Source organism: Pseudarthrobacter sp. NamE2, assembly GCF_005796205.1.
GTDB lineage: Bacteria > Actinomycetota > Actinomycetes > Actinomycetales > Micrococcaceae > Arthrobacter.
This window is the reverse complement of record NZ_VAHN01000002.1, coordinates 169,568-282,871: the sequence shown is the minus strand read 5'-3', so window position 1 is coordinate 282,871 and position 113,304 is coordinate 169,568. Positions and strand designations below refer to the sequence as shown.

The following is a 113,304-nucleotide window of genomic DNA, read 5'->3' as shown; positions in this document are numbered from 1 at the left end:
GAGCCAGGCCAGGAAGGCAAGGATGTCCACCCGCTGCGACGTGCGGAGGAATCCCGCAGCGGCGTCCTGGAACGCGTCCAGGTTGCGCCGGGCCTGGTGGATACTGACGCCGGGGCGCGCTGCCACTTCGATGTCCAGGAGCATGGCCCGCTCCACTTCGCCAAGGAGTGTGGTGAGGTCGTCTCCCAGGTAGCCCCGCAGCTGCCGCAACTCCGCCGACAGAAGTGAGAGCCGGTTCCGCGCGTCCGCGCTGAGGCTCCTGCCGCTGGCTGATGTCCATCCTTCCCGCGGCAGCCAGTCAAGCGCTTCCACCAGGCTGGCGCCGTCTGTGAGGTCCCCCTCGAGGACCGCCGGTTCGGCATCGTCGTCGCGCTCCGCTGCCCGGCCGCGCCGGCGCGCGAGCTGGCTGGACCAGTCCCTCAGAGCCATCAGGTCCGCCGGCCCGATGCGCCACCTTGCCCCGGCCAGGAGCCGCATGAGGGCGTCGGAACGGCCCGGATCCGCCAGGACACGCAGCGTTGCGACGAGGTCCACTACCTCGGGTGTGTCCAGGAGGCCACCCAGGCCCACGATCTCGTATGGAATGTTCCTGGCCTCGAACTGGCGGCGGACAGCCTCCATTTGGGCACGCCGGCGGCAGAGGACAGCAATTGCCGGTGCGACGGCGGTGCCATCCGGCTTCAGTTCGAAGTCGGTCACCCTGTATTTCAGGATGTCGTCCGCCAGCGCAGCCGCTTCGTCCGCATCGCTGCCGAAGCGGCCCAGCACCACGGTGCCGTCCACCGCGTAGGGGCTGGGTTGCAGCGGAGGTACCTTCCCTGCAGCAGCACCGCCCCCGGCCGGTACCCGCTGGGCCTGCGACTTCCCCAGCGACCCGGACATCACATTCGCTGCTGCCAGGATGGAGCGTCCGTTGCGCCAGGCGGTTGTCAGGTATGACGTGGGTGCAGGTGACCAGGAGGCAGCCTCTGCCGGACCGGTCTTTACCGGGAATTCCCGGACGAAGTGGAACAACTGCCCGGCCGAGGCGCCGCGGAAGCCGTAGATCGACTGGTTGGGATCCCCCACCGCCGTCACTGCATGTCCTCCGCCGAAGAGGCGGGAGAAGAGCACCAGCTGGGCGTGCGAGGTGTCCTGGAACTCATCGAGCAGGACCACCTTGTAGCGCTGCCGCTCCATGCTGGCAGCGAGTGGAACGTCCCGGGCGACCTTGGCAGCCAGTGCTACCAGGTCTCCGAAGTCGAGGGCGCCACGTGCCCGTTTGGCGGCGGCATAACGGCCTACCATGTCCGCCACGCTGGCCCTTGTCCGCATCATCCCCGCGAGGTCGGCGGCGGCCTGTGGAGGATTCTTCTTTTTATCTGCCAGGTACGGCAAGGACTCGAATTCCGAAAGCCGCGCCATCAGCCACGCCTCGACGTCCTCCGGTTCCTGCAGGTGCTCGGCGCACTCGCCGGCGAGCTGGATGACTGCCTTCACCAGCGTGGACTTGGCGGCACGGAAGTGGGCATACTCGCCGTCGTACGCCTCCACGACTTCGCTGGCGAGCTGCCAGGCCTGGGCGCCGCCCAGCAGGACCACGTCCCGTTCCACCCCGAGGCGGAGCCCGTAGTCGGACACGATCCCACTGGCGAAGGAGTGGTACGTGGACACCTTTGGCTCCATGGCATCGCTGCTGAGCAGGCCTTCCGGGAAAACCCGGTGCGTGGTGTCGTTGGCAACCAGCCGCTGGAGGGCTGCCAGCTTTGCCCGGATGCGGGAGGCCAGCTCACCGGCGGCCTTCCGGGTGAAGGTCACGCCCAGGACTTCTTCCGGCCTGACCCAGCCATTGGCGACGAGCCAGACTACCCGGTCCGCCATAGTTGCCGTCTTTCCCGAGCCCGCGCCGGCAATGACCAGCCGCGGCGTCAGCGGAGACGAGATAATGGCTGACTGCTCCGCCGTGGGTACATTCTTCTCACCCAGCAGCACGGACAGTTCTTCCGGGGTGAACCGCACGGGCAAGGGTGCTGCGGCACCATCCGGAATCGCCGGGGCAACCGAGGAGTGCTGATTCGCCACTGGCTTGACGCCTGAGGCCCGGCTCATTCCGTCACCTGTTTTCCGCGTACGCAGAGCGGGCATACCTCGGGCAATTTGCAGCCGTGGCCCCCGTGGCTGCCCTTGGCTGGATCATGCCGTGCTTCGAATTCATTTCCGCCCATTACTGCCGCCGCCTCCTTGACCATGTCGATAGCCCAGTTGTCCTGCGGGTCCAGTGCCTCCTGCTGCTGGATGGCCGGGTTCTTGGCGCTGGTGCCAAGCTGGGCCAGCACGGCGCCGCCGGGCAGGGTGGTGCCTCCGTTAGCCCCGCTGCCTTGGAAGCCGCCGGCCAGGACGGCGGCCTGGTAGGCCCCCAGCTGCGGATGTTTGGCCACCTCGGCCTTTCCTGGCTGGCGCTTTCCTGTCTTGAGGTCCACGACGACCAGCCTGCCGTCACCATCAATCTCCAGGCGGTCCACCTGGCCGCGAAGGACGGCCGCCCGAGGGCCGGCGCCGTCCACAGCAATTTCGCCAAGGGCCACCTCGAAATCCTGCTCCACTCCCAGCAGGCTGCGGCCCTCGCTCCGCATCACCACTACGTACTGGGCGAGCTTGCGCACCATGGACTCCGCCCGCTGGAAATCAAGCCTGCCCTCCCAGTTGTCTTTCATCCCCAGAGCGGGCCAGCGGCGCACGAGTTCGGCGACATACTCCGATCCCGAGGCCTCCGGCATGTCTTGGGCGATTCCGTGCACGAGCGTTCCCAGGCTGCGGGCAAAGTCGGCAGCCGCCTCACCGCCGGCAGCCTGGACAAACCAATCGAGTGGCGATTTTTGCACGGTTTCCACTTTCGACGGCGACACCGGTACGGTGCCGCCGGGCGGCACCACCGCCGCGTCGGACGTCAGCGGGGCCAGTCCCCACCAGCTCGAAGGATGTGCGCCAGGCACGGGCGGCTCGGCTGACGCCAGCGTTGCCAGGACCCGGGCCGCCTCCTGCGCCTGCGGATCTTCGCCATCCAGCTGGGCGTGCTGCCGGAGCTCGGCAACGAGTGCCCGCAGCGTCATGGGGCGCTCCACCGGCGTGAATCCCCTGCCCTCCCGGCCCTGCTCCAGCGGTGCGACGTAATCCAGGAACGACGACGGTTGATCGTTTTCGGAAGCCACCGCCGTACAGACCAGCAGCTCCCGTGCACGGGACACGGCGGTGGAAAAGCTGCGCAGTTCGTCGTACCGGATATCGCGCAGCCGGCTCAGGGGATCGCGCTGCAGCGCGTAAGCTGTGCCATGTTCCACGGCGTCTGCATAGAGGGTGCTGCCCAGGAGTTCACCGCGAAGCCGGGTATTGGGCCAAACCCCCTCCTGGAGCCCGGCAACGATCACCACTGGCCACTCGCGTCCTGCGGCGCTGGCGGGGGTCATCAGCTCGACGGCGTCGTCCACCTGGGCGCGGGCGGCCAGCGTGTCCATGGGCAGTTCCTGGTTCAACAGGTACTCGAGGAACTGTTCCGGACCGGCGCCGGGCATTTGGTCGACATACCTCTCGGCGGTGTGGAACAGCGCCATGATGGCATCAAGGTCGCGGTCGGCGCGGGCACCGTGCGGCCCGCCGCCCAGTGCTGTGTCTGTCCAGGTGGCCGCGAGGCCGGTGGAACTCCAGAGCGCCCACAGCACTGACTCCGCGTTGGCCCCAGGGTGGCACGCGGCCTCCCGGCCGGCATGAATCATGCGGGCAGTGCGGCGGGCCGCACGTCCTTCGATCCCGAGGCTGCCGAGCGCCGCGGGATCCAGCAGGGCTTCAACCAGGAGTGCATCGCTGGTGCGGCCGCCACCGCCCAGAAGCTCTTCGCGCCTCAACGACTGGCGCAGGCGCCGCAGTTCAATGGAGGTGGCACCACCGATCCTGGACGTGAGGAGCGACACCGCGGCCTCGGGTGTGAGGACGTCGGGGTCGAGCGCGACGGCGAAGGCATCCAGGAGCGGACGCACCGCCACCTCGTCGCGGACAGCGGATTCTGCCACCGGCACGCGGACGGGTATGCCCTGCCCTGAGAGGTAGCGCTGCAGCTCGCCCACCTGGCTGCCGTTCCGGACGATGACCGCGATGTCCGTGAGTTCCCGGCGATGATTGATGTGCTGGTCAAGGATCCGCTGGGCGATATACCGGAGTTCATGCACCGCGGAAGGTACCAGGTGTGCCTCGACCGCTCCGTCCGGCCCCCGGTTCTCCGGCCCGTCCTCCTGATCGAGGCGGCGGGCCAGGCGGCTGCCTGCCCGCTGGGCTATCCGGGCTGCAACGCCCAGCCATGCGTCTGCCAGCGCCGGCGCAAGCCGGTGGGAACGTGACAGTGGACGTTCCAGGACCGCGGCCTCCGGTGACAGCAGCCGGGGCAGCTCGGAAACGAGGTCTGGCCGGGCACCACGGAAGCCCTGGACAACAGTGTCCGGGGAATAGGCCACGTAGCAGTCCTGCCCTGAGGCGATATCGGCCAGCAGCTCGAAGACGGCAGGGTTCGCTTCCTGGATGTCGTCCACCAGGATGAGCTGCAGGCGCGCCCGTTCGGCCTCCAGGAACCCGGGGGCGTCCTGGAAGATATGCCGCGCGGCAGTGATGATGCCCGCGGGATCAAAGGCCTCCGGCATCCGCATGTCCAGGACGTCCCGGTATTCGCTGTACAGCGAAGCGGCGGCGGTCCAGTCAGGCCGGCCGCACTCCTGCCCCAGCCGGACCAGGTCCCCGGCTGTGCCTCCGGATTCGATGATGCGGTCGAAAAGCTGCCGCACCTCCTGGCGGAACCCGCGCGTTTCCAGCGCTGCGGCGAGATCCGCGGGCCAGGGCAGCCCCAGGCCGGGCAGGCGGTGGCCATCAAGGAGCTCCTTGATGATCAGGTCCTGTTCGGGGCCGGACAGGAGGCGCGGCGGCCTGGGCAGCGGGATGACGCCTTCGGCCTTGGCACGCCTGATGAGGTCGAAGGCATACGAGGCCCAGGTCCGCGCGGGGGTTGTGCTGAGGCTCTGGTCCAGCCGTGCCGTGAAGCGGTCGCGAAGGAAGTCCGCCGCGAGCCGGGTGGGGGCAAGAATCAGCATGTTCTCCGGATTGATGCCGTCGCGGAGGACACGTTGGACAGCTGCCTCAATCAGCACGGTGGTCTTGCCTGTTCCCGGAGCACCGGGCACCAGCACTGGACCTGCCGCCCGGGGAACATCGACGGCGGACTGCTGGTCCGGAGTAAGTAGCGGGGCGGCAGCACGGGCGTGGCGCGGGGGCAGCAACCGCAGCGAAGCTGCCGCCGGCCTGCCGGCGCCCGGACCGGAAGCGCCGTCCACGGTCCCGGTCCCGGGTGCATCAGTCCAGGGGCCGTATTCGTACTCCTCGCCAGGCTGCGGACCTTGCAGGTACTCGTCACGCGGTTCGGTAAGGGGAAGTGTTGCTGTCACACCGACATTCCATCATCAGCCACCGACATTCCTTGGAGCCGGCGCTCCAACTTGCGGGCAATGCCTTCGATGCAGTCAAGATTCTGGTCCGTGGGCACCCACCGGGCCGCGGGAAAAGCGACGCGCCAGCGGCCCTCTCCGGTTCGAAGGAAAGTTTCATAGGCCCCGTAAAGCGGCGTGCCTTCCTTGAGATAGCGCCTTAGCGCCTGCACTTCATGTCCGTCCGGCGCCTGACCGCCCGCTTTGATGACACGCCACCAGGGTACGGCGGTGCCGTAATTGCTGAGCACTGCCCCCACCTGCCGGGGTCCGCCCGCTCCCAGCAGCTCCGCCACGTCCCCGTAGGTAACAGCGGATCCGGCCGGTACCAGGTCCACAATGGCCAGCACCGCCTCCACGTACTCAATCCGCATTGATCCAATGTAGCCGCAGTGGCGCTCCCGGGAATTGTCCTTGGTCCCCTTTAGCGTTGAAACATGAGCACCTGGAACGCCCTTCCCCGAGCAGCATTCGACCTCGAAACCACAGGACGAAACTCGCGGGCCGCGCGCATCGTCACTGCTTCGGTTACTGTCGTGGACCACCAGGGCGAGGTCATCAAGGAGCACGAGTGGCTTGCCGATCCAGGCGTGGAGATTCCCACGGAAGCGAGCGATGTCCACGGCATCACCACCGAACACGCGCGGCGGGACGGCCGCCCCGCCCACGAGGTCACCAGGGAACTTGCGGTGGTCCTGCAGGAGCTTTTCGACGCCGGGACCCCGGTTATCGCGTTCAATGCCAGTTACGACTTCACTGTTTTGGCGGCTGAATCGGCCCGGTACGGCGTGCCGCAGCTCACCCGGTTCCCGGTCCTGGACCCCTACATCATGAACAAACAGGTGGACCGCTACCGCAAAGGCAAGCGCACCCTGACTGCGCTGTGCGAGGAGTACGGGGTGGTCCTGGACAACGCCCATACGTCGGCAGCCGATGCCCTGGCCACGCTGAAGGTCCTGGACGCCATGGCAGGTAAATTCCCCAAACTGATGATGCCCGCCACCCAACTGCACGAGCTTCAGGTGGACTGGGCAGTCAGCCAGGCCGCCGACTTCCAGGGCTACCTCCGCAAAACGAAGCCCACCGCCGTCATTGAGGGTGACTGGCCGGTGCTTCCCCCGCAGGACGCGGGCACCGGCGGATTCTAGGGGCAGAGCGAGCCTCAAGCCTGGCAGTGCGACGCAACTCACAGCCAACCCGGCTTACGTTTCACTGCCGCTTCGGCTGCCCGGATTCGCCGGTACACGGAGAAAACCGGCCACATGACGCAAGTGCTGGCAGCACGGCCCGCTGGAAATTCGGATTCTCCTCACAGTACGCCTCTTTTGTTCGGCAATCGGCGCATACCTGATGAAGTGGGACAATAAAGTTTTGCGGTCACCCCTGCCCTGGCCTGCTGGACCAGCACGGGGCAGGTGCCAGGCGCCACCAGCGCAGCCTTGCGGCCCGGTTGACTTATGACTCTATGAAAGTGACAACCTGATGAAAATCAAAGCGATGAAGTGGCTGACTACCGCTCCCGTTGCACTTGCCCTCGCTGTCTCCCTGGCGGCCTGCGGTTCAGGATCTTCGGAGCCCACCGGCACTCCGACTGACGCCCTCGCCGGCAGCGACCAGCAGACGCTGGACAAGTACACCACTGACGATGTCACCCCGATCGACCAGATCGACAAGACCAAGCTCGGCCTGAACACCGAGGGCAAGCTGGAAGTGGGCACCCTTTCGGATGCCCCGCCGAACATCTTCATTGACCCGTCCGGCAAGTTCACCGGGTATGACAACGAACTGCTGCGCGCCATCGCCGGCAAGCTGGGCCTTGAGGTCGAGTTCGTTGCCACCGACTTCTCTGCCCTCCTCTCACAGGTGTCCACCAAGCAGTTCGACGTCGGATCCTCCTCCATCTCCACCACCGAAGCACGCCGCCAGAACGTCGGCTTCACCAACGGCTACGACTTCGGCTTCATGGCTGTGGTGGCCAAGACGGACAGTGACGTCAAGAGCTTTGACGACCTGACCTCGGACCTGCGCATCGGAGTCGTCCAGGGCACTGTCCAGGACGACTACGTCACCAACACCCTGAAGATGGAGCCGATCCGCTTCCCGGACTACGCCACCGTGTACGCCAACGTGCGCAATGGCCAGGTGGACGCCTGGGTTGCCCCCTCCCAGCAGGCTGAAGGCCAGGTGAAGGAAGGCGACGGCACCGCGATCGTCGAATCCAAGGTCAACACCGAGAACTTCACCGCCTACGCCGTGGCAAAGGACAACCAGCCGCTGATTGATGCCCTTAACGCCGGCCTGGACGCCGTGATCGAGGACGGGACCTGGTCGAAGCTGACCAAGGAGTGGTACCCGGACCGTGAAATGCCGAGCGACTGGAAGCCGGGCAGCAAGGCCGCCACGGTTCCCCAGAGCTGATTGAGCCGGGACGTTTATGGATCTCCTGGACCAGCTTGCTGACACCTTTTTCAACTGGGAGGAAATGGCCAAGGTCATTCCCGCCCTGCTCATGGTTGGCCTGCCCAACACCCTGATCCTGGCGGTAGCCTCCGGCATCCTCGGTTCCTTCCTGGGCCTCGGGCTGGCCATGATGGGCATCTCGCGCAACGCGGCAGCCCGGTGGGCAGCCCGCGCGTACACCGATATCTTCCGGGGCCTTCCCGCCATCCTCGTGATCCTGGTGATCGGCATCGGCCTGAGCCCGATCGCCCGGGAAATCACGGGGAACAGGAACCCGTACCCGCTGGGCATCCTTGCCCTGACCCTGATCGCCGCCGCCTACATCGGCGAGATCTTCCGGTCCGGTATCCAGAGTGTTGAGAAGGGACAGCTGGAGGCTTCACGCGCGCTCGGATTCAGCTACGGCAGTTCCATGCGCCTGGTGGTGGTGCCACAGGGTATCCGCAGGGTCCTTCCGGCCCTGGTGAACCAGTTCATCTCGCTGCTGAAGGACTCCTCGCTGGTGTTCATGCTTGGCCTGGCCGCCTCCGACCGGGAAATCTTCCGGATCGGAAACGACGCCATGGCCAACACGGGCAACCTCTCGCCGCTGGTGGCGGCGGGCGTCCTGTACCTGATCCTGACCGTCCCGCTGACCCACTTCGTGAACTTCATTGACCACCGGCTGCGTACCGGCAAGCCGGAGAAGAAAGAACCGGACGAGCTGGCGGCACCTATCGGCAAGGGGGCGCAGGCATGACGGAATTCGCTTCCGGCACCCTGACCGGCAAGAACCTGCACCTCTCGTTCGGCCATAACCATGTTCTCCGGGGTATCGACCTGCACGTCGAGAAGGGCACCACGGCGTCCGTGATCGGCCCTTCCGGATCGGGCAAGTCCACCCTGCTGCGGGTTATGAACCGGCTGATCGAACCGGACAAGGGCGACATCCTGCTGGACGGCCGGTCCGTGCTGAAAGACAACCCGGACGAGCTCCGGCAGCGGATCGGCATGGTGTTCCAGCAGTTCAACCTGTTTCCGCACAAGACCGTGGCGGACAACGTCTCGCTGGCCTTGCGGAAGCTCCGCAAGCTGCCCAAGGAGCAGGCGCGCGCCGAAGCCCTGGAGCAGCTGGACCTGGTGGGCCTGAAGCACAAAGCCGACGCCCGGCCGGCCAACCTGTCCGGCGGCCAGCAGCAGCGCGTGGCGATAGCCAGGGCGCTGGCCATGAAACCTGAGGTCATGTTCTTCGACGAGGCCACGTCGGCACTGGATCCGGAACTCGTCAAGGGCGTCCTGGCCCTGATGACCGACCTTGCCAAGGGCGGCATGACCATGGTTGTGGTGACCCACGAGATGGGCTTCTCCCGCAACGTGTCGGACAACGTCACCTTCATGGACGCCGGCGTGGTGGTGGAGTCCGGACCTCCGGAGCAGATCTTCACGGAGCCACGTACGGGCCGGCTCAAGGGCTTCCTCTCGGACGTCCTCTAGCCACCAAGGAGCACACGCAGAAATCCCCGGTTGCCCTGCAGCCGGGGATTTCCTGTATCCATAAGAAAACGAGCGGGTCGCCGCCGTCACTGGGACTGGACGGCCCGCCCCGGTAGCGTGCATCCATGAGCATCAGATTCGAGAACGTCGGCATCGCCGTCAGGAACCTTGAAGCAACGATTGCCTTCTTCACCGATCTCGGTCTTACGGTGGTCGGCCGGGACACGGTCAGCGGCGATTGGACGGACACGGCCGTGGGCCTTGACGGCAACCACGCCAGGATCGCCATGCTCCAGACACCTGACGGTCACGGCCGCCTCGAGCTGTTCGAGTACATCCACCCCGATGCGATTGAGACTGAACCCACCCGACCCAACGAGATTGGCATGCACCGGGTTGCCTTTTCAGTCGATGACATCGACGAAGCTATGGAGATTGCTGCAAGGCACGGCTGCCATCCGCTTCGCGGCGTGGCAACGTACAAGGATGTGTACAAACTCAGCTATGTACGGGGTCCAAGCGGCATCATCGTGATGCTCGCCCAAACGCTGAAAAACCACTAAGCGCGGTCTGCCGAGCATTGGAACCTGCCCGCGGAACCCGGGCGGTCAGGCCAGGATCTGCGGACAGGGTCCGGAACGGCGGACGACGGCGGCGACTAGCCTTGTGCCGCGGCGGCGGCCTTCGCTGCGGCCGGCAGGGCGTCGAAAATCCTGTTCATTGCCGCGTCGTCGTGCGCTGCGGAGAGGAACCAGGCTTCGTAAACGGACGGCGGCAAGTACACGCCGGACTCCAGCATGGAGTGGAAGAACGGGGCGTACCGGAAGGACTCCTGTGCCAGTGCGTCCGCATAGTTGTGGACGCCGCGGGCGGACGTTCCGAAGGCCACCGAGAACAGGTTCCCCGCGAACTGGATGGAGTGGTCCACTCCCGCCGCATCCAGGGCGTTGGACAGCGCCGAAGAGAGTTCCAGCGAACGGACGTCGATGTAGGAGTAGACGTCCCGGGTGGCATGCGTCAGCGTGGCGACGCCCGCGGCCATGGCCACCGGGTTGCCGGAGAGCGTCCCCGCCTGGTACACCGGCCCAGTGGGGGCCAGGTGGTCCATGACGTCGGCACGTCCGCCGAGCGCCGCCGTCGGCATGCCGCCGCCGATCACTTTGCCGAAGGTGAGCAGGTCGGGCGTCCAGGGGTCCGCTGCGTCCGGAGCGCCGCCGGTGAGGCCCCAGTAGCCGGAGTAGCCGGTGCGGAAACCGGTCAGCACCTCGTCCACGATCAGCAGGGCGCCGTGCTCCCGGGTGATCCGTGACAGGCCCAGGTTGAAGCCCTCCTCCGGGGTGACAACGCCCATGTTGGCGGGCGCGGCCTCCGTGATGACGGCAGCGATGTTGGGGCCGTGGGCAGCAAAGGCTTCCTTGACCGCCGTGAGGTCGTTGTACGGAAGCACCAGCGTTTCGGCAGCCGTGGCTTCGGTGACCCCGGCCGAACCCGGCAGCGCGAGCGTGGCAACGCCGGAGCCCGCCGATGCCAGCAGGCCGTCGAGGTGCCCGTGGTAGCAGCCGGCGAACTTGATGATCAGGTTGCGGCCGGTGAAGCCGCGGGCCAGGCGGATGGCGGTCATGGTGGCCTCGGTGCCGGTGGACACCATGCGGAGCCGTTCGACGGCGGGCACGCGCTCCTTGACGATCTCGGCCAGGTTGGCCTCATCCGGGGTGGAGGCGCCGAAGGACAGGCCGCGGTCCACGGCTGCATGGACGGCGTCGAGGACAGCGGGGTGCGCGTGGCCGAGCAGGGCCGGTCCCCACGAGCACACGAGGTCCACGTATTCGTTGCCGTCAGCGTCGGTCAGGTACGGCCCCTTGGCGGACACCATGAAGCGGGGGGTTCCGCCCACGGATCCGAAGGCGCGCACCGGGGAGTTGACGCCGCCCGGCATCAGCTGGCGGGCGCGGTCGAAGAGGGCCTCGTTGCGGGGATTGCTGGAAGTCATGGTTCCTATTCTCTCAGTTAGCCGGCCAGCAGTTCGGCCACTTTGGGCGCCACTGCCGTACCCATCAGCTCAATGGACCGCATCATGGCCGAATGCGGCAAGGGCCCGTTGCTGTATTTGAGGTCGAAGCGGTCCACGCCCAGGTTCCGCTTCAGCAGGGCGATCTTGCGCGCCACGGTTTCCGGTGACCCCACATACAGTGCCCCCTCGGGGGCGCACAGCGCATCGAATTCGGGCCGGCCGGCCGGACCCCAGCCGCGTTCGGCCCCCAGCCTGTTGCGGAGCTTGAGCCAGTGCGGGAAGAACTCTTCCCTTGCCTCCTCGTCGGTCGGCGCCACGTGGCCCGGCGAGTGGGTGGCCACCTGCTGCATCGGGTGCCCGTACTTGGCCACGGCTTCGCGGTAGAGGTCCGCCAGCGGACGGAACCCCCGCGGCTGGCCGCCGATGATCGCAAAGATGATGGGATAGCCGTACTGCGCGCAGCGGAGCACGGATTCGGGCGTTCCACCGACGCCGATCCAGGTGGGCAGCAGGTGGTGCTCCAGCGGCGGGTACACACTGAGTCCGTGCAGCGCGGGCCGGGTGCGGCCTTCCCAGTGCACCGGTTTCTGGGCGCGCACCTGGTCGAAAAGCTCCAGCTTCTCTTCGAACAGGACCTCGTAGTCGGCCAGGTCGAAGCCAAACAGGGGGAAGGACTCCACGAAGGATCCGCGGCCCAGCATCACCTCGGCCCGGCCGTTGGAGATGGCGTCCACTGTGGAGAAGCGCTGGAACACGCGGATGGGATCATCCGAACTGAGGACCGTCACGGCGGATCCAAGGCGGATCTGCCGGGTGCGGGCCGCGGCTGCGGCGAGGAAGACTTCCGGGGCGGATACTGCGTAGTCCTTGCGGTGGTGCTCCCCCACCCCAAAGGCATGAAGTCCGACGGCGTCCGCCAGCTCAGCCTGTTCCAGCAGTTGGCGCAGGACCTCGGCGTGCGGCTGCGGGCTTCCGTCCGGCTGCTCTCCGACGTCGCCGAAGGTGTTCAGGCCAAGCAGGATACGGTCCTTCCCCACCGGGGCGGTGGGTCCCGCAGCAGATTCTGCCATCAGGACTCCTTCAGCCAGCCGGCAAGCTCGGCGGCCCAGTAGGTCAGGACCATGTGCGCACCGGCCCGCCGGATGCCCAGCACGGCCTCGGTGATGGCCGCCCGCCGGTCGATCCAGCCGTTGGCCGCGGCGGCTTCAATCATGGCGTACTCGCCCGAGATCTGGTAAGCCGCAACGGGCACGGGGCTCATCGCGGCGATATCCGCCACGATGTCCAGGTAGCTCATGGCGGGCTTGACCATCACGATGTCGGCCCCCTCGGCCAGGTCCAGCTCCACCTCGCGCAGCGCCTCGGTGCGGTTGCCCGCATCCATCTGGTACGTCCGGCGGTCGCCCTTCAGCTGGGAATCGACAGCTTCACGGAACGGGCCGTAGAAGGCTGAGGCGTATTTCGCGGCGTAGGCGAGGACGGACGTGTTCACGTGCCCGGCGGAATCCAGGGCGGAACGGATCGCGGCAATCTGGCCATCCATCATGCCTGAAGGGCCCAGCATGTGGGCGCCGGCGTCAGCCTGCGCCACGGCCATCCGGGCGTAAATCTCCACGGTGCGGTCATTGTCAACGTATCCGTCGTCGTCGAGCACGCCGCAGTGGCCGTGGTCCGTAAACTCGTCCAGGCAAACGTCGCTCATGACGACCAGGTCGTCGCCCACCTCGGCACGCACGTCGCGGATGGCTTTGTTCAGCACGCCGTCCGGGTCCAATGAGGCCGAGCCTTCGGCGTCCCTGGTTTCCGGGATGCCGAACAGCATGATGCCGCCCAGTCCCAACTCAACGGCTTCCGCGGCTGCCCTCTTGAGGGTGTCCGTGGTGTGCTGCACCACGCCGGGCATGGAGGTGATGGGGTTCGGTTCTGTAAGTCCCTCGCGGATGAAGGCAGGCAGGATGAGCTCGGCCGGCGCCAGGCGCGTTTCCGACGTGAGCCGGCGCATGGCGGGGGTGGTGCGGAGGCGGCGGGGGCGTTGGCTGGAAAATGCCATGGGGCTGTCCTTCACGTCGTTGGGTTGTCCGTGCGGGTGGGGGCGGAACCGGAGGTTTCCAGGGCAGCTGCGACGGCGGCAACGAGGCCGTCCGGGGTGGGCTCAGCCGCCATCGCCGCCACGGGCAGGCCGGCTGCGGCCGCCTGCTCCGCCGTCGTCCGGCCAATCACAACCAGGCGGCAGCCATGCAGCGGCGAGAGAGCGGCGATACGGCGGACGGCGCTGGGCGAGGCGGCCAGCACTGCGTTGATGCTTCCGTCCGCGAATCCGGCAGTGGCGGCTTCCGGGGTCAGGAGCGAGTACGACGGCGGCGCTTGCCCCGGTCCCCCGTCACCCGCCGTGACGGCGAGCCTGCGCTCCGCTGCCGCGGGGTAGTCGACGGTCCGGTAGGCGGTAACCACCGTGACGGTGCTGGCTGAGGCAGCCAGCCCGTCGGCGAGCAGGGGTGCGGCGATGTCGGCCTGCGGCAGCAGGACCTTCCCACCGCCGGGCCACACCTCGAGCAGGCCGGCGGCGGACTGCTCATCCCTGGGCACCAGGTGCACGGCAAGGCCGTTGGCTTCCAGGAGCCTGCGGGTGGCCGGACCGACGGCGGCAATCCTGGTGCTTTCGGGGATCCACTGCCGCAGGGTCAGGGTGCGGCCGCGGGCCCTGTCCAGCAGCACATGGACTGTTGTGGCGCTGGTCAGCACCAGCCAGTCAAACGCTCCGGCGCCCAGGGCGTCGCAGGCCGCGTCCAGGGAGTGCTGGTCCGGTGCCCGTTCGAAGTCGATGAGCGGCAGGAAAAGGGCGTTGGCCCCTGCCTTTTGCAGCGCCGCCACCAGTTCCATTGAGCGTTCCGGGCTGCGCGTGATCAGCACCCGTGCCCCGGCGAGGGGCTGGAAGGGTCCCGGTGCGCCGGCTGGCAGTCCCATGGGCAGGTCAGGATGCCTGGAGGTCTGCGATGTCGGCTGCGCCGCGGGCCAGCAGGACTTCGGCGAGTTCGATGCCCAGGAGGGTGGCGCCCACCTCGGTGAGGCCGTCGGTCGCCCGCTTTTCCCGGACGGAGGTGGTGCCGTCCACGGCACACACCACGGCCTCGAGGTGGAGCATGCTGCCTTTCCGGTAGGCGTAGGCGCCCACCGGAGCGGCACAGCCCGCTTCCAGCCGTGCCAGCAGGGCCCGTTCCGCGGTGACGGCGAGCCGGGTGTCCTGGTCGTCAAGGGCCGCCAGGGCCTGGGCCAGCACCGCGCGGGACCCACCGCTTGAACCGGGCTTCGACGGGGCGTCGGCGGTGCGGCATTCGATGGCCAGGGAACCTTGGCCTGCTGCCGGAAGCATCACGTCGGTCCCGAGGAATTCGCTGACGGCGTCCAGCCTGTCGATGCGCTCCAGGCCTGCAGCCGCCAGCACCACGGCGTCCAGGTCGCAGGACTTGCCGGGAACAACTTCATCCATGGTGTTTCCGGGCAGCCCGGGAACCCGGCCCAGGCGCGTGTCCACGTTGCCGCGGATGTCCAGGATCTCCAGGTCCGGGCGGGCTGCCCGGAGCTGGGCTGCGCGCCGGGGCGAACCCGTACCCACCGTGGCTCCGGCCGGCAGGTCAGCCAGCTTGAGTCCGTCACGTGCGCAAAGGACGTCACGGACATCCACGCGGCGCGGGGTGGCGGCGAGGCTGAGCCCCACGGCCGCGCCGGTGGGCAGGTCCTTGAGCGAATGGACTGCGACGTCGCACTGGTTCCGCAGCAGGGCGTCGCGCAGCGCTGCCACGAAGACGCCGGTGCCGCCCATTTGCGACAGCGATCCGGTGAGGACGTCCCCGTCAGTCCTGATGTGGACGAGCTCGACGGGAAAGCCGCCCACGGCGGCCAGCTGGTCCGCGGTCTGCTGCGTCTGCGTCAGGGCGAGCTTGCTGGCACGGGTTCCGATCCGGACGGTCACTGCTGTGCTGCTCCCTGGAATGAATTGGAGGGGTAGGGGTCGTGCCCGGTTCCCACCGTGGTGTCCGCGCCGGCGATGGTGGGCTTCCCGCCGCGGAAGTTGGCGCAGCAGCCGGGCCGGCAGACGTCGTACCAGGGGCCCAGGTCCGTCACGGCCGGGCGGTCACTGACGTTGTTCGCTACCGTCCGCTCGCAGATCAGGTCCACCATGCCGTTGACGAACTTGCGGTGCGTGCCGGGCGTGGGAACGCGGGCGGCTGCCAGGCCCAGGTTCGCGCAGGTCTCCAGGGCCTCGGTGTCCAGGTCCCACACGACTTCCATGTGGTCGCTGACGAAGCCCAGGGGCACAATCACGATGCCCTTGACGCCCTGGCCCGCGAGTTCCTCGATGGCGTCGTTGATGTCGGGCTCCAGCCATGGCACGTGCGGGGCGCCGGAGCGGGACTGGTACACAAGGGACCAGGGGGCGGTGAGGCCGGATTCCTCCTCCACCCGCCGGATGACGGCCGCGGCGGTGGCGAGATGCTGGGCCACATAGGCCGAGCCTTCCTCGAACTCACGGGGCTCGCCCTCGGATTTGCCGGCTGCCTCGGCATCCCGGGTGGGGATGGAGTGCGTGGCGAACACGATCTGGACGGGGGCGTCCGGCGTTCCTGCCTCTGCCAGCTTGGCGCGCACCTCGCCGAGGCCGGCGGCGGTGGCCTCCACGAAGGGCTCAACGAAGCCGGGGTGGTCGAAGTACTGCCGGACCTTGTCCACTTCCAGGCGGCCGTCGAGCCCTGTCTCCGTGAGCGCCATGCCGATGTCCTCACGGTACTGGCGGCAGCTTGAGTAGCAGGAGTAGGCACTCGTGGTGACCATCAGCAGCCGGCGGTGTCCGGCGTCGTACGCTTCCTGCAGGGTTTCCGCAATGTAGGGCGCCCAGTTGCGGTTGCCCCACAGCACCGGAAGGTCGATGCCGCGGGCGGCGAGTTCGGCCTCCAGCGCAGCCTTGAGCTCACGGTTCTGCTGGTTGATCGGGCTGATGCCGCCGTTGGCGCGGTAGTGATGGGACACTTCCTCGAGGCGTTCGTCAGGGATGCCACGGCCGCGGGTGACATTGCGCAGGAAGGGAATTACGTCTTCCTGGCCTTCGGGCCCCCCGAAGGAGGCCAGGAGGACGGCGTCGTAGTTCTTGGGCGCCATCCTGCCCACCTCGGTGACGGCGTTGACGGCGGTGCTGCCCTGGGGGTCGAGGGGGCTCATGCCAGCACCTCTGCTACCTCGTCCGCAGAGATGCGGCGTCCTGTATAGAAGGGAACTTCTTCGCGGACGTGGTTGCGGGCCTCAGTGGCGCGCAGGTGCCGCATGAGGTCCACCAGGTCAACGAGTTCGGGGGCTTCCAGGCCCAGGATCCATTCCCAGTCGCCCAGGGCGAAGGAAGACACCGTGTTGGAGATGACCTGCGGGAAGTCCCGGCCCAGCAGCCCGTGGTCGCGCAGCATCTTGCCGCGCTCCTCCTCCGGCAGGATGTACCACTCGTAGGAGCGGACAAACGGGTAGACGCAGAGCCATTCTGCCGGCGTAACGCCGCGGGAGAAGGCCGGGGTGTGGTTCTTGGCGAATTCGGCCTCGCGGTGGACGCCCATGGCCGACCACACGATTTCCGTACCGGTGAACAGGGTGCTGCGGCGGATGTCGCGGATGGCCTGCTGCAGGGCCTCCGGCTTGGGGCCGTGGAGCCACACCATAACGTCGGCGTCGGCGCGCATGGCCGAGACGTCGTAGCTGCCGCGGTGCGTCACGCCTGCTTCGGCAAGCCGTTCCAGCAGGGCCTCGAAGTCAGCAGCAGCGTCCGCGCTGCGGACCACGGCCTCGGAGCGCTTGAAAACGGTCCAAAGGGTAAAGAACTGCTCGGCTGATTCTTCGGTTTTAGTGACAGATTCGGCAGAAGTGTGGCTCATGGTTACAAGTTTGCCCTTTAGTTACCGCCAAGTCGAAACCAGCAACTTCTACAACGCGTAGAAGTGTTGAATGTCACATCGCGGTCCGCGCACCCCTCTCTTCCCCCGACCCGGTTAGGGGTTACGCAGGCGGAAGAACACCACACCGGCTGCACCTGCGACGCCCACGAGGCCCGATCCAAGCCAGACCATGGCACTGCGTTCGTCGGGCTGGTTGTTCAGCACCGCGCTGCTGCGGGAGGTGCCTTCCGAAGTGTAGGGCGTCCAGCCGGCACGGGTCTGGGGGTGTGAGTAGAGCGGCGAAGCTTCGGCCTGGCTGCCCTTTGCTCCTGCGCCGGTGGAAGGGGTGACTCTTTCCCCGGGAACGGAAATGGCTTCTTCCGCCGGGGGAAGCAGGCCTGCCGGCGTGGATGGGTCCGGGCCGGGCACTGCAGCTGCCGCCGGGGCGCTGGCAGTAGCTGCGGCGGCCTCAGCCGGGGCGGTCACCGCGGCTGCCGGCGGTGTCGTTGTTGGTGCAGCAGGGGCTGCACCGGCCGGGGACGCACCGGCGAGGGTTCGGGACGGCACCGGCGCAGGGGCCGGCTTCGTCGGCGCTGGAGCCGCAGCAGGGGCGCTGCCGGCCGGAGCCGCAGCAGGCGCGCTGCCGGTCGGGGCAGCGGCGGACGGAGAGGCAGGAGCGGGAGCAGGAGTTGGCACTGCCGACGCGGACGGCGAAAGGGTTGCCCTAACAGCCGGCAGGAGCGCTGAGGGAACCGGAAGGATCGGCCTGGAAGCAGCCTCTTCTTCGGGCTCATTGGCGCCTACGGATTCCTCGGGCACCGGCTTCTTTTGGTCCTTGTTCTGCCCCGGCGCATTTTGCCGGGCCTCCCCGGAGTTCCCCCGCGGGGAGGCTTCCTGCGGGCTGGAGCGGGCCTCGAGCGTCACCGGGACTTTCGGGTTGCCGGAATCGGCTCCTCCTTCGTCCGCCAGGGACGCCGTGACGCCTGTGCTGAGAACCAGTACCGCTCCGATTGCCGCGGCTGCCGTGCCGCGTCGGATTCCCCCATGGATACCGGTCCGGGACATTGAAAGCTCGGACCTGTGTTGAACCATAATCATCGACCTTAACCATGGCGCGGCGGGATGTGGAAACCGGCAAGGCCGTTCCAGGACGCCCGGCCGGTCCGGAAATCCAGCCCGAACCGGCGTTGACCAGCGAAGACTGTCAGCCAGCCAAAACTTTGATGTGCTTCCGCGTGTCCGACACCACGGCCGCCAGTCCGTTTCCTGCCACCCAGCCGCCCACCACGGCGAGGTTGCCGGCCCCGGTGCAGGCTTCGCGGATTGCGGCAACACGGGCACGGTGGCCGACGGCGGCAAACGGCAAGGCACCGCGCCAGCGGACGACGTCCCAATCCACCAGGTCATCCTTGCTGATCACAGTGCCCAGCAAAGCTGAGGCGTCCTCCAGGGAGGCAGCAAGGAGGCTGTCATCGGTCTCCGGACCGGCCTGCTGCCCGCCCAGTCCGTCCACCTTTCCGTACGAGAGGCGAAGAACGTGCCGGCCGGACCCGGCGGCAGCGGCAAGCCAGTCCCATTTGCCGGTTGCATGCGTCAGCGCCTTGGCCTGGATGCCCGGAGTTTGTGGCGCCACAAGGACACCAGTGCCGCGGGGACGGCTGTCCAGCCCCGGGTGATCGAGCACCAGGGTAACGAGCTTGACGTCGGGCCCGGAGGCCGGCTTCTTTCCGGCGATGGCCGGCACTGCCTGCTTTAGCAGGTCGACGGCGGCGGGACCGTCAACCGCTACGACCAGCAGGCCGGCGTCGAACGTTGCGTCCGCGGAAAGAACGCGCCAGCCCTCCGGAGTGCGGACAATGGAGGCAGCGGCCGTGCCGGCCAGGAGCGTCACGTCCCGTGCGCGGAGATCCCGGACCAGGGCGTCCACCAGCGTGTGCATGCCGCCTTCAAGGCCCGCGACGGCGGAGCCCGCCTTGGCGGCCGGGGCGGAGGCGGGTGCGCTTCCGCCTGCAGCGGAGGCCGGGGACGGGCCGCGCCGCTGGGCGGCCACGGCGGCAGCCAGTGATCCGTGCTGCCGGAGCCGGGCGCGGAGCCCGGGGGCCAGCATGTCGACGTCCAGCAGGGCTGGATCAGCAGAGTGGACTCCGCCCACCACGGGCGCGACGAGCCGGTCCAGCACCCTGGCGCCCATCCGCGCTTTAACCAGAGCGGAAACGCTGACCTCGTTTTTTCCGGCACCGACGGAGGCCGGCAGTAACCGGTCCAGGGAAGCGCGGAGGGAACCGAGGAGTCCGAGGGACCGCCTGACCTCCGGGTCCCACGGGTTGGACGGGATGCCCAGGACCCCGGTCTTGGGCAGTTCGCGGGGACCTTCCGGGAGCTGCACCCAGGCACCGCCGGGCCGCGGAGGAACAATCTTGTCCGCCAGTCCCAGCTCCGCCGCAAGCACGGGCACGGCGTCGGACCGGGTGGCGAAGGATTCGGCACCGCTGTCCAGGTTCAGGCCAGCCACCGTATGCCTCCCCACGCAGCCGCCCCAGGCGTTACCGGCTTCGAGCACCGTGACGCCGTACCCGGCGGCGGCGAGGTCCCGGGCGGAAAGCAGGCCGGAGATCCCGCCGCCCACCACCAGCGCGGTCCGGGCCCTGACCGGCAGACTGCCCACCGGCTACTCCGGCGAGATGGAGTGGATGAGCTGCACTACCCGCGTCAGGACCGCCGGGTCCGTCTCGGGCGGCACGCCGTGGCCAAGGTTGAGGACGTGTCCGGGGGCCGCCGAGCCGGCGGCGATTACTTCGCGGACGTGTGCTTCGAGGATTTCCCACGGGGCGGCAAGCAAAGCGGGATCAATGTTGCCTTGCAGGGGCACGGTGCCGCCCAGCCGGCGGTTGGCTTCATCGAGCGGAAGGCGGTAGTCCACACCCACCACGTCGACGCCAACATCCCGCATGGCCACCAGGAGTTCGGAGGTGCCCGTGCCGAAGTGGATCAGCGGGGCGCCGAGCTGGCGGACGTGGTCAAGCGCGCGGGAGGACGCCGGAGCCACGAACCGGGAGTAGTCACCCAGCCCCAGGGATCCGGCCCAGGAGTCGAAGAGCTGGCCGGCGGATGCCCCGGCTTCGAGCTGTGCCCGGAGGAAGAGCCCGGACGCGTCCGCCGCCCAGTTGGCCAGGGCGTTCCAGGTCTCCGGGTCCGCGTGCATCATGGTGCGCGGACCCAGATGGTCGCGGGAAGGCTTGCCCTCCACCATGTATGCCGCCAGCGTGAAGGGCGCCCCGGCGAAGCCGATCAGGGGGGTCCTGCCAAGCTCGGCAACGGTCAGTCGGACAGCTTCGCGAATGGGTTCCAGCGCTTCCCAGGTGAGCTGCGGCAGTGCTGCCACGTCCGCGGCGGTGCGGACGGGCTTCTCCAGGACAGGGCCCACGCCGGGAACGATGTCCACGCCCACGCCGGCGAGCTTAAGCGGGATGACAATGTCGGAGAAAAAGATGCCGGCGTCCACGTCGTGGCGGCGGACGGGCTGGAGCGTGATCTCGGACGCGAGCTCCGGCCGGAGGCAGGAGTCCAGCATCGCAATGCCCTCACGGACCTTCAGGTACTCGGGCAGGGACCGCCCTGCCTGCCGCATGAACCAGACGGGGCGGCGGGAAGGCTTGCCGCCACGGTAGGCAGTGATCAGTGGGGAGTCTGCGGTGCGGCCGTCCACCAGCGGATGGTCCGCGGCGAGGGCACCGGCAGCGGAGACGGCAGGGCTAGGAGTCATGCCTCTGATTGTGCCGAAGTTCAGCGCCAAAAGATAACGACAGCGTGTCATCCCGGAGACCGCTCTTCCCGCCGTGGCGGGAATCACATGGCCCTCGGCGTCCTGCACGAACGGAAGTTGTTCTACCGAGGAGCGAAAAAGCTATGATTGGTCTGTTGTGGTTCTTTTTTCATTGGTGGCTACACACGCCGACATCGATCTTGAGACCGTTGCCCAGCTGAGCAACGGTTCCTCCGGTATCGCCACATCCGCTCTCTCCGGCTCGCCGGCAGTGACGGGTGCGGTGGTCCTTGCCACCTGCAACCGCTACGAAATCTACGGGGAGGCTCCCCACGCTGATGACGTGGAAGCCGCACGCGCCGCGCTGGTCGCGGAGATCAGCGAAGCCAGCGGGCTGAGCGAGCCCCTCGTTTCCAGGTCCTTCAGCACCCGCACTGGCCCTGAAGTGACCCAGCACCTCTTTGCCGTCAGCGCGGGTCTGGATTCCGCCGTCGTCGGTGAACGCGAAATCGCCGGCCAGGTGCGGCGGGCCCTCATCACGGCCCAGCACGAAGGCACCGCCAGCCCGGGCCTGGTCCGGCTGTTCCAGGCCGCGTCCAAGACGGCCAAGGACGTCGGCGCCCAGACGGCACTCGGCTCACGCGGCCTGTCCATCGTGTCCGTGGCCCTTGACCTTGCAACGGATCTTTCGGAGGACCCGGACTGGTCCACCAAGAAAGTGGTGGTTTTCGGGACGGGCGCCTACGCCGGTGCCACCATGGCGCTGCTGCGCGAGCGCGGCTGCACGGATATCTCGGTCTTCTCCTCTTCCGGCCGGGCCGAAGGCTTCGTCGCCACGCGCGGCGGCACCGCCCTCGACGCCGATTCCCTGTACCCGGCCGTGGCTGCGGCGGACGTGATGATCGGCTGCAGCGGTTCGGATACCCGGGTGGAAGCCGATGAGCTGGCCCAGGTGCGCGCCAACTCCGCCCAGCCGCTGATCGCCATCGACCTCGCCCTGACGCATGACTTCGATCCGGCGGTCGGTGAGCTGGACGGCGTCGAACTCCTCACCCTGGAATCCGTCCGCCTTGCCGCACCCCAGGAGCAGGCGGAATCGCTGGCGCAGGCAAGCGGCATCGTGAAGAATGCCGCGAAGTCCTTTGAGCAGGAGCGTGAGGCTCGGTCCGTGGATTCGGCCATCGTCGCCCTCCGCCGGCACACCATGAACGTCCTGGACGCGGAGATGGAAAAGGTCCGCGCCCGCCACGGCTGCACCGCTGCTGCAGAGGAAGTCGAATTCGCCCTGCGGCGCATGGTCAAGCAGCTGCTGCACGTTCCCACGGTCCGGGCACGCGAACTGGCCGCAAGCGGCCAGCAGGATGATTACGTGGCGGCGCTGGAAGCGCTGTACGGCATCACCGTGGAACAGCCCGCCGCTCCCGCGGCCCAGGCGGAATGCCCGGTGGACCACCGCGGCCTCGAAAGCGCCTGACCAACACCCGCTTGCTCTATCAGATCTGGCTCCTCAACAGTCCTTTTAGGAGCCATATCTGATAGGGCAACTGTCAGTAGACGGGCTTGTGCGGTTCCACGTCGCGCACCCAGGAGAGGATGCCGCCGTCGAGGTGGCTCACCCGCTGGTAGCCCGCCTTCCGCGCCGCCGCCAGGACATTGGCTGAACGCGTCCCGGCCTTGCACAGGAACACGATGTCCCGGTCCTGCGGCAGGTCGGCCCACGCCTCCCCCGCCAGGATCCGGCCCTGCGGAATCAGCCTGGCGCCGTCGATACGGACGATGTCGTACTCACCCGGTTCCCGGACGTCCACCAGGTCAAAGTCCTTGAGCCCGGCCTTGCGGGACGCGAGCATGGTGGCCAACTGCGTGGGCGTGACGGTGTGTTCGGTGTCCGCCTCCGCTGCGGGCGTAATGCCGCAAAACGCTTCGTAGTCCGCCAGCCCGGTGATGGGCTCCGCCGCGGGGTCCTTGGAAACGCGGATCTCCCGCCAACTGCCGCCCAGGGCGTCGAAGAGTGCCACGCGTCCCAGCAGGGAGCGTCCGACGCCGGTAATCAGCTTGACTGCCTCCGTCACCATCAGCGAACCCACGGCTGCGCAGAGCATGCCAAAGACGCCGCCCTCGCCGCATGAGGGGACAGAGCCTGCGGGCGGCGCCTCAGGATACAGGTCGCGGTAGGTGGGGCCGTGCTTTTCCCAGAACACGCTGACCTGGCCGTCGAAGCGGAAGATCGAGCCCCAGACGTACGGCTTGCCCAGGACCGCGGCAGCATCGTTAACCAGGTAGCGGGTGGCGAAGTTGTCCGCCCCGTCCATGATCAGGTCGTACCCGGCGAAGAGCTCAAGGGCGTTGGATGCGTCCAGCCGCTCATTGTGGAGCCGGACGTCCACCAGCGGGTTCAGTGCGGCGATGGCGTCGCGGGCGGACTCGATCTTGGGCCTGCCGACGTCTGCCACACCGTGGATGACCTGCCGCTGCAGGTTGCTCAGGTCCACGGCGTCGTCGTCGATAATCCCGATTGTTCCCACACCGGCTGCGGCGAGGTACAGCAGGGCGGGCGAGCCCAGGCCGCCGGCGCCGATTACCAGGACCTTTGCGTTCTTCAGCCGGCGCTGCCCGAGCGTCCCGATCTCCGGAATGATGAGGTGCCGCGAGTAGCGTTCCACCTCGGCAGGGGTGAGCCCGTCTGCCGGCTCCACCAGTGGACCCAGCGAAACAGGTGAAACATTTGCGGTGAAAGTCGAAGCCATACTTCAATGTATGCCCCGGGATACCGCCGGGTCATATTACCCCGCAGTAAAGTGGGTGTAACTGCAATGGAAGGAAGGACAACCGTGGTCCCTGAAGCACGGGCTGACCGCCCGCCCGCCGCCGAACCGCAGGCTTCGCAGCGTCCGGCAGGCCAGCGCTCCGCCAGGCTTCCGCGCGACGAGCGCCGTGCCCAGCTCCTTTCCGCAGCCCACGAAGTTTTCGTGGCCAACGGCTACCACGGCGCGGCGATGGATGAGATTGCCGAGACCGCCCACGTCAGCAAACCGGTCCTGTACCAGCATTTCCCGTCAAAGCGCGAGCTGTACCTCGCCCTGCTGGAAAGCCATCTCGCGTCCCTCACCGAGCTGATGCTGGGAGCGCTGAACTCCACCACGGACAACAAGGAACGCGTCAAAGCGGTCATGCGGGCCTATTTCCGCTTCATCGCCAATGACGACCAGGCCCACCGGCTGGTCTTCGAATCCGACCTCATCAATGATCCCGATGTCAGCTCCCGGCTGGAGACCTTCAACCGGACGTTCGCGGACGCCATTGCCCGCGTCATTGCCGAGGACACTAAGCTCCCGCACATCGAGGCCGAGCTCCTGGGCCGGGGACTTGCCGGAATGGCTCAGGTCAGCGCCCGGTACTGGCTGGAAACCGACGGCAACCTGGACCTCGATGTGGCCAGTGACCTGATCTACCGTTTAGCTTGGCGCGGAATCTCTCGCTTCCCCAAAGAGTCCTAGACTACAAATAAGACATATCAACGAACCCTGACTGGCTGGGAGGCTTTTGTGGAAATCAAGATCGGCGTTCAGAACGTTGGCCGTGAAATCGTGCTGGAATCGACGCAGGACGCGGAATCCGTGGCCAAGGTTGTGGGGGAAGCCATCAACGCAGGCAGCGAACTGCGCCTGACGGACGAAAAGGGACGCCTGATCATTGTTCCCGGCAATGCCCTCGGTTACGTGGAGATCGGCGCGGAAGAGGTGCGCCGCGTAGGGTTCGGCCAGTTCTAGGCCAGCCGCACGTCCACGTCCCCTAGGAGCTGCATGCTTTCCCTCACCATCGTTGTGCTGGCCGCTGCCGCCGCGGGCTTCATCGTCTGGGCCAATGACAAGCGGCACACCAAGTACGGCGCAGGGCTGCCCGCGGGCGTCGCCGTCGGTATCGCTGCCCTCGTATGGATCATCCTGATGGCGGCGGGCTTCGGCTACCGGCCGGGCCTGACCTGGCTTCCCTGGGTCCTTCCCATCGTGCTGGGCAGTGCTGCCGCCGTCGCCGCCGTTCTTTACCTGGGCCATACCCGGGCCCGCCATGACACGGAGCGGCTCACGGCAATCCTTCGCCGGTGAACTGCAGGACAGAGAGAACCTGGCTGCGGCCGCCACCCTCCCGGGGTGACGGCCGCAGCCAGTTAACCAGCAAGGCACTTGGCAGGGTTACCGCCCAGGGGTGTATTTTCCAGGCTGGGCCACGGCCTTCACAGCAGCGGCTGCTGTACTGGCGGCGGTTGCCGCGGCAACATCCCGCTCCGTCACCTGGCCGCCGACGTCATGCGAGGTATAGCGGATGAAGACGCGGTTGTAGCGCCAGTCAAGGTCCGGATGGTGGTTATGGTCCTCCGCAGCGCGCCCGACGGCGGCAATCAGCTCGAGCGCGGAGGCCGCCGTCGGTGCCTTGAACACGGTGACCAGCCCGCCGTCGCTGTACCGCCAGTCGGGCAGCCCTGCGAGGGCCTGCTCGACCTGCTCGCGGGGAAGGGCATCCTTTCCGGCCATCTGTTGCTCCTCAGGTCAGGGCACTAGCCGGCGTCCGGGCCTAGAGGAACTCGGCCCGGCCTTCCATCGCCGACGAGGCCAGCGCGTGCTCGCGGCGCGGTATCCGGCCGGCCGCTTTCGCCAGCCTACCGGCGATTACGGCATGTTTGAATGCCTCTCCCATGAGTGCAGGATTCTGCGCCCTTGTCACCGCGGTGGCCAGCAGGACGGCGTCGCATCCCAGTTCCATGGCGAGGGCCGCGTCCGAAGCCGTGCCGATCCCGGCGTCGAGGACAACCGGGACGGACGCCCGGGACACAATGAGCTCGATGTTGTGCGGGTTCAGGATGCCCAAGCCCGTGCCGATCGGCGAGCCCAGCGGCATAACGGCGGTGGCGCCGAGGTTTTCGAGCCGCAGCGCAAGGACGGGATCGTCGTTGGTGTAGGCGAACACCTTGAAGCCCCGGTTGACCAGTTGTTCCGTGGCGTCCACGAGTTCCACAGGGTCCGGAAGCAGGGTGTGCTCGTCAGCAATCACCTCAAGTTTCACCCAGTCGGTCTCCAGCGCCTCGCGGGCCAGCTCCGCGGTGAGGACAGCATCCCTGGCGGTAAAGCAGCCGGCAGTGTTGGGCAGGACCTTGATGCCATGGTCCACCAGCAGCTGAAACAGCGAACCTGTTTCTGCCGGTGAGTAGCGGCGCATGGCCACAGTGGTCAGCGACGTGCCGGATGCCAGCAGCGCCGCGCCCAGGCCGTCGAGGCTGGGTGCGCCGCCGGTGCCCATGATGAGCCGGGATTCCAGCCGTACGCCGTCGATGACCAGCGCGTCGTCCAGGCCGGGTGCGCCGGCGGGTGTGGCAGTGGTGGTTTCGGTCATGGTGTCAGCCTCCCTGTACTGCGGTGACAAGCTCGATGGCGTCGCCCTCGGCGAGCGCGGTAGCAAACCACTGGCTGCGGGGCACCACCTGCGCATTGTGGGCGACGGCGACGCCGAGCCTGCCCCCGTCGGTTGCCCGCCCGTCAGCGGCAAGGGCGCGTCCGGTCACCTCGCTGACGAGCATGGTGAGGGAGGCCCCGTCAGCCACCGTGTGTTGGGATCCGTTCAGGATGATGTTCATGCTGTTTCCTTGAGTTTGAAGCTGGCTGCGGATGTTTGGCGGCCGGAGAACCGGCCCGGGTTGAAGGGGTCCCAGCGGCTGTCCGTGACGTTGTCCATCAGGTCCCTGCAAATGGCGGCTGAGGCGGGTGCGAGGAGGACTCCGTGCCGGAAGAACCCTGTGGCGAAGATCAGGCCCGCGACATGCCCGGACCCGGCTTCCGCGTCCGGTACACGGCCCAGCAGCGGAGCATTGTCCGGTGTTCCGGGCCGGGCGCGCGCCGTGCACTCCAGCAGTTCAAGTTCCGCGACGGCGGGCACCAGGACCTGGGCGTCCCGAAGGAGCTGGTAGACGCCGCCTGCTGATACGGCGCCGGCCGCGGGCCTGGCATCCGCCTGCGGCGGGCTGCCGGCTGCGTCGAGGGCATCCTCACGCTGGGTGGCTCCGATCACTACCGTCCCGTCCTCCCGGGGAACGATGTAGACGGGAACACCGCGGACCAGCCCGCGGATGGTGGACGTCACCAGCGGGCGGAGCTGGCAGGGCACGGCAAGGCGCAGGATGTCGCCGTGCACCGGCCGCAGCGGCAGGTGCAGGCCCTCCGGCATGGCGGCCAGGGATGCCGCGCCCAACCCGTTGGCCACCACCGTTTCGCCGGCCAGCACGGTGCCGCCGCCCGCAAGCCGCACTCCCGCCACCGCGTTGCCCTCCCAGAGCAGCCCGTGGGCCTTGTCCGCCACGGCATAACCGTCGGCCGCCCCGTCCACGCGGGCCTGCCTGCCGTTACGCATGCTGTGCCCGGCCAGGGCCTGGCGCAGGCAGGACACCAGGAGCCGGGGGTCCACCTGGTGGTCGGCGGGAGTGTCGAGCGCACAGGCAATGGCAGGGCTCAGCAGCGGTTCCCGACGGCGGGCCTCGCGGACCGTCAGCGGTTCCACCGCCAGCCCGTTGGCCTGCTGCACGGCGCGCAAATCCATCAGTGCCGTGCGGTCGGCGGCGTCGGCACCCACGGCGAGGGTCGGCGTCCTCAGGTAGCCGGTACTTGCACCGGACGCGGCGGCCACGTCCGCCGCGAAGCCCGGCCACCGGGCGGAAGAGGCGAGCATTAGGTCCAGGAGGTCCTCTTCCTGGTAGTGCAGCTCGCTGACGGGGGCCAGCATCCCGGCTGCCGCCCAGCTTGCGCCGGAACCGGGGGCATCATCGATCAGCACCACGGAACGGCCGGACCGCTGCGCCTCCCAGGCGATGGCGTGCCCAATCACTCCCCCGCCGATCACCGCGACGTCGGCGCGGATGGTTCCCTGCCCGGCGCCGGCCGGGGCCGTATGTGGGGTACCCATGTGTCTCCTTCCCTACGCCGGTATTACCCGGATCAGGTCAAGCGGTCGGCTCTGACGCCCTCTCAGCCCGGCGCTTTGTGACAGCGGCCGCGGGCTCCCGCAGTACGAGGCCAGTTTAGAGGAACTAGGCTTGCAGCCATGAATGTGTCCCACTTTTCATCTCAAGATTCCGTCTCCGCTGCTGACGCCTTCACCACGGCCGAGGGCATCTCCGGCCTGACGGCCGCGCGCCTCTACCTCTGCACGGATGCCCGGCAGGAACGCGGCGACTTCGCGGAATTCGTGGACGCGGCCTTCTCCGGCGGGGTGGACATCATCCAGCTCCGGGACAAGGCCATCGAGGCAGCGGAGGAGCTGGACCTCCTGGCAGTCCTCAAGGAGACGGCGCAGCGCCACGGCAGGCTCTGGGCCGTTAACGACCGTGCCGACATCGCGGTGCTGTCCGGCGCCCCGGTGTTCCATATCGGCCAGAAGGACCTCCCGCTGCCAGCCGCGCGCACCCTACTCAACGGCAACGCCGCCATCGGGCTTTCCAGCCACGCCCCGGAGCAGGTGGACGCTGCCCTCACCGCCGCGGCCGGACCTGCCGGGCTGGACTACTTTTGCGTGGGACCTGTCTGGGCCACCCCCACCAAACCCGGCCGGGCCGCCGTCGGACTGGACCTGGTGAGGTACGCCGCAGAAGCAACCGCCGGCAGCGACCTCCCGTGGTTCGCCATCGGCGGCATTGACCACTCGAATGTACAGCAGGTTGCGGAGGCAGGAGCCGGAAGGATCGTGGTGGTGCGGGCCATCACCGAAGCGGACGACCCCGCGGCTGCTGCGGCTTCCTTGCTCGCCGCCCTGGATGGTGCCGGCTCCTGACGTACCCTGCAGCGGCAACACGGCGCGTCCCTGCCCTGCCGCATGGCCTGCATATTCGGCGGTCTTCGGGCTAGGCTGATTTTCGTGTCACATCATCGGCTGGCTCCCAACGTCCATGAGCACAACAACGCCCTGGAAGAAGCGCTGGGCGCACTGCGGACGGAGCTGGAACTTCCCGGGCCGTACCCGGAGACCGCGGTCCGGGATGCGGAAGCCGCGGTGGCAGCCCTGCACCTGCCCGCCTATGACCTGACGGACGTTGAATTCATCACCGTCGATCCGGCGTCATCCACCGACCTGGACCAGGCACTGTTTATCGAAGCCCACGGCTCCGGATACCACGTGCTGTATGCCATCGCCGATGTTCCCTCCTTCGTGACGCCGGGCGGGCCGCTGGATGCCGAAACGCGGCGCCGGGGCCAGACCTTCTACGCCCCGGACGGCCGGATCCCGCTGCATCCGGAAGTCATCAGCGAAGGAGCCGGCAGCCTGCTGCCGGGACAGGAGTGCTCCGCGTTCGTCTGGGACTTCCGACTCGACGAGGCTGCCGAAGTCACCTCCGTCGCCGTCCGGCGGGCGCGGGTGCGCAGCCGGGAAAAGCTCAGCTACAAGGGCGCGCAGGCCGCGCTCGACGACGGCAGCGCGTCACCCGTCCTCCGGCTCCTTCGCGAGGTGGGCCTCAAACGGGTGGAGCTTGAGCGTGCCCGTGACGGCGCCAGCCTGAACATGCCGGAGCAGGAGATTGTCCAGCTTCCCGACGGCGGCTACCGCATCGCCGCGGCCCCGCAGCTGCCCGTGGAGGACTGGAACGCGCAGATTTCGCTCATGACCGGCATGGCTGCCGCGCAGCTTATGCTCAACGGCAAAGTGGGCATCCTCCGGACCATGCCGGCCCCGGACGAGCGCTCCCTCAACCACTTCAAGCTGCAGACCGAGGTGCTGGGAAAACCCTGGGACGGCGAAGTGAGCTACGGAGAATACCTGCGCACCCTTGACCCCACCGAACCGCGCCAGCTGGCCATCATGCATTCGGCGGGCATGCTGTTCCGGGGTGCCAGCTACACGGCATTCGACGGCGACGTCCCCGGGGACGCGGTGCAGTCCGCCATCGGTGCCGCCTACGCCCACACGACGGCGCCGCTGCGCCGGCTCGTGGACCGGTTTGTGCTGGTGATCTGCGAGGCCCTGAGCAACGGCGGGAACGTGCCGGAGTGGGCGCGTGAGGCGTTGCCGTCGCTGCCCGAGATCATGGCCGGCTCGGACCAGCTGGCGTCCCGGATGGAGCGCATGGCGCTGGACACCGTGGAAGCGGCCCTTTTGGTGAACCATATCGGCCAGGAATTCGACGCGATCGTCATATCCGGGTCCAAGCCGCAGAAGGACAACGGGAACGGCGGAAACGGCCGTAACGGCAACGGGAAGAACGGCAACGGCAATGGCGGGTCCGGGATCATCCAGGTGGCCGAGCCCGCGGTCACTGCCCGCTGCGCAGGGGACCTGGAGTCCGGCACCAAGGTACGCGTGCGCCTGCTTTCCTCGGATATCGCCACCCGCGAGGTCCACTTCGAAGTGGTGGGCTGAGGTGCGCCGGAGGTGGCGTTTCCCCGCTGCCGGAGGGCAAAGGCCGGGTTTTAGGGCGTGTGCGGCTAGACTGAAGGGGTAGAAATGGATGCCCGGTCGTTGATTTCCTTGAACTGAAACCAACAAGCCCGCCCCTACGCGATCTTGAGATTTACCCGCTGGTCACCAGTGCCAGCATTTAGATAGCCCGCGATCGGCTTCCACTGGAATTGCTTGTGCGCCCGAGCGTGCTCCGGAACGGACTCCATCCGGCCCGTTGAGCAGGCAGCGCCACTGCCCAAATGAATAAGGAAACTCCCTGTGAGTGAATTGCATACCCACCAGCTTCTGACGGATGAGTCCGGCACCGAGACCATCGAGCCGGAAGAGACCATCATCTCGGATGAGAAGCCGCACGAAATCGCGGAAAAGTCCTTCGTTGACTACAACGTCCGCGAGGACATCGTGGAATCGCTGGCCGACGCCGGCATCACCCACCCGTTCCCCATCCAGGCCATGACCCTGCCGGTGGCCCTGACCGGGCACGACATCATCGGCCAGGCCAAGACCGGCACCGGCAAGACCCTGGGCTTCGGCATTCCCGCGCTGCAGCGCGTCATCGGCCAGGACGACCCCGGCTACGCCAAGCTTGCCGTCCCGGGCGCTCCCCAGGCCCTGGTCATCGTGCCCACCCGCGAACTCGCGGTGCAGGTGGCCAACGACCTGCAGACTGCGTCCCGCAAGCGCAACGCCCGGATCGCCACCATCTACGGCGGCCGCGCCTACGAGCCCCAGGTGGAGGCGCTGAAGCAGGGCGTGGAAGTGGTGGTCGGCACTCCCGGCCGCCTCATCGACCTGTACAAGCAGCGGCACCTGAGCCTCAAGAACGTCAAGATCGTCGTGCTGGACGAGGCAGACGAAATGCTGGATCTCGGCTTCCTGCCCGATGTGGAGACCCTTATCGCGGCAACCCCTGCCGTCCGCCAGACCCTCCTGTTCTCCGCCACGATGCCCGGCCCGGTCATTGCCATGGCCCGGCGCTACATGACGCAGCCCACCCACATCCGCGCCGCGGATCCGGATGACGAGGGCATGACCAAGCGGGACATCCGCCAGCTGATCTACCGAGCGCACAGCATGGACAAAATTGAGGTTGTGGCGCGCATCCTGCAGGCCCGTGGCCGGGGACGCACCATCATCTTCACCAAGACCAAGCGCACCGCCGCGAAGGTCGCGGAGGAACTGGTGGACCGCGGATTTGCGGCAGCGGCCATCCACGGCGATCTGGGCCAGGGCGCCCGCGAACAGGCCCTGCGCGCGTTCCGCAACAACAAGATTGACGTCCTGGTGGCCACCGACGTCGCCGCCCGCGGCATCGACGTGGAGGACGTCACCCACGTCATCAACTACCAGTGCGTCGAGGACGAGAAGATTTACCTGCACCGGGTTGGCCGCACCGGCCGCGCCGGCAACAAGGGCACGGCGGTCACGTTCGTGGACTGGGACGAGGTGCCCCGCTGGGCACTCATCAACAAGGCGCTCGGCCTCAACGTGCCGGAACCGGTGGAAACGTACTCCTCCTCCCCGCACCTCTACACCGACCTGGACATCCCGGAGGGCACCAGGGGCCGGCTGCCGCGCGACAAGCGGACGCTCGCCGGCGTCGACGCCGAAGTGCTGGAGGACCTCGGTGAAACCGGCAAGAAGAACAGCCGGGGCGGCCGCGGAGAGGGCCGGGACCGCGCCGGACGTGGACGTTCGGGCGGGTCCGGCAGCCGTGAAGGCAACCGCAGCGGTGAGTCCGGCCGCTCGGGTGAGCGCCGCCGTCGTACTTCCGACTCGGCGACGGCGTCCGCTGCCGCCGGGGAACAGGCAGCAGCCGGGTCCGACGGCGAGCAGCCCACGCGTGCCCGCCGAACCCGCACCAGGACCCGCCGCCGCAACGGTGAAGTGGTCAGCAGCACGGACAAGGGCGCGCAGCCTGGCACCAGCGAGGGCTAACTGCCCCCATGAGTGACACTGTCTGGGCGCCGGACGGCGGCAGCCTGGTGGTGCACGCGGACAACGCGGAGTACCTCCCCACGCTGCCGGACGGCGCCTTCACACTGATTTACGTTGACCCGCCCTTTAACACGGGCCGGCCGCAGCAGCGCCGGGAAACGAGGATGGTGGCAAACGCGGAGGGCAGCGGCGACCGCGTGGGCTTCAAGGGCCGCTCCTACGACACCATCAAGGGCGCGTTGCACCGGTATGACGATGCGTTCAGCGACTACTGGTCCTTCCTGGAGCCGCGGCTGGTGGAGGCGTGGCGCCTGCTGGCCGACGACGGGACCCTGTACCTGCACCTCGACTACCGGGAAGTGCACTACGCCAAGGTAATGCTTGATGCGATCTTCGGCCGGGAATGCTTCCTGAACGAGATCATCTGGGCCTACGACTACGGAGCGCGCGCCAGGAACCGCTGGCCTACCAAGCACGACAACATCCTTGTGTACGTCAAGAACCCGGCCAAGTACCACTTCGACAACGCCGAAGTGGACCGGGAGCCGTACATGGCCCCCGGGCTGGTGACGCCTGCCAAACGCGAGCTGGGCAAGCTGCCCACGGACGTCTGGTGGCACACCATCGTTTCACCCACGGGCAAGGAAAAGACGGGCTACCCGACGCAAAAGCCGGAAGGCCTGGTCCGCCGGGTGGTGGCCGCCTCAAGCAGGCCCGGTGACTGGTGCCTGGACTTCTTCGCGGGATCCGGAACGCTTGGCGCTGTGGCGGCGAAGCTGGGCCGGAAGTTCGTGTGCGTGGACCAGAACCAGCCGGCAGTAGACATCATGGCCCGGCGGCTGGGTGCCCACGCCACCTTCACCACTTTCCAGCCCAACTGACTCGCAGTTAACGTCGCCGGAACGCCTTTTCGCGACGTTAACTGCGAGTCAGTTGGGTGCTTGGGTCAGGGGCGGACGACGGCGGCTCCGGTCCCCTGCTCCTCGATGCGGGCCAGGGTTTCCGGTGCGGTGAGGTTTTCACCCAGCAGGTTTGGTTTGCCGCTGCCGTGGTAGTCCGACGATCCGGTAATGAGCAGGTCATGCTGCGCCGCAAGCTTCCGGAGAAAGTTCCGCCCCTCCTCCGGATTGTCCCGGTGGTCGATCTCCAGGCCGGCGAGGCCGGCATCGATCATCTCCAGGTAGGTCCGCTCCCCCACAATCCGCCCACGGGACGAAGCCACCGGATGGGCGAAGACGGGAACGCCGCCCGCAGCCCGGATCAGTTCGACGGCGGCGGCAGGGTTGGGTGCGTAGTGCGGGATGAAGTACCGCGAACGGGAGGTCAGGATGGATGCGAAGGCTTCCGACCGGTCCTCCACCACACCGGCGGCCACGAGGGCATCGGCGATGTGCGGGCGGCCCAGGGTGGCGCCCGGAGCCACGTGGTGGATGACGTCGTCCCACGTCAGCGGATAATCCTCGGCGAGCAGCGTGACCATGCGCTCGGCCCGGGTAAGCCGGGCATCCTTGGCCTTGGTGATCTCCTCCAGCAGGCCCGGGTGCGCGGGATCGTGCAGATAACTCAGGAGATGGACGCTGATGCCCTCGCTGGTCCGGCAGGAAACCTCCATGCCGGGCACCAGTGCCACGCCGAGTTCGACGGCGGCGGCGGAGGCTTCCGGCCAGCCGTCGGTTGAATCGTGGTCGGTCAGTGCCACCACGTCCAGTCCTGCCCGCGCGGCGGACGCCATCACGTCCGCGGGCTTCTCCGTGCCGTCGGAAACATTGGAGTGGGCATGCAGGTCAATCCTCACTTGTCCAGACTAGTAGACGTGGGCTCCGCACCGGTGGAAGTCCGTTCGCATCACCGGGGTGCTGGTGAGACGATGGTCCGGTGAACGATGCCGAAAACACCTCCAACTCTGCCTCCCAGCCGCTGGAAGAGCGCGTCAACAACCGCTCGCAGCGGCCCAGTTCCGACGCTTTCAAGGCCTTCATGGCCAGCAACTGGGCACCGTCCAGCCCGGAACTGCCCGGTCGCGACGCAGTCGCCGGCTACGCCGCAACCCGGCGCAAGGCCATCTCCTCCAAATTCAAGGGTGAACGGCTGGTCATCCCGGCCGGACCGCTGAAGGTCCGCTCCAATGACACCGACTACCGGTTCCGCCCCCACTCCGCGTTTGCGCACCTGACCGGCCTCGGCCTGGACCATGAGCCCGACGCCGCCCTCATCCTGGAGCCCGTTGAGGAAGGAAAGGGCGACGACGGCGGCCACCACCGTGCCACGCTGTACTTCCGTCCGCTGGCAGGAAGGGACACCGAGCAGTTTTATGCCGATGCCCGGTCCGGCGAGTTCTGGATCGGTGCCCGCCCCACGCTTGCCGAGTTCGAGGCGCGCCTGGGCCTGCCGACCGCGCACATCGACCAACTGGAAACGGCCATCACCAAGAACGTGGGTGCCCCTGAGATCGGCGGCATCTCCATTCGCCTGGTCCGCAAGGTCGACGAGAACATCGATGCCCTGGTGGACACCGCGCGGTACAACACTGCCCGGGACCCCGAGAACCTGGACCTCGGCGTCCTTGATGCTTTGGACGAGAAGCTCAGCGAAGCCCTCTCCGAGCTGCGCCTGCTCAAGGATGAGTGGGAAATCGGGGAGATGAAGACAGCGGTGGCCGCCACCGTCGAAGGGTTCGAAGAGGTAGTGAAGGCGCTCCCCCGCGCACTGACCCATGTCCGCGGCGAACGGGTGGTGGAAGGTGCGTTCTTTGCCCGTGCCCGAGAGGTGGGCAACGAACTCGGCTATGACACCATCGCTGCATCCGGCAACAACGCCACGGTGCTGCACTGGACCCGCAACACCGGCAAGATCCAAGCCGGAGAACTGCTGCTGCTGGATGCCGGCGTCGAAGTCGACTCCTTGTACACCGCGGACATCACCCGCACACTGCCGGCAAACGGAATCTTCAGTGAGGTGCAGCGCAAGGTGTACCAGGCAGTGCTGGACGCCGCAGATGCAGGGTTTGCCGCCGCGCGGCCCGGCGCCAAGTTCCGCGACATCCATACCGCAGCCACCACTGTCCTGGCCGAGCGACTTGCGGAGTGGGGTCTCCTGCCGGTCAGCGTGGAGGAGGCCATCAGCCCCGAGGGCCAGCAGCACCGCCGCTGGATGCCCCATGGCACCAGCCATCACCTGGGCCTTGATGTCCATGACTGCGCACAGGCCAAGCGGGAACTTTACCTGGACGGCATCCTGACCGAAGGCATGGTGTTCACCATCGAACCCGGCCTGTACTTCAAGGTTGAGGACCTTGCGATTCCGGAGGAGTACCGCGGGATCGGCGTCCGCATTGAGGATGATGTCCTCATGACCGCCGGCGGGCCGGTCAACCTCAGCGCCGCCCTGCCCCGTAAGCCCGAGGACGTAGAGGACTGGATGGCCGGGATCTACCGGGAGTCGGAGGACGCCCGGTAATTACCGGGCAGGGCAATGGCCTGGCGACACAAAAAGCGGGGCTGCCGGAGTTGGACTCGGGCGGCCCCGCTTCTGCATATGACGGTTACTGCCGCGGGCCGGCCGGCCGCTGTCCGTCGGCGTCCCCGCCGGCAGGCAAGTCGTCGCTGCCCTGCCGGGCGGCGTCCTGCTGCTGGTCATTGTTGCCGGAAGCGGAAGCCGCACCCGGCTGGCCCGGCTGGGCGGCGGGAGCCTGGGGCAGCCGCACGCCGTACTGCGGCCGGCCGTCCGGCAGGTCCGGATAGCGGACCGAACGCGCCGGTGCCGGTGCCGGGGCGTGCTGCCCGGGCACCCCGGCGTCGTAATCCTGCCCGCCCTGCTGCCCGCCGCCGGCAGCATGATTGCCGTCCTGTATCGAAGACCCGGAGGACTGGCCGTAGGGATCCGTCCAGCCCGAGGGGCGGGAAGGGCCCTGGCCGGGCTGCTGGTAGGGGTGGTTCTGCTGGTAGGGCTGGTTGTAGTAGTCCCGCTGCGTATAGGGGCCGTTGCCGGCTGCCGCATCCGAGCGGGTCATCGGCAGCTGCTGCAGGAGCCGGCGGGCCTCATGCGCGGCCTCGGGCGACACGATGACGTCATAGGTGGTGGCAACTACCTGGCTGGTGGACGTGAAGTCACGCTTGCCCCGCTGCATGGCGTAGGTGACGATGCCGAAGAGCATAAAGAACGCGGCACCCATCAGCACCGAGGTCATGATGGAGAAGTACCCTGGCGACGGAGCGAAGAAGGACAGCAGGACGCCTACAAACAGGCCGAACCACATGCCGCTCAGCGCCCCGGACAAAGCCACCCGGGGATAGCTCAGGCGCCCCGTAACCCGCTCCACCATCTTCAGCTCGTTCCCCACGATGGAGACCATCTGCACCGGAAACTGCTGGTCCGCAAGGTAGTCCACCGCCTTTTGGGCATCAAGGTAGGAGGTGTAGGAGCCCACGGTCTCGCCGGTGGGAACGGCCCGGGATTCATCCATGCCGCTCGGACCGCCTGCCCTGGGAGCACCAAAAATGTTTGCCATACCCCCATTCTTGCCCATGACTATGTATGCTGCCTGTGAATTCAGCTAAAAGAGAGCAGACTCGGTAGCCTGTAGGGGTGAGCACAACACCTACGCGCGTCTTTGTGGCGCGCCTTCTGGGACTCGACGTCTTCGACCCCCTGGGCGACCGGCTGGGCCGGCTGCGCGATGTTGTTGTGCTGTCCAGGGGAACCCAGGGCGCCCCGCATGTGGTTGGCATCGTGGTGGAAGTGCCCGGTAAAAAGCGCGTCTTCGTGCCCATGACGCGCATCACTTCAATCGACCAGACCCAGATTATCTGCACGGGGCTGGTGAACCTGCGCCGCTTCGAACAGCGCGGCGCAGAGACCCTGGTGGTCGCCGAGATGTTCGACCGCCGGGTAACCCTCCGGGACGGCAGCGGGGATGCCACCATCGAGGACATTGCCATGGACCAGCACCGCTCCCGCGACTGGTTCGTCAGCAAGCTCTTTGTCCGCCGCGGCCACTCCCTCTCCCCCCTGAGCCGGCTGCGCCGCAACGAGACCCTGATCATCGACTGGGCCGACGCCCTGCAGGGTCCCCGGACCGAACCGCAGGCGGCCACCCAGTTCGTGGCCAACCACGAGGACCTGAAACCTGCCGACTTCGCCGAGGCGCTGCAGGAAATGAGCGACAAACGCCGTTTCGAAGTCGCCAGCGAACTGCAGGACGAGCGGCTGGCCGACGTCCTCCAGGAACTCCCGGAGGATGACCAGGTGGAGATCCTCTCCGCCCTGGACGTCCAGCGTGCCGCCGATGTTTTGGAAGAGATGGACCCGGACGACGCCGCCGACCTCCTGGGCGAGCTCCCCTCCGCCCAGGCCGAGGAACTCCTCCAGCTGATGGAGCCGGAAGGCGCAGAGGACGTCCGGCGGCTCCTGGAATATGACGAGGACACCGCCGGCGGCCTGATGACGCCTGTTCCGGTGATCCTGCCGCCGGAAGCAACGGTGGCGGAAGCACTGGCCCACGTCCGCCGCGAGGAGCTCTCCCCGGCCCTCGCTTCCGCGATTTTCATTGCCCGCCCGCCGCTGGAAACCCCCACCGGACGGTTCCTGGGCGTCGTCCACATCCAGCAGCTGCTCCGGTTCCCGCCGTTCGAACCGCTGGGTAACCTCGTGGACAAGAATCTGGAGCCGCTCTCCGACCAGGCCCATATCAGCGAGGTGGCGCGGACCCTTGCCACGTACAACCTGAACTCCCTTCCGGTGGTCAATGACACCGGCCGGCTTGTAGGGGCGGTGACTGTTGATGACGTCCTGGACCATTTGTTGCCGGATGACTGGCGCGCCCACGATGGCGAAGCCCCGATAAGAAAGCTGGGTGGCCGGATTGGCTGACAACAGTACTCCCAAGAACCCCAGCCAGCGCAACCAGGGAAAGGGAAGCCTCGACACTCCCCTGAGCGGGCGCCAGCGGATTCTGCCCAAGCTTTCCCCGGACCCGGACGCCTTCGGACACGCTACCGAGGGCTTTGCCCGCTTCATGGGCACCCCGCAGTTCCTGCTCTACATGACGGTGTTCTGTATCTTCTGGTTGAGCTGGAACACCTGGGCACCGGCAGAGTGGCAGTTCGATTCCAAGGATCTCGGCTTCACCCTGCTGACGCTGATGCTCTCCCTGCAGGCCTCGTACGCTGCGCCGCTGCTGCTTCTGGCCCAGAACCGGCAGGACGACCGGGACCGCGTCTCGCTGCAGCAGGACCGGCAGCGCGCCGAGCGCAACCTGTCCGATACGGAGTACCTGACCCGCGAGCTGGCCTCGCTTCGGATCGCACTGCGCGAGGTTGCCACCCGCGATTACGTCCGGGCGGAGCTGCGTTCGCTGCTGGAGGACCTGCTCGAAGCCCAGGAGGAGCTGCGGACCCATGACCAGTCCGGTCCGGGCAGCCACGAGTCCCCGCGGGACAAAGTCAAGGACAAGCTGCGTGAACAGCGTGACCGGCAGCGGACTCCCAGGACGCAGCAGATTCCCAGGGTCAAGCCGGGGCATTCCGCCCAGGATCGATAACAGTACTTCCCCGAAAGCAGCCCCGCCCTCATGAGTTCCCCCATGGATCCGAATCCTGCCCGCCATCCTGCCTTGGCGGAGGCCGTCAATGACGCCCTCGCCACCGTCATCGATCCTGAGCTGCGGCGGCCCATCACGGAACTGGGCATGGTGGAATCGGTTCAGGTGTCCGACGACGGCAAAGTCACCCTGGCCGTGCTCCTCACCATCGCCGGGTGCCCGCTGCGGGACACTATCAGCGCCGATTCGGAAAGTGCACTGTCCGCGGTACCGGGCGTCACCGCCGTCGAGGTGGACCTGAAGGTGATGAACCAGGCACAGCGCGACGCCCTGAAGGAAAAGCTCCGCGGCACCGGCGGCCAGCGCGGTATTCCGTTCAACCAGCCCGATTCGCTGACCAAGGTCTACGCCGTGGCCAGCGGCAAGGGTGGGGTGGGCAAGTCCTCCGTCACCGTCAACCTTGCCTGCGCCTTGGCCGCCCAGGGCCTCCGGGTGGGGATCGTTGATGCCGACGTGTACGGCTTTTCCGTGCCTGCCCTGTTGGGCATCACGCAGGCCCCTACCAGGGTGGACGACATGATCCTGCCGCCCGTTGCCTACGGCGTAAAGGTGATATCCATCGGAATGTTCGTCAGCGGCAACCAGCCGGTGGCCTGGCGCGGGCCCATGCTGCACCGGGCGCTGGAGCAGTTCCTCACGGACGTCTACTTCGGCGACCTCGACGCCCTGTTCCTTGACCTTCCGCCGGGCACCGGCGACATCGCCATCTCGGTGGCCCAGCTGCTGCCAAGGGCCGAGATCCTTGTGGTGACCACGCCACAGGCCGCCGCCGCTGACGTGGCCGAGCGGGCCGGAGCGATTGCCACCCAAACGGGCCAGAAGGTGGCGGGCGTCATCGAGAACATGTCCTACCTGGAAATGCCCGACGGCGGCAGGATGGAACTGTTCGGAAGCGGCGGCGGGGCGGTGCTCACCGAGAGGCTGACGGCCACCGTGGGTACCGATGTGCCGCTGCTTGGACAGATCCCGCTGGACATCCAGCTCCGTGAGGGCGGGGACACCGGGGTCCCGATCGTGGTGGGCCAGCCAGGCACTCCCGCGGCCGCCGCGCTCTCAGGTATAGCGGGCAAGCTCGCAGCAGCGCCGCGGGGCCTTGCCGGGCTAAAGCTCGGCCTTCAGCCGCGCTGACAGCCCCGCCCGCTGTTTTTCAGGCCGGCCTAAGTGGCTTCCGTGTCGTACGGGGCGGCCTCGCCGGGCGGCAGCGTCTGCACCATGCGCTGGGGGCGGGCAGGTGCGGACCCTACGGCGGCTACAGCGGCCGTGCCTGCTACGGCTGCCACTGCTGCCGGCGCACCGGCGCTGACCGGCTTGGAATCGTCGTCGAGCAGTGCTTCCTTGATGATGCGCCGGGGATCGTACTGGCGGGGATCGTACTTCTTCCAGTCGACATCGTCGATGTCGATCCCCACTTCTTCCTTGATCTGCTCGCGGGCGCCGGACGCCATCCGGCGGACTTCCTTCACCAGGTTCGCGAGTTTCTGGGTGTATTCGGGCAGCCTCTGGGGGCCGATCACCAGGACGCCAATGATCAGCAGAAGGAAGAACTCCGGGCCGTTGATTCCAAACACTTTAGGAAGATTACCCTCTCCGGGCTGCCACTGACGATTTACGCCGTGCCTGGCCGGTAACGGCCACCATCACCGGCTGAAAAGGGCAACAATGTTGTTGATGCCGCGCTGCAGCCGGGTGCCCAGGGTCTCACCGTTTCCGTCCGGAGCGCCAGCCGTCCCGGCGGCGAGCCCGGCCGCGGACTGGTCGCCAAGGCGCTGCAGGATGGGCAGGGCGTCGTCGGCACGGTCGGCGGGCAGGTTGGATTCGTAAGTGAACGTTCTGCCCGGCGACCGGTACGTGGCTGTCCAGGGCGAGGTGCCGCGGAGCTGCATTGTTCCGTGCGCGCCGGCCGCACCCCGCACGGAAGCCCCCGGAACGGTGGCGTGCTGTTCGGTCACCGTGGCGTAGTGCGCTCCGTCCGAGAGCCGCAACGAAACCGCCGGTTGGCCGTCAATGACTACGGCTTTGGCGGACTCCAGGTGGAAACCCATTGCCTCAAGCTCAGGGCATGCCCACCCCTCGGCCCGCAGCTTGCCCAGCTGCTCCTCCGTCAAAGTCCGGCCGTCCGCGGGTGTCTGGGCGGACACTTGGGACAGGGCTGCGGACGTTGCTGTTCCTGCCGGGGTGAGGGGATCACCCGCGGCTGCAAACGCTCCGGCGGCGAGCACGCCCGCAGCTGCCACGGTGCTGCCGGCCGTCACGGCCAGCGCGCGGACGGCCGTCCGCGGTGCGGTTGACCGGACGGCGGCAGGCTGGGCTTGCGCCGCAAGCATAGAGGTCCGGGCCAGCAGCCGGGCCGTCAGGTCATCACTCGCCGGCGGGATCGGGGCGTCCCGGAGGCGCTCCAGGTACTGGCGTTCCCGGCGCACCTCGGCCGCGCATTCAGGGCATGCCGAGAGATGGCCGGGCGTCCGCTGGTGCCTGCCGCCAAGGGGAAAAGGGGACCTCATACGCCGATCAGAGGATGCCTGCGATGCGCGGCATGGACAGTTTGCGCCTCGACTGCTGCGGACGCGGGTCCCTGTGTGCCAGTTTTTCGCGGAGCATGGTGCGGCCGCGGTGGATACGCGAGCGGACGGTTCCGAGCTTGACCCCCAGTGCTTCCGCCACCTCGTCGTAGGACAGCCCCTCAAGGTCGCACAGCACGACGGCGGCCCGGAAGTCCGGCGGAAGCTCCTCCAGCGCGGCCTGGACATCCAGGTCCAGGTTGTTCAGCTCGAAACTCTGTTCCGGGCCAGGTTCACGGCCCGGCAGGCGTGATTCGGCGTCCTCGGCCAAAGCGTCGAAGCGGATGCGGGTCTTGCGCCGGGCCTGGTCAAGGAAAAGGTTGGTGGTGATGCGGTGCAGCCAGCCGTCCAGCGTTCCCGGCTTAAAGTTCTCCAACGACCGGAACACGCGGACGAACACCTCCTGGGTGAGGTCTTCGGCGTCGAACTTGTTACCAGTCAGGCGGAAGGCGAGCCGGTAGACTTTTGCGGAGTGGTTGGTGACCACTTCTTCCCAAGTAGGACGGACCCACTCGGCGTCGGGTTGGTTTTTTGCAGGGACAGGTGCCACAACTGAAGATGACATCGTCCACTCCCCTCGTGGAATGCTAACGCCCGGATACTGTTGACATCTCTGGTTCGGCGCCGATCACCTGGTGGATGAGCGGATCATTATCATTTCAAACTTGGCTGGGAATTTCCTGACTGCCGGAAAGTTCAGCCATGGGCGCAACGGCCCTCTTCCGCGGCCGGTTTGTCCGGACCCAGTAGGCTGTAGGAGACATTCCCCCTCACGCCTGGAAAGCGAAAATTCATGAGCGCCGACAAGTCCATCAGCTGGTCCTATGCAGAAGATCTGCCCGCTGAGGATGAGGTCATGCTTCGGGCCCGTGAGCGTTCCTTTGAACTGGGTGTCACCCCCATCGGACCGGGCGTGGGCGCCGTCCTCACGGTCCTGGCTACGGCGTCAAAGGCGCAGACCGCCGTCGAAATCGGAACGGGCGCCGGGGTGTCCGGCGTGTGCCTCCTGCGCGGCCTTGGCCCGCAGTCCGTCCTCACCACCATCGACGTGGACGTTGAACACCTCCGGGCCGCGCGCGAGGCCTTTACCGAGGCCGGCAGCCCGGCCAACCGCACCCGCACTATTTCCGGCCGCGCCGGCGACGTCCTGCCGCGGCTCACGGATGCCGCCTACGACCTGGTGTTCATCGACGCAGACAAAACGGGCCTGCCCGGATACGTGGACCAGGCAGTCCGGCTCCTGAAGCGGGGCGGCCTGCTGATCATCAATGACGCGCTGGACAAGGACAAAGTGGCCAACCCGGCAGGACGTGAGGCCACCACCGTGATCCTTCGCCAGATTGGCAAGGCCATCCGCGACGACGACCGGCTGGCTTCGGCGATGCTGCCCACCGGGGACGGCCTGCTGGTGGCCGTCAAGAAGTAGCGCGGCGGCCGCCGGGCACGAAAGACAGGACAGGGCCCGCAGCCTGTAGCTGCGGACCCTGTCCGGCACGATTATTCGGTAACGCCTACCAGGCATTCCTTCAGGTTTGCTGCTTCGGCAGCGTTCAGTTCGACCACAAGGCGCCCGCCGCCTTCGAGCGGGACGCGCATGATCAGGCTGCGGCCCTCCTTGGTGACTTCCATTGGGCCGTCGCCGGTGCGTGGTTTCATCGCCGCCATGAGGAATTCCCCTCCAATTTGTCCCAGGACTGATCAGCCCGGGCGGGCTGTGTCCGCATGTCGATCAAGCCGCTATGGCGGGTTGTTTCCACCGCCAAGGCTGCGCGTATTCTGAATGCTTTTTGTCCTTGCTTACTTATCATTATCGCGGAATTACCCGTACGTAGCTAATCGATGGACATTTTCGCCTGGTCAGTATTTCCGCTTTGACCTGCGTGGAAGTCCAGCCAAACTACGGCGGGTAATCTCCGCCGCCGGGCAATTGCGCCCAGGCCCACAACCAGACAATCCATACGACCTGGAGCAGCAGGAACATGGTCACCACCGTGCCCCGGTAGGCCCTCGACCTGGAGAGCAGAACGGCGCCCAGGGCCAGCGGGAACAGCGGCAGGAGCATGCGGAAGGTGCTGGTCTGCGGATGCAGGAACGCCACCAGGTAGCCCATGTAGCACGCGCACCACAGGCGGAGTTCGACGCCGAGCCGCACTACGGGCGGCAGGAACAGCATTGCGCCGAACAGCGCGGCGAAAACGAACGGTGCCAGCGGCCCCAGTACCGGGCCAAAAAGGTCGACGCCGGCATCGAACCATGGCTTGAACGGCACCAGGTCATGTCCCCGCCACACGGTTTCAGTCTTGGTATAGGCCTGGAAGTCTCCGGTTGCCGCCCACGCCGCCACGGGCCACGCCAGGGCGGACATGCCTGCGACGGCGGTCAGCCCGGTCAGTGCGGCGAGATCGCGCACCGAATGTGTGCCCGCATCCTGCCTGGTTTCCGCGCCGTTGCCGCGGAAACGTTCCACGAGCCTGCCACCCAGGATGAGCCCGAGCATCAGTGCGAAAGGAACGCCGACGGGCCGCGACAGGCACAGCAGCACCACCACCGGGATGGCCCAAAGGTACTGGCGGCGGACCACCAACAGCAGCGCGGTGGCAAGCAGCAACAGGGAGAGTGACTCCGCATACGGAACCTGCAGCACTGCGGAGACCGGGAAGGTGGAAAAGAAGGCAACGCCCCACAGCGCGGGTGCGTGCGAAGCTTTCTGCCGGAAGAGTGCGTAGACCAACAGCGCCGCCCCCCAGCCGGCGAGCATGGCGATGATGGTCAGCGACGCTGCACCGTTTAATCCGGTGACAGTGCTGAGGCCCGCGGCAAGGGCGGGGTAGAGGGGATAGAACGCCCACGCGTTCTCCTGCACGTTGCCGGCAGCATCAGTGGGCAGGACCGAGGGGTAGCCGTTGGCGATGACTTCCCCGTACCAGCGCGCATCCCAGATGTTGATGAAGTTCCAGTAGTCGGGCTTGGCGGGAAACCAGGGATTGGGGCCCTGGTGCAGGGCGGCGGCCATGAAGATACAGGCGCTGGTCAACCGGGCCGCGATGTAGATGGCCGAAACCTGTGCCCACCAGGGCCAGGCGCGCATCACCGCACCGGCCCTTGCCGCCGCTGCCTGCGCGGACGGGGAAAACCCGGTCCGGCGCCGCGCAACGGTGCTCACCGGCTGCCTTTCCCGGGCGCTGCTTCGCCCAGGTCCGGCACCCCGGCGGATTCGTCGTCGGACTTCCCCGTGTGGTTCCCCGCGGACTGTTCCTCAAGCGCGAGCAGCCGGGCACGCAGCTCTTCCACCTCCTGCTGCCTGGCAGCGAGCTGGTCCCTCAGGTCGTCGAGGACCTGGTCCACCTGGTCCATCCGGTAGCCCCGGAGGCCGAGGGAGAAGCGCACCCGGTCCACATCCCCGGGACGGGCGTCGGCCGGCAAGAGCACGGGGGGAAGGTTGGCCGGGGGCTGGTCAAACCCGCCGTCGAGCAGCACAGGCAACGGCTCCCCCGTACTCCTTGCCCGGCGGCCGAGGCTGACCCAGACAACAGCCCCAACCAGCGCGATGGCGAGGAAGACCAGAAAAAAGCTCACAGTTCCATCGTGCCAGACGCAGGGACGTCCTACTCAGGCCGCTGTTCGCCGTTCGGGCTTGGAGTGATGGGCACGTTCAGCACGCGGTTGACCGCTTCCGCGGGATCGTCCACGAGCTGGATCAGGTCGAGGTCCTTTTCCGAAACCATTCCCTCAGCCACCAGGGTTCCGCGGATCCAGTCGATCATGGGTCCCCAGAATTCAACGCCGAGCAGCACGATGGGGAATGAGGTCACCTTCCGGGTCTGCACCAGGACCATCGCCTCGAACAGCTCGTCCAGGGTTCCCAGGCCGCCGGGCAGCACAATGAATCCCTGGGCGTATTTCACGAACATCGTCTTGCGGGCAAAGAAGTACCGGAAGTTGATCCCCAGGTCCACCCACTGGTTCAACCCCTGTTCAAAGGGAAGCTCGATGCCGAGCCCCACGGACACGCCGTTGCCTTCAACGGTGCCGCGGTTGGCAGCTTCCATTGAGCCGGGTCCCCCGCCGGTGATGACGGCGACGCCGGCCTCCGCCAGTTTCCGGCCCACCTCCACGCCCATCTCGTAGTAGGCGCTGCCGGGTTTGGTGCGGGCGGAACCGAAGACGCTGACGGCTTTGCCGATGTCCGCCAGTGCACCGAAGCCCTCCACGAATTCGCTCTGGATCCTGAGGACCCGCCAGGGATCGGTGTGGACAAACTGCCCGGGGCCCTTCGTATCAAGCAGATGCTGGTCGGACATTTCCACCGCGGCCTGCTTGCGGCGCAGTTCAAGGGGCCCCTTGCGGCGCGGCTGTGAATTCTTGGCCGGATCTACGTTGATACTCATTCCCCTAGGCTAACCTCCCGCGGCAGGTATCTCTTGAATCACGATCCACGTGAACTTGGGGTGATTCCCGTCATAGCGACCCGCAGTTCGCTAGATTCTTCCTATGACTACTACTGCGCCCGGCGATACCCTCGTCTCCCTGAAGGCCGTGAACAAGCATTACGGCCAGCTGCACGTTTTGAAGGACATCAATCTGCAGGTCCGCAAGGGCGAGGTTGTTGTGGTCATCGGGCCGTCCGGTTCCGGCAAGTCCACTCTGTGCCGCGCCATCAACCGCCTCGAAACCATCGAAAGCGGGACCATCAGCATCGACGGGAAGGTGCTTCCGGAGGAAGGCAAGGAACTTGCGCAGCTCCGCGCCGACGTCGGAATGGTCTTCCAGTCGTTCAACCTTTTCGCCCACAAAACCATCCTGGAGAACGTCACGCTCGGCCCCATCAAGGTCAAGGGCGTCAACAAGGCCACTGCGGACAAGGACGCCATGGCCCTCCTGGAGCGGGTGGGCGTCGGCCACCAGGCCCCCAAGCTGCCGGCACAGCTCTCCGGCGGCCAGCAGCAGCGCGTCGCCATTGCCCGCGCCCTGGCAATGAAGCCGAAGGTCATGCTCTTCGACGAGCCCACCTCGGCGCTGGACCCGGAAATGATCAACGAGGTCCTGGACGTCATGGTCCAGCTTGCCAAGGAAGGCATGACCATGATCGTGGTGACGCACGAGATGGGCTTCGCCCGCAAGGCCGCGGACCGCGTGGTCTTCATGGCGGACGGGCAGATTGTTGAAGATGCCACTCCGGAGGAGTTCTTCACCAACCCCAGGAGCAGCCGGGCCAAGGACTTCCTGTCCAAGCTCCTCACCCACTGACGCACCCGCGTCATCGATTCACCGAACAACCACACTCAGTTCGCACCCAGGCCGTAACCGCGGCCATCAATGAAAGGAATGTCATGAAGGCATTTATGACCCGGCGGAAGTCATTCTTCGTGGCGGCCACCGCTGCCCTCGCCCTGTCCCTGAGCGCCTGTGGCGGCGGCGGAGCCGGCACCACCAGCGACCCCACCGTGGCCGAAAAGCCGACCTTCGCCGCCGGCACCACCATGGAAAAGCTCTCCACTGCCGGCACCATCCGGATCGGCACCAAGTTCGACCAGCCCCTGTTCGGCCAGGTGGGCCTGGACGGCAAGCCCGTTGGCTTCGACGTCGAGATCGGCAAGCTGATCGCGGCCAAGCTCGGCATCCCCGCGGACAAGATCGAGTGGTCCGAGACCGTCTCCGCCAACCGCGAGCCGTTCATCGAGCAGGGCAAGGTTGACCTGGTCATCGCCACCTACACCATCAACGACAAGCGCAAGCAGGTTGTCAGCTTCGCCGGACCGTACTATGAAGCCGGCCAGGCACTGATGGTCAACAAGGACAACGACACCATCAAGACCCCCGAGGACGTCAAGGGCAAGAAGGTCTGCTCCGTCACCGGCTCCACCCCGGCTGCCACTATCGTGGACAAGTACGGTGCCGAGCTTGTTCCGGCTGCCACCTACTCCGCCTGCCTGGAGCCGCTGCGCAACAAGCAGGTCGAGGCTGTCACCACTGACAACGTGATCCTCGCCGGTTTCGTGGACAAAGAGCCCGACGCCTTCAAGCTCGCATCGGACGAGACCTTCACCAAGGAGCCGTACGGCATCGGCCTGAAGAAGGACGACACCGAGTTCCGCAACTGGATCAACGACCAGCTGGAGGCGTTCGAAGAGGACGGGTCCTACAAGAAGGCATGGGAAGCCACCGCAGGTGCAGTCATCAAGACTGCTCCCGAGCTGCCCGAGATCGACCGCTACTAAGCCGGATCTGAGGTGCCGGGGCCGGTCAGCCGGTCCCGGCACCTTTCCGCCTTCACTTCCGTCCACTCCCACAGCCGAAGGATCCTATGGACGTCATCATTGAAAACCTGCCGTTGTATTGGGAAGGTTTTCTCCGAACCCTATTCCTGTCAGCCGTCTCCGGGATCATCGCGCTGGTGCTCGGCACTCTCCTGGCGGCAGCCAGGGTCTCTCCGGTGGCAGCACTGCGCGGATTCAGTACCGTGTACGTCGAGGTCCTGCGGAACACCCCGCTGACCATCGCTTTCTTCTTTGCCGCCATCGTCCTCCCCCGCATTGGGGTCAGGTTCGAGCAGTTCGAAGTCGCCGCCATCATCGCCCTGAGCACCTACACCGCCGCGTTCATCGCCGAAGCTGTGCGCTCCGGAGTAAACAGCGTTCCCGTTGGCCAGGCGGAGGCCGCCCGAAGCATCGGCATGAAGTTCGGCCAGGTGCTTTCCCTCATCATCCTGCCCCAAGCCCTGCGCACGGTGATCCCGCCGCTGATCAACATCCTGATCGCCCTGGTGAAGAACTCCTCGGTTGCGGGCGCGTTCTTTGTCCTTGAACTGTTCGGCTACGGCCGCCAGCTGGCCAACGCCAACGGCGACGCCGTCATCGCAGTCCTGCTGGGCACCGCATTCTTCTATCTGCTCCTCACCGTTCCGCTGGGCATCCTGGCCAGCACGGTGGAACGAAAGGTGGCGATTGCCCGATGAGCTCCGTCCTTTACGACGTTCCCGGGCCCAAGGCCCGCCGTATTTCCCTGATCGGCTCGATCGTCGGGTCGCTGCTGATCCTCGGCCTGCTGGCATGGATCATCATGACCCTCGCCCAGCAGGGCATTTTCGAGGCCCGCCGCTGGCAGATCTTCACCCGGGGTGATGTGTGGACTCTCCTGGGCAACGGCCTCTGGGCAACCCTGAGCGCTGCCGCCCTCGCGGCTGTCATCGCGTTCCCCCTGGGCCTGGTCCTCTGCCTGCTGCGCATTGCGGACGCAGCCGCCATCCGTATCCCTGTCCGCGTGCTGCTGGAGTTCCTCCGCGGCATGCCCGTGGTCCTGATGATGCTGTTCGTCCTGCTGGGCTTCGGCACCTCGCCGTTTATTGCCGTAGTCACCGGCCTGGTGCTCTACAACGCCGCAGTGTTCGCTGAGATCATCCGGGCAGGCGTCCAGTCGCTCCCCCGCGGGCAGCGCGAAGCCGGCCTTGCCATCGGCCTGACCAGCTTCAAGTCCCGCATGCTGATCGAACTGCCGCAGGCCATCCGCCGCATGATGCCGTCACTGGTGGCGCAGATGGTGGTGCTGCTGAAGGACACGTCCCTCGGCTACATCGTGGCGTACGGCGAACTGCTGCGTGCCGTGCAGGTGATGGCGGACTTCCTGGGCACCCAGTTCCTGTTCCCCATCTTCTTCGTTGCCGCCGCGATCTACATCGCCATCAACATCCTCGTCTCCAGGCTTGCAGTCTGGATTGAGCGCCGGGGTTCGAAGAAGGCCGCCGGCGGCGTTGCCAAGCCGGAGCCTGAGGCAGCGGAGGCTCCTGTCCCCTGACAGCCCGCTTAGACGACGGCCCGGACCTTGTGGTCCGGGCCGTCATCGTCGTTTAACGCCAGGTCTTTCCCGCGGTCACCCCGCCAGCCACTGCCGCAGCGCGGCGAGGCACTTCCGGATGGCATCGGCGTGCACGTGCTCGTTGTCCTTGTGTGCCAGCAGCGCATCGCCCGGCCCGAAGTTGACAGCAGGGATGCCCAGCCCGCTGAAACGCGCGACGTCGGTCCAGCCGTACTTTGGCTTGGGCTCGGCTCCCACGGCGGCAACAAAAGAGGCGGCGGCCGGGTGCTGCAGTCCGGGACGGGCGCCCGCGGCAGCGTCGGTGCGGACCACCTCGAACCCCTCGAGCAGTTCCCGGACCACGGCTTCCGCCTGGTCCGGCGTTTTGTCCGGCGCGAAGCGGTAGTTGATCTCCACCACGCAGCGGTCCGGGATGACATTGCCCGCGGTACCGCCGTTGATCTTGACGGCGTTGAGGCTCTCCCGGTAATCCAGGCCGTCCACGGTGACGGTCTGCGGCTGGTAGGCAGCCAGCCGGGCCAGGATGGGTGCTGCCGCGTGGATGGCGTTGCTGCCCATCCAGGCCCGGGCGGAGTGCGCCGCCTCGCCGACGGTGGTTGCCTCAAACCGGCTGGTCCCGTTGCACCCGCCCTCCACTGTGCCGTCCGTGGGTTCCAGCAGGATGGCGAAGTCACCGTGCAGCAGGTGCCCATGGTTGCGCACCAGCCGGCCCAGGCCGCTCTTTACAGCTTCCACTTCCTCGTGGTCGTAAAAGACGAAGGTGACGTCCCGCTGTGGCTGCGCGCCGTCGTCGAACATAGTTGCCGCCAGGGCAAGCTGGACCGCAACACCGCCCTTCATGTCCGTGGCACCGCGGCCATAGAGGACGCCCTCCCCCGGTACCCCGGACTCCCAGGTTGACGGCACCGTCCCCCTGGAACCTTCGGTGAGCGGCAGCGGGACGGTGTCCAGGTGCCCCGCCAGGATGACGCGTTCGGCGTGCCCCAGCTCTGTTCTGGCGATGATGGCGTCCCCGTCCCGGAGCACCGTCAACCGGGGAATGTCCCGCAAGGCAGCTTCGACGGCGTCGGCCAGTTCCTTTTCGTTGCCGGACACACTGTTGATGTCCATCAGCGCAGCCGTCAGCAGCGCCACGTCCTGCCGTAGGTCAAGGACGGGCATGGACGTTGCGGAAGCGGTTTCGGCAGTCACGAAGCCAGTCTAGTTCGAACCCGGCGCCCGCCCCTCGATAGACTGGAGCACATGACTGAGACCGCTTCTTCTGCCGTGCCCGAAACCTTTAGCGCCACCCCCGACGACCGCTCCGCCTTTGGCTTTGGCGTGGCAACCATCGCCACGATCAACGGCGAGGCTACCGTCCTCGACGTCTGGTATCCCACCCCCGCATTGGGCGTTGCCGCCGAGAACCTGCGCTCGGTGGAGAACGCCGACGAGGCCCTGGTCCGGATCGCGGAGAACGGCACCGACGAGGACCGCGGCACCGAGCAGAAGGTGGTGTTCGTCCAGATCAACCTCGACGAAGCCCCCGCAGATACCGCTGACGCCTACCTCCGGCTGCACCTGCTCTCGCACCGCCTGGTCCGGCCCAACACAATCAACCTGGACGGCATTTTCGGCAAGCTGCCCAACGTTGTCTGGACCAATTTCGGCCCGGCTGCCGTCGAAGGTTTCGAAATCACCCGCGCCAAACTGCGCCGGCGCGGTCCGGTCACCGTCTACGGCATCGACAAGTTCCCTCGGATGGTGGACTACGTTGTGCCCGCCGGCGTCCGGATCGCCGACGCCGACCGCGTCCGCCTGGGTGCCCACCTCGCGGCCGGCACCACCGTCATGCACGAAGGCTTCGTCAATTTCAACGCCGGCACCCTGGGCACCTCTATGGTGGAAGGCCGGATTTCGGCGGGCGTCGTCGCCGGTGACGGCAGCGACGTCGGCGGCGGGGCATCCATCATGGGTACCCTCTCGGGTGGCGGCAAGGAAAAGATCACCATCGGTGAGCGCGTCCTGCTGGGCGCGAACTCCGGCGTCGGAATCAGCATCGGCGACGATTCCGTCGTGGAGGCTGGCCTCTACGTCACCGCCGGCACCCGCGTGCGCGTCCCCGGCCCCAAGGACGAGGTGGGCGAGGACACCACCAAAATCGTCAAGGCAGCCGAGCTTTCCGGCGTTCCCAACCTGCTGTTCCGCCGCAACTCCACCACGGGCGTTGTGGAGGTCCTTCCGCGCAAGGGCCAGACCGTGGAACTGAACGACGCCCTGCACGCCAACTGATCGACCGGTGGCACGCAGACGCGGCCTCCGCCGCCTGGTGGTCCTGCTGCTCACGCTCGCGCTGGTGGCAGGCGGCATCTATACCGCGGTGTTTTTCGTGCAGCGTTCCGAAACCCTCGTTTCGGAACGCTGCACGGCTGTTGTTGGCGACAGGACTGCCGAACTGGCACCGGACCAGGCGGTGTACGCGTCCCTGATCACCGCCGTCGCCGTCCAGCGGGGGCTGCCACCCCGGGCAGCGAGCATTGCCCTTGCCACGGCGATGCAGGAATCCAAGCTGCGGAACATCGGGCACGGCGACCAGGCGGGACCCGATTCCCGGGGTCTGTTCCAGCAGCGGCCGTCCCAGGGCTGGGGAACAGAGGAACAGGTCATGGACCCCTACTACGCTGTCAATGCCTTTTACGACGCGCTTGTAGAGGTCCCGGGGTATGAATCCCTGGACATCACGGACGCCGCGCAGCGTGTCCAGCGCTCCGCCTATCCCCTGGCCTACGCCCGGCATGAGGAACTTGGACGGTTCTTCGCCTCCGGTTTCTCCGGCCAGACTCCTGAGGCGGTGCACTGCACGCTGCGCTCGTCCGCCCTTCCCGGTGATGCCGGTGCAGTATCCGCTGAACTTGGCAAGGCCTATGGCCCCGTGGGCACGGTGGTGGACGGACAGACCCTCGTTGTGGAAGCCACCGGCAGCCAGGCCTGGTCAATCGCACACTGGGCCGTGGCGAACGCCAAAGGACTTGAAGTCACCCGCGTGGAGGTCGCCGGGCGCAGCTGGAACCGTTCGGAACGGAATGGCTGGCAGGAGTCACCAGCGCCGGATGGCCAGGTGCGGATTACAGTAGCGGCCCGGGAGGCCTGAGGCCGCCCTGCGGGGGCGGCACTTAGACGAGGATCTCCACAACAGGCTGGACATAGCTGCGGAAAAGCTCAGGCTGGCTCATCAGCTGCTGGCTCATGATGATCTTGTCCGGCTCGAGGTACCAGGCACGGGGTTCGTTCAGCGGCAATTCGATGATGCTCAGCTTGAAGTCCCGCGAGTCCCGGCCTACTTCAAGGAGGCGGTCGTCCACCAGATCCTCCAGCATCTGGTTGGTGCCGCTTGCCACCCGTTCCGCCTCAAGTTCGGCGTACTCGCTCCGCCGCTCCCTGGCCCAGGTGAGGGCGGAGCCGAAGTGTGCCTGCAGGACACGCTGAAGTGCGGGTGAGTTGCCGAAGGCCGCGAAGTCCGGCGGAGTAAGTTCCGGCGACGTCTGGGGATATGCCTTGAGGAGCTGCGCCCACCAGGCTTCCCACTCCGTGCGGAGGGTGCCGAGGCCGCCGACGTCTGCAATCAGGTGGCTGTGGTCTGCAGGACGGATTTTTGGGGTTGCATGTGACAGCGCCGGGTGGCCTGCGCCGTTGAGTCCGGCGGCATCGCGGACATACAGCGCGATCATCATGGGTCCGGACGTGTCCGTCGTGATCTGCCACCCTGTACCAGTTGCTTGATGCATCCCAAATCCCTTCCCTGCCGTGTTCGTGCCGGGTCTGCTGATCCGGTCCGGCGCCCCCGGCTATCAGTCTATTCCCGCTCCCCGCCCACGTTAACGCCCCTCACCGCCCAAGCGCCTGAAGGTGCCGTTCCAGGACGCCGGAACACATCTGTGCCGTCATCCAGCCCGGCTGCAGCAGGGCGTGCATGCAGAGCCCGTCCAGTGTGGCAAGGAGGCGTTCAGCTTCCAGGACCAGATCTTCCTCGGTTTCCGCGCCAGGGAGCAGGGCGGCCACTACCTGCCCCGCCACTGCAGCCACTCGGCGGTGGCTGCGGTCAGCCTCCGGTGCCAGGAACGGGCGGGTCCTGGCGGCGTTCTTGAATGCCATCCAGGCGCAGGTTTCGAGCGCCCGTTCCTCGTCAAGGGGAAGCAACCCGCCCAGCAGGGTCAACACGGCGGCACGTTGACCGGGGCTGCCGGGAGCCGCGGCCGCCACCGCGGGCAGGTTTGCTTCAAGCCGGCCGACGATGCGGTTGACCACCGTGCCAAATGAGTAGGCCAGCAGTTCATCGCTGCCGGCGAAGTAGTGCCGGACGGATCCGACGGCGAGGCCAGCCTCATCCGCCACCTCCCGCAGGGAGGCACGCTCCAACCCGTCGACGGCGATGATGCGGAGCACCGCGTCCACGACGTCCTGGCGGCGGGCTTCGGCGTCAACAATCTTGGGCACCACTTCTATTTAGCACACTCGTGCGCAAAATCCGCGGTGAGGCGTCGCTGCTGCCCGATGTCCGAAACATGGCGGCGGCAGCGGTACGCCGTGGGATAGCGTTGAGGCATGAAGATTCTGGTTACAGGGGGCACCGGCTACATCGGTTCCCACACTGTTCTTTCCCTGCAGGAAGCCGGCCACGACGTTGTCGTCATCGACAACCTCGTCAACTCAAGCGAGGAGTCCCTCCGCCGGGTGGCCGAACTCACCGGCAAGGCTGCGGAGTTCCATAACGTGGACCTGGTGGACGAAGCCGCGGTGGAGCAGGTATTCGCTGGTGCGGCCATCGATGCGATCATCCACTTCGCCGGACTGAAGGCCGTGGGCGAATCCGTGCAGGAACCTCTGAAGTACTACTACAACAACCTGGTCGGCACCCTGAACCTGATCCGCGTGATGGACCGGCACGACGTCCGATCCTTCGTCTTCAGCTCTTCGGCCACGGTGTACGGCGAGCACAACCCCATCCCCTACGTGGAAAAGATGGAAATCGGGGCCAACAACCCCTATGGCCGCACCAAGGAGCAGATCGAGGACATCCTCTCCGACCTCGGCGCCGCGGACCCCCGCTGGCATATAGCACTGCTGCGCTATTTCAACCCGGTGGGTGCTCACCCCTCCGGCCGGATCGGCGAGGACCCGCAGGGCATCCCCAACAACCTGGTGCCGTTTATCGCCCAGGTGGCCGTGGGCCGGCGCGAAAAGCTGATGGTGTTCGGCGGCGATTACGACACCCCGGATGGCACCTGCCTGCGCGACTACATCCACGTCGTCGACCTCGCGCAGGGCCACGTGGCCGCCCTGAACCACGTGGCGGACCGCGAGGGCGTCTTCCGCTGGAACCTCGGCTCCGGCAAGGGCTCTTCGGTGCTGGAGGTGCTTCGCTCCTTCGAGAAGGCCGTCGGCAAGCCCATCCCGTACGAGATCACCAGCCGCCGAGCCGGCGACCTGCCCGCCTTCTGGGCAGACGCCACCTCTGCCCTGGCCGACCTCAGCTGGTCCACCACCAAGACTGTCGACGAGATGTGCCAGGACCACTGGCGCTGGCAGAAAAACAACCCCAACGGCTACGCCTCCTGATTCCGCCGGTGGTTGAGCCTGTCGAAACCGGGGCTTCGACAGGCTCAACCACCGGACCCAACGCAAACGGCCGCCCACCTCGAGGAGGTGGGCGGCCGTCGTCGTAATTGCCGGGCCGGGAGCTGGTGGGGAGGGACTAGCGGACCGGGTAGTCCCGCTCCGGCTCCCCGATGTACAGCTGGCGCGGGCGGCCGATCTTAGTGTTCGGGTCGCTGATCATTTCGCGCCACTGGGCGATCCAGCCGGGAAGGCGGCCAATCGCGAACAGCACCGTGAACATCTTCTCCGGGAAGCCCATGGCCTTGTAGATCAGGCCGGTGTAGAAGTCGACGTTCGGGTAAAGCTTGCGCTGGATGAAGTAGTCGTCGCTGAGCGCCTTTTCTTCGAGGCGCAGGGCGATGTCCAGCAGTTCGTCGTTGCCGCCGAGCTTGCTCAGGATTTCGTGGGCCGTGGCCTTGACGATCTTGGCGCGTGGATCGTAGTTCTTGTAGACGCGGTGCCCAAAGCCCATGAGGCGGACGCCGTCCTCCTTGTTCTTAACCTTCTCCATGTAGTCCTCGGGCTTGAGGCCCTCGGCCTGGATCTGGCGGAGCATCTTCAGGACGGCTTCATTGGCACCGCCGTGGGCAGGGCCGAACAGGGCGTTGATGCCTGCGGAAACTGACGCGAAGAGGTTAGCGTTGGAGGATCCCACCAGGCGGACGGTGGAGGTGGAGCAATTCTGCTCATGGTCCGCGTGCAGGATGAGGAGCAGGTCCAGGGCCTTCACAATGACCGGGTCCAGCTCGTACTGCTCGGCGGGAAGGCCGAAGCTGAGGCGGAGGAAGTTCTCCACGAGGTTCATGGAATTGTCCGGGTACAGCATCGGCTGGCCGATGGACTTCTTGTGCGCGTAAGCCGCGATGACGGGCAGCTTGGCCATCAGGCGGATGGTGGAAACCTCCACCTGCTCGGCGTTGAACGGGTCCAGCGAGTCCTGGTAGAACGTGGACAGCGCGGACACCGCCGAGGACAGCACGGGCATCGGGTGCGCGTCGCGGGGGAAGCCGCCGAAGAAGCCCTTGAGCTCCTCGTGCAGCAGGGTGTGGCGGCGGATTTTCTGGTCGAACTCATCCAGTTCGGTGGGCGTGGGCAGGTTGCCGTAGATGAGCAGGTAGGACACCTCAAGGAAGCTGGAGTGCTGCGCCAGCTGCTCAATGGGGTATCCGCGGTAGCGCAGGATGCCCGCATCGCCGTCGATGTAGGTGATAGCCGAGGTGGTGGCTGCCGTGTTCATGAAGCCGGGGTCGAAAGTGACTGCGCCCGTCTGCTTCAGCAGCTTGGAAACGTCGTAGCCTTCGTTTCCTTCAATAACCGGGATGCGGGGGAGCTTGAGCTCGCCACCTGCATGGAGCAGGGTCGCAGCGTTGTTGGTCTCAGTCATGGAGTCCCCTTCATGAGGCTTCTGGGCCTCTGTCGAAAGCTTGATCCAATATCAGGTGAGCCGCGCACAGACCCTGAGAAGACAGGTTCCAACACCCGGGCTGCCTTCTTGTGGAAAGCCACCATTGATCAGTTAAAAACTACCGCTCCTTGCCGGGTGTCACTAATCCGCGAAGGCATCATGTCCCGTAAAATGCCCATGTTGTGGCGCGAGTCACAGCAATGTTACGCGCCTCACTGCTGCCGGAAGTCAGCCGAGCCGGGCAACAGTGGCGTCGATCCGCTCGTCCGTGCCGGTGAGGGCGACGCGGACGTAGCCGTTGCCTGCTTCCCCGTAGAAGACCCCGGGGCCCACTACGATGCCGCGCTCCGCCAGGCGGGCAACGGTGGTCCACGTGTCCTCCCCCGCCGTGCACCACAGGTACAGGCCGGCGTCGGAATCCTTGATCTCGAGGCCGAACTGCTGCAGCGCCGGGACCAGTCGCTCGCGGCGGCCCCGGTACAGGTCTTTCTGGGCTTCGACATGCGCGTCGTCGCCCAGGGCTACCCGCATGGCTTCCTGGACCGGGTAGGGGACGATCATGCCGGCGTGCTTGCGGCTGTTGACCAGGTTGGGCATCAGGTCCGGGTCGCCGGCAACGAACGCTGCCCGGTAGCCGGCCAGGTTGGACTGCTTGCTCAGTGAGTAGACGGCGAGGAGACCCTGGTGTGATCCGCCCGCCACCCCCGGATCAAGGATGGAGGGGACCGCCCGGCCGCCCCGCTGGACGTCCCACGTTCCCCAGCCAAGCTCGGCGTAGCACTCGTCCGAGGCCACCACTGCGCCCAGGCCGCGTGCCTGTTCCACGAGCATTTTCAGCGAGTCGGCGTCGCGGACACTGCCGGTGGGGTTTCCCGGTGAATTGACCCAGATAAGCCGGACCCGCGAGCGGGTGTCGTCGTCGAGCTCGTCCATATTGTCCGTGGCAACGGAGGTGACGCCGGCAAGGGTGGCGCCGATATCGTACGTGGGGTAGGCGACCTTGGGGCGTACGACGACGTCCCCCGGCTTCAGGCCGAGCAGCAGCGGCAGCCACGCCACGAGTTCCTTCGAACCCACCGTGGGCATGATGTTCCGGGGGTCGAGGCCGGCAACGCCGCGGCGGCGCTGGAACCAGCCTGCAATGGCATCCCTCAGCGCCGGCGTGCCGTGGACAGTTGGGTATCCCGGAGCGTCGGCGGCAGCCTTCAGGGCGTCCTGGATGGGTGCCGGGGTGGGGTCAACCGGGGTTCCGATGGAAAGGTTGACCACGCCGTCGGGGTGCTCCGAGGCCTTCGCGAGGTACGGCGCCATGGCCTCCCACGGGTAGTCGGGCAGGTCAAGGCCGAATGCGGTCACTGCTGCGGTTCCCTTTCCTGCGCGCGTCAGTGGTCTTGGTTCTGCGGCGGCAGGGCGGCAATCATGGGGTGGTCCTTGCCGGTGTTGCCGAGCTTTGCGGCGCCGCCGGGGGAACCGAGGTCGTCGAAGAACTCGACGTTGGCCTTGTAGTAGTCGGCCCACTCGTCCGGGGTGTCGTCCTCGTAATAGATTGCCTCGACCGGGCACACGGGCTCACAGGCGCCGCAGTCGACGCATTCGTCCGGATGGATGTACAGCGAACGCTCACCCTCATAGATGCAGTCGACGGGGCATTCTTCGATGCACGCCTTGTCCTTGACATCTACACACGGCTGTGCGATTACGTACGTCACGTCAGTGGCCTCTCCACGTTGGTTCCGGCGACCCGCCGGCTCTTGCATCCGGCAACCTCGGCCGGACTCTCCACATCTGAGCCTATTATCTCCCAGCCCGATCCCGCGAACCTAGCCGGCCCGCCTAGTATGAACTGGTGAGTCAGCTTCCTGCCCCCGCCGGTTTCCTTGCCGCCGCCAAACCCGGGACGCGGGTGGTGGTGCGCTACCGGATCGAGGGCGGCCTGACCGATGCCCTCGGCCACCTTGTCTCGTGTGACGCCGGTGACTGCACCGTCCGCACCAGGCAGGCCGACGTCGTGATTCCCCTTGCCGCTGTTGTTGCGGCCAAGGAAGTGCCCCCGGCCCCCGAGCGGCGCCGCCCGCGCACCTAGGGAGGATCTCACTGTGCAGGAACTGTCCCTGCACGGCCAACCGCTGTCTCACCGCGCACGGCGGTACCGAAGGGACCACAGTCCTTAAGCCAGGAACGCCACCGGCAATGGACCGGTGGCGTTCCGTGGAACTGGCAGTAACTAGGCCTTGGCGCGGGCGCGGGCGGCTTTGGCACGCTCGTTGGTATCAAGGATAACCTTCCGGATGCGGATAGCTTCCGGGGTGACCTCGACGCACTCGTCATCGCGGGCGAACTCCAGCGATTCCTCGAGGGTGAGCTCGCGCGGCGGCGTCAGGTTCTCGAAGCTGTCGGAGGAGGCGGCACGCATGTTGGTGAGCTTCTTTTCCTTGGTGATGTTGACGTCCATGTCATCAGCGCGCGAATTCTCGCCAACAATCATGCCCTCATACACCTCGGCGGTGGGCTTTACGAAGAAGGAACCGCGCTCCTGCAGGTTGATCATGGCGAACGGGGTCACGACGCCGGCACGGTCGGCAACCATCGAACCATTGGTGCGGTACTCGATGGGGCCGGCCCACGGCTCGTAACCCTCGGAGATGGAGGCCGCAATGCCGGCACCGCGGGTTTCGGTGAGGAACTTGGTGCGGAAGCCGATGAGGCCACGGGCGGGGACGATGAACTCCATGCGGACCCAGCCGGTGCCGTGGTTGGCCATGTTGGTCATGCGGCCCTTGCGGGCTGCCATCAGCTGGGTGACGGCGCCAAGGTACTCCTCCGGCACGTCGATGGTCATGTGTTCCATCGGCTCATGGATCTTGCCGTCGATGGTCTTGGTGACAACCTGCGGCTTGCCCACGGTCAGCTCGAAGCCCTCGCGGCGCATCTGCTCAACCAGGATGGCCAGCGCGAGCTCGCCACGGCCCTGGACTTCCCAGGCGTCCGGACGCTCGGTGGGCAGCACGCGGATGGAGACGTTACCGATCAGTTCCTTGTCCAGGCGGTCCTTCACCTGGCGGGCCGTGACCTTGGCGCCCTTGACTTTGCCGGCCAGCGGGGAGGTGTTGATGCCGATGGTCATGGAGATGGCGGGATCGTCCACGGTGATCAGCGGCAGCGGCTGCGGGTTCTCAACGTCGGTGAGGGTTTCGCCGATGGTGATGTCCTCGATACCGGCGACGGCGACGATCTCACCCGGGCCGGCGGACTCGGCCGGAACGCGCTCCAGCGCCTTGGTAGCGAGGAGTTCGGTGATCTTGACGGTTTTCAGCTCGCCGTCCTGGCGGGCCCAGGCGACCTGCTGGCCCTTGCGCAGGGTGCCGTTGTAGATACGGAGCAGGGCGAGGCGGCCCAGGAACGGGGAAGCATCCAGGTTGGTGACGTGCGCCTGCAGGACACCTTCCGGGTTGTAGGTGGGAGCCGGGATGTGCTCGACGATCGTCTTAAACAGCGGCTCGAGGTCCTCGTTGTCCGGTGCGGTACCGTCGGCAGGCTGTTCAAGTGATGCCCGGCCAACCTTTGCGGCGGCGTAAACCACGGGCACGTTGAGGATCTCGTCCAGGTCCAGGTCCGGCACCTCGTCGGCAAGGTCCGAGGCAAGGCCGAGAAGGAGGTCCATGGACTCGTGGACCACTTCTTCGATGCGGGCGTCGGGACGGTCTGTCTTGTTGACCAGCAGGATGACGGGCAGGTGCGCGGCGAGCGCCTTGCGCAGCACGAAGCGGGTCTGCGGGAGCGGACCTTCGGAGGCGTCTACCAGCAGGACGACGCCGTCGACCATGGACAGGCCGCGCTCCACCTCGCCGCCGAAGTCGGCGTGGCCGGGGGTGTCAATGACATTTATGGTGATGGTTTCGCCGTTGGACGAAGGGCCGTTGTAGGCGACAGTGGTGTTCTTCGCCAGGATGGTGATGCCCTTTTCGCGTTCCAGGTCACCGGAGTCCATGACGCGGTCTTCAACCTCGCCGTGGGAAGCAAAGGAGTTGGTCTGCTTGAGCATGGCGTCGACCAGGGTGGTCTTGCCGTGGTCAACGTGGGCCACAATCGCGACGTTGCGCAGGTCACTGCGCGATGCAGTGGCTACCGCGGTGTTGGTGGTGGTTTCAGACATGCGTAATGGCTCGATTCAGTGGAGTCAGCTGTTGTATCGCGCCACGTCCTACCGGAATGCACGACGGATAAGGTCCTTTGCACAGGGCGCCTTCCCCTATTCTACCGGCAGGGGCATTTATTGGCCTAAATACCCGGGCGCCTGGACACCCGCCCGGAGGCAGGGCCTGCGCCACGCCCAAAAATAGTGAGCAAAATCACTGGCCATCACGCCCGGTATGCCACATGATTGCTCTGACACGCAGCACCGAGCACGCCCGGAGACATCCCTATGACACGAGCCATGGCCCGTACCCGCCTTGGCGCCTCCGGAGCAGGACTTGCCATCGTCGCATCCGGGCTTGTGGGCCTCTCGGGATGCGCACTGCCCGGCCTCTCCCCCGCTGCACAGCCACCGGCAGTTGCCGCAGCGGCGCAGCCCGCAGCCGGAACACTATACGCGCGTTCCACGGTCCGGAACCAGGACAACGGACGGCTTGAGGCGGTGGTCCCTGACATCGCCCGGACAGTGCTCCTGATTGGGGATTCCCAGTCCGAACCCGTAGACGGCTGGCCCCGCCAGGGCCTTACGTCGGCAGGGTACAAGGTCTACTTCTGCGGCCGGGGAGGAACGGGATTCGTCACCGGCAACGGCGCCACCGGCAATTACATCGACGCCCTCCGCAACGGTGACTGGCTGCTCCCATCCGGGACTCCCGCCCTGATCGTCATCCAGGGCGGCGGCAACGACGCAGCCCACGGGGCCAGCGATGCCCGGATTACCGAAAACGCGGAGGATCTGATTTCGGAACTGCAGGCGCGCTACCCCGGAACCCGCATGGCAATGATCGGTACGCTGGCCCGCGGCGAGGGCCGCGGCGGTGGGCGGCGCACGGAAGTGGACAGGCTGCTCGGAAATGTTGCTGCGGCACAGAACCTGCCGTTTGTGTCCGTCGGCGACTGGTTGACCCGGTATGGCCTGGCCAAGGACCTCGCGGACGCGGTGCATATGAACACGGCGGGCCGGCAGGCACTGGGCGCACTGCTGGAGCGGCGGCTGCGCGGCCTGGGGCTGGACCGGAAGCCGGACCAGGACGCGCCGCCCGTGCTGGCCGCCGGACCCGATGCCGGCGCTGCCCGCGACTGAGGCATATCTACAAGGAAACGGCCGGAACCGGGAGGCGCAGGGCTCCAGGTTCCGGCCGTTCCTGACGCAGGCGCCGGTTATGCCACCTCGGGCGGCAGCATCAGCTTGGCGCCGGGAATGGCGTTCAACAGTGCCTTGGTGTATTCCTGCTGCGGTGATTCGAAGACGTCGTCCGTTGAACCGGTCTCCACCAGGCGCCCCTTCTCCATCACGCATACGTGGTCCGCGATCTGGCGGACCACGGCGAGGTCGTGCGTAATGAAGAGGTACGTCAGCCCGAGGTTGGCCTGCAGGTCCGCCAGCAGGTTCAGGAGCCGCTGCCCGCCGGAGAGCTCGTTCGTGTACCGCTGCATGGCGGACTGAGGCAGCGCCACCTGGTCCAGCAGCTCACGGACCTTCTTCTCCCTGCTGGCCCGGTCGCCGATCTTGTGGACCCGCAACGGCTCTTCGATGGTCCGGAAGATGTTGTACATGGGATCGAGCGAGCCTGGTAGCCGATCTTCCAAACCGGGTTGAGGTTGGACATTGCCCGGCCCCTAGGCCAGGCGCCACTCCCACACGTTCCACCACACGCCAAGCGGACCGGAGCTCGACTTCACGCCGGTTATCCGGGGGCCAACAACAGTGGTGCCGATGGTCTGGTACAGCGGGAGACCGTAGGCGTTCTCCCAGATCTGCTTGTCGATGTCCGCGAGGAGTTCGTCCTGCCGCCCCAGGTCGGTGGTCCCTGCCAACTGTTCCATGGCACGGTCAGCATCGGCGTCGGAAAAACCGTTGAAGTTGCTGCCCGCACCGGTACGGAAGATCTGCGGGACCCGGCTGACTCCGGCGCTGGTGCCGATCCAGCCCAGCAGAGCGGCGTCGTGGCCGCTTCCGCCCAGGGACCTTGCCCAGTCGGCGCTGCCCTGCCCGCCGTCCTCCACCTGGAAACCTGCCTGCGCGGCCGAGTCACGGATCAGGGCAAAGGCCCGGGCACGGTTGGGATTGTCCCGGTTGTAAAGAATCCGGACAGTGGGCGTGGCGCCCTCCAGGAGCGCCCGTGCTCCCTCGACATCCACCTCGGTGTATTCCGACGAGCCGTTGTTCCGGGCAGTGTCCGCGTATTTAGGGTGGGCCGGCAGGAAGACGTGGGAGTCAAGCGGCTTCGGGTCCGGCAGCATCTCCCCCACTACGGCGTCCACAATGGCCTGGCGCGGCACAGTTTTCAAGAAGGCTTCGCGGACATCCTCATCCTCAAAAACGCCGGAAAAGTTGAGGTCCAGATGGTCGTAGCCGGACTGCTCGTAGCGTTCAACGGTGTTGCCCTGATCCGCCAGCCCGGCGAAAAGTTGCTCGGTGCCTGCTGAGGGCTGCGGGGAAATGATGTCCGCCTGTCCGTTGCGGAGGGCATCAACGGCTGCGGGCAGCGCCCCGGTGAAGCGAATGGTGATCTCGTCCAACCACGGCTCGGCTCCCCAAACGTAGTCGCGGTTCCGCACGAGCCGCATGGATGACTCGGGAACGATGTCCCGCACAATGTAGGGGCCGCTGGACAGGTACAGGGACGGATCGTCAGGAAGCGATTTGGTGTCGAAGCCGGAGTTCCAGAAATCGCTGATCGCCTTCAGTTCCGGGTTGGCTTCCGGCTTCTCCGGGTTGCCGCGGGGTGAATCCCGCAGCAGTTCGACGAGGTCCTCCTCATCGTTCAGGCCGCCCTTGGCGGCCACGACGTGCGCCGGCAGCCCGACGTCGAACGCCACTTCCCAGTCAGCGTAAGGAGTCGCATACTCCAGGGTGATCGAACGGCCGTCGTCGCCAAGTTCGGGAAAGACGGTCCCGGCCAGTCCGCTGGTGTCGGCAGCAGCGGAAAAGAAGGTGGTGCCCGTCCCGGCCTGGGGGTCGGCGTCGTCGAAATATCCTGAGCCGGCCGCCCAGCTCAGGAGGAGGTCCCCGGCGTCAATAGCTTCGCCGTCGGACCATTTAACGCCCTCGTTGACGGTGTACCTGACCTTCAACGGATTGTCCGAGACCTTCTCAAACCGCCCGAACTTCTCATTGCGGACTACCGCTGCTTTGTCATCCAGGTAGTAGAACCCCGAGTGGGTGATGTAACCGATCTTGGAATTGATGTCCGTGTTGCCGTCGGCGCTGTAGGGGTTGAAGGAGGAGAACGCGTTGACCTCTGCAACGGTGGCGACGCCGCCGCGTTTCACCTCCCCCACCATGACGGGCGCCGTGCCGCCGCCCGAGCAGCCTGACAAAACCAGGGCAGCCGCAGCTGCCGCCGTGATGTACCGCGCCAGGCGCCTGAGCCGCACGCCGCCTCCTTGTGTTTTTGTCCCGGGAGGTGGACCTGGAGCAGCCAGGATCACGCCCTATATAAGTCAGGATAAGGTCTGCAACCGGCCGGGCGTTGGACCCGTCAGACGTTGAAGCGGAACTCCACGACGTCGCCGTCGGCCATAACGTATTCCTTGCCTTCGATCCGGACCTTGCCGCGGGACTTCGCCTCGGCCATGGAGCCGGCCTCCACGAGATCGTCGAAGGACACTACCTCGGCCTTGATGAAGCCGCGCTGGAAGTCGGAGTGGATCACACCGGCTGCCTGCGGTGCAGTGTCGCCCTGGCGGATGGTCCAGGCGCGTGCTTCCTTGGGGCCTGCGGTGAGGTAGGTCTGCAATCCGAGGGTGTGGAAGCCGACGCGGGCCAGCTGGTCAAGACCGGATTCTTCCTGGCCGTTCATCTCCAGCATCTCGCGGGCTTCTTCTTCATCGAGTTCCACGAGGTCCGCTTCGAGCTTGGCATCCAGGAAGATGCAGTCCGCCGGGGCCACGAGGGCGCGCAGCTCCTCCTGCTTTTCCGGGCTGCCGAGGATGGCTTCGTCAGCGTTGAACACGTAAATGAAGGGCTTGGCCGTGAGCAGGCTGAGCTCCTTGAGGTGTTCCATGTCCAGCTTGTCGCCCTTGATGGCGGAGTAGATGGTGTCCCCGCGTTCCAGAACCGCCTGTGCGGCCTTGATGGCTGCCAGTTCGGCAGCCTCCCGCTTCTTGATCTTGACCTCTTTTTCGATCCGCGGGATGGCCTTCTCGATAGTCTGCAGGTCGGCGAGGATGAGCTCGGTGTTGATGGTTTCCATGTCCGAGCGGGGGTCCACCTTGCCGTCCACGTGAACTACGTCGGGGTCATCGAACACGCGCACCACTTCGGCGATGGCTTCGGCTTCACGGATGTTGGCCAGGAACTGGTTGCCCAGCCCTTCGCCCTCGGACGCACCCTTGACGATGCCGGCAATGTCCACGAAGGAGACGGCCGCCGGCAGCACGCGCTGCGAGCCGAAGATCCCGGCAAGCTTGTCCAGCCGCGGGTCCGGCAGGTTCACGACGCCGACGTTCGGCTCGATGGTGGCGAACGGGTAGTTCGCGGCCAGGACCTGGTTGCGGGTGAGCGCGTTGAAGAGGGTTGATTTGCCGACGTTGGGCAGTCCGACGATGCCAATAGTAAGAGCCACGAGCATTGATTCTACCCGCAGGGCGTCCCGGGCCAGTAACGCCGGATGTCACTGCCCGGGATTGTCAGAGCCCCGTGCCACAGTGAGGGCATGGATGTTTTTGCGTTGATTCTGGCCTTGTTCATGCTGCTGCTGGGCGCCCTCGCCGGTGCCGCTGCCACGTTTCTTGTGCTGCGGAAGAACTCGCATGCCCTGGAGGCAGACTTCGACGCAGTCTCGTCCCGGCTTTCCGAGGTCAGCGCGCTATTTGCAGCGGCCGACGCCGAGCGGCGGCTTTTGGCGGCACAGAACCGTGAGCTCGGCGAGGCCCGGTCGCAGGACGGCAGCGTGCTCCGCGCGCTGGCGCCGGTGGCGGAGAAGCTTTCCGCGGTGCAGCAGCAGGTTGCCCTGCTGGAACGCGACCGGGTGGAGCAGTACGGCCAGCTCGCCCAGCAGCTCCAGGAAGCCCGGCTTTCCGACGAGCAGTTGATCCGTTCCACCCATGCGCTGGAATCGGCACTGCGGTCCAACAGCGCGCGTGGCCAGTGGGGTGAGGTCCAGCTGCGGCGGGTGGTGGAGGCTTCCGGCATGTTGCGCCACGTGGACTTTGTGGAGCAGCTGCACAGCGCAGGCAGCGATTCCACGGTCCGTCCCGACCTCGTGGTCCAGCTTCCCGGCGGAAAGCAGCTGGTGGTGGATGCCAAGGTTCCGCTGTCGTCCTACCTGGAAGCCCAGGAGTTGAACGGGCCGGATCCCCGGAACTTCAGGCCGGGGTCGCCGACGGCGGCAGACGGCCGTTCGCAGCAGGCGCTGCTGGCCGCCCACGCCAAGGCGCTTCGTGCGCATGTGGACGCGCTCAGCAACAAGAAGTATTGGGACATTCCGGGCAACTCCCCCGAACTGGTGATCTGCTTCATTCCTGCCGAATCCATTCTCGCTGCCGCACTCGCGGCGGACGCGGAATTGCTGGACCATGCGCTGTCCCGGAACGTGGTGCTGGCATCCCCCAGCACCCTGCTGGCAGTGCTGAAATCGGTGGCTTTCACGTGGCGGCAGGACGTCCTGACCGACAGCGCCCGGGAGCTGTTCGACCTGGCGCGGCAGCTCTACGACCGGATGGGTACGCTCGGGGAGAACGTCAGCAAGCTGGGGGCCTCACTCAAAACTTCGGTGGACCGCTATAACTCCATGGTGGGCACCCTGGAGGCCCGGGTGCTGCCCACCGCCAGGAAGCTGAACACGCTGGAGGAGTCCGGCCTGGCCGCTCCGCCGTCCGTGGAAGTGACGCCCCGTGCGCTGGCCGCTCCAGAGTTACAGGGCGAGGAGGCAGCTGCCTGATCCCCGTGCAGCGGGAAGGGCTCGGCCGTTTGGTCAGCTGCGGGGCCTGCGTCCGCCCAGGGCACGGCTCACATCGCCGGCCTGCTTCAGGGTGGCGCGGAGCTCCTTGGGCAGTGAGAAGAGCAGGTCTTCCTCGGCCGTGACAACCTCTTCCACGGTCCCGTAGCCGTAGTCTGCCAGCAGCCGCAACACATCCTGCACCAGGACTTCCGGTACGGACGCGCCGGAGGTCACGCCCACCGTGGCCACGCCTTCCAGCCAGGATTCGTCCACCTCGTTGGCGAAGTCCACGCGGTAGGAAGCCTTGGCCCCGTATTCCAGGGCCACCTCGACGAGCCGGACCGAGTTGGAAGAGTTCGCCGAGCCGACCACGATCACCAGGTCTGCCTGGGGCGCGATCTTCTTGATGGCCACCTGCCTGTTGGTGGTGGCGTAGCAGATGTCATCGCTGGGCGGATCCTGGAGCGTGGGGAACCGCTCCTTGAGCAGCCGGACGGTTTCCATGGTTTCGTCAACGCTAAGGGTGGTCTGGGACAGCCAGATGACTTTTTCCGGGTCGCGGACAGTCACCTTGTCCACTTCGTGCGGGCCGTTGATGATCTGGATGTGCTCCGGCGCTTCGCCCGAAGTGCCTTCTACTTCCTCGTGGCCGTCGTGCCCGATGAGCAGGATGTCGAAATCGTCCTTGGCGAAGCGGACCGCTTCTTTGTGCACCTTGGTCACCAGCGGGCAGGTGGCGTCGATGGTCCGCAGGCCCCGCTGTTCTGCCGAGTTGACCACGGCCGGTGAAACGCCGTGGGCGGAGAAAATGACCAGGGCGCCCTCTGGGACCTCTTCGAGTTCCTCCACGAAGATCGCGCCCTTTTCCTCCAGCGAGCTGACCACGTGGACGTTGTGCACGATCTGCTTCCGCACGTAGACGGGAGGTCCGTAGTGCTCCAGGGCCTTTTCGACGGCGATCACGGCGCGGTCGACTCCGGCGCAGTATCCCCGCGGGGCCGCCAGCAGCACCTTCTTGTTGCCGAGCACGGGGGCTGCAGCTGCTACTTCCTCGGGAGAGCGGCGCCGACGGGGGACAGTAGGCATCGAAAGGGAAACAGCGGTCGAGGTCATCACTCCATGCTACCGGCTTGTGCCGGCCCGCCTCCGCGATGCGATGCCCGCCACAATGCCCATCACCAGCAGGACTGCGCCCGTGACCGCCGCGGCCACGGTCCAACCCATGAAGTCGGCGTTGGCCGCTGCCACAAACTCGTCCCGGAACAGGTTGGCCACTTCGTTTCCGGTGTCCGTGGCCAGTGCCGCCGCGGAGCCAATCTGCACCCCCACAACCCAGAGGCCGGCCAGCAGCAGGCCGCCAAGGCCGGCTCCCACCAGCACTTTCCAGCGCCGCCGGGCTGCCACGAGCGCAAGAAGGAGGGCAACCCCGGAACCGGCGGCAAGCAGGTATCCCATAGGGGCGTACGTGGCCAGGCGTTCGGTCCATTCCCGCTGTGCCGGCTCACCAACGTTGATCAGCGTCTCCCCCGGCGGTTCCAGCGGAAGGCGGGTGGCAGTAGAGATCTCCTGCACGCCCAGGGCCACCAGCGGGGCAACGTCCAAAGTCAGTGACGAGACCGGTTTGGCGGCAGAAGGATCATCACCAGGCTGGGGAAAGCTCAGGCGGTGGCTTCTGCGCAGTGTTTCCTCCCACGCTGCGGGATAGCCGGGCAGTCCTGCCATGGAGGTGGCGGCCTGCTCCAGCACCGGCTGGACGAGGTTGGAGAGGAATCCGGGGACGGCACTGGTATCGATGGTTCCCACGGCGGCTGTCGCCAGTTGCTGCTGGAACTCCGAATTCTTGCCCAGCGGGGCCGCCAGCGCCACGAAACCATCCTCCTGGACAATGTTCCGGTCCAGCCAGATGGCGGGCACGGCCACGGCGGCCAGCAGCACACCCAGCACGGTGGCAACGGCGGAGACAAAAGTGCGCACAGCAGATCCTTCAGGTTGGTGGCGGTAGTCCCCCATCCTAGGCAGGGATCCTGGCCGGATTCTGTCAGTCCCGCGTGCTACAGCTTATGGATAAGGTTGAATGACCGCCGTACAACAGACGAAGGACCCCATGCCCGCAGCACCAGTCCCGCAAGGGCGTTTGCATGTCTGAACAGGCTTCCCTGCCCGGCACAGCCCCCTCCACCCTTCCCGCCACGGCCGCTGAAACCACGCCGGACAACCCCTGGCCGCTGCAGCTGCTCTCGCAGAAGCTCAAGGCGCATATCGACCGCACTCCCTCGGCCTGGGTGGAAGGGCAGGTCATCGAGCTGAACCGCCGCGGCAGCAACGCCTACCTGACGCTGCGGGATGTCGATGCGGAAGTGTCTCTGCCCGCGTCGGTGTGGACCAAGGTGCTCGAACGCCAGAACCTGCCGCTGGAGCGCGGATCCCGCGTGGTTGCCCTGCTGAAACCGGAGTTCTGGCTGAAGACCGGCCGGCTCAACATGCTGGTCCGCGATATCCGCCCCGTGGGCCTCGGCGACCTGCTCGCCCGGATCGAACGGCTGCGGCAGGCGCTCTCCGCCGAGGGTCTTTTCGCGGATTCACGCAAGAAACCCCTCCCGCTGCTCCCGCACCGCATCGGACTTATTACGGGCCGGGATTCCGACGCCAAGAAAGACGTCCTGCGGAACGCCGCCCTGCGCTGGCCTGCCGTTGAATTCGAAGTCCGCGAGGTGGCTGTCCAGGGCAACACCGCGGTGTCCCAGGTTGTAAAGGCCCTTCGTGAGCTGGACGCCCATCCCGTGGTGGATGTCATCGTCATCGCCCGCGGCGGCGGTGCGCTCGAGGACCTGCTGCCCTTTAACAGCGAGGAACTGATCAGGGCGGTGGCTGCGGCGGCCACACCGGTGGTGAGCGCCATCGGGCATGAGGCGGACCGTCCGCTGCTGGACGATGTCGCGGACTTGCGGGCGTCCACGCCCACGGACGCCGCGAAGCGCATCGTTCCCGAGGTGTCCGAGGAACTGGCCGGGGTGCGGCAGGCGCGGGACCAGCTGCGGCGCTGCATTGAACGCCTCGTGGACCGGGAAACGGACCGGCTGGCGTCCCTGCATTCGCGGCCGGTCCTGGCCTCGCCGGAAGGGCTGGTCACGGTCCGCGCCGAGGAGGTCGAGCGGCTGCTGCGCAGGTCCTCCGCGGCGGTGAATTCCACAGTGGTCCGTGCCGCCGACCAGCTTGAACACCTCAAGGCCCAGGTGCGTGCGCTCTCGCCGCAGAAGACGCTGGACCGGGGGTACGCCGTCGTCGAGCTCGAAGGCCAACAGGCAGGTCCGGCAGCCATCGCCGGACACGCCGTTGTGCGGCGTCCGGCGGATGCTCCTGCCGGCACGTCGCTGTCCATCCGCGTGGCGGAAGGCCGTTTCGGCGCAACCTCCACAGGGGCTGCAGGCACCCAAGGATCCAATCCCGACAATCCGCAAGAAGGAGACGCTCGTGAGTGAGCAGAAAACGGACGCCGGCGTCGCGGGCCTGAGCTACGAGGAAGCGCGCGAACAGTTGATTGCCGTGGTCGGCCGGCTCGAAGCGGGCGGCGCGAGCCTGGAAGAATCGCTGGCGCTGTGGGAACGCGGTGAAGCGCTGGCAGCGCGCTGCGAGGAATGGCTGGAGGGGGCAAGGAAGCGGCTGGCCGCTTCCCGCGACCAGCCGCTCTAGGATCCGCCCCGGAACGGAAACGGGCCGCAGGGCCTGTCAGGACCGCAGGATCAGTTCGCGCTCCGTGGGGACGTCAAAGTCCGCTTTCGGCCATTCGGGGTTCAGCTCCGCCAGCGCACCGATGAGCAGCTGCTGCACGGCGATGCGGGCGTACCACTTCTTGTTGGCCGGGATCACGTGCCAAGGGGCGTCCCGTGTGCTGGTTTCGTCGAAGGCAGCCTGGTAGGCGTTCATGTAGTCGTCCCAGAACGCCCGCTCGTCGAGGTCGCCCCTGTTGTACTTCCAGTGCTTTGCCGGGTTGTCCAGCCGGGCCAGCAGCCGCTTCTTCTGTTCCTCGCCGCTGATGTGTAGCATCACCTTCACCACCCTTGTCCCCGATTCGATGAGGCGCCCCTCGAACTCATTGATGGCCACGTAGCGCCGTTTGATCTCCTCCGGGCTGGCCCAGCGGTGGACGCGATGGATCAGGACGTCCTCGTAGTGGGACCGGTCGAAGACCCCCACCATGCCGACCGCAGGGACCTCCTTCCCGATCCGCCAGAGGAAGTCGTAGGACTTCTCCTCCGTGGTGGGCGCCTTGAATGCCTTGAACTGCACACCCTGGGGATCCATCGCCCCCATAACGTGCTTGACGATGCCGCCCTTGCCGGCCGTATCCATGGCCTGCAGGATGAGCAGGATCCTTTTGCGGCCGCCAAAACGGGACTCGGCGAACAGCCTTTCCTGCAGGTCGGCCAGCTCGTCGTCCATCTCGCCCAGCAGCGCCTTGCCGTCATCCTTGGTTCCGGTGTAGCCCGGAGTGGAGTCGGGGTCGATATCGGACAGGCAAAATCCGTCGCCTGCCCTCAGGGTTTCAGAAGGATGCTGTTCGAACCGAAGGGCGCCTGCCATAGGGAATCCTTTCCGCGAAGTGCTTCCGGGCCGAAAGCGCCCGTGAGCACAGGCTAGTTCCCCTGGTACCTGCTCAGGAAGTCCCCCATCCTGCCCACGGCCTCTTCGATGTCCTTCACGTTCGGCAGGGTGACCATGCGGAAATGGTCCGGCCGCACCCAGTTGAAGGCGCGTCCGTGGGAGACGAGGATCTTTTGCTCACGGAGGAGGTCCAGGACGAACTTCTCGTCATCGCGGATGTGGTAGACCTCGGGATCCAGCTTCGGGAACAGGTACAGGGCTCCCCTGGCCTGCTGCGTGCTCACCCCGGGAATGGCGTTGAGCATGTCATAGGCCTTGTTGCGCTGTTCCAGCAGGCGTCCGCCGGGCAGGATCAGGTCGTTGATGCTCTGGTATCCGCCCAGGGCCGTCTGGATGGCGTGCTGCGCCGGGACATTGGCGCAGAGCCGCATGTTGGCCAGCAGGCTGATGCCCTCAAGGTAGTCGGCGGCGTCCTTCTTGGGGCCGGAAATGGCCATCCAGCCGGCCCGGTAGCCGCAGACGCGGTATGCCTTGGACAATCCGCTGAAGGTCAGGCACAGGACGTGGTCGCCGGTGAGCCCGGCAAGGTTGATGTGGACGGCATCCTCGTAGAGGATCTTTTCGTAGATCTCGTCGGCAAACAGCACCAGGCCGTGCTTCTCGGCCAGGGCAACAATCCGTTTCAGCGTCTCCTTGGGGTAGACGGCGCCCGTGGGGTTGTTCGGGTTGATCACCACGATGCCTTTGGTGCGGGGCGTGATCTTGGCTTCGAGGTCCTCCAGGTCAGGCTGCCAGCCGGAGTCCTCGTCGCAGAGGTAGTGGACGGGCCTGCCTCCGGCCAGCGCCACGGAAGCGGTCCACAGCGGGTAGTCGGGCGTGGGGATCAGGACTTCATCGCCGTCGTCGAGCAGGGCCATCAGGGACATGGTGATGAGCTCGCTGACCCCGTTGCCCAGGTAGATGTCGTCCACGTGGATGTTCTGGATGCCGCGGGTCTGGTAGTACTGCGACACGGCGGTGCGGGCTGAAAAGATGCCGTGGGAATCGCTGTAGCCCTGGGCGTGGGGAAGGTGGCGGATCATGTCCACCAGGATGGCGTCGGGCGCTTCGAAGCCGAACGGCGCGGGGTTGCCGATATTGAGCTTGAGGATCCGGTGGCCCTCGGCTTCCATCTGCTGGGCGGCCTGCAGGATCGGTCCACGGATGTCGTAAAGGACGTTGTTGAGCTTCGTGGACTGCCTGAATTCTGCCATTCCTCAAATATGCCACAAGTGTGATGTTCGGCCGTTGAGACGTCGCCCACACATGCACGACGGCGGCTGCCGGACTTTTGCAAGCCCGGCACCCGCCGTCGTAATCACCGTGCAGGCAGCCTGACGGCTGCACGGAAGGTGCCTACTTAGCGATGCCCTTCTCCTTCAGCCAGGCGTCGGCCGCCTCCTTGGCGCCCTGCTTCTGGCTGCCGCTGACGGCGCGGTTGAGGTTGATCAGGTCGTCCGTGGTCATCATCCGGGAGACGTTGTTCAGCGCTTCCTTGGCCTTGTCCGTCATCTTGGCCTCGTTGTAGAGCGGGACAACCTGCTGGGCGATGAAGTTGTTCTTGGGATCCTCCAGGACCACCAGGTCATTGTCCGCGATGGACGGGGTGGTGGTGTAGATGTCCGCCACCTGCACCTGGTCCTCGAGCAGCGCTTTGAGGGTCAGCGGGCCGCCGCCGTCACTGAAGGGCTCCAGCTTCCGGGGCTCGCAGTTGTAGTTCTCCTTCAGGCCCGGCAGCCCGTAGGCCCGCTCGGCGAAGGTGGCCGGGGCGCCGACGGTGATCTCGGAGCAGACCTTGGCCAGGTCCTCGATGGACTTCAGCTGGTACTTCTCCGCCGTGGCCTTGGTGACTACCATGGCATCTTTGTTTTCCGCCTTTGACGGTTCCAGCACGGCGAGGCCGTCCGGCAGCTTGTCCGGAAGGGCGGCGGCGATGTCCTCGGCCGATTCCTCGGTGGCTTCCTTGTCCACGTGCAGCAGCAGGTTGCCTGTGTAGTCGGGCACCACGTCCACGGAACCGTCCTCTACTGCTTTGAAGTAGACCTCGCGGGAGCCGATGTTCGGTTTGGTGGTGGCCGTGACGCCGGCGGCGTTGAGCGCCCCTGCGTACAGTTCGGCGATGATCTGGCTTTCGGGGAAGTCGGCCGAGCCTACCACCAGTGAAGTCGCCCCGCCGGATGCCTCGGCACTGGTCGCCGGGGCATCGTCCAGGGGATCGGACGAGCCACCGCAGGCGGACAGCGCCATTGCCAGTCCGAGCCCTGCGGCCAGCCCGCCGAAGGACCGCCTGCCCAGGCGTGGGTGATGGCTTTGTTTCATGGTTTACCTCCTTGGACAACAGCCTCCGCGGGTACGGGGCCTGTGGGATCGGCCGCAGCCTGCTGGCTGCGGCGGGACTGCCGGGCGGCGCCTGCGGTCAGGAACAGCCTCTGGAACAGGGAAAGGAGAAGATCGACGGCGATGGCCAGCGCCGCGATGAGCAGGGAACCACCCAGCATCTGCGGGAAGTCGCTGAGGACCAGGCCGTCAAAGAGGTAGCGGCCCAGGCCGCCGAGGTTGATGTAGGCCACCACGGACACCGTGGCAATCACCTGCAGCACGCCGGTCCGAAAGCCCCCGAACATTACGGTCAGGGCGTTGGGCAGCTCCGCCCGGAAGAGGACCTGCAGTTCGGTCATCCCCATGGCGCGGGCGGCGTCCACCACGTTGCGGTCCACGCTGGAAATTCCGGCATAGGTTCCGGCCAGGAGCGGCGGCACCGTGAGGATGACCAGGGCCCAGACCGGCGGCATCAGCCCGATGCCGGCGAGCAGCACGAAGAGGGTCAGCAGGCCGAGCGTCGGCAGGGCGCGCAGGGCGCCTGCCAACCCAACGATGGCCACGCGTCCCCTGCCGGTGTGTCCCACGTAGAGCCCCACCGGCACGGCGATGGCTGCGGCAATCAGCATCACCAGCCCGGTGTACTGAAGGTGCTCGCCCAGCCGGGCGGGAATACCGGTGCTGCCTGTCCAGTTCTCCGGGTCGGCCAGCCAGGCGAAGGTATCGGAGAAGACGCTCATGCGTTTCCTCCGGTCTTCGGCAGGGACAGGCCCAGGTCAGCGTCGGCAGCCCCGCCGGCGTTCTCCGGTTGCGTCCGCGGACCGCGGCCCTTCCCTGCCCGCTCCCAGGGCGTAAGGATCCGCTCGAGCAGGACCAGGAGGGCATCCATCAGCAGCGCCAAAACCAGGATGGCAACGATGCCCACTACCACTTCGGTCACAAAGTCGCGCTGCAGGCCGGAGGTGAACAGCATGCCGAGGTTGCCGATCCCCAGCAGCGCGGCCACGCTCACCAGGGAAATATTGCTCACCGACACTACCCGCAGACCGGCGAACAGGACCGGAAGGGACAGCGGGAGGTCCACCTGAAGGAACCTGGCGAGCGGCTTGTAGCCCATGGCCACGGCGGCCTGGCTGACGTCAGCGTCCACGGAATCGAAGGCGTCCAGGGCTGCGCGGACCAGCAGTGCCACGGCATAGATGGTCAAGGCCACCACCACGTTGAGCGGGTCCAGGATGCGGGTGCCGAGGATGGTGGGCAGGATGATGAACAGGGCCAGCGACGGGATGGTGTACAGGAGCGATGAGGCTGTCAGCACCACGGACCGCAGGGCGCGGTGCTGACGGGCGAGCTGGGCCAGCGGGATGGAAACCAGCAGCCCAAGGACCATGGGCACGATGGCCAGCACCATATGCTGGCCCGCGCGGTCCAGCACCATGCCGCTGTTGGCGAGGAACCACTCCATCAGAGGGCAGCCTGCCGCAGCTGGCGTGCCTCTTCAATCAGGGCAAGGACCTCGCCGCCGCGGATGACTCCCCGGACCCGGCCTTCGGCGTCCACTGCCACGCCCAGGCCCGACGGCGATGACAGCGCCGCGTCCAGGGCCCGGCGCAGGCTGTCCCCGGGGTGGAACAGGGAACCACCGGGAATGACCTCCGTTTCGGATCCGGGAATGGACCAGCCGAGCGGGCGCATTGCCTCGTCCACCACCAGCTGCCAGCCGCCGGCAGCGGAAGGATCCGACGTGGAACCGGACGGTCCCTGGACAATGGTCGGCACCTGGTGGAGCGTGACGCCGTCGGACGGAGTGAACCCAAGGTGCCGGAACCCCCGGTCCCTGCCCACGAAGGACGCCACGAAGTCGTTGGCCGGGGCGCGCAGGATCTCTTCCGGTGTGGCGTATTGGGCCAGCCTGCCGCCCACCGCGAACACGGCCACCTTGTCGCCCAGCGTGGTGGCCTCGTCGATGTCGTGGGTGACGAAAACGATGGTCTTGGCCAGGTCCTTCTGCAGCCGCAGCAGTTCCTGCTGGAGTTCGTCCCGTACCACCGGATCAACTGCGCTGAAGGGTTCATCCATGAGGAGCACCGGCGGGTCCGCGGCGAGGGCGCGGGCCACGCCCACGCGCTGCTGCTGGCCGCCGGAAAGCTGCGAGGGATACCTTTTTCCGAGCGGGCGGGCCAGTCCCACCACGTCCAGGAGCTCCTCCGCCCGTTTGCGGGCCTGGGACTTTGGCACGCCGTTCAGCCGGGGAACGGTGGCGATGTTGTCCAGCACGGAGCGGTGCGGCAACAGCCCGGCCTGCTGCATGACATACCCCATGGAGCGGCGCAGTTCCGCGGCCGGGACCGAGGTGACGTCCCTCCCGCCCACGGTGATGGTGCCGGACGTCGGCTCCACCATCCGGTTAATCATCCGCAGCGAGGTGGTCTTCCCGCAGCCGGACGGTCCCACGAAGACAGTGATGGACCCTTTCGCGATGGACAGCGACAGGTTGTCCACGGCCGGCTGCCCGCTTTGGTACTGCTTGGTCACGCTCTGAAACTCGATCATCGCCTGGTCCATGGTGCGGACTTACCTGTTCTCTTGGTCGGCGCCAACCGGCACCGCGGCACTGTCATCGGCACGCTGTAGTTACGGTAACCCAATCCGGAGCCGGCATCACCAGCAGCAGCACCTAATCCGGGCAAAGGAATCCCTACTGTGACCATTCGGGGCCGAGGACCTTCCGGATGGGCCCCTTCCCCGTTTGGCAGGGCAAACAGCGCCCGCCCCGACCCGTCACGCCGGCGCGGGCCTAAAGTTGGAGGGTGACCAACTTGGAGATATCCCCCCAGCAGGAAGTTTGTCCTCCGGCGGGCGCTGAGGGCAGCGCGGGCCCCTGCCTGCAGCTGTGGCCCGAACGCGAAGTGCCGCTGGGCGGGGTGCGTGCCATGAACGTGCAGCGGACACTGCCGCAGCGCGGCCTGCCCACCATTGGGGCCTGGTGCTTCCTGGACAGCTTCGGTCCGGACCGGACCGCGATGTCCGTCCTGCCCCACCCTCACATCGGGCTGCAGACGGTCACCTGGCCGCTGGCCGGCCACATCCGCCACCGCGACAGCGTGGGCAGCGACGTTGTGGTCCGCCCGGGCGAGCTGAACATCATGACGGCGGGCCGTGGCGTATCCCACTCGGAATTCGCGATGCTTCCGCCGGCCGGGGAGGAACTGCCCCTGCAGCGCGGCCTCCAGCTGTGGGTGGCCCTGCCCGACGACGAGCGGCACCGGCAGCCGGCGTTCGAGCAGCACCGGCAGCTGCCCCAGGTGAGCGGTGAAGGTTTCACCGCCACGGTGATGGTGGGCGAACTGGCCGGCGTGGCGTCTGCAGCCACAATGTTCACACCGATTGTGGGTGCGGACATTTCCTGTGGGGGTGCCGCGGTGCTGCCCCTGAACCCTGACTTCGAGCACGGCATCCTGGTGCTCGACGGCGGGCTGGCGCTGGACGGGCAGGAGCTGCCTCCCGGTCCGCTGGGCTACCTGGGAACCGGCCGGCCGGAACTGCGGCTGGAGGCCCGTCCGGGCACACGCTTCCTGCTCATCGGCGGGGAGCCGTTCCAGGAGGAGCTGCTGATGTGGTGGAATTTCGTGGGCCGCACGCACGAGGAAGTGGAGCAGGCCAGGGAGGACTGGGAGGCTCAGGCGGAGCTGCCGGAGCCGGAGACGGCGGCAGCCAGGTACGGCCTGGTCCCCGGCCACGGCCAGGATGCGGGAGCCGAAGCCGGCCGCATCCCGGCTCCTCCGCTGCCGGCAGTAAGGCTGACACCCCGGAAACGGGCTGTTTGAGACCGGGCCCTTCAGGGGCCGGGCTTAGGCCGGCTCCGCCACGAGCTGCAGCACACCGAACACCGGTTCCTGGTCCAGGACGCGGACATCGGTGACCCCCTCGCTGCCGAGGTGCCGCCGGAAGGATTCCTGCAGCGGTGCCACGTTCATGCCCAGCCCGCCGCCAAGGATGACAGGCCCGGCTGCCCCCAACTGGCGGAGCACCTGCTGCGCCAGGGCTGCCAGGTCCCGGCCGGCCTGGTCCAACAGGGCCTGGCTTTCGGGATGGCCCGCCGCAGCCGCTTCCACCACATGCCGTGCCTGCTGCGCCCAGAACCGGCGGCCGGTGTCCGGCGAGTGGAAGAGCGCAATGAGCCGGTTGGGGTGGTCCACCCCGCACGACTGCAGCAGGGCAGCGGTGAGGCCATCCACCGGCAGCCCCTGGTTCATGCGCCTGAGGCTGTGCCGGACTGCTTCCCGGCCCAGCCAGTATCCGCTGCCTTCGTCGCCGAGGAGATAGCCCCAGCCGCCTGCCCGGGCTTCGGTGCCCGCAGTGTTCCTGCCCCAGGCGGCCGATCCGGTTCCGGCGATCACTGCCACGCCGGTGCTGGCGCGGCCCGCGGCCAGCAGCAGGCGTGAGTCATGGACCACGGTGACCCGGGCCCCGGGCACGTGCGGCTGGATCAGCGATGCGAGCGCCGCCGCGTCCTCGTCGGTATCGATTCCGCCTGATCCCGCGTACACCTGCGACACGGTTCCGCCGCCGATACGGCTGAAAAGGTCGGCGATGTTCCGGGCCGCTTCCTCACGGCTGACGTTCTGGACGTTGGAGCTGCCGGCGGATTCGTCAGCCACGGCCACTCCGTTCTCGAACCGGATGCCGTGGGTTTTGGTCCCCCCAATGTCCAGGCCGATGATGACGCCGGCCGGCCCGGTGAAGACGGATGGCGCGGTCTGATCCGCGGGAAGGGAGGAAGGTTTTTCAGCGTTGGTCACGTCACAAGAGTAATAGCCGCCCGCAACAGCAGGGATCAGCGCCGGGTCCGTTGCCTGACCAGACCGGCGAGCAGCCGGGGACCCTCGGCGACCACCATCTCACGGAACAACCGGACTGGCACCGGTTCCGTACCGGGCTTGCGCCGCCGCCAGGTCAGACCCACCTCGCGGAATGCCAGTGCGGACCCAAGCGGAACCTCCACCCAGCCCAGGTTCCCGGTCTCCGGGCTGACCGTCCGGCCAGGACCGTCGCCATCGGGTGGCAGGATGCTCACACCCAGACCTGCGGACACCAAACCGCGGGCAGTATGCGAGTCCTGGCTTTCGAAGGCGATGCGGGGCCGGTATCCCGCCTCCCGGAACAGGGCGTCGGTGAGGGAGCGCATGCCATACCCCGGCTCGAGGGCCACAAAGGGGTCATGCCTGATGTCGGCGAGCGCCGCCGTCGGACGCCCTGCAAGCGGATGGCCGTGATGCACCACCAGGCGGAGCGGCTCCCGGTACAGCGCCGCGGACTCCACATCCCTGCCCGCTGTTCCCACGGGCGCGGTGAGGGCCAAGTCCGCTTCACCGGAGGCCAGTTGCTCCAGGCAGGCGTTGCGCGCGCCCTGACTCAGGGCGAAACCGGCGCCGGGATGGCGGCTGCGGAAGGCGCTGATGAGCAGGGGCAGGGTGGCCTCGCCGAAGGTGTGCTGGAAGGACACCGAAATCCTGCCCCGCACCACTTCCGATTCATTCCGGACCAGGTCCAGCCCGGCCTGGAGCTCCGCCAGTGCCTGCTCGATGTAGGGCAGGAGGGTGCGGGCAGCGGGTGTGAGCCGGACGCCCCTGCCGTCCCGGACAAGGAGTTCCGTGCCGACGACGGCGCTGGCCCGGGCGAGCGCGCGGCTCACCGTGGACTGGGGTACTCCCAGGAGTTCGGCCGTCCCAGTCACGTGCGCCGTGCGTCCGAGCTCAGCCAGCACGGGCATGAGCGGCAGCAGTTGCACCAACTGTTTGTGGTCCGCCTCCACCTGGGGCTCCTCCCCTCTCCCCTGCCTGCCCTCAATTGACTAAGTAGCGCGATTTCCCATTTAAGCGCCCAAACGCCACTTCGGAATATATCCGTTTTTGCGATCGATTGTGAACTAATTATGCATTGGAGGCATGCTTTGCGCCGGGGCTACCCTTGCTGCATGCCGCACCAACCAAGCGTCACCGGGTCCTTGCCGCTCTGGGACGGACACCCGAAGGGGTCCAAGGCCTACGGACGGATCCTCGCCGGCCTGTCCTTCGCCGGCGTCGCGACGTTCGCCCAGCTTTACTCCACGCAGGCCGTCCTGCCGCTCCTGGCATCGGACTTGCGCATCACCGCGGCCGAGGCGGCCCTGACCATCTCCCTTGCGACGGTGGGCCTTGCCGTGACTGTCATCCCCTGGTCGTTCCTGGCGGGCCGGATCGGCCGGGTCAGGGCGATGACGTGGGGCATTTCGATTGCCACGATCCTGGGCCTGCTGGTGCCGCTGTCCACCAGCTTCGGCGTGCTGCTGGCCCTGCGGCTCCTCGAGGGCATGGCCCTGGGCGGGATCCCGGCCATCGCCATCGCCTACCTCAATGAGGAGGTAACCAAGGCCCATGCAGCCCTGGCCGCGGGCAGCTACGTGGCGGGGACAACCCTTGGCGGCCTCGCGGGCCGGCTCGTTGCCGGACCGGCCGGGGAACTGTGGGGCTGGCGGGCAGCTGCCCTGGCCGTGTCCGCCCTGGCGACCCTTGCCGCCGTCGGCTTCCTGGTCCTGGTGCCCAAGGCCCGGGGATTCATGGCTGCAGGAGCCGCCGGGTTCGGCGGTGGACTCCGTATGCTCGGCGGCCACCTGCGGAACATCCGGCTGCTGGCCCTGTACGTCCAGGCGTTCCTGATGATGGGCGGTTTTGTGGCCGTCTACAACTACCTGGGCTTCCGGTTGTCCGGCGAACCCTTCAGCCTCCCGGCCACGCTGATCAGCTTCATCTTCCTGGCCTACCTGTCGGGCACCGTCTCGTCGCGCTGGGCCGCGGGGCTGGCAACGCGCTTCGGCCGGCGGAACGTCCTGCTCGCCGGGCTGGCCCTTACGACGGCGGGACTTGCCCTGACGCTCGCATCGCACCTTCCGCTGATCCTGGCCGGGCTGGTGGTCTTCACCGGGGGCTTCTTCGCAACACACAGCATCGGCGCCGGCTGGACGGGCGCCATTGCCAGCACGGGGCGGGCGCAAGCCGCCTCGCTGTACAACCTCGCCTACTACCTTGGATCCAGCGTCATTGGCTGGGCCGGTGGGCTGGTGTTCCAGTCATGGGGCTGGGACGCCCTGGCGGCGGCCATCATGGTCCTTGCCTGTGTCACCGGCGCCGCCATCGCCGCCGTGCATACGGGCAGTGAGCCGCATGCATGATCCCGCCCAGCGCCGCGTCGCGAATGATTTGCCTGCTGGCCGGTTCTTCCCTTGCTGAAATTCGGCAGGAGGCGCGGGAACAGGCGTGATGGCCTGAATTCGGCGGTCTAGGATGAACACAGGACCGTTGGAAGGAAGATCCGTGAGCACGAACGCCAGGAATCCCAGGCCGGGAGCCCATCTGGAGCCGCTGGACGCCATCGACGAGCGGCTCCTGGCTGCACTGGTGGCCGATGCGAGGATCTCCAACAAGCAGCTGGCCGAACTGGTGGGCATCGCCCCCTCCACCGCCTTGATGCGCACCCGTGCCCTTTCCGAGCGCGGCATCGTGCAGGGCTACGAGGCCAAGCTCAGCCTCTCCGCCATCGGCAGGTCGGTGCAGGCGCTGGTGGCGGTCCGTCTTCGCGCGCACGACCGCGACCAGATTGACCGTTTCACCTCCCGCGTTCCGCACCTGCCCGCGGTGTTGTCCACCTTCCATACCTCCGGTTCCGTGGATTACCTGCTCCACATCGCGGTCGGAACCACGGAAGACCTGCGGGACTGGGTGCTGGACAACCTTGCTACGGACCCGGTCGTGGGACACACGGAAACCACGCTGGTGTTCGAGCACATCCAGGGAAACCACGGGCCGCTGCCGGAGTAGTTCCGGGCCCTGGCCGACTGCCTACGGCCGGCGTGCCGCCCGGAGCAGTGCCACGGCCGAGAGCGCCAGCGCAGCGGTACCGCAGCCGGCTATGAAGCCACCGGCGGCGGCAGTTTGGCCCACCATCCCCGCCGCCCAGCCCAGCCCGAGGACGGGAACCGCGCTTCCCAGGTAGGTGAGAACGTACAGCGTGCTGACAACTTGAGCGTGGCGGGCAGACTCAACCCTCGCCGCCACCTCGTTGAAGGCGGTCCGAAAGGCAAGGCCCTGACCGGCACCTGCCGCGACTGCGGCGACGATCAGCAGCATGGGGCTGTGCCAGGGCCCGCCCGCGCCCCCGAGCAGGAAGACGGAGCCGCCAAAAACCGCCAGCCCCGCCGGGAGCACGTAACGCCCCCGTGCCGTAAGCAGCTGGCTTGCAGCGGATGCCGCGAGCGGCAGGCCGGCGAGCAGGCCGATCACCGGGCGGGCATCTGTCTCCAGGATCTGCGCGAGGTATCCCGGTGCCAGCGACAGGCAGAAGCCAAACACTGCGAAGCTGAGGAATCCGACCCCGGAGGCGAGCCAGAACGCGCTGCGGGCATCCCGGGCGACTGACAGGGGCCGCGGGGCAAGCACATGCAGCGGCCTGGACGGAGCGGGAAACATAATGGCGGGCCGGGCCTTGATGAGGTACAGCGGCACCAGGAGCGCGGCGAGCACCATGGAGTACACGGAGTACGGGGCGATAGTGGCGCCGGGGAGCAGGGACATCAGCCCGCCAAGGAAGGGCCCGGCGGCCACTCCCCCGGACGAAGCCAGGAGGGTAAACCGGGATGCCCACTCCGGACGGGACGGCAGCAGTTCACGCAGGGCGGCAGCGCTGGCTCCGGTGGCCAGGCCCACGGCGATCCCCTGCAGGGCCCGGCCCGCACACAACGCGGCAAGGGTTCCGGCCCCGGCGAAGATCCACCCGCCTGCGAGTCCCATAAGGACGGCCAGGAGCAGCGCGGCCCGGCGGCCAATGTGATCCGACCAGTGACCGGCCAGCACGAGCGTTGCCACCAGCGCGATGACATAGCTGGCGAACGCAGCAGTCACATCCAGCGTGGAAAGACCCAGCCGGGCCTGCAGGAGCGGATACAGCGGGGTGGCCAGGTTCGCGCCTGCGAGCAGGACGAATATGACGGCGCAAGCCACCACCAACCGGGAGGTGGTGGAGGCGTTCCAGCCCGTTGCCGTAGCTGGCGCTGGACGCATCCGGAGTTCACTGAAGACTGTCATGGAGCCGCCTTCCTGCTGTACCGCGGCAGTTGGTCCTTGTGGGAGCCCGGCGCGGAGTTGATCTTCGATGGCACCAGATTGCGGCACGGGTGCCTTTTTGATTCGTCTTTCATGGGAAAATTGGGCAGGAGTATCAAAAATGCCCGTCGATGATGATCCGGAGTGACCATTTGAACAATCTCGACTCCACCGACCTCAAAATCCTTCTGGCCTTGATCCGTGACCCCCGGATCCAGATCGGCGGTCTGAGCGACGCGGTGGGCGTGGCGCGGAACACTGCCCAGTCACGGGTCCGCCGCCTGCTGCGTGCAGGGGTCCTGCGCCCGGGAGGGCGGGAAGTGGACCTCGAAGCCGTCGGCTACGACGTGGTGGCTTTCGTGACCATCGAGGTAACCCACCGTGAGCTGGATGGGGTGGTCGCCGCGCTAAGGCTCATTCCCCAGGTTCTCGAAGTCCACGAAATTTCCGGCCGGGGTGACGTCTGGTGCCGGGTGGTGGCCACGGACACGCACAACCTGCAGGCCTCATTGCGGCAGGTCCTGCGGATCAAGGGCGTCATCCGGACCGAGACAGTACTGGCCCTGCACACGCACATCCCTTACCGGACGGAGCCGCTGATCAGCGGACTGGCCAAGTCCGCCGGCTAGGATTTCCCGAATGGATTGGCTCGCCCACGTTTCACGATCAACTGGCTAGCGGTCCTGCTTGCCGTCCTGGCCAGCATCGCCATCGGCTTCGTCTGGTACCTGCCCGCCGTGCTGGGCCATCCTTCACGCCGTCCTTTTCAAGGAGCTCGGACTCAGCCGTGACGCTGATCGATTCCGGACACCACCTGGTTGCCATGACTGTGTCCGGAGGCATCATCGGGGCAATGCCCTGACCATGCCAGGCCCCTTGCAGAAAAGGAAAAGCCCCGCGCTAACGGGGCTGAAGGAGTGGAGCTAAGGGGATTTGAACCCCTGACCTCTTCGATGCGAACGAAGCGCTCTACCAACTGAGCTATAGCCCCGGAACGTGCCGCCTGCTGGTGCGGAACCGGTGACCCTAGGCTACAAATTTTCCCTGCCTAACGCCAATCCGCCGCCCAGGCGCTTCTCCGCGCCCTGGGAACGTCCGCCCTCGTACCTTGACAGCATCCGCTCCTGCGCGGGGGCTTGGCTATGCCCGTCGGCGCTGCAGGACGTCGTCGAGGTTGCTCAGGGCGCTCTGCGCCTTGCCGGGCTGCTCGGCTTCAGCGGCAACCGGCGCAGCTGCAGGTGTTCCTGCGGCGCCCTGCTTCAGTGACGGCTTGCCCACGGCTTTAGGGGCGGCCGGCAGCTCCAGGGGTTCAGGCTCCGGGCGCTCCGCCTTTGCAGCCTCAACGTACACAGGCTTGGGAACTTCCACCGGTTCCCAGGGTGTTCCGGCGGGCACGCCTTGGGCCGTTGTTGCCACGCTGGCGTCCCCCGCGGCCACGGCAACGGCCAGCGCAGCCTCGCGCAGTTCCTGGGCCGTCAGCTGCTGGACTTTCGGCTGATGGGCCTCAGCGTCGAAAAGCTTGCTTTCGCGTGGAGCGGGAGCCGTTTCCGGCTTGGACGGAATATCCAGCGCCGCGGGCTGGGATGTCTCGGGCTGCGCGGCCGGCGCGGCCATTGCGGAGCGGAACGCCGCGTTGACCTTCGCCTTGCGGTCGCGGACAGCCAACCAGCGCAGGATGGCGATGGACCCCGCCGTCAGCGCCGCGCAGGCCAGCGGAAGCGCAGGCGAGCCCAGTCCGAACAGCAGCAGGAGCGCCGACACAAGCGCAGTGGCCAGGGACAACAGACCGGCCAGCGCAAGGGCTGTGCGGCCGTAACGGATCCGGAGGGGCTTAGGTGCCGGCCCTGAAGCTTTTGCTGCGGGTCCGGCACTCTTCCTGGCATCCATGGGCTTCTCCTGCTGGGCTGCGACGTTCAGGACCAGGCCGGCGGGCGGCTCCGGTTTATCCTCGGCGGCGGCGCCCGCCACAAGGTCGACGGCGGGCTGGAACTGGTGCCGGCGGTTCCGGAGGACGTAGGGCGCAACCCACACAATCCAGAGCACGACGGCAACCACAAGGATCACTGAGCTGCTAAGGGGGAAGTCCACACTCAAAACCGTATGAGTATCGGGTGTCCTGCAGGCGCATTGGTGCCGGTGTGTCGCAGTCCCGGACGCAAATGAGTGGATTTATGACGGGCGGGAGGCAAGCCAGCGTGGCAGCAGTCCGTCCGGCACCTCTTCCGCGGTCAGGGCGAATGACCGGTGGTCGGCCCATTCGCCGTTGATGTGCAGGTAGCGCGGGCGGTACCCCTCGTCCCGGAACCCCAGCTTTTCCACCACGCGCAGGCTCGGCCCGTTCTCAGGACGGATGTTGATCTCCATCCGGTGCAGCCCCAGCGTCTGGAAACAGTGGTCGGTCACCAGCGCCACTGCCGTGGGTGCGATCCCACGCCCTGCCTTGGCCTGGTCCACCCAGTACCCAAGGGTGGCCATCATGGCGGACCCCCACACGATGGAGGACACTGTCAGTTGGCCGATGATCGCCGGGTTTCGAAGTCCGGGGACCCGTTCGGTGATAACGAAGGGCAGCGCTGTTGCATGGGCCGCCTGTACGTTCAGTGAACGGACCATCTGCCGGTAGTCCGGCAGCCCGCCGCGGGGATCCGGGTTGGAGGCCTCCCATGGCGCCAGCCACTGGCTGTTGCGGGAACGGACCTCAGTCCATTCCTTCTTGTCCCGGTACCTTATGGGGCGCAGGACCAGGTCCCCGCATTCCAGGGTTACGGGCCAGATGGGGCCGGGTCGCATGGGACTTACTTTGACAGGCCGGCGGCGAAGCCCGGCAGCCACTCCCGGAGCCCGGGGCCAAGATCTTCGCTGTCAATGGCCAGCTGGACGCAGGCTTTGAGGTAACTCAGCTTGTCGCCGGTATCGTAGCGGCGGCCGCGGAACACGACACCGTAGACACCGTGTCCTTCGCCGTCCCCGGTAGCCAGTTCCTGCAGAGCATCGGTCAGCTGGATCTCCCCGCCCCGGCCCGGACCGGTGCGCTCCAGCACCTCGAAGACGGCGGGATGCAGCACGTACCGGCCAATGACGGCAAGGTTGGACGGGGCCTCGTCGGCGGCCGGCTTCTCAACCAGGCGGTTGATGCGGACGTAGCCTTCCCCGTCGATCTCCGAGACGTCAGCGCAGCCGTAGGCGCTGATCTGCGACGGCTCCACCTCAATGAGCGCGACGACGGACCCTCCCGTTTTGGCCTGCACGTCGATCATGGTGCTGAGGAGTTCGTCCCGGGCGTCAATCAGGTCATCGCCCAGCAGTACCGCGAAGGCTTCGTCGCCGACGTGCTGCTTGGCCCGCAGCACAGCGTGGCCCAGCCCGTTCGCGTCTCCCTGGCGCACGTAGTGGATGTCGCCCAGGTTGCTGGCCGCCTGGATGGACGCCAGCTTGCGGGTGTCCCCTTTGTCCTCCAAAGTGGACTCCAGCGCCGGAACCCGGTCAAAGTGGTCTTCCAGCGCGCGCTTGTTCCGGCCGGTGATCATCAGGAGGTCGTTCAGGCCCACCTGGACGGCTTCCTCAACCACGTATTGGATGGCAGGCTTGTCCACCACGGGAAGCATTTCCTTGGGCATGGCCTTGGTTGCGGGAAGGAACCTGGTGCCCAGCCCGGCTGCGGGGATGACGGCTTTGCGAACTCTCGGGTTACTGGTAGTCACCGCACTAATCTAACGTCAGCGTCATGCATTCAGTAATCAGCGGACCGGCAGTTTGCTGCCCGGAACCGTGCAACGACCGCCCTTGGGCGGGTGAGGAGGCACAATGCCTGAGGAGTTGACGATGGTTAAAGACGGCATCCGCAAGGAACACCGCCGACGGCGTGCCGCCCTCACCCCGGCTGACCTTGAGGCCGCCGGAGCAGCAATTGCGCTCCACGGCGCAGCCTGGGCCGAAACCGTCACCGGTGGCGGGCCGGCCACCTTCTGCGTCTACCTGGGAGTGGGCGTTGAGCCGCCTACCCTTCCGCTGATCAGCGCCCTCCACATCAACGGACACCGCGTCCTGCTTCCCGTCTGTGAGCCCGGGCGGGAACTGAGCTGGGTCTATTGGAGTCCGGACAGCGAGTTCGTGCGCAGCAGCTACGCGCCCATCATGGAACCGGCCGGGCCCCGCCACGGGCCGGATGTGGCCGGCGGTGCAGCGGCCCTGTTCATCCCGGCCACAGCGGTGGACCTCGACGGCAACCGGGTGGGACAGGGCGGCGGGTACTACGACAAGTTCCTGGGCCACCTGGCCACCGCAGGGAAGGAAATCCCGCTGGCCGCCGTTATTTACGACGATGAACTGCTGCCGGCCGGAAGCATTCCTGCCGAAGAGTTCGATCGTCCCGTTCCCGCCGTCCTGGTGCCGTCCGGTTTGCGCCCGCTCGGGAACATCGCCTAGAGCAGGGTGGCGGTGACGGGATGATAGAATTAGCACTCAGGCCCTGCGACTGCTAACGGATTGCCGGCGGCAGCACGGGACCTCTCGTTTGCCCAAGAGGAGGAGCACCAGTGCCAACTTATGCTTACGCCTGCAAGGATTGCGGCCATGCCTTCGACATCGTCCAGTCATTCACGGACAGCTCATTGACGTCCTGCCCCGAATGCCAGGGCGCACTGCGCAAGAAGTTCAACAGCGTGGGCGTTGTGTTCAAGGGCTCCGGTTTCTACCGCACGGATTCCCGCGACTCCAAGGGCAGCACCGTTTCCGCAGCCCCGGCTGCCTCCTCCCCCGCTCCCGCCGCCCCTGCCGCGTCCGCGCCTGCATCGCCCGCTCCGGCAGCCGCCGCCAGTTAGCATCCGGCTTTCGCCGTTCCGACGGCGGCCCCGCCTTTTCCCGGACATTGTCCACATAGGCGCGGGGCCGCTGTCGTTTCCATATCCCGCGCACCTAGCGTGGGAGCATGCCTGCACATCCGCTCCGTGCCCGCCAAGGTAGTCCCGGATTCCGCCATCACAGGCGGCCGCCCGCCTCCGTCCGCCGTTCGCACAGCCGCCGTCCTGCCGCGAAACTGGGAGCCTGGGTAAGCCGGAACCGCCGGCTCGCAGCGGCGCTGCTTCTGTGTGCCGCTGCCGCACTGAGCGTCCACCAGCTCACCCCCGCACCTGTCCATACAGTCACCGCCTTGGCCGCGGCGCGGGACCTGCCGGCGGGATCGGCCCTGGCATCCTCGGACCTTGCCCCCATCCAGGTTCCTCCCGGAATGCTTGCCGAGGGTGTCCTGCGGAAACCCGCGGATGCGGCCGGCAGGCAGCTGGCGGCTCCGCTGCGGAAAGGCCAGTTGCTGGCAGACGCCCAGCTGCTGGGTCCCGGTTTACTCACCGGCAGCATGCCCGGTTCGGCGGCCGTTCCCCTGCGGATGGCCGATGCGCCCGCAGTCCAGCTGGTTTCTCCCGGCCAGCTCGTGAATGTGGTGCTCACCTCCGCCAACGGCTTCGACCAGCAGGAGCCGTCCGAAGTCCTGGCCTCCGCCGTGCCGGTCCTGTGGACGTCCGCTAAGGGCGGCCAGGGCGGGCAGTGGCTTGGAACGCAGGAGACGGACGGCCTGATGGTTGTGGCCGCCACGGCAGAGCAGGCGGCACGGCTTGCCGGGGCTTCCACCCAGGGGAAGTTGTTCTTCGTCCTGGTGGGTCCGCCGTCCCCACCCGCACCCTAGCCTCGCAGGGCCACGCGGGCGCGCAGGAATCCGTCAGCCCCAGTGCGGAGGCCGCTGTTCCTTCAACCAGGCGTCGTGGTCCTCGTCCCGGTCACCCCACACCCGGGGGTCGTCCTCGGACGCTGCCTTGGGCAGGACCCCGCCGGCAGCGGCCCGCTGCGATGCACGGGTAGCGGGAGCCGCATCGGGTTCAGTCCCGTTCCGGGAATCCGCCTCCTCCGCGGTTTCCGGGGACGCTGCCCCAGCAACGGCCTCGTTCGTTTCCTCGCTGGGCATCTGACCCACCTCCTTGCTGTCCTTCGCGGCCCGCGCCGGCTCAACACCCTGGTGAACGGCGCGTCCTTGATTACCGTGGCCGGCACGCCTGCTGCCAGCCGGCCCCGGGAAGTTTGTGACGTTCGAAACCTGGGTGGGCTCCGCAACGGCGTCCATATCATTCAGCGCCTGGTCAACGTCATCGTCAAGGAAGCCGGGGGACGTTGCCGGCCGGCCCGGGAGTACAACCTTTTCCAGGCCCAGGTACTTGGCGATCCGGTCGGCGCAGGACGACGGGTCGGTGAAGACTTCGATCGTCCACAGCGGCATGTAGCGCCAGCCCAGCCGCTCCAGCAGCTGTGGTCGCAGCCTGCTCCGCTCCCGCACGCTCATGGTGCGGTACCGTTCGGTGCCATCGGACTCAATGGCGACCGGCCATGGGAGGTCCGTCTCGTCCTGCCCCATGGTGCTGAGGGGATCGGCGGCGGCCACCATGTCAATGGCGCCGTCATACTGGTGCCAGACCCGCGCACCGCGTGCACGCAGCCGGTCCCCCAGGTCTGCCACCAGCGGGTCCGCGCCCAGGGCCTGTTCGCTGGCGGCCGCACGGGACGCGGGAGTGCCGAGGTCCGTGTTGCCCGTGATCTCGCGGTCCAGGAGCGCGTACAGGTCCACGGCTCCATGCGTCAGCCGGGTGTGGTCCAGGTCTTCCGGCCGGAAGCAGGTCAGGACGTGCATCGAGCGGCGGGCACGCGTCATGGCCAGGGCAAACTTTTCCCGGCCGCCCTCAGCGGACAGCGGGCCGAAGCTGTGCAGGGCGCGGCCGTGGGGGGTGCGGCCGAAGCCTGGCGAGAAAATGACATGGTCGCGCACCAGGCCCTGGGCGCGCTCAAGGTCCACCACCCGGAAGGACTCCGGGCCGGCGCCGAAGAAGCTGGCCAGGCCCGGGTGGTTGGGCAGCTGCAGCCGGATCGATTCGCCGATGCGGGCTGCGTGACGGAGGCTTGCGGTCACCACTGCCAGTGAGGTCCGCGGCCGCAGGCGGGCGTGCTCGAACACGAGCTCCACCACCCTGTTAACCTCTGCCACCACGGATTCCACACCTTCGTGGTCCGCGCTGGGCAGACCGGTTCCGTCGGGGAGGTACTCAACCAGCAGGGACCTGTCCAACCCCGTGGCCGACTGGCCTTCCGGCAATCTGCGCAGGCCGCCGTCGTAGAAGTTCTTGCTCAGCTGCAGGATCAGGTCCTCGTCCACCGCCCGGTAGACGAAGTTCAGGCGCCAGACCGGCAGCACGGCGGACAGCGCGGTAAAGGTGCTCTCCACCCTCTGGTGGGCTGACTCGCCCGGGGCCAGGCGCTCCACGCCGACCGTGAAGGTGCGTGGGCTTGCGATACGTGCGTCGCCGAAGGCGATCACCTGCCGGCCGCGGGCAATCGACGGCAGCACCGCCTGCAGCGACGTTGCCTCGGCGTCCAAAATGACAACTGCGTCGAAGTGCTGTCCCGCCGGCAGCAGCCCGGTCATCAAGTAGGGGCTCACGGACCATACCGGGACCAACGTGCCGAGCAGGTCGGGCGCCTGCGCCGTCAGTGCCGGCAGGGACACACGGCCGTCCTTGAGCAGGCTGCGGAGGAGGTCCGCCTGGCGGGGCTGCTCCTCAATGGCGGTCCGCCAGCGCTCCGCGAGGTCCCAGCGGAGCCTCGCAGCCCCGCTCGCAATGTGCGCGTTGTCGGCCAGCCGGTACTCGGCTTCCAGCTGGCGGAGGGCGTCGCCGTCTGACATCGCCAGGTAGTCGTCACCGCTGATCATCGCTTCCAGCGCCGACTGCCACCAGGCAAGTTCAAGCTCGGCCGCCACGGACCCCGCCGGCACCTCGCGTTCTGCCAGGTCGGCCAGGAGCTCCCCGAGCCCGTGCTCCCGCATGTTCTCCATCAGGAGCGTGCGCTCCGGCAGGGTCTTGAGTGTGTCCGCGTCCCCCGCCAGCCGCTCGAGGCGTTCCATGAGCTCTTCATAGCGCACCGTGGCCAGCGAACCGCCCGCTTCCGTGTGCTTCAGGGCCTCGCCCAGCCGGGCCAGCTCGCGCTCCAGCTCCCGGTACACCGCATTCATCTCGGCAAGTCCGGAGGGAACGGCCGGATGCCGCTGCGTGGTGGCGTACCCTGCCCAGAGGGCGCGCTGTTCCTGCACCAGGACCAGCGAGCTGTGCAGGTCGGCGATGTGCACGCCGGGCCGCACGTACTCTTTGGCCACCCTGCGCAGCCGGGAACGCTGCATCGCGGTCATTTCGATCCCGCGTTCCCGCCGCCACGCGGAGGGAGCGGTGGCGGAGATGAGGTCCGTTACCGGACGGTCGAAGATGTCAGGCGTGAACTTATCGAGGCTGCCGCGGACAGCCACCAGGAGTTCCAGCTGCTCGCCCCACTCCGCGAAGGATGCGCCCAGCCGGATTTCCGCGTGCTCGGCCACGGCCTTCATCCGGTCACGCAGCACCGGAAGGCCCTTCTCCACGGAGCGGACCAGGTCCTGCGCTTCCTCGGTTTCCTTGCGGGTAAGGAGCCGTGCGCCGTGCCAGGGACTGGTGGTGGCCGCCTTGCTGAAGCTGCCGAGCTCCGCCGCCCGGCGTAGCCTTTCGGCCAGCTCGTCCCGGTCCCGGATGCTGTCCAGCACGCTCCGCTTGAGCCGCACGGTGGTGGCCGGGGCGGGATCGATCGAGGTGAGCTCGGCCAACGACTGCATGGCCTGGTACGGCGAGCAGCCCCAGCGCTGGCGCACGTTGTGCAGAGACGCCACATGGTCCATCAGCGCGTGCCGGTGCCCGGTCAGTGTGTTGTGCAGGTTTTCCAGCTGCGGTTCCAGCGACTTTTCGTTCCGGACGATGGCGCGGACCAGCTGGCCCTTCAGCTGCTGCGCGGTCACGTTCCCGGACAGCTGGAACAGGATGGATTCGAGGCCCAGCGACTCCAGCTGACCGGACACCTCGTTGAGGCTGGCGCGGCGGTCCCCCACCACCAGGACGGTCTTGCCGGCATCCACCAGGGCACCGATGGTGTTGATGGCAGTCTGTGTCTGGCCGGTGCCCGGCGGGCTGCTGACCACCAGGGAGTCCCCGGCGCGGGCGGCGTCGATGACGTACTGCTGGTCCGTGTCTGCGTCAAGCAGGAGCAGCTCGTCCTTGGGATGCCGGCTGTCCAGCGGCGGAAAACGGGACGGGTCAGGTTCCTCCACGTCCACTACTTCTCCCCCGGCCGCCGTGGCCAGGGCGGACACGATGGGGTGGGAGTCGTTGATCCAGGGATCGTCCAGATTGCCGGACAGGTCCGCGAACGTGGAAACGAGCAGGTTGTGCTGGGTCTCCGCGCCGTGGATGGGGCGGATGAGCGTGCCGAGGCGGTCCAGCACGGGCTGCGGATCGAAGCGGGCGGTGCTGTAGGCGAGGCGGGTGACCGCGTTGACGTCGAACACGATGCCGTGGATGTTCTTCAGGTGCCGCACCAGCGCCGGATTGATCTGGGCCTGCTCGGTGAGCTGCAGTTCGTAGTCGTCTTCGCCGGGGCGGACGGTGAGGGAGATGGCGGAGAGCATTACGGGCGCAGAAACCCGTTGGGGTTTGCCCCCGACGCCGGACGTCCACACCACGGTGCCCGCCGAAAGGTAGCCGGCATCGATGCCGCGGTCGTTGGCGAGCTCGAAGATCTTGGACCGGATGTTGCGCGAGGCCCGCGCCGCCACGATGTACTGCTGCCGGTCGCGGATCAGTGTGGACAGGCGCGTCTTACGGCCGGCCATGAGCTGGGCCAAGCCGGACGGGTGGGCGTGCGTCAGGTCGATGGACCCTTCCGGGGTCTTGGTGAAACGCAGCATTGTGTCCGCCCCGGTGACGGGTTTGAGCCCGGACAGCCATTTGCGAAGCTCTTCCGAGCCTTCCGGGTGGCCTTGACCAACTGACACTACTGCCTTCTTTTCTGCGCTGTCACGTGACGCCCTGGACCATACCGGCATAGGTTCGAGCGTAGCCGCTTCCCCGCCGGACTCGAGAGACCGCAACACTGGAGCACCCAAATTAGGGGAATTTCCTCAGGGAACAGGAATGGCCGGCCTCCGCGGCGGAGACCGGCCATTCAATCTGCTATTCCCACTCGATGGTTCCCGGCGGCTTGCTGGTGACATCAAGCACCACGCGGTTGACGCCCTCCACCTCGTTGGTGATCCGGCTGGAAATCCTGGCCAGGAGCTCGTACGGCAGGCGCGACCAGTCGGCCGTCATGGCGTCCTCGGAGGAGACCGGACGGAGCACGATGGGGTGGCCGTAGGTACGGCCGTCGCCCATGACACCCACGCTGCGCACGTCGGCCAGCAGGACCACAGGCATCTGCCACACCTCATGGTCCAAGCCGGCGGCGGTCAGTTCGGCGCGGGCAATAGCGTCCGCCTTGCGCAGCAGGTCCAGCCGCTCCTTGGTGACCTCGCCAACGATCCGGATGCCCAGGCCGGGGCCGGGGAACGGCTGGCGCCCCACGATCTCCTGCGGCAGTCCCAGCTGGGCACCGACAGCACGGACCTCATCCTTGAACAGGGCCCGCAGCGGCTCGACGAGTTCGAACTGCAGGTCCTCGGGCAGGCCGCCCACGTTGTGGTGGCTCTTGATGTTCGCGGCGCCCTCGCCGCCGCCGGATTCGACGACGTCCGGGTACAGCGTGCCCTGGACCAGGAACTTGATCTTCTCGCCGTGTGCTGCGGCTTCGGCGATGATGGCGCGTTCGGCCTCTTCGAAGGCCCGGATGAACTCGCGGCCGATGATCTTGCGCTTGGTCTCGGGATCGCTGACGCCGGCCAGTGCGGACAGGAAGCGTTCCTGCTCGTTTGCAACGTAGAGGTTCACGCCGGTGGCGGCGACGAAGTCGCGTTCCACCTGTTCGGCTTCACCTTCGCGGAGCAGGCCGTGGTCCACGAACACACACGTGAGCTGGTCGCCCACGGCACGCTGGACCAGGGCGGCCGCCACAGCGGAATCGACGCCGCCGGAAAGGCCGCAGATAACCCGGGCATCGCCCACCTGCCGGCGGATGCGCTCCACCTGCTCCTCGACGATGTTGCCGGTGGTCCAGTTGGGCTCGAGCTTCGCGCCCTTGAAAAGGAAGTTCTCCAACACCTGCTGGCCGTAGGCCGAGTGCTTGACCTCGGGGTGCCACTGCACACCGAAGAGGCCCTTGTCCTCGTTGGCGAAGGCAGCCACCTCGGCGCCCGCCGTCGTGGCCAGGACTTCAAAGCCTTCGGGCGCCTCGTGGACGGAGTCGCCGTGGCTCATCCAGGTTTTCTGGTGCTGGGGCATGCCCTCCAGGACGGAACGTCCTTCACCCAAAATGGTGGTTTCCGTGGAGCCGTACTCCCGCAGCCCGGTCTTGTCCACCTTGCCGCCCAGCGCGTTGGCCATGGCCTGGAAGCCGTAGCAGATGCCGAAGACGGGAACCCCGGCCTCGAACAGGTCCGCACCGACGCTCGGGGCGCCGTCGGCGTAGACGCTGGAGGGGCCGCCGGACAAAATGATGGCGGCGGGGTTCTTGGCGAGGAGCTGCTCGGTGGAGTAGGTATGCGGAACCACTTCCGAATACACATTCGCTTCCCGGACGCGGCGTGCAATCAGCTGCGCGTACTGGGCACCATAGTCAACTACCAGCACCGGCTTCTGGGAAGTCTGGGATGCAGTGGGAGTAGTCACCGTAATAGCCTACTGGGCGCCGTTGTACCGGCGCACCTTGAGAAGCGGCGCTGTGACGCAGCAGACGTTCGACGGCGGGCGGCCGGTCCCGGTGCCGGGAACCGGCCCTGCCGGTTCAGTACCGCTGCGGCGCCTGCGGGTTGGCTGCGAGTTCGGCCTCCACCTCGGCGTGGACCTTTTTCTCGACGATGAAGGACAGGAACGGGACCACGCCGCCCAGGGCCAGGAGGATCAGCTTGAGGAAGGGCCAGCGCATCAGCGCCCACAGTCGGAAGTTGGACATCAGGTACACCACGTACATCCAGCCGTGCACGATCAGGACCGTGACGGACAGGTTGACGCCGTTCAGAACACCCGGCGGTTCGGCGCCTGCGAAGCCGAAGCCGAACGGCTGGCCGGTAAGCGCGTCGGTGCCGCCGGCGAACAGGTACTGCCCGAAGCCGTACCGCGCCACCAGTTCGGCACAGAGCAGCAGCAGCATGGCACCGGTAAGGTACGCCAGCACCTTGTAGAACTTCAGGGCCGACCGGATCTGCGCCTCGGTGCCTCCGAAGCGCCGCTTCTTGCCGGAGGTCTTGCCGGCTGCGGCGGGGGTGGCAGGTTTCGGATCAATCATGGCTGTACCTTTTGCTGGGTCTGTTCAGGGTGCTGGGGCTTCGGTTCCAGTCCGGCGGGAGCCGGAGCGTCGTCTTCGTCGAGGCTGTCCTCGAGGTCGCGATGGTAGTCGTCCTTGACCAGCCGCCACCATATGAAGAGGGCAAAGCCTGCGAAGACCACCCACTCCAGGGAGTAGAAGAGGTTAAGCCAGTTGATCTGTTGCGCGGGCGGCTGCGGGCCGATCCTGAGCGGAAGCAGTTCACCGGGAACCGCTGCGGGGCTGACGTCCACTCCCCCGGCCAGTTCGGTGGTGGCCGCGACAAAGCCCGGGTAGCTGCTGACTTCCCAGTAGTTGATGAGTTCAGCCACGGAGACTGCTGTGGCTTCGCCGGGCTTCGCAGCAGTGTTGGGAAGCGGCGCCTCGGACGGCAGCAGCCGGCCGGTCAGTTCGATTGGGCCCGACAGCGGTGCTGCCGCGTCTCCGGGTTCCGCCACCCAGCCGCGGGCAACGGGGATCCATGTCTGTGGTGAGGCGGCTGCCCCGGCGAGGGTGGGGGCGCCCTCGACGGCGAACGCCGTGACCACCCAGTAGCCTGTTTTCCCGTTGTGGAGCCGGCCCGGGACGAGGACCTGCTTGCCCGCGTCGTAGGTTCCGGTGGCACGGACCATCTGGTCGGCGTCGGTACCGTGGAAGAACTCGCCCGGCTGGAGGGTCTCTGTGAGCGGCTGGACCTGCTCGGTGGCGGGGTTGACCGGCTGCTCAGGCTGCGTGGACCGCCCGAACTGCCACTGGCTGAGCAGCACGAAGACCCCGGAGACGGCAATCGCAAAGATGAAGCCTGCGATCCATCGGGGCTTTAAGGCTGTTTTCCACACGTCTTAACCGTACTTCGTACCTTTGTAGAACAACTAAACGCCGGCGCCCGGCACGTGTCCGGCATCGCCACGAACCGGCTCAGTGATCGAAGAACACCAGGCTGGAGTTGATCAGTTCGGAGATCACCTCGGCGTCGTAGGCGCGGCGCAGCGATTCGCGGAACGACTCCTTGGACAGCGAGCGGGCCAGGGTGGCCAGGACTTCAAGATGGTCGGAGAACGAACTGGCCGGGGTGGCTATCAGCAGGACCACCGTCGCTGGCCCGTCGGCAGCGCCGAAGTCCAGGGCGTGGCCGTACTTGGCGATGCCCACGGCAATGGAGGTGCGGGACACGAACTCGCTGCGCGCGTGCGGCAACCCGATTCCACCGGGAAGCCCGGTGGCCAGCTGGTGTTCCCGGGCGTTGACGTGCTTCAGGAATCCCTCAAGGTCTGAAACGCGCCCGGCGGCATACAGGCGTTCCGCCAGCTGGGTGGCGGCATCGGCCTTGTCCGTTGCTTCCAGTTCCAGGATCACCATCTCGGGGGTGGTGAGATCGGCATCATAGGGGTCGAGCGGTTCCGCCAAGTCGTATCCCTTCAGTCAGCGCTACGGGCCATCTTTCCCTCAGCGCAAGGGCACGATGTCTTCCACGCCCAGGCGGGCGGCGTCTGCGGATTCGTCGTCCGGCTGCTGCTGGCTGAGGCGTTCCGCCTCCACGCGGGCAATGTAGTGCCGCACCTCGTTTTCACGCTGCGCGTCACTCCAGCCAAGGACGTCACCCATCAGTTTAGCGACAACGGGCACGGCGGACACACCGCGGTCCCAGGCTTCGATGGAAATCCTGGTCCGCCGGGTCAGGACGTCATGGACGTGCCGGGCACCTTCATGCGTGGCGGCATAGACGGCCTCGGCCTGGAGGTAGTCGTCGGCACCCGGGATCGGCTCGGCGAGTGCCGGATTCTCCTCGATGATCGCGAGCACCTCGGGCGTCAGGGATCCGTACCTGTTGAGCAGGTGTTCGATCCGGGCCACGTGCACCCCGGCTTCCTCGGCGGTGCGGTTCCGCCGGTTCCAGGCTGCCCGGAACCCGCTGGCACCGAGCAGCGGAATGGTTTCAGTGCAGCTGGGCGGGACGCGCTCGTCCATGGTGCGGGTGGCCTCGTCCACGGCGTCCTTGGCCATCACCCGGTAGGTGGTCCATTTGCCGCCTGCGACGACGACGAGTCCCGGGACGGGGTGCGCCACCACATGCTCTCGGGACAGTTTGGCCGTGGAGTCGTTTTCGCCGGCCAGCAGGGGACGCAGCCCGGCATAGACTCCTTCAACGTCCTCCCGGGTGAGGGGCCGCTTGAGGACCCGGTTGACGTGTTCGAGGATGTAATCGATGTCCTTGCTGGAGGCCGCGGGATGCGCTTTGTCCAGGTGCCAGTCGGTGTCCGTGGTGCCGATGATCCAGTGCCTGCCCCAGGGGATGACGAACAGCACGGACTTCTCGGTGCGGAGGATGAGCCCCACGGTGGACTGGAAGCGGTCCCTTGGAACCACCAGGTGGATGCCCTTGGAGGCCCGAACCTTCAGCTGGCCCCGCTCGGTGACCATGGCCTGGGTTTCGTCCGTCCACACCCCGGTGGCATTGATCACCTGCTTGGCGCGGATCTTGAACCCGGTGCCGTCCTCGCGGTCGATCACCTTCGCCCCCACCACGCGTTCACCCTCGCGGAGGAAATCCACCACCGCCATCTGGTTGACGGCGTGCGCCCCGTAGTAGGCCGCAGTGCGGATGAGGTTGGCAACGTACTTGGCGTCATCGACCTGGCCGTCGTAGTAGCGGATGGAGCCCACAAAGGCATCGTTCTTCAGGCTTGGCGCGGCCCGGAGGGTCCCACGCTTCGTCAGGTGCTTGTGGAAGGGCACTCCCCGGCTGTGGCCGCTGGAGATGGACATGGCGTCGTAGAGCGCGATGCCGGCACCGACATAGGGCCGCTCGATGAAGGGTTTGGTGAGCGGGTAGAGGAAGGGCACCGGGCGGGCGAGGTGGGGTGCCAGTTCGGACAGCAGCAGCCCGCGTTCCTGCAGGGCTTCCTTGACCAGGGCGAAGTCGAGCATCTCAAGGTAGCGCAGGCCGCCGTGAATGAGCTTGGAGGACCGGGACGAGGTGCCGGCTGCCCAGTCGCTGGCCTCCACGATGCCAACGCTTAGTCCGCGCGTGACGGCATCCAGGGCGGCGCCGGTACCAACAATTCCACCGCCGACAATCAGGATGTCCAGTTCCTGGCCGGGCTCGGAGGTGGCCCGCAGCCGCTGGATGGATGCTTCCCTGGCTGCCGGGCCCAGAGCCCCGGTGTTTGCAGGATTGGTCTTCATTGAACGCCTCCGCTGCCTCTAGTGCCGGTAGTAACCCCACACTACTGGGTGACGGAGCGCTTGGGCAGGCTGGCCGGGGCGGAAGCGGGCCCCGGCCAGCAGCGCGCGGCCTTAGTTCCCGGCGTAAGGGGAGACCACGACGTCGACGCGCTGGAATTCCTTCAGGTCCGAATAGCCGGTGGTCGCCATGGAGCGGCGGAGCGCGCCGATGAGGTTGGACGTGCCGTTGGTGTGGTGGCCCGGTCCGAAGAGGACTTCCTCGAGCGGGCCGACGGTCCCCACGTTTACGCGGTCGCCCCGGGGAAGCTCCAGGTGGTGGGCTTCCTGCCCCCAGTGCCAGCCCTTGCCGGGCGCTTCTTCGGCGCGCGCCAGGGCGCTGCCGAGCATCACGGCGTCGGCGCCCATGGCAATGGCCTTGACGATGTCGCCCGAGGCGCCCATGCCGCCGTCGGCGATCACGTGGACATAGCGGCCGCCGGACTCATCCATGTAGTCGCGGCGTGCGGCGGCGACGTCCGAGATGGCGGACGCCATGGGCGAGTGGATGCCCAGGGCACGGCGTGTGGTGGTGGTGGCACCGCCGCCGAATCCCACCAGCACGCCGGCCGCGCCGGTGCGCATGAGGTGGAGGGCGGGGGTGTAACCGGCCGCGCCGCCGACAATGACGGGGACGTCGAGTTCGTAGATGAACTGCTTGAGGTTCAGCGGCTCGTGGTCCTTGGACACGTGCTCTGCGGAGACGGTGGTGCCGCGAATGACGAAAATGTCGACGCCGGCCGCCACCACGGTCTTGTAGTGCTCCTGCGTGCGCTGCGGGGTGAGGGAACCGGCTACGGTGACCCCGGCGTCACGCATCTCGGCGAGGCGGGAGGTGATCAGTTCCGGCTGGATGGGCGCCTGGTAGAGCTCCTGCATCCGGCGGGTCACCGCGGGGCTGTTGGTCTCGTCCTTCAGGGCGCCGATCTCGTCCAGGATGGACTGCGGGTCCTCGTACCGGGTCCACAGGCCCTCGAGGTCCAGGACGCCGAGGCCGCCGAGCTTGCCCAGCGCAATGGCTGTTGCCGGGGACATCGCCGAGTCCATGGGTGCGGCGATGACCGGCATGCTGAACTGGTAGGCGTCGATCTGCCACGAGACGGAGACGTCCTTGGGGTCGCGGGTACGACGGTTAGGGACAATTGCAATGTCATCCAGGGAGTAGGCACGACGCCCACGCTTGCCACGGCCGATCTCGATCTCATAAGTCACTGCACTAGGTTATCCCAGCAGGAGTCCGGTCCTTGGCTAGAGTGGGGCGGTCCTCCGCTGCCCGCCTGGTGCGCCTGTCGTCGCGGGCACTGCCGACGTCGCCGAAGTAGATGTTCTCCGCCGCGGTGGCGAACTCGTACTTGAGGAACTCCTGGCTGAGGACGGCCAAATGGCGGTGCCAGGAAGTGACGTCGACGGCGGCGAGGTCCACGCCGCCGTCGAGCAGGAGTCGGAGAACCGCTTGGCGCGGTCGTAGAGGTCCACGGTCTCTTTGTCGTCGTAACGCCAGAACTCCATAGCGATGAACCGCTCGTACATCTGGTCGCCAACGATGGAGCCCACCTTGAAGGCGCCCCAGAAAAGGCCCAGGCAAGCGGTGACGATGACGTAGACGACGGCGAGCTGGCCTGCTCCGGCGTCACCGGCATAGGCGGCGGCCAGGGCGGTGGTGGTCAGCGCGGCAAGTACGTGGTGACCAGCGGAAGCACGGCGGAAATGACCGCCTGCCGCAAGGACCAGGGCTAGTATTCCTCGCCGTACTCGTACCCGGGGAACTCGAAGCACGCGCTGTATCCGGCCACCCGAAGGGTCTCGGGTGCATCGCTGAAGGACACCAGCAGGTGCGTACCGTCGCTGTGCAGGAGGTTCAGTCTGCGCTCGCCGCCCGCGGCCTTGGCGTCATCAACCTGCCAGCCGTCCCGGGACTGCATTGATTCGACTACCGCGTCCAGGAACGAGTCCCGGTCCACGCCCGGAGCAAGTTCGGCCTCCGCGTCCCCGCTCCATTTCTTCTGCTCGCCCGGGCAGGCCATCAGCGGCGAGGTGTCGTGGGCGAAGCTGCGGATGACCTTGTCCTGGGGTAGCATGCCGATGATGTCCTGTTCCGCGGACATGACCTTGTTCTTGGCTGTTTCGAGGGTGACGTCCATCGTGTCTCCATTTCCTGCCTGCCCGCATGATGCCACTATCGCCATAAGCACGGCTGCCCCCGCAAGACGCCGGGCTGTCCCTGCCTTACCGTTCGTGGATCTCGGCCAGGATGTCTTCAAGGGCTTCCTCGTTTTCGGGTTTGGTGGTGGCGATCAGGCTGTGGTTGTCGATGCTGTAGAACTCCTGCACTGTGATGCCCCCGGGTGGGATGTAGACATGCTTGTCGAAGGCAGGCTCCCGCATGGGATAGTTCTCTCCCACCAGCCCGTTGGCCTCGGCGGTCAGCAGGATATCCGGATAGGTGTAGCTGGTGTAGTCGGTCCCCTGCGTTGGCGTCCAGCCAGGCGGCATGGCGGCACCTGAGAGGGCGATGAGCTTGTCGTAGCCGGCCCCTTCCATTTCGGCTCCCGTCAGGTTGCGCAGGCCCCAGCTGTGGCCGATGCCCACTGACTGCGCCTGCCGCGGCAGTTCCAGGTCCACTGCACTTTGGAAGGCGGCAAGTACCGGTGCAGAGCCGGCTACGAATTCGTCATTCCTGGCCTCCACCAAAAAGGCTTCCGCGGGATCACCGTCAGGAAACTCGGAGCCCTTGTAAATGAACGCCGCGGTACCCCCGGACGTGTCAGCCTGAACCAAACGCCGTGGAACGTCCTGCGGGCCGCCGTCGTAGAAGGATGCCTCGTTGGTAGTGGTACCGGGCACATAAGTGATGACCGTCCTCGTGTCCGCGTTGCAGGTGCCGATCAGCTCCACAATGGAGTGGGCTCCGGGATCGTAGGCAACCAGCTGGATCTTCCCGTCGGCAACCCGTTGCAGGTACCCGATACCTTCCTGCCGCGTCCGCCAGGCTTGGTGTTCGGCAGCGAAGCGTGCGGGATAGCTTGAATCCACGATCCAGGGATTCATGGGATTCATCACCGGCTCGGGATCGCTGGTGCGCAGCCAGTCAACGCGGGCCTGCGCGTTAAGCCGGTTGGCCTCAATCCGCGCCTCGAAAGGGATGCCATTGGTGTTGCCGGCCAGCCGCGGGTGATCCCTGATAAACGCTTCCTGCTGCGCGGCGGAAAGCCCCAACCACCAGTCGCGGACCTCCGCGGACGGCTTTCCCGCAATATCGGCGGGGCCTGGCGTACCCCCGCCGTTAGCCAGCGGCGGCGTGGTCCTGAAGTTGCCGGTTCCCGCTCCTGCCGAACTGGCCCCCCTCCTGCTCCTGCGCGTGGCGGAGAACAGCTTCCGCGGCACTGTTCAGGAACGAGGCCGCGGCGGACAGGGAACTGCTGTGGCTGGCCTGCCACGCCCGGCGGAACCTCTCGGCATCGGGCCCAGGCCAGCGGACGGTGGTTACCTGCCCGGCCAGGGACTGCTGCTGGCCTTCAAGCCGGCGTCCGGCTGAGCGCAGGCTTGCCGCAAGTTGCCGCAGCTGGGCTACATCTGCCCCGTACACATTGCCCAAACCGGCGTCCCCCAAAGATCAGCAGTAGTTACCGCCAAATGTACGCGAGGGCACTAAAAAGCCGGGATGGGCACAAGTGCCCATCCCGGCTTTTTGGTCTTAGCGGGAACCGTAGTTCGGCGCCTCGACTGTCATCTGGATGTCGTGGGGGTGCGATTCCTTCAGCCCGGCCGGGGTGATCCGGACGAACTTGCCCTTCGCCTTGAGCTCGGGGATGGTGGGCGCGCCCGTGTAGAACATCGTCTGGCGCAGGCCGCCCACCAGCTGGTAGGCCACGGAGGCCAGCGGGCCGCGATAGGCCACACGGCCTTCGATGCCTTCAGGGATCAGCTTGTCGTCACCGGAAACGTCCGCCTGGAAGTAACGGTCCTTCGAGTAGGAGGTGTTCTTGCCGCGCGACTGCATGGCACCGAGGGATCCCATGCCGCGGTAGGACTTGAACTGTTTGCCGTTGACGAAGATCAGCTCACCCGGGGACTCGTCGCAGCCGGCCAGGAGGGAACCGAGCATCACCGTGTCGGCGCCAGCCACCAGGGCCTTGCCGATGTCGCCGGAGTACTGCAGCCCGCCGTCGGCGATCAGCGGCACACCGGCGGGGATGGCGGCCTTGGCGGACTCGTAGATGGCGGTGATCTGCGGCACGCCCACGCCGGCCACCACGCGGGTGGTGCAGATGGAGCCCGGTCCCACGCCCACCTTGATGCCGTCGGCACCGGCGTCGATCAGTGCCTGCGCGCCTTCACGGGTGGCAGCCTGGCCGCCGATGATGTCCACGTGGGCTGTCACGGGGTCCGACTTGAGGCGGCGGATCATGTCCAGTACGCCCTGGGAGTGGCCGTTGGCGGTGTCCACGAACAGGGCGTCGACGCCGGCGTCCACGAGTGCCATGGCGCGCTCCCAGCCGTCCCCGAAGAAGCCGATGGCGGCGCCCACGCGCAGGCGGCCTTCGTCGTCCTTGGTGGCGAGCGGGTACTGCTCGGCCTTGGTGAAGTCCTTGGTGGTGATCAGGCCCTTCAGCCGGCCCTGCTCATCGACAAGCGGCAGCTTTTCGATCTTGTTGGTGGCCAGCTTGTGCGAGGCTTCCTCACGGCTGATGCCCACGTGGCCGGTGACCAGCGGCATCTTGGTCATGACGTCGCTGACCAGCCGCAGCGGGTAGTCAGACTCCGGGACAAAGCGGGTGTCGCGGTTGGTGACGATGCCGAGCAGGCGGTTGTCCTCGTCCACCACGGGCAGGCCGGAGACGCGGTACTGGGCGCAGAGGTTGTCCAGTTCCTGCAGGGTTGCCTCGGGGCGGATGGTGAGCGGGTTGGTGATCATGCCAGACTCGCTGCGCTTGACGCGGTCCACCTGGTCCGCCTGGTCGGCGATGGACAGGTTGCGGTGCACCACGCCCAGGCCGCCCTGGCGCGCCATGGCGATGGCCATCCGGGATTCGGTGACGGTGTCCATGGCCGCGGAAAGCAGCGGCGTCTGCACCGTGATGCGCTTGGAGATCCGCGAGGAGGTATCGGCGTCGGACGGGATGACCTCGGTGTGTCCCGGCAGGAGGAGGACGTCGTCGTAGGTCAGGCCGATGAAGCCGAAGGGGTCGTGTTCGGGCTGGGTCATGAATGCGCCTCTTACCTAGGTTGCTGAACGGGCAGGGGTTGCAGCCGATGACCAGCCCGTCATTACGGGTCTGGCCTGTGCAGGTGGCGGGGGCGCCGCATCACGCGGCGTTCCGGAGCAGAAAGTGTTGAGTAAATATTAGAACCTCCGCGCCAATCCCCCTATTCCACGGCTGCAATGTGAGCAACCGCACCTGCTTACCTAACTCCAGCCGGTTGCCGCCAGCAGCCGCTGCTCGAACATAGGGATCATTGTCTCCACATAGGTCCTGGTCAGGTGGTTATCATCCTTATACACGTAGACGTTGCCCACCACGGCCGGACAGACGCCCCGCGCGCAGATGAAGTCGCTCATGTCCATCAAATGCAGGCCCTCAAGCCGGCCCCGGTAGTTCTCCAGCGGTGACGGCTCCACGAGCGATTCAGCCAGGGACGGGTTGCACTCCGGAGCGTCGGCGCCGTGCCGCTGGACGCACTCGGGCATGTTGAACGTGAAGCGGGGGTTGTCCCGGATGCCCACTACCTCGATCCCGGCCTCGGTAAACGGGCTTATCCCGTCCAGGTAGCCTGGGACCTCGGTTTCGAAGGGAGCCTCCTCGTGCGTCAGCGAGGCAACCGTGAAGACGGCGTCCGGGCGGTGCTCCAGCACGTAGGCCGTACTGGCCCTGTTGTAGGCGTTGCACTCAGCGTTCCTGGTATCCGACTCGGCGCCAAACCGGCAGGCCGGCATCAGCAGCGTGACCAGTTCCCAGCCCCGGGCCTCGGCGATGGGCGCCAGGGCACCGAGGTACTGCTGCGAGTGCGAGTCTCCCAGCACCACGACCCGTTTGGTGGCACCCTCGGCCGGGACGGCCTGGCGGCAGCCTTCCAAGATGGGGTCTGCCGTGGCGTTGGCGCCGGTACAGGGGGCGTGAATGCCGGCCCAGTCGTTGTCCAGCGCGGAGGGCCCGGGGATGATCTTTGCCAGGGGCGCGGGCTGCCCGGCGTTTTCCGGGCTGAGTGCGGCAGCTCCCGGCGTCAGTTCCCGCGGCTGCGCCGCCGTCGCGGCTTCTTCCGCAGTGAGCGTGGTCTGCCAAACCGCCACCGGACCGGCCAGGACGGCGCCGCAGGCGGCAATCACGACGGCGGTGCGCCAGGCCCGCAGCTTGGGCCAGTGCCAGTCGCGCAGCGGCTTTTCCACAAAGCGGGTGGTGAGGACGGCGAGCACGACCGAGGCGGCAACAATGCCCAGGCCCTGCATCAGGTTTGGTGCCTCCACGCCGGTGGCCGCGAGCGCCAGCACCAGGACCGGCCAGTGCCAGAGGTACAACGCATAGGAGTTGTCGCCCAGGGCCACGGCCGGCCTGCTGGCCAAAAGCCGGTCCACGCCGATCCGGCTGCCGGTCTGTCCCGCCACAATAATCGCGGCAGCCGCCAGGGTGGGCCAGAGGGCGACGAAACCCGGGAAGGACCGGTCCACGGTCAGCAGCAGGCCGCAGGACACCATGCCGGCGAGGCCCGCCCATCCCAGGACCACGCGCACAGCCCGGCAGGGCTTGAGATACGGCAGGGCCAGGGCGAGCAGCGAGCCGAGCGCGAACTCCCAGAGCCGGGTGCGGGTGTCGAAGTAGGCGTACGCCTGGTTGGTTGCGGTCTGCTGCACCGAGTACGCGAGCGAGACGGCGAACACCGCGCCGAAGACCAGGGCCAGCAGGCCCCGGTAAGTCAGCCCCTTCGCGGAGGCGAAACGGCGCAGCAGCGCCAGCATCGCTGCACCACCGGCGAAGACCAGCGGCCAGAGGATGAACACCTGTCCCTGGATGGACAGCGACCAGAAGTGCTGGAGCGGGCTGGCTCCGGCATGGTCCTGGGCGTAGTAGTCCACCGCGGTGTCCGCAAGCAACCAGTTCTGGCTGTACAGCAGCGATGCCCATGCCTGGTCCAGCACCTGCGGCCAGCGGCCTTGCGGGAGGATCAGCCAGGTGCCTGCCAGGACGGCGAGGATAACGACGACGGCGGCCGGCAGGAGCCGCTTGAACAGGTGCAGCCAGTGCGCCAGGAGTCCGAAAGGGTGCCCCGATTCGGCCTTCCGGACAAAGGACAGTGTCAGCAGGAACGCCGAGATGAGCAGGAAAATGTCCACCCCGCCCGAGACCCGGTTCAGCCAGACGTGGTACGCCACCACCATCAGGACGGCGAGCGCACGGAGCCCCTGCACCTCCGGGCGGAAGGTCGGTTTCCGGCTCTTGGCACTGGCTTGGGAGGGCGGTCCCGCTGCAGCCTCTGTTCTCGCTATCGACACAAATAGACCTCACTGGCGCATAGACAAAACATCCATTCTACCCAGCACCGCCGGCATTTTCCGGCGAGGTGGCGTGCGTCACGGCCCACTCCGGGCAGGGCGGGCACAAGCGGGAGCCGTCAGGGGCGCAGCAGGGCGCGCAGCGTCTGGATGGTGTCCGCTTCCGCCGCCGGCTTGTCGTCCCGGTAGCGCTTGACCCGGGCGAAGCGCAGCGCGATGCCGCCGGGATAGCGCGAAGACTGCTGCACCCCGTCCAGGGCGATCTCCACCACCGTGACCGGTTCCACCCAGACTGTCCCGGCCGTGCGGCGGACCTCGATCTCCTGGAACCTATCGGTCTGCCAGCGCAGCAGGGCATCCGTCAGGCCCTTGAAGGTCTTGCCCACCATCACGTAGCCGCCGGGCTCGCCGAACTCCCCGGCGGGGTCCAGGGCGCCCAGGTGCAGGTTCGACAACAGCCCTGTGCGCCTGCCGGAGCCCCACTCGCAGGCAAGCACCACCAGGTCGTAGGTGAGGACGGGCTTGACCTTGATCCAGTTGGAACCGCGCCGCCCGGCCTCATAGGGCGAGCCGACCGCCTTCACCACCACGCCCTCGTGGCCGGCGGCGAGCGCGTCGCGGGAGATACGCCCGGCCACAGCGGGATCCGCAGTAACTTCCCCGGGGATGCGGTGCCTGGGGGCGATGCTGTTGAGGACGCCGATGCGGGTGGACAAGGGTTCCTCGAGGAGGTCGCGGCCGTCAACGTGCAGGACGTCGAAGAACCAGGGATGCAGCAACGTGGCACGCGCCGCCTCGGCCCCGAACCGGGACATGGTTTCCTGGAACGGCCGCGGACCGCCGTCCTCGTCCAGCGCCAGGGTTTCGCCGTCCAGGATCACGTCGCGTACGGGCAGTCGGCGCACCAGATCCACCACCTCGGGCAGCCGGTGGGTCACCTCGGCCAGGGTGCGGGTGAAGATCCGCACCTCCTCCCCGGCGCGGTGCACCTGGATGCGGGCGCCGTCGAGCTTGTATTCGACGGAGGCTTCACCGGTGGCTTCGAGCGCCGCTTCCGTGGAGGAGGCGGTGGCGGCGAGCATGGGCTGTACGGGGCGTCCGACGACGAGGCCCACCGCGTCAAGGTCGGCGGCGGTGCCGGTCATGGCCAGCAGCGCGGTGCCGCCGAGGTCCCCGGTCAGCATCGCAGCGCGGCGGACGGCGGCAACGGACCTGCCGGCGGCGCGGGCGATCGCATCGGTCACCACGCCTTCAAGGGCGCCGGTGCGGAGCTCGCCGAGCAGGACGCCGGCGATAAAGGCCTGCTCGCGTTCGGTGGCGGCGGATGTCAGCGTGCGGAGGGCCGCCGCCCGCTCCGCAGCGGAACCTGTCCCTGCTGTGGCAGCCAGCCGGTCGAGGGCAGCGTCAAAATCAGCGATGGTCAGGCCCGGTTCGGTGGCGGGCTCCCCCATCGCTGCGCCCATGCCGCGCCAGCCGACGCCCACCCGGCCCTGCCGCGGCCTGGCAACCAGGAAACCCACCGCCGTAACGATTTCCGCGGACTCGAGCCGGCGCAGCACGTCCGCGAGCGCCTCAACCTTTGCGAGCCGGGAGCGGGTGGACGCAACGGCCTCCGCGGTTTGCACAAGCTCGTCGAGCAGCATGGCACCAGTCTGCCATCAAGCGGGGTCTGGACAGGGCCGGCTCTGGACAGGGCCGGGACGCCGTTCCAGAATGGGGCGCGTGGGCAACATCGTCGCGAACCTGTTCATCACCCTTGACGGCGTCTACCAGGCGCCCGGCGGCCGGGAAGAGGACACCGAGACCGGGTTCGCGTTCGGCGGCTGGCAGCTGCCGGTGTCCGATGACCAGGCCGAGGCCGCCATTGAAGCGGAAATCCGCCGCATCGACGCCCTGCTCCTGGGCCGGAAGACCTATGACATCTTCGCCGCCTATTGGCCGCACCAGTCCGGGGACATCGGCAACACGCTGAACCGGGTGCCCAAGTTCGTCGTCTCCGGCACATTGTCCGCTCCAGACTGGCAAGGCACCACGGTGCTGCCCGACGCCTCGGCCGCCGGCAGGCTGCGGGAGGAGTACAACGAGGTGCACATGTTCGGCAGCGGCGTCCTGATTCGTTCCCTGCTGCAGGCAGACGTGCTCGACCGGCTCCACCTCTGGCTCTACCCGTTGACCCTCGGGCAGGGAAAGCGCCTCTTCGACTCCGGAACAATCCCCGCCACGTTCCGGCTCGCCGAACCGGCCCGCTCCTTCCCAAAAGGTGCCGTGTCGCTGGTATACGAGCGTGCAGGCGACGTCCGCACGCAGGACATGCCGGGCATCTGAAGCCGTGTTGCTGCTGCCGGCACGGTCGGCCTTCGAATCGACTGTCAAGGCCGTGAGCTCGACGTTCGCCACGCACGTGCGGTACGCCGTCCGGAAGTAGGGCAACAAAAAACCGGCCCGGCAGGTGCCGGACCGGTTTTCTGTGTGCCTGGGAGCTCACCGAAGGGGAGATCAGTGGCTGTGGCCTGCGTGTTCGTCTTCCTCGGCAACCTTCTCGACAACCAGGGTCTCAGTGGTGAGAACCAGGGCAGCGATGGAGGCTGCGTTGCGCAGGGCGGCACGGGTGACCTTGACGGGGTCGATGACGCCCGCAGCAATCAGGTCCTCGTACTCGCCGGACTTGGCGTTGAAGCCGTGGTTCGCTTCGAGCTCGGCAACCTTGGCCACGATGACGTAGCCGTCGAAGCCGGCGTTCTGGGCGATCCAGCGCAGCGGCTGGGTCAGGGCGCGGCGGACAATGCCGACAGCTGCTGCAGCGTCGCCTTCGAGGGCCTGGACAGCCGGGTCCTCATCGAGTGCCTTGAGGGCGTGGATCAGGGCAGAACCGCCACCGGAGACGATGCCTTCCTCGAGGGCAGCGCGGGTGGAGGAAACGGCGTCCTCGATGCGGTGCTTCTTTTCCTTCAGCTCAACCTCGGTGGCAGCGCCAACCTTGATGACACCGATGCCGCCGGCCAGCTTGGCCAGGCGCTCCTGGAGCTTTTCACGGTCCCAGTCGGAATCGGTGCGGGCCAGCTCGGCACGGAGCTGGGCCACGCGGGCGGCAACGTCCTCTTCGGAGCCGGCGCCGTCAACGATGGTGGTGTTGTCCTTGGTGACCGTGATGCGGCGGGCGGTGCCCAGCACCTCAAGGCCAACGGTGTCCAGGCTCAGGCCCAGCTCCGGAGAAACAACCTGCGCACCGGTGAGGGTGGCGATGTCCTGCAGCATGGCCTTGCGCCGGTCGCCGAAGCCCGGAGCCTTGACGGCCACAACGTTGAGGGTGCCGCGGATGCGGTTGACGATCAGCGTGGACAGGGCCTCGCCTTCGACGTCCTCGGCGATGATGAACAGCGGCTTGGAAGCCTGCAGTGCCTTCTCCAGCAGCGGCAGGAATTCCTGCAGCGAGGAGATCTTGCCCTGGTTGATCAGGATGAGGGCGTCCTCGAGGACGGCTTCCTGGCGGTCCGCGTCGGTGATGAAGTACGGGGACAGGTAGCCCTTGTCGAACTGCATGCCTTCGGTGAGGACCAGTTCGGTCTGCGTGGTGGAGGATTCCTCAATGGTGATCACACCATCCTTGCCCACCTTGCCGAAAGCCTCGGCGAGCAGTTCACCAACCTCGTCGCTCTGCGCGGAAATGGAGGCGACGCTGGCCACCTGGGTGCCCTCGACGGGGCGGGCGTTCTCCAGCAGGCGGGCAGCAACGGCTTCAACCGAAACCTCGATGCCGCGCTTGATCTGGCCGGGGGCCGCCCCGGCTGCAACGTTGCGCAGGCCTTCCTTGACCAGTGCCTGGGCCAGGACCGTCGCGGTGGTGGTGCCGTCACCGGCAACATCGTTGGTCTTCGTGGCGACTTCCTTGGCCAGCTGCGCGCCAAGGTTCTCGTACGGGTCATCCAGCTCGACTTCGCGGGCGATGGTGACGCCGTCGTTCGTGATGGTGGGCGCGCCCCACTTCTTGTCCAAAACGACGTTGCGGCCGCGCGGGCCGAGCGTCACCTTGACGGTGTTGGCGAGTTTATCGATGCCGGCCTCAAGGGACCGGCGGGCAGCGTCTTCAAACGCAAGCTGCTTTGCCATGGTGGTGTCCTTTCAAGACAGAACCCCGCACTGCCGGGCAGCAGAAAGCATGGCCGGCGGCACGGGGATTCCGAAAGAGTTACTTGACGACGATCGCCAGGACGTCGCGGGCGGAGAGCACGAGGTACTCGGTGCCGCCGGTCTTGACTTCGGTTCCGCCGTACTTGGAGTAGATGACGACATCGCCGACAGCTACATCGACCGGGACGCGGTTGCCGTCTTCGAAGCGGCCGGGGCCTACTGCAACAACTTCGCCTTCCTGGGGCTTCTCCTGTGCGGAGTCCGGGATCACCAGGCCGGAAGCCGTGGTCTGCTCGGCTTCGAGCGGGCGGACAACGATACGATCCTCAAGAGGCTTAATAGAGACCGACACTCGGACCTCTCCTTTTCGTCAGCAAATTCGTGGACTTGGCAAGCTTTCCGCCGTGGCTGGCAAACCGTCGTCGCGGTGCCGGCAGCAGCCTGGCTGGCAGCTCTTCAGTATTAGCACCCTACTAGGGAGAGTGCTAATGAAGACTCTATGTAAGGGTTAGCACTCGGTCAAGGCGAGTGCCAGCGTTTCGTCATTGGCGGACGCGAGGGCGTGTACATTGAACCGGTGCGAGCCGCCATGTACCTGATCCTTGCCAACCTGTTCTGGGCCGGAAACTTTGTAGTAGGACAGGCCGCCATGCAGTCCATGCAGCCGCTGCAGCTGACCTTTTGGCGCTGGGCACTGGCTGCCGTCCCGCTCCTTCTGCTGGCACAGGTCATCGACCGGCCGGACTGGAAGGCGGTGCTGCGCAAGTGGCCGGTCCTGCTCCTGTTGAGTGCCCTGGGCATGAGCGGCTATACCCTGCTGCTGTACAGCGCGCTCCAGCACACCTCGGCGCTCAACGCTTCCCTGGTGACGGCGGCGAATCCGGCACTCATTATGGTGCTGGCCGTAGTGCTGATGAAGGACCGGCCGCGGCCGGTGAGCTGGGTGGGCATCGGGCTGGGCCTCGCAGGCGTTCTGCTGGTCCTTACCGGCGGTGACCTGCAGCGCCTGCTGACATTCTCGATCAACACCGGCGAACTGCTGATCCTCGCTGCGATCACCGTCTGGGGCTTTTACACGATCATCGCCCGCCGGCTTACCCTGCCGGCCATCACCTCCACGGCGGTGCAGGTGGCGCTGGCAGCTGTAGTTTTGACGCCCGTGGCCGCGGCTGCCGGGGCGGGCCTGCCCTCCGCTCCCGCCGAAGGCTGGTCCCTTGCGTTCATCGCCCTGTTCCCGTCGCTGGGCTCCTACCTGCTGTGGAACCTTGCGCTGAAGAGGACCACGGCTGCCAACGCCGGCAACTACCTGAACCTGATCGCCGTCTTTACCGCCATCATCACGGTGCTGCTGGGCCAGCCCATCACTTCGGCACAGGTGCTGGGCGGCATCCTGGTGATCTCGGGTGTCCTGCTGACCAGTGCCGGGCAGCGGCCTCAGCGGCCCAGGTCGTCGAAATCCACGTCCTCGCCGCCGTCGGAATCGCGCGGGCCCCGGTTCCTGCCCCGGTAGAGGACCGCTGCTGCCGCGGCGGCTGCCAGCAGGGAGGCAACCAGGAAAACGATGCTCCCGGTGCGGGCGCCCGTATACAGGCCCCGGATGTCGCGGGCTTCCTGGGTGTCGTCCTGGATGCTGTTGCCGCCCACCGAATAGACCGTGGCATTGAAGGTGTCCAGGAAGAAAATGATCACCAGCAGCACGATGCAGGTCACCGCCACCACGGATGCAGCGATCAGCACCGGACGCGCGTACCTGGCGGGACCCCTGTCCGTGGGCTGGTGTTCTCCGGACTGAGGGGGCCTCGAGCTGTCTTCCATGGTTTCAACCCTATCCACATCCTCGACGACGCTCCTCCACTAGGCTGGAGCCCATGCCCCAAGCTCCACAGGACCAAATAGCACCCCTGCTCACCCCGGAAGGCTGGGATCTTCTGGCGTCCCTAAAGCCCTACCGGGAGGACGCCTCGTTCGAACTGAATGCAGCGTTGCGCAAGGCCGGGCATACCCCCGAACTGGTGTCCGCCGTGCTCACCCAGTCCAGGCTGCGCACCAAGGCGGAAGCAAAGTTCGGCGAATTCGCGGGCCAGATGCTGTTCACTCAGGCCGGGCTGGAACAGGCCACACGCCTCAATGTCGCCGCCCGGCACGCGCAGCGGTTCGCCGCTGCCGGCATTGGCCATGTGGCAGACCTCGGGTGCGGCCTCGGTGCTGACTCGCTTGCCCTGGCCTCCCTCGACATCACCGTCACGGCAGTGGAAATGGACGAAACCACCGCCGCCTGCGCCACCGTCAACCTCATCCCTTTCCCCAACGCGACGGTGGTGCACGCGGACGCCACAACGGTGCCGCTGGACGGGATCGACGGCGTCTGGCTGGACCCTGCCCGTCGGGTCACCTCCACATCGGGCACCAAACGGATCTGGGACCCGGAGGCCTTTTCGCCGCCGCTGTCCTTCGTGGAAGGCCTCGCCGCCGCCGGGAAAGCGGTGGGCGTGAAAATGGGACCGGGCATGCCGCATGATTCGGTCCCCGGCAACTGCGAAGCCCAGTGGGTATCCGTTGGCGGTGACGTGACCGAGGCGGCGCTGTGGTTCAACGCCGTCCGCCGCCCGGGAATCCGCCGCTCGGCACTTGTCCTGGGGCCCGGCGGCGCCGCCGAGCTGACCAGCGCCGAGGACTTCGGCGGCGGACCGGCCGCACCCGTGGGGCCGGTGGAGGGCTACCTCTACGAACCTGACGGCGCCGTCATCCGGGCGGGGCTGGTGGCGGACGTCGCCCTTGAGCTTGGCGGACACCTGGTGGACGAGCACATCGCCTACATCTGCTCCCCCGGCCTGCTGGACACGCCGTTCGCCCGGGCGTACCAGGTCCGGGAGGTGATGCCATACAACGTCAAGGCGCTCAAGGCCTGGGTGAAGCAGGAAGGCATCACGGTGCTGGACATCAAGAAGCGCGGGATGGCGGTCACGCCGGAGGAACTGCGGAAGCAGCTGCTTGCCCCAGGGAGAACCGCAGGTAAGAAGGGTGCCGGGAAGACGGCCACCCTGGTCCTGACCCGCATAGGGGAGGACCGTGTGGCCATCGTGGTGGATCCAGTCCCGGACCCCCAGTAGCGCCTACTGTGCGCGCATGAATTCCTCGGCAGCGCGCACCTGCTCCGGGCTGGGCCGCACCCCGGTGTAGAGCACGAACTGTTCCAGCGCCTGGATGGTCGCCACCTCCGCCCCGGTGATCACGGGCTTGCCTGCGGCGCGGGCCGCTTGAATGAGCGGGGTCTCCGCGGGAAGTGCTACGACGTCGAAAACGATCGTCGCCGCTTCAACCGCCCCGGCAGGGAAGGACAGCGTGTCCGCTTCCGGCCCGCCCGCCATGCCCAAGGGGGTGACGTTGATGATCAGGTCCGCCGTGCCGCCGTCGAGCGCTGCCCGCCACTGGAAGCCGTACTGGTCCACCAGCGCCCGCCCGGTGCTTTCGTTTCGCGCGATCACCGTAACGTCCTTGAAGCCG

Annotated in this window: 108 protein-coding genes, 1 tRNA gene, 2 pseudogenes and 1 riboswitch (2 of these 112 only partly in view); of the genes and pseudogenes, 40 read left to right on the top strand and 71 right to left on the bottom strand. The window is 66.7% G+C overall.

All coding sequences use genetic code 11. From position 1 onward, the window contains the following. The 3 genes from FDW83_RS04285 to FDW83_RS04275 all read right to left on the bottom strand — a co-directional run. A protein-coding gene (locus tag FDW83_RS04285) for an ATP-dependent DNA helicase (protein ID WP_138136348.1) crosses the window boundary here: on the bottom strand, positions 1–2,088 show its 5' portion. It extends 1,446 nt beyond the left edge of the window; only the first 2,088 of its 3,534 coding nucleotides appear in the window; it begins with the start codon at positions 2,086–2,088; its stop codon lies beyond the left edge, outside the window. Then, a complete protein-coding gene (locus tag FDW83_RS04280; protein ID WP_138136470.1) occupies positions 2,085–5,348 on the bottom strand; it encodes an ATP-dependent DNA helicase in 3,264 nt (1,087 codons plus the stop codon). Before FDW83_RS04280 ends, FDW83_RS04285 begins: the two co-directional genes overlap by 4 nt. 107 nt (positions 5,349–5,455) lie before the next feature. Beyond that, a complete protein-coding gene (locus FDW83_RS04275) occupies positions 5,456–5,872 on the bottom strand; it encodes an MGMT family protein (protein WP_138136347.1) in 417 nt (138 codons plus the stop codon). 63 nt (positions 5,873–5,935) lie between these two features. Here FDW83_RS04275 and FDW83_RS04270 point away from each other — a divergent pair, with 63 nt between their 5' ends. From FDW83_RS04270 to FDW83_RS04250, 5 genes are all read left to right on the top strand, one after another. Beyond that, positions 5,936–6,646, top strand: coding sequence for a 3'-5' exonuclease (locus FDW83_RS04270; RefSeq protein ID WP_138136346.1), 711 nt, complete (start codon positions 5,936–5,938; stop codon positions 6,644–6,646). A gap of 334 nt (positions 6,647–6,980) precedes the next feature. After that, entirely contained in the window at positions 6,981–7,916 is a 936-nt protein-coding gene (locus tag FDW83_RS04265) for an ABC transporter substrate-binding protein (RefSeq protein ID WP_138136345.1), read from the top strand. A 16-nt stretch (positions 7,917–7,932) separates the two neighbouring features. After that, on the top strand, positions 7,933–8,697 hold the full coding sequence (locus FDW83_RS04260) for an amino acid ABC transporter permease (RefSeq protein WP_138136344.1): 765 nt from the start codon (positions 7,933–7,935) through the stop codon (positions 8,695–8,697). After that, positions 8,694–9,431: an amino acid ABC transporter ATP-binding protein gene (locus FDW83_RS04255; RefSeq protein ID WP_138136343.1), complete on the top strand. Its 738-nt coding sequence runs from the start codon at positions 8,694–8,696 to the stop codon at positions 9,429–9,431. The genes FDW83_RS04260 and FDW83_RS04255 overlap by 4 nt, the downstream gene beginning before the upstream one ends. A 125-nt stretch (positions 9,432–9,556) precedes the next feature. Next, entirely contained in the window at positions 9,557–9,994 is a 438-nt protein-coding gene (locus tag FDW83_RS04250) for a VOC family protein (protein ID WP_138136342.1), read from the top strand. 95 nt (positions 9,995–10,089) lie between these two features. Here the strand turns inward: FDW83_RS04250 and hemL are convergent, their stop codons facing one another. The 10 genes from hemL to hemE form a co-directional block, all read right to left on the bottom strand. After that, positions 10,090–11,421 carry a glutamate-1-semialdehyde 2,1-aminomutase gene (hemL, locus tag FDW83_RS04245; protein ID WP_138136341.1) on the bottom strand — a complete coding sequence of 444 codons (1,332 nt, stop codon included), beginning with the start codon at positions 11,419–11,421 and terminating at the stop codon, positions 10,090–10,092. A 17-nt stretch (positions 11,422–11,438) separates the two neighbouring features. Continuing rightward, positions 11,439–12,512 (bottom strand): LLM class flavin-dependent oxidoreductase, encoded by a 1,074-nt coding sequence (locus tag FDW83_RS04240; RefSeq protein WP_171027441.1) that lies wholly within the window; start codon positions 12,510–12,512, stop codon positions 11,439–11,441. Continuing rightward, entirely contained in the window at positions 12,512–13,492 is a 981-nt protein-coding gene (gene hemB / locus FDW83_RS04235; RefSeq protein WP_138136339.1) for a porphobilinogen synthase, read from the bottom strand. The genes FDW83_RS04240 and hemB overlap by 1 nt, the downstream gene beginning before the upstream one ends. Before the next feature lie 11 nt (positions 13,493–13,503). After that, positions 13,504–14,406 (bottom strand): uroporphyrinogen-III synthase, encoded by a 903-nt coding sequence (locus FDW83_RS04230; RefSeq protein WP_171027440.1) that lies wholly within the window; start codon positions 14,404–14,406, stop codon positions 13,504–13,506. 7 nt (positions 14,407–14,413) lie between these two features. Continuing rightward, positions 14,414–15,412: a hydroxymethylbilane synthase gene (gene hemC / locus FDW83_RS04225; RefSeq protein ID WP_138136338.1), complete on the bottom strand. Its 999-nt coding sequence runs from the start codon at positions 15,410–15,412 to the stop codon at positions 14,414–14,416. Continuing rightward, complete coding sequence (locus FDW83_RS04220; protein WP_138136337.1) at positions 15,409–16,656, bottom strand: ferrochelatase; 1,248 nt, start codon at positions 16,654–16,656, stop codon at positions 15,409–15,411. Before FDW83_RS04220 ends, hemC begins: the two co-directional genes overlap by 4 nt. Then, positions 16,653–17,354 carry a hydrogen peroxide-dependent heme synthase gene (gene hemQ / locus FDW83_RS04215; RefSeq protein WP_138136336.1) on the bottom strand — a complete coding sequence of 234 codons (702 nt, stop codon included), beginning with the start codon at positions 17,352–17,354 and terminating at the stop codon, positions 16,653–16,655. Before hemQ ends, FDW83_RS04220 begins: the two co-directional genes overlap by 4 nt. Positions 17,355–17,468: 114 nt before the next feature. Further along, on the bottom strand, positions 17,469–18,446 hold the full coding sequence (locus tag FDW83_RS04210) for a hypothetical protein (RefSeq protein ID WP_138136335.1): 978 nt from the start codon (positions 18,444–18,446) through the stop codon (positions 17,469–17,471). Between the two features lie 112 nt (positions 18,447–18,558). Continuing rightward, positions 18,559–20,019, bottom strand: coding sequence for a protoporphyrinogen oxidase (gene hemG / locus FDW83_RS04205; RefSeq protein WP_138136334.1), 1,461 nt, complete (start codon positions 20,017–20,019; stop codon positions 18,559–18,561). Positions 20,020–20,022: 3 nt separating this feature from the next. Continuing rightward, positions 20,023–21,117 carry a uroporphyrinogen decarboxylase gene (gene hemE, locus FDW83_RS04200; protein WP_138136333.1) on the bottom strand — a complete coding sequence of 365 codons (1,095 nt, stop codon included), beginning with the start codon at positions 21,115–21,117 and terminating at the stop codon, positions 20,023–20,025. A gap of 157 nt (positions 21,118–21,274) precedes the next feature. Here hemE and FDW83_RS04195 point away from each other — a divergent pair, with 157 nt between their 5' ends. After that, the gene (locus tag FDW83_RS04195) at positions 21,275–22,591 is read left to right on the top strand and encodes a glutamyl-tRNA reductase (protein ID WP_138136332.1); all 1,317 of its coding nucleotides are present in this window, start codon (positions 21,275–21,277) and stop codon (positions 22,589–22,591) included. 73 nt (positions 22,592–22,664) lie between these two features. Here FDW83_RS04195 and moeB read toward each other — a convergent pair whose 3' ends face one another. Next, positions 22,665–23,864 carry a molybdopterin-synthase adenylyltransferase MoeB gene (gene moeB, locus FDW83_RS04190; RefSeq protein ID WP_138136331.1) on the bottom strand — a complete coding sequence of 400 codons (1,200 nt, stop codon included), beginning with the start codon at positions 23,862–23,864 and terminating at the stop codon, positions 22,665–22,667. A gap of 84 nt (positions 23,865–23,948) precedes the next feature. Here moeB and FDW83_RS04185 point away from each other — a divergent pair, with 84 nt between their 5' ends. Genes FDW83_RS04185 through FDW83_RS04175 form a run of 3 tightly spaced genes read left to right on the top strand, consistent with a single transcriptional unit; the run spans position 23,949 to position 25,223 of the window. Continuing rightward, positions 23,949–24,614, top strand: a complete 666-nt coding sequence (locus FDW83_RS04185) for a TetR/AcrR family transcriptional regulator (RefSeq protein ID WP_138136330.1) — start codon at positions 23,949–23,951, stop codon at positions 24,612–24,614. Between the two features lie 48 nt (positions 24,615–24,662). After that, positions 24,663–24,887, top strand: a complete 225-nt coding sequence (locus FDW83_RS04180) for a DUF3107 domain-containing protein (RefSeq protein ID WP_138136329.1) — start codon at positions 24,663–24,665, stop codon at positions 24,885–24,887. Between the two features lie 33 nt (positions 24,888–24,920). Beyond that, positions 24,921–25,223: a hypothetical protein gene (locus FDW83_RS04175; protein WP_138136328.1), complete on the top strand. Its 303-nt coding sequence runs from the start codon at positions 24,921–24,923 to the stop codon at positions 25,221–25,223. 87 nt (positions 25,224–25,310) lie between these two features. Here the strand turns inward: FDW83_RS04175 and FDW83_RS04170 are convergent, their stop codons facing one another. From FDW83_RS04170 to thiO, 4 genes are all read right to left on the bottom strand, one after another. Next, entirely contained in the window at positions 25,311–25,649 is a 339-nt protein-coding gene (locus FDW83_RS04170) for a 4a-hydroxytetrahydrobiopterin dehydratase (RefSeq protein WP_138136327.1), read from the bottom strand. 40 nt (positions 25,650–25,689) lie between these two features. Beyond that, positions 25,690–26,505, bottom strand: coding sequence for a thiazole synthase (locus FDW83_RS04165; protein ID WP_138136326.1), 816 nt, complete (start codon positions 26,503–26,505; stop codon positions 25,690–25,692). A 4-nt stretch (positions 26,506–26,509) separates the two neighbouring features. Further along, positions 26,510–26,746 carry a sulfur carrier protein ThiS gene (gene thiS / locus FDW83_RS04160; RefSeq protein ID WP_138136325.1) on the bottom strand — a complete coding sequence of 79 codons (237 nt, stop codon included), beginning with the start codon at positions 26,744–26,746 and terminating at the stop codon, positions 26,510–26,512. Beyond that, positions 26,743–28,065: a glycine oxidase ThiO gene (gene thiO / locus FDW83_RS04155; protein ID WP_138136324.1), complete on the bottom strand. Its 1,323-nt coding sequence runs from the start codon at positions 28,063–28,065 to the stop codon at positions 26,743–26,745. Before thiO ends, thiS begins: the two co-directional genes overlap by 4 nt. Then, a riboswitch (TPP riboswitch) is annotated at positions 28,058–28,176 on the bottom strand. Its footprint overlaps the gene before it by 8 nt. Positions 28,177–28,203: 27 nt before the next feature. On the opposite strand from thiO, the gene thiE reads away from it, so the two are divergent. The 4 genes from thiE (at position 28,204) to FDW83_RS04135 (ending at position 33,371) form a co-directional block, all read left to right on the top strand. After that, the gene (gene thiE, locus FDW83_RS04150) at positions 28,204–28,929 is read left to right on the top strand and encodes a thiamine phosphate synthase (protein ID WP_138136323.1); all 726 of its coding nucleotides are present in this window, start codon (positions 28,204–28,206) and stop codon (positions 28,927–28,929) included. Between the two features lie 84 nt (positions 28,930–29,013). Continuing rightward, positions 29,014–30,510, top strand: coding sequence for an RNB domain-containing ribonuclease (locus FDW83_RS04145; protein WP_138136322.1), 1,497 nt, complete (start codon positions 29,014–29,016; stop codon positions 30,508–30,510). Between the two features lie 300 nt (positions 30,511–30,810). Continuing rightward, positions 30,811–32,490, top strand: a complete 1,680-nt coding sequence (locus FDW83_RS04140) for a DEAD/DEAH box helicase (protein ID WP_138136321.1) — start codon at positions 30,811–30,813, stop codon at positions 32,488–32,490. Positions 32,491–32,498: 8 nt separating this feature from the next. Then, positions 32,499–33,371 (top strand): site-specific DNA-methyltransferase, encoded by an 873-nt coding sequence (locus FDW83_RS04135; RefSeq protein WP_138136320.1) that lies wholly within the window; start codon positions 32,499–32,501, stop codon positions 33,369–33,371. A 65-nt stretch (positions 33,372–33,436) separates the two neighbouring features. Here the strand turns inward: FDW83_RS04135 and FDW83_RS04130 are convergent, their stop codons facing one another. Beyond that, positions 33,437–34,285 carry a PHP domain-containing protein gene (locus FDW83_RS04130; RefSeq protein ID WP_138136319.1) on the bottom strand — a complete coding sequence of 283 codons (849 nt, stop codon included), beginning with the start codon at positions 34,283–34,285 and terminating at the stop codon, positions 33,437–33,439. A gap of 80 nt (positions 34,286–34,365) precedes the next feature. Here FDW83_RS04130 and FDW83_RS04125 point away from each other — a divergent pair, with 80 nt between their 5' ends. After that, on the top strand, positions 34,366–35,946 hold the full coding sequence (locus FDW83_RS04125; protein ID WP_138136318.1) for an aminopeptidase P family protein: 1,581 nt from the start codon (positions 34,366–34,368) through the stop codon (positions 35,944–35,946). A gap of 85 nt (positions 35,947–36,031) precedes the next feature. Here FDW83_RS04125 and FDW83_RS04120 read toward each other — a convergent pair whose 3' ends face one another. Continuing rightward, on the bottom strand, positions 36,032–36,997 hold the full coding sequence (locus tag FDW83_RS04120) for a general stress protein (RefSeq protein WP_138136317.1): 966 nt from the start codon (positions 36,995–36,997) through the stop codon (positions 36,032–36,034). A 77-nt stretch (positions 36,998–37,074) separates the two neighbouring features. Between FDW83_RS04120 and FDW83_RS04115 the strand changes: the two genes are divergently transcribed. Genes FDW83_RS04115 through FDW83_RS04105 form a run of 3 tightly spaced genes read left to right on the top strand, consistent with a single transcriptional unit; the run spans position 37,075 to position 40,216 of the window. Further along, entirely contained in the window at positions 37,075–38,358 is a 1,284-nt protein-coding gene (locus FDW83_RS04115; RefSeq protein WP_138136316.1) for a magnesium transporter MgtE N-terminal domain-containing protein, read from the top strand. Beyond that, the gene (locus FDW83_RS04110) at positions 38,342–39,028 is read left to right on the top strand and encodes a DUF1003 domain-containing protein (RefSeq protein WP_138136315.1); all 687 of its coding nucleotides are present in this window, start codon (positions 38,342–38,344) and stop codon (positions 39,026–39,028) included. Before FDW83_RS04115 ends, FDW83_RS04110 begins: the two co-directional genes overlap by 17 nt. Positions 39,029–39,070: 42 nt before the next feature. Further along, the gene (locus FDW83_RS04105; RefSeq protein ID WP_138136314.1) at positions 39,071–40,216 is read left to right on the top strand and encodes an Mrp/NBP35 family ATP-binding protein; all 1,146 of its coding nucleotides are present in this window, start codon (positions 39,071–39,073) and stop codon (positions 40,214–40,216) included. A gap of 29 nt (positions 40,217–40,245) precedes the next feature. Here the strand turns inward: FDW83_RS04105 and FDW83_RS04100 are convergent, their stop codons facing one another. From FDW83_RS04100 to sigE, 3 genes are all read right to left on the bottom strand, one after another. Beyond that, positions 40,246–40,656 (bottom strand): Sec-independent protein translocase TatB, encoded by a 411-nt coding sequence (locus FDW83_RS04100; RefSeq protein WP_138136313.1) that lies wholly within the window; start codon positions 40,654–40,656, stop codon positions 40,246–40,248. Between the two features lie 69 nt (positions 40,657–40,725). Next, positions 40,726–41,589: an anti-sigma factor gene (locus FDW83_RS04095; RefSeq protein ID WP_240720837.1), complete on the bottom strand. Its 864-nt coding sequence runs from the start codon at positions 41,587–41,589 to the stop codon at positions 40,726–40,728. A gap of 7 nt (positions 41,590–41,596) precedes the next feature. Next, a complete protein-coding gene (gene sigE / locus FDW83_RS04090; RefSeq protein ID WP_138136312.1) occupies positions 41,597–42,211 on the bottom strand; it encodes an RNA polymerase sigma factor SigE in 615 nt (204 codons plus the stop codon). A 228-nt stretch (positions 42,212–42,439) separates the two neighbouring features. Here sigE and FDW83_RS04085 point away from each other — a divergent pair, with 228 nt between their 5' ends. Further along, a complete protein-coding gene (locus FDW83_RS04085; protein WP_138136311.1) occupies positions 42,440–43,072 on the top strand; it encodes an O-methyltransferase in 633 nt (210 codons plus the stop codon). A 71-nt stretch (positions 43,073–43,143) separates the two neighbouring features. Here the strand turns inward: FDW83_RS04085 and FDW83_RS04080 are convergent, their stop codons facing one another. The 4 genes from FDW83_RS04080 to FDW83_RS04065 all read right to left on the bottom strand — a co-directional run bounded on the left by FDW83_RS04080 (position 43,144) and on the right by FDW83_RS04065 (position 46,034). Beyond that, a complete protein-coding gene (locus FDW83_RS04080) occupies positions 43,144–43,311 on the bottom strand; it encodes a DUF3117 domain-containing protein (protein ID WP_009357720.1) in 168 nt (55 codons plus the stop codon). Between the two features lie 232 nt (positions 43,312–43,543). Continuing rightward, positions 43,544–44,809 carry a hypothetical protein gene (locus FDW83_RS04075; protein ID WP_138136310.1) on the bottom strand — a complete coding sequence of 422 codons (1,266 nt, stop codon included), beginning with the start codon at positions 44,807–44,809 and terminating at the stop codon, positions 43,544–43,546. Next, a complete protein-coding gene (locus FDW83_RS04070) occupies positions 44,806–45,222 on the bottom strand; it encodes a DivIVA domain-containing protein (protein ID WP_138136309.1) in 417 nt (138 codons plus the stop codon). Before FDW83_RS04070 ends, FDW83_RS04075 begins: the two co-directional genes overlap by 4 nt. Before the next feature lie 29 nt (positions 45,223–45,251). Continuing rightward, positions 45,252–46,034, bottom strand: a complete 783-nt coding sequence (locus FDW83_RS04065) for a TIGR00730 family Rossman fold protein (RefSeq protein ID WP_138136308.1) — start codon at positions 46,032–46,034, stop codon at positions 45,252–45,254. A 103-nt stretch (positions 46,035–46,137) separates the two neighbouring features. Between FDW83_RS04065 and FDW83_RS04060 the strand changes: the two genes are divergently transcribed. From FDW83_RS04060 to FDW83_RS04045, 4 genes are all read left to right on the top strand, one after another. Continuing rightward, complete coding sequence (locus tag FDW83_RS04060) at positions 46,138–46,893, top strand: amino acid ABC transporter ATP-binding protein (protein WP_138136307.1); 756 nt, start codon at positions 46,138–46,140, stop codon at positions 46,891–46,893. An 83-nt stretch (positions 46,894–46,976) separates the two neighbouring features. Continuing rightward, complete coding sequence (locus FDW83_RS04055; RefSeq protein WP_138136306.1) at positions 46,977–47,864, top strand: glutamate ABC transporter substrate-binding protein; 888 nt, start codon at positions 46,977–46,979, stop codon at positions 47,862–47,864. An 86-nt stretch (positions 47,865–47,950) separates the two neighbouring features. Beyond that, positions 47,951–48,601: an amino acid ABC transporter permease gene (locus FDW83_RS04050; protein WP_138136305.1), complete on the top strand. Its 651-nt coding sequence runs from the start codon at positions 47,951–47,953 to the stop codon at positions 48,599–48,601. Then, positions 48,598–49,437, top strand: coding sequence for an amino acid ABC transporter permease (locus FDW83_RS04045; RefSeq protein WP_138136304.1), 840 nt, complete (start codon positions 48,598–48,600; stop codon positions 49,435–49,437). The genes FDW83_RS04050 and FDW83_RS04045 overlap by 4 nt, the downstream gene beginning before the upstream one ends. Positions 49,438–49,512: 75 nt before the next feature. Here FDW83_RS04045 and dapE read toward each other — a convergent pair whose 3' ends face one another. Then, entirely contained in the window at positions 49,513–50,619 is a 1,107-nt protein-coding gene (gene dapE, locus FDW83_RS04040) for a succinyl-diaminopimelate desuccinylase (RefSeq protein WP_171027451.1), read from the bottom strand. Positions 50,620–50,700: 81 nt separating this feature from the next. On the opposite strand from dapE, the gene dapD reads away from it, so the two are divergent. Together dapD and FDW83_RS04030 are read left to right on the top strand one after the other, a co-directional pair. Beyond that, positions 50,701–51,729: a 2,3,4,5-tetrahydropyridine-2,6-dicarboxylate N-succinyltransferase gene (gene dapD / locus FDW83_RS04035; protein ID WP_138136302.1), complete on the top strand. Its 1,029-nt coding sequence runs from the start codon at positions 50,701–50,703 to the stop codon at positions 51,727–51,729. A gap of 7 nt (positions 51,730–51,736) precedes the next feature. Then, positions 51,737–52,588, top strand: coding sequence for a hypothetical protein (locus FDW83_RS04030; RefSeq protein ID WP_138136301.1), 852 nt, complete (start codon positions 51,737–51,739; stop codon positions 52,586–52,588). 22 nt (positions 52,589–52,610) lie between these two features. Here FDW83_RS04030 and FDW83_RS04025 read toward each other — a convergent pair whose 3' ends face one another. Both FDW83_RS04025 and FDW83_RS04020 read right to left on the bottom strand, forming a co-directional pair. Then, entirely contained in the window at positions 52,611–53,222 is a 612-nt protein-coding gene (locus tag FDW83_RS04025) for a hypothetical protein (RefSeq protein WP_138136300.1), read from the bottom strand. Between the two features lie 100 nt (positions 53,223–53,322). Next, positions 53,323–53,931 carry a TetR/AcrR family transcriptional regulator gene (locus tag FDW83_RS04020; protein ID WP_138136299.1) on the bottom strand — a complete coding sequence of 203 codons (609 nt, stop codon included), beginning with the start codon at positions 53,929–53,931 and terminating at the stop codon, positions 53,323–53,325. A gap of 108 nt (positions 53,932–54,039) precedes the next feature. Here FDW83_RS04020 and galE point away from each other — a divergent pair, with 108 nt between their 5' ends. Further along, a complete protein-coding gene (gene galE, locus FDW83_RS04015; protein ID WP_138136298.1) occupies positions 54,040–55,053 on the top strand; it encodes a UDP-glucose 4-epimerase GalE in 1,014 nt (337 codons plus the stop codon). A gap of 136 nt (positions 55,054–55,189) precedes the next feature. Here galE and FDW83_RS04010 read toward each other — a convergent pair whose 3' ends face one another. From FDW83_RS04010 to fdxA, 3 genes are all read right to left on the bottom strand, one after another. Continuing rightward, positions 55,190–56,476 (bottom strand): citrate synthase, encoded by a 1,287-nt coding sequence (locus FDW83_RS04010; protein WP_138136297.1) that lies wholly within the window; start codon positions 56,474–56,476, stop codon positions 55,190–55,192. A 249-nt stretch (positions 56,477–56,725) separates the two neighbouring features. Further along, positions 56,726–57,853, bottom strand: a complete 1,128-nt coding sequence (gene dapC / locus FDW83_RS04005) for a succinyldiaminopimelate transaminase (protein ID WP_138136296.1) — start codon at positions 57,851–57,853, stop codon at positions 56,726–56,728. Positions 57,854–57,879: 26 nt separating this feature from the next. Then, entirely contained in the window at positions 57,880–58,206 is a 327-nt protein-coding gene (gene fdxA / locus FDW83_RS04000) for a ferredoxin (protein WP_138136295.1), read from the bottom strand. A 137-nt stretch (positions 58,207–58,343) separates the two neighbouring features. Between fdxA and FDW83_RS03995 the strand changes: the two genes are divergently transcribed. Next, complete coding sequence (locus FDW83_RS03995; protein ID WP_138136294.1) at positions 58,344–58,580, top strand: hypothetical protein; 237 nt, start codon at positions 58,344–58,346, stop codon at positions 58,578–58,580. Between the two features lie 141 nt (positions 58,581–58,721). Here FDW83_RS03995 and typA read toward each other — a convergent pair whose 3' ends face one another. After that, the gene (gene typA, locus FDW83_RS03990) at positions 58,722–60,650 is read right to left on the bottom strand and encodes a translational GTPase TypA (protein WP_138136293.1); all 1,929 of its coding nucleotides are present in this window, start codon (positions 60,648–60,650) and stop codon (positions 58,722–58,724) included. Positions 60,651–60,920: 270 nt separating this feature from the next. On the opposite strand from typA, the gene FDW83_RS03985 reads away from it, so the two are divergent. After that, entirely contained in the window at positions 60,921–61,775 is an 855-nt protein-coding gene (locus FDW83_RS03985; RefSeq protein ID WP_138136292.1) for an SGNH/GDSL hydrolase family protein, read from the top strand. Between the two features lie 77 nt (positions 61,776–61,852). Here FDW83_RS03985 and FDW83_RS03980 read toward each other — a convergent pair. From FDW83_RS03980 to ychF, 3 genes and pseudogenes are all read right to left on the bottom strand, one after another. After that, positions 61,853–62,290, bottom strand: a pseudogene (locus FDW83_RS03980) (ABC transporter ATP-binding protein); the annotation flags it as partial. Between the two features lie 21 nt (positions 62,291–62,311). After that, the gene (locus FDW83_RS03975) at positions 62,312–64,072 is read right to left on the bottom strand and encodes an ABC transporter family substrate-binding protein (RefSeq protein ID WP_138136291.1); all 1,761 of its coding nucleotides are present in this window, start codon (positions 64,070–64,072) and stop codon (positions 62,312–62,314) included. Between the two features lie 104 nt (positions 64,073–64,176). Beyond that, complete coding sequence (gene ychF, locus FDW83_RS03970; RefSeq protein WP_138136290.1) at positions 64,177–65,262, bottom strand: redox-regulated ATPase YchF; 1,086 nt, start codon at positions 65,260–65,262, stop codon at positions 64,177–64,179. A 90-nt stretch (positions 65,263–65,352) separates the two neighbouring features. Between ychF and FDW83_RS03965 the strand changes: the two genes are divergently transcribed. Further along, positions 65,353–66,579: a DNA recombination protein RmuC gene (locus FDW83_RS03965; protein WP_138136289.1), complete on the top strand. Its 1,227-nt coding sequence runs from the start codon at positions 65,353–65,355 to the stop codon at positions 66,577–66,579. A gap of 33 nt (positions 66,580–66,612) precedes the next feature. Here FDW83_RS03965 and FDW83_RS03960 read toward each other — a convergent pair whose 3' ends face one another. Together FDW83_RS03960 and FDW83_RS03955 are read right to left on the bottom strand one after the other, a co-directional pair. Beyond that, entirely contained in the window at positions 66,613–67,692 is a 1,080-nt protein-coding gene (locus FDW83_RS03960) for a 4-hydroxy-3-methylbut-2-enyl diphosphate reductase (protein WP_138136288.1), read from the bottom strand. Positions 67,693–67,701: 9 nt separating this feature from the next. After that, positions 67,702–68,553 carry a hypothetical protein gene (locus FDW83_RS03955; protein WP_138136287.1) on the bottom strand — a complete coding sequence of 284 codons (852 nt, stop codon included), beginning with the start codon at positions 68,551–68,553 and terminating at the stop codon, positions 67,702–67,704. A gap of 164 nt (positions 68,554–68,717) precedes the next feature. Between FDW83_RS03955 and xseA the strand changes: the two genes are divergently transcribed. Both xseA and FDW83_RS03945 read left to right on the top strand, forming a co-directional pair. Next, positions 68,718–70,058: an exodeoxyribonuclease VII large subunit gene (xseA, locus tag FDW83_RS03950; protein ID WP_138136286.1), complete on the top strand. Its 1,341-nt coding sequence runs from the start codon at positions 68,718–68,720 to the stop codon at positions 70,056–70,058. Further along, complete coding sequence (locus tag FDW83_RS03945; protein WP_138136285.1) at positions 70,051–70,269, top strand: exodeoxyribonuclease VII small subunit; 219 nt, start codon at positions 70,051–70,053, stop codon at positions 70,267–70,269. The genes xseA and FDW83_RS03945 overlap by 8 nt, the downstream gene beginning before the upstream one ends. Before the next feature lie 36 nt (positions 70,270–70,305). Here the strand turns inward: FDW83_RS03945 and FDW83_RS03940 are convergent, their stop codons facing one another. From FDW83_RS03940 to FDW83_RS03915, 6 genes are all read right to left on the bottom strand, one after another. Continuing rightward, positions 70,306–71,160 (bottom strand): polyphosphate kinase 2 family protein, encoded by an 855-nt coding sequence (locus FDW83_RS03940; protein ID WP_138136284.1) that lies wholly within the window; start codon positions 71,158–71,160, stop codon positions 70,306–70,308. A 53-nt stretch (positions 71,161–71,213) separates the two neighbouring features. Then, the gene (locus FDW83_RS03935; RefSeq protein WP_138136283.1) at positions 71,214–72,434 is read right to left on the bottom strand and encodes a pyridoxal phosphate-dependent aminotransferase; all 1,221 of its coding nucleotides are present in this window, start codon (positions 72,432–72,434) and stop codon (positions 71,214–71,216) included. A 142-nt stretch (positions 72,435–72,576) separates the two neighbouring features. After that, entirely contained in the window at positions 72,577–73,539 is a 963-nt protein-coding gene (locus FDW83_RS03930) for an ABC transporter substrate-binding protein (RefSeq protein WP_138136282.1), read from the bottom strand. Then, positions 73,536–74,279, bottom strand: coding sequence for an ABC transporter permease (locus FDW83_RS03925; RefSeq protein WP_138136281.1), 744 nt, complete (start codon positions 74,277–74,279; stop codon positions 73,536–73,538). The genes FDW83_RS03930 and FDW83_RS03925 overlap by 4 nt, the downstream gene beginning before the upstream one ends. Continuing rightward, positions 74,276–75,004, bottom strand: a complete 729-nt coding sequence (locus tag FDW83_RS03920; protein ID WP_138136280.1) for an ABC transporter permease — start codon at positions 75,002–75,004, stop codon at positions 74,276–74,278. Before FDW83_RS03920 ends, FDW83_RS03925 begins: the two co-directional genes overlap by 4 nt. After that, positions 75,004–76,104, bottom strand: a complete 1,101-nt coding sequence (locus tag FDW83_RS03915; protein ID WP_138136279.1) for an ABC transporter ATP-binding protein — start codon at positions 76,102–76,104, stop codon at positions 75,004–75,006. Before FDW83_RS03915 ends, FDW83_RS03920 begins: the two co-directional genes overlap by 1 nt. A gap of 245 nt (positions 76,105–76,349) precedes the next feature. Between FDW83_RS03915 and FDW83_RS03910 the strand changes: the two genes are divergently transcribed. After that, positions 76,350–77,366: a pirin family protein gene (locus FDW83_RS03910; protein ID WP_138136278.1), complete on the top strand. Its 1,017-nt coding sequence runs from the start codon at positions 76,350–76,352 to the stop codon at positions 77,364–77,366. Between the two features lie 24 nt (positions 77,367–77,390). Here FDW83_RS03910 and FDW83_RS03905 read toward each other — a convergent pair whose 3' ends face one another. Together FDW83_RS03905 and FDW83_RS03900 are read right to left on the bottom strand one after the other, a co-directional pair. Further along, positions 77,391–78,341: an N-acetylglucosamine kinase gene (locus FDW83_RS03905; RefSeq protein ID WP_138136277.1), complete on the bottom strand. Its 951-nt coding sequence runs from the start codon at positions 78,339–78,341 to the stop codon at positions 77,391–77,393. A gap of 35 nt (positions 78,342–78,376) precedes the next feature. Further along, positions 78,377–79,354 (bottom strand): LysR family transcriptional regulator, encoded by a 978-nt coding sequence (locus tag FDW83_RS03900; RefSeq protein WP_138136276.1) that lies wholly within the window; start codon positions 79,352–79,354, stop codon positions 78,377–78,379. Between the two features lie 162 nt (positions 79,355–79,516). Between FDW83_RS03900 and FDW83_RS03895 the strand changes: the two genes are divergently transcribed. Then, entirely contained in the window at positions 79,517–80,749 is a 1,233-nt protein-coding gene (locus FDW83_RS03895) for an MFS transporter (protein WP_240720836.1), read from the top strand. A 142-nt stretch (positions 80,750–80,891) separates the two neighbouring features. Beyond that, the gene (locus FDW83_RS03890) at positions 80,892–81,395 is read left to right on the top strand and encodes an Lrp/AsnC family transcriptional regulator (RefSeq protein WP_138136274.1); all 504 of its coding nucleotides are present in this window, start codon (positions 80,892–80,894) and stop codon (positions 81,393–81,395) included. Positions 81,396–81,416: 21 nt separating this feature from the next. On the opposite strand, the gene FDW83_RS03885 is transcribed toward FDW83_RS03890, so the two are convergent. Next, on the bottom strand, positions 81,417–82,658 hold the full coding sequence (locus FDW83_RS03885) for an MFS transporter (RefSeq protein ID WP_138136273.1): 1,242 nt from the start codon (positions 82,656–82,658) through the stop codon (positions 81,417–81,419). Between the two features lie 152 nt (positions 82,659–82,810). On the opposite strand from FDW83_RS03885, the gene FDW83_RS03880 reads away from it, so the two are divergent. Further along, positions 82,811–83,305: an Lrp/AsnC family transcriptional regulator gene (locus FDW83_RS03880; protein WP_138136467.1), complete on the top strand. Its 495-nt coding sequence runs from the start codon at positions 82,811–82,813 to the stop codon at positions 83,303–83,305. Between the two features lie 289 nt (positions 83,306–83,594). Here FDW83_RS03880 and FDW83_RS03870 read toward each other — a convergent pair. From FDW83_RS03870 to galU, 4 genes are all read right to left on the bottom strand, one after another. Continuing rightward, a tRNA-Ala gene (locus FDW83_RS03870) sits at positions 83,595–83,667 on the bottom strand. Positions 83,668–83,816: 149 nt separating this feature from the next. Next, positions 83,817–84,764, bottom strand: a complete 948-nt coding sequence (locus FDW83_RS03865) for a hypothetical protein (RefSeq protein ID WP_240720835.1) — start codon at positions 84,762–84,764, stop codon at positions 83,817–83,819. 81 nt (positions 84,765–84,845) lie between these two features. Then, entirely contained in the window at positions 84,846–85,466 is a 621-nt protein-coding gene (locus FDW83_RS03860) for a GNAT family N-acetyltransferase (protein WP_138136272.1), read from the bottom strand. Between the two features lie 5 nt (positions 85,467–85,471). Further along, on the bottom strand, positions 85,472–86,377 hold the full coding sequence (gene galU / locus FDW83_RS03855; RefSeq protein WP_138136271.1) for a UTP--glucose-1-phosphate uridylyltransferase GalU: 906 nt from the start codon (positions 86,375–86,377) through the stop codon (positions 85,472–85,474). Positions 86,378–86,480: 103 nt separating this feature from the next. Between galU and FDW83_RS03850 the strand changes: the two genes are divergently transcribed. The 3 genes from FDW83_RS03850 to FDW83_RS03840 all read left to right on the top strand — a co-directional run bounded on the left by FDW83_RS03850 (position 86,481) and on the right by FDW83_RS03840 (position 88,356). Then, the gene (locus FDW83_RS03850; RefSeq protein ID WP_138136270.1) at positions 86,481–87,101 is read left to right on the top strand and encodes a 5-formyltetrahydrofolate cyclo-ligase; all 621 of its coding nucleotides are present in this window, start codon (positions 86,481–86,483) and stop codon (positions 87,099–87,101) included. Between the two features lie 110 nt (positions 87,102–87,211). Beyond that, a complete protein-coding gene (locus tag FDW83_RS03845; protein WP_138136269.1) occupies positions 87,212–87,496 on the top strand; it encodes an FmdB family zinc ribbon protein in 285 nt (94 codons plus the stop codon). A 107-nt stretch (positions 87,497–87,603) separates the two neighbouring features. Continuing rightward, positions 87,604–88,356, top strand: coding sequence for an RcpC/CpaB family pilus assembly protein (locus FDW83_RS03840; protein ID WP_138136268.1), 753 nt, complete (start codon positions 87,604–87,606; stop codon positions 88,354–88,356). Between the two features lie 33 nt (positions 88,357–88,389). Here FDW83_RS03840 and FDW83_RS03835 read toward each other — a convergent pair whose 3' ends face one another. The 15 genes and pseudogenes from FDW83_RS03835 to FDW83_RS03770 form a co-directional block, all read right to left on the bottom strand. Next, complete coding sequence (locus FDW83_RS03835) at positions 88,390–92,613, bottom strand: AAA family ATPase (RefSeq protein ID WP_138136267.1); 4,224 nt, start codon at positions 92,611–92,613, stop codon at positions 88,390–88,392. 127 nt (positions 92,614–92,740) lie between these two features. Further along, the gene (gene guaA, locus FDW83_RS03830; RefSeq protein WP_138136266.1) at positions 92,741–94,330 is read right to left on the bottom strand and encodes a glutamine-hydrolyzing GMP synthase; all 1,590 of its coding nucleotides are present in this window, start codon (positions 94,328–94,330) and stop codon (positions 92,741–92,743) included. A 115-nt stretch (positions 94,331–94,445) separates the two neighbouring features. Further along, positions 94,446–94,946 carry a DUF3817 domain-containing protein gene (locus FDW83_RS03825; protein WP_138136265.1) on the bottom strand — a complete coding sequence of 167 codons (501 nt, stop codon included), beginning with the start codon at positions 94,944–94,946 and terminating at the stop codon, positions 94,446–94,448. After that, positions 94,943–95,803, bottom strand: coding sequence for an SURF1 family protein (locus FDW83_RS03820; RefSeq protein WP_138136264.1), 861 nt, complete (start codon positions 95,801–95,803; stop codon positions 94,943–94,945). The genes FDW83_RS03825 and FDW83_RS03820 overlap by 4 nt, the downstream gene beginning before the upstream one ends. Before the next feature lie 79 nt (positions 95,804–95,882). After that, positions 95,883–96,371 (bottom strand): PTS sugar transporter subunit IIA, encoded by a 489-nt coding sequence (locus FDW83_RS03815; protein WP_138136263.1) that lies wholly within the window; start codon positions 96,369–96,371, stop codon positions 95,883–95,885. Positions 96,372–96,410: 39 nt separating this feature from the next. Beyond that, entirely contained in the window at positions 96,411–98,150 is a 1,740-nt protein-coding gene (locus FDW83_RS03810) for a glycerol-3-phosphate dehydrogenase/oxidase (RefSeq protein WP_138136262.1), read from the bottom strand. Between the two features lie 111 nt (positions 98,151–98,261). Beyond that, complete coding sequence (locus tag FDW83_RS03805) at positions 98,262–99,398, bottom strand: GuaB3 family IMP dehydrogenase-related protein (protein ID WP_138136261.1); 1,137 nt, start codon at positions 99,396–99,398, stop codon at positions 98,262–98,264. A 4-nt stretch (positions 99,399–99,402) separates the two neighbouring features. Next, positions 99,403–99,609 carry a hypothetical protein gene (locus FDW83_RS19060; protein WP_171027437.1) on the bottom strand — a complete coding sequence of 69 codons (207 nt, stop codon included), beginning with the start codon at positions 99,607–99,609 and terminating at the stop codon, positions 99,403–99,405. A 14-nt stretch (positions 99,610–99,623) separates the two neighbouring features. After that, a pseudogene (locus tag FDW83_RS19365) lies at positions 99,624–99,901 on the bottom strand (ABC transporter ATP-binding protein); the annotation flags it as partial. Between the two features lie 18 nt (positions 99,902–99,919). Beyond that, on the bottom strand, positions 99,920–100,327 hold the full coding sequence (locus tag FDW83_RS03795) for a hypothetical protein (RefSeq protein ID WP_240720834.1): 408 nt from the start codon (positions 100,325–100,327) through the stop codon (positions 99,920–99,922). 85 nt (positions 100,328–100,412) lie between these two features. Further along, entirely contained in the window at positions 100,413–101,402 is a 990-nt protein-coding gene (locus FDW83_RS03790; RefSeq protein WP_138136260.1) for a hypothetical protein, read from the bottom strand. A 67-nt stretch (positions 101,403–101,469) separates the two neighbouring features. Next, positions 101,470–101,781 carry a hypothetical protein gene (locus FDW83_RS03785; RefSeq protein ID WP_138136259.1) on the bottom strand — a complete coding sequence of 104 codons (312 nt, stop codon included), beginning with the start codon at positions 101,779–101,781 and terminating at the stop codon, positions 101,470–101,472. A 99-nt stretch (positions 101,782–101,880) separates the two neighbouring features. Then, positions 101,881–103,392, bottom strand: a complete 1,512-nt coding sequence (gene guaB, locus FDW83_RS03780) for an IMP dehydrogenase (RefSeq protein ID WP_138136258.1) — start codon at positions 103,390–103,392, stop codon at positions 101,881–101,883. A 201-nt stretch (positions 103,393–103,593) separates the two neighbouring features. Then, entirely contained in the window at positions 103,594–105,672 is a 2,079-nt protein-coding gene (locus tag FDW83_RS03775) for an acyltransferase family protein (protein WP_370281158.1), read from the bottom strand. 119 nt (positions 105,673–105,791) lie between these two features. Further along, positions 105,792–107,315, bottom strand: a complete 1,524-nt coding sequence (locus FDW83_RS03770) for an ATP-dependent DNA ligase (protein WP_138136257.1) — start codon at positions 107,313–107,315, stop codon at positions 105,792–105,794. A gap of 79 nt (positions 107,316–107,394) precedes the next feature. On the opposite strand from FDW83_RS03770, the gene FDW83_RS03765 reads away from it, so the two are divergent. Beyond that, positions 107,395–107,997, top strand: a complete 603-nt coding sequence (locus FDW83_RS03765; protein ID WP_138136256.1) for a dihydrofolate reductase family protein — start codon at positions 107,395–107,397, stop codon at positions 107,995–107,997. A 171-nt stretch (positions 107,998–108,168) separates the two neighbouring features. On the opposite strand, the gene groL is transcribed toward FDW83_RS03765, so the two are convergent. Beyond that, the gene (groL, locus tag FDW83_RS03760) at positions 108,169–109,779 is read right to left on the bottom strand and encodes a chaperonin GroEL (RefSeq protein WP_138136255.1); all 1,611 of its coding nucleotides are present in this window, start codon (positions 109,777–109,779) and stop codon (positions 108,169–108,171) included. 79 nt (positions 109,780–109,858) lie between these two features. Continuing rightward, a complete protein-coding gene (gene groES / locus FDW83_RS03755; RefSeq protein ID WP_003805290.1) occupies positions 109,859–110,152 on the bottom strand; it encodes a co-chaperone GroES in 294 nt (97 codons plus the stop codon). Positions 110,153–110,377: 225 nt separating this feature from the next. Here groES and FDW83_RS03750 point away from each other — a divergent pair, with 225 nt between their 5' ends. Further along, complete coding sequence (locus tag FDW83_RS03750) at positions 110,378–111,310, top strand: DMT family transporter (protein WP_171027436.1); 933 nt, start codon at positions 110,378–110,380, stop codon at positions 111,308–111,310. On the opposite strand, the gene FDW83_RS03745 is transcribed toward FDW83_RS03750, so the two are convergent. Continuing rightward, entirely contained in the window at positions 111,235–111,615 is a 381-nt protein-coding gene (locus tag FDW83_RS03745) for a hypothetical protein (protein WP_138136254.1), read from the bottom strand. The genes FDW83_RS03750 and FDW83_RS03745 overlap by 76 nt on opposite strands. A 53-nt stretch (positions 111,616–111,668) precedes the next feature. Here FDW83_RS03745 and FDW83_RS03740 point away from each other — a divergent pair, with 53 nt between their 5' ends. Continuing rightward, entirely contained in the window at positions 111,669–112,910 is a 1,242-nt protein-coding gene (locus tag FDW83_RS03740) for a class I SAM-dependent methyltransferase (RefSeq protein WP_138136253.1), read from the top strand. A 3-nt stretch (positions 112,911–112,913) separates the two neighbouring features. Here the strand turns inward: FDW83_RS03740 and FDW83_RS03735 are convergent, their stop codons facing one another. Further along, positions 112,914–113,304, bottom strand: the final stretch of a protein-coding gene (locus tag FDW83_RS03735; RefSeq protein WP_255469932.1) for a shikimate 5-dehydrogenase. Its footprint extends 428 nt past the window's final position; only the last 391 of its 819 coding nucleotides appear in the window; its start codon lies off the right edge, out of view; the stop codon is at positions 112,914–112,916.

Excerpts from the sequence above, each read along its gene's own strand:
- thiS (WP_138136325.1), bottom strand. The coding sequence starts at position 26,746 with ATGAACATCATCCTGAACGGATCCCAACACACGGTGGCTGACGGGGCC.
- FDW83_RS03810 (WP_138136262.1), bottom strand. The coding sequence starts at position 98,150 with ATGAAGACCAATCCTGCAAACACCGGGGCTCTGGGCCCGGCAGCCAGG.
- FDW83_RS04255 (WP_138136343.1), top strand. The coding sequence starts at position 8,694 with ATGACGGAATTCGCTTCCGGCACCCTGACCGGCAAGAACCTGCACCTC.
- hemB (WP_138136339.1), bottom strand. The coding sequence starts at position 13,492 with ATGGCATTTTCCAGCCAACGCCCCCGCCGCCTCCGCACCACCCCCGCC.
- FDW83_RS03745 (WP_138136254.1), bottom strand. The coding sequence starts at position 111,615 with ATGGAAGACAGCTCGAGGCCCCCTCAGTCCGGAGAACACCAGCCCACG.
- xseA (WP_138136286.1), top strand. The coding sequence starts at position 68,718 with ATGTCTGAACAGGCTTCCCTGCCCGGCACAGCCCCCTCCACCCTTCCC.
- groL (WP_138136255.1), bottom strand. The coding sequence starts at position 109,779 with ATGGCAAAGCAGCTTGCGTTTGAAGACGCTGCCCGCCGGTCCCTTGAG.
- FDW83_RS03935 (WP_138136283.1), bottom strand. The coding sequence starts at position 72,434 with ATGGCAGAATTCAGGCAGTCCACGAAGCTCAACAACGTCCTTTACGAC.
- hemL (WP_138136341.1), bottom strand. The coding sequence starts at position 11,421 with ATGACTTCCAGCAATCCCCGCAACGAGGCCCTCTTCGACCGCGCCCGC.
- FDW83_RS03895 (WP_240720836.1), top strand. The coding sequence starts at position 79,517 with ATGCCGCACCAACCAAGCGTCACCGGGTCCTTGCCGCTCTGGGACGGA.
- dapE (WP_171027451.1), bottom strand. The coding sequence starts at position 50,619 with ATGCCCGTCCTTGACCTACGGCAGGACGTGGCGCTGCTGACGGCTGCG.
- FDW83_RS03920 (WP_138136280.1), bottom strand. The coding sequence starts at position 75,004 with ATGGAGTGGTTCCTCGCCAACAGCGGCATGGTGCTGGACCGCGCGGGC.
- FDW83_RS04045 (WP_138136304.1), top strand. The coding sequence starts at position 48,598 with ATGAGCTCCGTCCTTTACGACGTTCCCGGGCCCAAGGCCCGCCGTATT.
- guaB (WP_138136258.1), bottom strand. The coding sequence starts at position 103,392 with ATGACCCAGCCCGAACACGACCCCTTCGGCTTCATCGGCCTGACCTAC.
- dapD (WP_138136302.1), top strand. The coding sequence starts at position 50,701 with ATGACTGAGACCGCTTCTTCTGCCGTGCCCGAAACCTTTAGCGCCACC.
- FDW83_RS04055 (WP_138136306.1), top strand. The coding sequence starts at position 46,977 with ATGAAGGCATTTATGACCCGGCGGAAGTCATTCTTCGTGGCGGCCACC.
- FDW83_RS03915 (WP_138136279.1), bottom strand. The coding sequence starts at position 76,104 with ATGGACCAGGCGATGATCGAGTTTCAGAGCGTGACCAAGCAGTACCAA.
- FDW83_RS04085 (WP_138136311.1), top strand. The coding sequence starts at position 42,440 with ATGAGCGCCGACAAGTCCATCAGCTGGTCCTATGCAGAAGATCTGCCC.
- FDW83_RS04270 (WP_138136346.1), top strand. The coding sequence starts at position 5,936 with ATGAGCACCTGGAACGCCCTTCCCCGAGCAGCATTCGACCTCGAAACC.
- FDW83_RS03795 (WP_240720834.1), bottom strand. The coding sequence starts at position 100,327 with ATGGACGTCACCCTCGAAACAGCCAAGAACAAGGTCATGTCCGCGGAA.
- FDW83_RS04060 (WP_138136307.1), top strand. The coding sequence starts at position 46,138 with ATGACTACTACTGCGCCCGGCGATACCCTCGTCTCCCTGAAGGCCGTG.
- FDW83_RS04230 (WP_171027440.1), bottom strand. The coding sequence starts at position 14,406 with ATGGGACTGCCAGCCGGCGCACCGGGACCCTTCCAGCCCCTCGCCGGG.
- typA (WP_138136293.1), bottom strand. The coding sequence starts at position 60,650 with ATGTCTGAAACCACCACCAACACCGCGGTAGCCACTGCATCGCGCAGT.
- FDW83_RS04220 (WP_138136337.1), bottom strand. The coding sequence starts at position 16,656 with ATGAGCCCCCTCGACCCCCAGGGCAGCACCGCCGTCAACGCCGTCACC.
- sigE (WP_138136312.1), bottom strand. The coding sequence starts at position 42,211 with ATGTCATCTTCAGTTGTGGCACCTGTCCCTGCAAAAAACCAACCCGAC.
- FDW83_RS04240 (WP_171027441.1), bottom strand. The coding sequence starts at position 12,512 with ATGGCAGAATCTGCTGCGGGACCCACCGCCCCGGTGGGGAAGGACCGT.
- FDW83_RS04170 (WP_138136327.1), bottom strand. The coding sequence starts at position 25,649 with ATGGCCGGAAAGGATGCCCTTCCCCGCGAGCAGGTCGAGCAGGCCCTC.
- FDW83_RS03930 (WP_138136282.1), bottom strand. The coding sequence starts at position 73,539 with ATGAAACAAAGCCATCACCCACGCCTGGGCAGGCGGTCCTTCGGCGGG.
- FDW83_RS04265 (WP_138136345.1), top strand. The coding sequence starts at position 6,981 with ATGAAAATCAAAGCGATGAAGTGGCTGACTACCGCTCCCGTTGCACTT.
- FDW83_RS04050 (WP_138136305.1), top strand. The coding sequence starts at position 47,951 with ATGGACGTCATCATTGAAAACCTGCCGTTGTATTGGGAAGGTTTTCTC.
- FDW83_RS04175 (WP_138136328.1), top strand. The coding sequence starts at position 24,921 with ATGCTTTCCCTCACCATCGTTGTGCTGGCCGCTGCCGCCGCGGGCTTC.
- FDW83_RS04210 (WP_138136335.1), bottom strand. The coding sequence starts at position 18,446 with ATGGTTCAACACAGGTCCGAGCTTTCAATGTCCCGGACCGGTATCCAT.
- FDW83_RS04065 (WP_138136308.1), bottom strand. The coding sequence starts at position 46,034 with ATGAGTATCAACGTAGATCCGGCCAAGAATTCACAGCCGCGCCGCAAG.
- FDW83_RS03925 (WP_138136281.1), bottom strand. The coding sequence starts at position 74,279 with ATGAGCGTCTTCTCCGATACCTTCGCCTGGCTGGCCGACCCGGAGAAC.
- thiE (WP_138136323.1), top strand. The coding sequence starts at position 28,204 with ATGAATGTGTCCCACTTTTCATCTCAAGATTCCGTCTCCGCTGCTGAC.
- FDW83_RS03860 (WP_138136272.1), bottom strand. The coding sequence starts at position 85,466 with ATGCGACCCGGCCCCATCTGGCCCGTAACCCTGGAATGCGGGGACCTG.
- FDW83_RS03825 (WP_138136265.1), bottom strand. The coding sequence starts at position 94,946 with ATGATTGATCCGAAACCTGCCACCCCCGCCGCAGCCGGCAAGACCTCC.
- FDW83_RS03770 (WP_138136257.1), bottom strand. The coding sequence starts at position 107,315 with ATGCTGCTCGACGAGCTTGTGCAAACCGCGGAGGCCGTTGCGTCCACC.
- FDW83_RS03985 (WP_138136292.1), top strand. The coding sequence starts at position 60,921 with ATGACACGAGCCATGGCCCGTACCCGCCTTGGCGCCTCCGGAGCAGGA.
- FDW83_RS04025 (WP_138136300.1), bottom strand. The coding sequence starts at position 53,222 with ATGCATCAAGCAACTGGTACAGGGTGGCAGATCACGACGGACACGTCC.
- FDW83_RS04135 (WP_138136320.1), top strand. The coding sequence starts at position 32,499 with ATGAGTGACACTGTCTGGGCGCCGGACGGCGGCAGCCTGGTGGTGCAC.
- FDW83_RS04105 (WP_138136314.1), top strand. The coding sequence starts at position 39,071 with ATGGATCCGAATCCTGCCCGCCATCCTGCCTTGGCGGAGGCCGTCAAT.
- FDW83_RS03840 (WP_138136268.1), top strand. The coding sequence starts at position 87,604 with ATGCCTGCACATCCGCTCCGTGCCCGCCAAGGTAGTCCCGGATTCCGC.
- moeB (WP_138136331.1), bottom strand. The coding sequence starts at position 23,864 with ATGGCTTCGACTTTCACCGCAAATGTTTCACCTGTTTCGCTGGGTCCA.
- FDW83_RS04120 (WP_138136317.1), bottom strand. The coding sequence starts at position 36,997 with ATGGCAAACATTTTTGGTGCTCCCAGGGCAGGCGGTCCGAGCGGCATG.
- FDW83_RS04080 (WP_009357720.1), bottom strand. The coding sequence starts at position 43,311 with ATGGCGGCGATGAAACCACGCACCGGCGACGGCCCAATGGAAGTCACC.
- FDW83_RS03885 (WP_138136273.1), bottom strand. The coding sequence starts at position 82,658 with ATGACAGTCTTCAGTGAACTCCGGATGCGTCCAGCGCCAGCTACGGCA.
- FDW83_RS03940 (WP_138136284.1), bottom strand. The coding sequence starts at position 71,160 with ATGGCAGGCGCCCTTCGGTTCGAACAGCATCCTTCTGAAACCCTGAGG.
- FDW83_RS04095 (WP_240720837.1), bottom strand. The coding sequence starts at position 41,589 with ATGAGGTCCCCTTTTCCCCTTGGCGGCAGGCACCAGCGGACGCCCGGC.
- hemQ (WP_138136336.1), bottom strand. The coding sequence starts at position 17,354 with ATGAGCCACACTTCTGCCGAATCTGTCACTAAAACCGAAGAATCAGCC.
- FDW83_RS04010 (WP_138136297.1), bottom strand. The coding sequence starts at position 56,476 with ATGACTGAGACCAACAACGCTGCGACCCTGCTCCATGCAGGTGGCGAG.
- FDW83_RS04250 (WP_138136342.1), top strand. The coding sequence starts at position 9,557 with ATGAGCATCAGATTCGAGAACGTCGGCATCGCCGTCAGGAACCTTGAA.
- FDW83_RS03880 (WP_138136467.1), top strand. The coding sequence starts at position 82,811 with ATGATCCGGAGTGACCATTTGAACAATCTCGACTCCACCGACCTCAAA.
- hemE (WP_138136333.1), bottom strand. The coding sequence starts at position 21,117 with ATGACTCCTAGCCCTGCCGTCTCCGCTGCCGGTGCCCTCGCCGCGGAC.
- FDW83_RS03960 (WP_138136288.1), bottom strand. The coding sequence starts at position 67,692 with ATGACCTCGACCGCTGTTTCCCTTTCGATGCCTACTGTCCCCCGTCGG.
- FDW83_RS04260 (WP_138136344.1), top strand. The coding sequence starts at position 7,933 with ATGGATCTCCTGGACCAGCTTGCTGACACCTTTTTCAACTGGGAGGAA.
- FDW83_RS04165 (WP_138136326.1), bottom strand. The coding sequence starts at position 26,505 with ATGACCGAAACCACCACTGCCACACCCGCCGGCGCACCCGGCCTGGAC.
- FDW83_RS03740 (WP_138136253.1), top strand. The coding sequence starts at position 111,669 with ATGCCCCAAGCTCCACAGGACCAAATAGCACCCCTGCTCACCCCGGAA.
- FDW83_RS03835 (WP_138136267.1), bottom strand. The coding sequence starts at position 92,613 with ATGCCGGTATGGTCCAGGGCGTCACGTGACAGCGCAGAAAAGAAGGCA.
- FDW83_RS04275 (WP_138136347.1), bottom strand. The coding sequence starts at position 5,872 with ATGCGGATTGAGTACGTGGAGGCGGTGCTGGCCATTGTGGACCTGGTA.
- galE (WP_138136298.1), top strand. The coding sequence starts at position 54,040 with ATGAAGATTCTGGTTACAGGGGGCACCGGCTACATCGGTTCCCACACT.
- thiO (WP_138136324.1), bottom strand. The coding sequence starts at position 28,065 with ATGGGTACCCCACATACGGCCCCGGCCGGCGCCGGGCAGGGAACCATC.
- FDW83_RS03850 (WP_138136270.1), top strand. The coding sequence starts at position 86,481 with ATGCCTGAGGAGTTGACGATGGTTAAAGACGGCATCCGCAAGGAACAC.
- FDW83_RS03965 (WP_138136289.1), top strand. The coding sequence starts at position 65,353 with ATGGATGTTTTTGCGTTGATTCTGGCCTTGTTCATGCTGCTGCTGGGC.